A 115,343-nucleotide genomic window follows, 5' to 3' on the forward strand; every position below is an offset into this window, starting at 1 on the left:
CAATTGTTGGCTCTGGGCGATGCGGCCCTGACCGCTGCACACGTGGCACTGTGGTTGCGCGAGAATCCCGGGCCGAGGATTTATCTGAGGCAGCTGAGCTTGCCCGGGGTCCACACGAAGTTCATCGAGACCCATCGGCGGGTGATCGATGAAGTGGTAGCCGTGTTGCAACAGGAGCCGCCGGAAGTTGATTTGGCCGACCAAGATTCTGCTTTGGACGAGGAAGAATCCGCACTGCTGAACCCGATAGCGCGCACACCGGCAGCCCGCTTCGCCGAGCGTCATGGTTTCCTGCATCCGCCCGAACTCGTGCGATTCCGGTTGCTGGACCCCGCGATCCCGCTGTTGGGCGATGCCCGCGATGTCATGGTCACCGCAAAGGCATTCAGTACGCTCCGGCTGCCCATCACCTCTGTGATCGTCACCGAGAACCTGGTGAACTTCCTTGCCCTTCCGGATCGGCCACGGTCCTTGGCTTTGTTTGGCGCCGGCTATGGCTTTTCAGCACTGAGGGACGCCGAGTGGCTGCGGGATTGCGAGGTCCTCTACTGGGGAGACCTGGACACACACGGCTTCCGGATCCTGGATCAGCTCCGCTCTGTCCACCCACACGTGTCCAGCGTCCTCATGGACGAGGCGACACTGCTTGCCCATCGCGAGGCGTGGAGTGTGGAGGCATCGCCGTCGCGGGCCCAATTGGCGAGGCTCACCACTGAGGAAGCGGAGGTCTACGAGTCGCTGGGAAACAACCGCTACGGAAGCGGCGTCCGCCTGGAACAGGAGCTGATCCGTTGGAATTGGGCGCTGGAACGAATTGCTGCCGGATCGGTCTAAACCGAAACCACCGCACATTCGTATAAGTGCTGCGGTTGCTACGGAGGCATATGATGACCACGATCCCGCACCGCGAACTCCGCAACAACAGCAGCAAGATTCTGGAGCGCGTCAAAAACGGCGAAATCATCGACGTGACCAACAACGGTGAAATTGCGGCCACGCTCATTCCGCCTTCCTCTTCGCCGTTCGAACGGCTGCTGCAGTCAGGCGGCATCCGCCCTGCTGCTGAGAGTCCCGTGGATTTCAGGCTTGTGCCCCGCATCAAGAGCGAGATTAGCACCTCGGACATGTTGGAAGATCTGCGTGGCGATCGGTGATCACGTATGTGGACACCTCGGCGATCCTCAAGCTGGTGGTCGACGAACCGGAATCAGCTGCCGCCGCTGAGTACCTTTCGGCAGCAACGGCACATCGCCTTGTCGCGTCAATGCTGCTCTACACCGAGCTTCATTGCGCGGCCCGGCGGTGGGGACTGGGCGCAGAACCAGTCAATACCGTCCTGAGCGGTATCAATCTGGTCGATGTTGCTCGCTCCGACCTAATGTATGCGGCCGCCCTTCCGGGCCGCCTGCGGAGCGCGGATGCGATTCATCTGGCAACAGCGATCAGGCTCCAGGCTGATCTGATGATCGCTTACGACGGCGAGCTTCTCGCCGCTGCGGTTGATACCGGCATCCCTGTCCTCTCGCCCGGAAAATAGCCCTTCTCACCCCTCCTTTCGCGCACCAACCGGCGTAGAGTTCCGCCATGGAGCCGATTCGAGTAATCCTCGTTCCAGGGAGCGTCCTTCCCGCCCAACCCGCCTACGGTGCGCTGATCGAAGCGCTGGGTCCCGACGTCGACGCCGTCGCGAAGGACCTGGAACTGTACGACGGCGATGAGCCGCCGCCGGGCTGGAGCTTGGACACCGAGATCGACGGTGTGCTTCGTGAGGCCGACGCCCGCGGCTGGGAAACATTCCACTTACTCGGTTATTCGGGAGGCGGAGCCGCCGCTTTGGCGTTCACTGCCAAGCATCCACAGCGGCTGCTCAGTCTCACGCTCCTGGAGCCCGCGTGGGCCGGCAGTTGGGACTGGAGTCCGGCGCACGCCCAACTCTGGAAGGAATATGAAGCGCTGGAGACGCTTCCCCCTGCGCAGTTCGTGGCCGCGTTCATGAGGCTGGGAGTGAAGCCCGACGTTGTCCTTCCGCCACCGCCCGAGGGCGGACCGCCGCCGTGGATGGCCAAGCGGCCGGCGGGGATCAGGGCGTTTCTGCGGGACTTCAAGATTTACGATCTGGATAGGGCGCGACTGGCTGCGTTCGATCGGCCAGTGTTCTTCGCCCTTGGCGGCCTGAGCAATCCGGACGACTATGGTGAGGTTGCCGAGCGACTGTCCACGGTGTTCCCGGACTTCCGCCTCGAAGTGTTCCCGGACCGCCACCACTTCGATCCCCCGCACCGGATCGAACCCGAGCGCCTTGCCGCGTTGCTCCGGGACCATTGGGAACGTGCGGATCGGGTTGTTTAGGGCAATTTACTGACAGTCCCTTGTACCCAACGGAATGACGGTTCGCCTGGGCGTTGCCTCTCCCTTGACCTGTATGTCCAAAGGAAGGCATCCAGATGGGCGGCCGGTGAGGACAAATCCTCCCACCCACCAGACTGACCCGTTCTGACTGCCTGGGCAGCTTTCGTAAGTCACTGTCGTGAACCCGGCCGCAGAGCCGGTTTCCGTTTTGATCCCCGCGTAGGCTTTGGCCTCGGGTGCAACCGATACGGTCACAACCGAGCCATTGACCAGGTGGGTGCCCACTTTGAAAAAGCGGACTCCGTCCTGATTCGGCGGGTTCATTGTGAGGTTGTATCCATGATCAAAGCCGGGGTAAAGAAGGGGTCCGACGACAAGATCCGTGGAAGAACCTTCCCCTGGAGGCACTGCTCTGGCAGAACTGCAGGTGACGGTGGCCATCCCCGACGGGGAGGCAGGCGCCGATAGTGCCGGACTACTGGTAGTCGTAGAGCTGGTGACATTTGGGCGGGTTGTGGTCAGGGGCCCCGGCTTTCCGGCATCATTGCAAGCCGCAAGAGCCAAAACACCAAGCGTGGCCAACACCGACGTAAGCGTAATCAGCTTAGGCGGCCCTTGTAGTTTGGAGACGACCGGGAACTGGATTTTTGCCTGTACGACGTTGGACCCAGACTGGAGTCTCTGCGTACGGCTCATTGTTCCCCCCTGAACGTGTCTACCATCTAGCGACACCATATCCGGCTTCGAGTGAACCAATCGAGCGCCAAAAGGCCACTTTAGGTGTCACGAGGGTCTGACCAGGGACACTCTCCGGCTCTGACGAAACATCAGGTTCCCGGATATAGACTCATCGCAACGGCGCCCTGCCATGGGGCCGGTTGGCCACCCTGAGAGGGCTGCGGCTCGATGAGTGAAGTGAATGTGCCGGCACAACCGCCGGTTTTGGACATCAGCGACTTGCGGGTCGCGTACGGCGCGCGGACCGTCGTCGACGGTGTGAGTTTTCAGATTCGCCGCGGTGAGATCTTTGGCCTGCTGGGCCCGAACGGTGCAGGGAAGACAAGCACACTCAGCGCCATCGAAGGGTTGGTTGCGCCGAAATCCGGACGGCTGCTGGTGGACGGAATCGACGTTCAAGAGGAACCGCTGGACGCGAAAGCGCGCCTCGGTGTGCAATTGCAGTCCTCCAGTTTCCAGGCCGAGCTGACTATTCAGCAGATCGCAAGACTCTACGGCGGCCTCTATGGAGTGAAACTCTCGCGTGCGCAAATCGGGACGAGCATGCGTTCCATAGGGCTTGAAGAAGAACTGGGCAAAAGGTTCAAACAGTTGTCAGGTGGGCAGCAGCAGCGGCTTGCACTGTTCATTGCCACGATTCACAACCCCCTCCTGCTCTTACTGGACGAACCGACCGCCGGGCTGGACCCCCAGTCACGCCGCGGACTGTGGCGTCGCATCGAGGAACTCCGTGGTGAGGGCAACAGCATTCTTCTGACCACGCACTCGATGGAGGAGGCCCAGGCCGTGTGTGACCGGGTCGCGATCATCGACCATGGGGCACTGCTCACCATCGGCAAGCCGTCGGAGTTGATCGACAAACACAGGGACGATCCGCGGGTGCTTTCGGTCGCCCACGGCGCACCGACCTTGGAAGACGTGTTCATCGGACTGACAGGAAGTGAGATCCGTGACTAACACCTGCGTCGCCACTGTCCGCCCACCGCGCGGCCTCGCCATGGGCTCGTTGCTTCGCGCGGACTCCATTGTGATGCTCAACAGTAAGACTTCACTTGTCTTGAGCGCCCTGCTGCCGGTCGTCATCCTTGTGGTCACAAGCTTTGGCAAAGCACAATCACGGCTCGGCGGCTCAAACCTCCTCATCAGTTTGGCGTTGACCCTTGGACTACTCACCTCGTGCCTGCTCGGATTCACCTTGGCCCTGGCCCACGACCGTGAGATCGGTGTGCTGCAAAGGCTCCGTGTCACCCCGGCGCCCAACTGGATGATCATGACCAGCCGCCTTGTCGTCCAAATAGCCACGAACCTGCTCGCGTCCATCGTTGTCGTCATCGTCGGCTCTATCGTTCACGGGCTCACGCTCAACATCGGCCAATACCTCTTGGTCATCACCGTTGCGATCCTCGGAGCGGCTATGTTCCTGGCCATCGGACAAGCCCTGGTCGGCTTGGTTCAGTCCACGAACGCCGTCAGTGCGATCGGCCGGTTGCTCATGATCTTCCTGCTGCTTCTCGGCCTCCTCGGCGGCAGCGGCATCCTCGGGGACGCGATGCAAACCATCGCGGACTGGTCCCCTGTCGGAGCCCTCCTGGCACTCTTCTCGGATGTCTTGAACCTGTCTGCCTGGAGCGGCCAGGACACCTATTCGCTCTTGGCCTGCGTGGGATACGTCGTCGTGTTCGCCTTCATCGGAATCCGCTGGTTCCGATGGAACTCGCGATAGTGCCCGACGGCGGAATCCGCGCCGGGCGCCGCGCCGTCGCGCCCCCAACAAACCCAAGGATGAGAAACCGAGCACCAAAACGAGTAATGCCAGGGACTGCCGAACAGTCCCTGGCATTAAGTTAGGAAATCGAAGGTCGCTTCCGATGCTTCACGTTGGTTGCGATCCAAGCTACCGGACCGATGAGCGGAATGAACAGGACCAACAAGAGCCAGAGAACCAGTTCCCGCTTCGTCAGACTCCCGGCGCTGCGCGCGAGCACAATCAGGGCCCAGACAAAGGCGACTACTGCAGCCAAAGCCAGCACCGTCGCTATGACTTCATATCCGGTTGGAGCGAGAACGTCGTTACCAGTTGAGAGAAAAAGCACGGCTTCTCCTTCGCGGTTTAGGTGTTGACAAAGGTATCACTTACCAATCCCCAAGGGCCTTGGACTACTTTCTGAAGTGCAGATCGCTGGCCCAGGTTGATTCCGTTGACCCAGCCGATGGCCATCTGCCAAGTAGCCTGGCAGACACCGTTATTACCGCTGAGGTACGACGACGGTGTGGACGACATTCCCCGGAGTGGGAAGTAGTTCGTGTAGCTTGGCACGCAGGAATTGACGTTGGTTATGCGCGTCAAGTTGAAGGAGAAGTTCATGTCAAGCCTCACTCGAGTGAGTGTGATCCCGAGCAATGAATACGAGTACTGCGAAACCCGATCAACGGTGGGCGCCGCCGCCAGAGTGACAGCCCCGGACACGGTTGCTTTCGAAGTAGCCACCTTTTGCGATGTGGACCTGCTCACCACCACATCACCGCCATGCAGCACCTGTACGTCCCTCGCCGAGGACGCCCGTCCCATTTCAGAAACAACACTGGTCAGGAAGCCTGGGTCATTGAGGTAGTTGACCAGTCTCTGCTTCTTCGTGCGTGGGAGGCCAACGAACCGCTCGTAGTTTTCCTTGGCCTCCGTGGCCAGAAGAGCACTCTGAGCAAGGTCGCTTTCGAATTGGGCAATCGTCAGCGTCCCACCAGCTTGTCCAGTCTGGACCGCCGGGGCGGCCGTCGCCGTCGTAGCGACCGTGAGGCCCATCATGGACCCCAGGACAGCCGTCGCCAACGTGCGTGATTTCAATTTCATATCGACTCCTTTGCGAGGCGACACGAGGGGACGATCCCCACGTCGTCCCTGCCGAGGCTACCTGCGATCAAAGGCAACTTGTAGTCGACTATCACTTTCGTTAGGGATCTGCGGCCAACAACGACACCAGAGCGAAGATTGTGATCGAGCCGAGACGTCGAGCCCGCCTCACGCTGAGGCGGCCTCCCACGCGAATCCGTCCGGGTCGGTGAACGGGCCGGCTGCGCTGCCGATCGCGAGTCGGTGCGATCCGGCGCCCTCGGGAGAGACACCGGCGTCCTTGGCGAGGGCGCGGCGCGCGTAAAGCCCGAGCTGGACGGGACTCGACGGCATGGCGAACTCGACGTACTTGCCGAAGCTCTTCCCCACGGCGAGGCCCCGGTCGCCGTAGAACCGTTTGCTCGCGGCAACGTCCGCGACTGCCATCAGGAGCACGATCTTGTCGACCTCCCGGGTGGCCGGACCGCTGTCCTTCTTCGCCGACGTCGCGACCTTCCAGATCGCGCCATCCGGAGCCTGAACGACGCCGCCGTAGCCCCACAAGGACTTCGCCACTGGCTTGAGCGTCGTGGCACCGGCTTCCACAGCGGAGTCGATGAGGCTGCTGACGGTGGACGGTTGTGACACGACGAGCGACAGCGTAAACCCGCGGAAGCCGTCAGTAGGAGCATCGGAGGCCCGCACGCGCACCCGCGGACCCAATCCGAAGGCGGCGTCGTAGAAAGCGGTGGCGGCCGCGGGGTCAGGAACTTCGAGGGTGACTGATTCGATGGAGGTCACGGCAAGTCCTTCAGTGAGGTGGATTGGTTTGTGCTTTCGACTTTATGCCGAGGCCTCACTGACCGCTTCTTCAATCCTGACCGATGTGTAATCAGTCCAGGCAGAGGCACAAAGGATGACCGGCCGGATCAAGGAACACCCGGAACGTCGTTCCCGGCTAGTTTTCGTGCTTGGTTGCGCCGAGCTCGAGCACGGCTGCCTCAGCGGTGTCGAGGTCATCGACTACGACGTCGAGGTGCATCTGCTGCGGGACGTCCTGGCCGGGCCACTGTGGCGCCCTGTAGGAGTCGACTTTCTGGAAGGCCAGCGAATCGCCGTACTCGGCGCGGACGGACCACCAGTCGTCGTCGTTCCGCTCGATTTTCCACTCGAGCAGGGCGCTGTAGAACTCGGCCAGGGTCTTGGGATCGGGACAGTCGAGGACGACGACGGGGAAGCGCGCGATAGCCATGGCCAACACTCTAGGACCGATTCAGGAGGATTGCATCAGGTTCGTTCGCCGGAATCATCCGGAATTAGCGGTAGCGCGTGGCAAGTTCGGGGCTCTGTGCTCCGAAAGCGGCGAGGTCTGCTTGGAAGACCGCGTCGAGGAGCCCGCCGTTCTCCACGCCCGGGGCACAGACTGTTTCGCCCAATTCCAGTCCGCGCAAGCTCGCGGTGACCACGTCGGCGGCGCTCATCCGCGGCATCATGCTCAAGTCCATGCCTTGGCGCTCGTGGAACTCGGTGGCCACCACGCCCGGGCACACGACCTGAACCGTGATTCCGGTGCCCTCCAGTTCCGCGCTGAGAGTCTGGGACATCGCGACGAGGTACGCCAGACTCCCGCCGTAGACGGCGCGGCGGGGCATCTGGGCGTGCGGGGCAGCCCGCCGAAGGCGATCATGCCGGCCACGTTGATGATCGTGCCCTCGCCGCGTTCCTGCATGCCCGGGACTACAGCACGGCTGAGCATGGTCGGGGCGAGGACCTTGACGTTGACGAGTTCCGTGGCCTTGTCGGCAGGAAGCTCGGCGAGGGGCATGTAGTGGGCAACGCCGGCGTTGTTCACGAGCAGAGTCACCGGCTCGGTAGCGCAGATCTCGGCGACCGAGCCGATACCCTCAGGCGTGGAGAGGTCGGCGACGACGGTGCGGACCGTGGTTTTGGGGTGCGAAACGGCGAACTCTTCCAAGCGTTCCTGGCGTCGGCCTACGATCACCAGATCGTAACCGTCGGCAGCCAGGCGTTCGGCGAATGCCCAGCCGATTCCGGAGCTGGCGCCTGTGATAAGTGCTAGCTTGCTCACTGTTGTTCCTCCCGTTGGCGGCCATGGGGACAGTTCCACGCAACCACGCGGCCGACAGTGCTGTCCACTGTACTTCGGGCTTCGGGCTTCGGGCTTCGGGCTTCGGGCTTCGGACCCACCTCCCACGCCCGAACCGCTGGGCGTAAAGTTCTGCCAAGGGACCGGAAGGATCGCTCATGGAGACTGCCCCGCCCAAAGCCGTACAACAGAACAGAGCCGCACAACAGAACCGCCCCCTCGAAATCGACACGCTTGTCGTCGGTGGAGGCCAAGCGGGACTGGCCACGAGCCACTTCCTCAGCCGGGCCGGCGTCGAGCACTTGGTCCTTGAACGGCGGGCCGCGCTGGGTGGCGCGTGGCAGGATCGCTGGGATGCGTTCGTGCTGAATACCCCGAACTTCTCACTCGAGCTTCCGGGCATGCCGTACACGGGGCCGGAGCCGGAGGCGTTCATGGCGCGTGACGACGCCGTTGACTATTTCCGCGACTATGCGCGGAGGATCGGCGCCCCGGTCCGGACCGGCACGGATGTCACGCGCATCTCGACGTCGGATGGCGGATTCAGCGTTGAAACGTCCGACGGCGGCTGGCTGGCACGCAATGTGGTGCTGGCGACCGGCGCGTATCAAATACCGAAGATCCCACCCCTGGCCGCCGGACTTCCCGGGAGCGTCCTGCAGCTTCACACGCACGACTATCGCAATCCGGAGCAACTGCCGGACGGCGCCGTGCTGATTGTCGGAACCGGGCAGTCAGGCGGACAGATCGCGGAAGACCTGCTCGCGGCCGGACGTAAGGTTCATCTGGCGGTGTCGACGTGTCCGGAGGCGCCGCGCCGGTATCGCGGGCACGACATCATTTATTGGATCCTGCAGGCCGGAATCCACGGGCCCGAGTACGGGGTCAACGCCCTGACGGTCGGGCAGCTGCCCTCCCCCGCGGCGCGGTTCGCCTGCAACCCCCTGCTCTCCGGCACCGACGGCGGCCACGACATCCACCTCCGCGAGCTCGGCCGTAAGGGCATCCGGCTGCACGGGCACCTGGAAGCAGCCGACGACGGCGAACTCACCTTCACGGACGACCTCCCCGAACGCTTGGCAATAGTCGAGGCCGGGTTCGGCCAGCGCATGGGGCGAGCGCTCGACGCCTATATCGCCGCCGCGGGAATCGACGCGCCTGAACAGCAGCGGGCGCCGGTGGACGATTGGCTGCCTGCTGTCTCACCGGCGCGGGTCAACCTAGCCGCCCAGAACATCACCTCGGTGCTCTGGGCCACCGGTTACAAACTGGACCTCAGCTTCGTGGACATTCCTGTTCTTGACCCTTGGAGCTACCCGCGACATGTCCGCGGCGTCACCGAATGTCCGGGCCTTTACGTGGTCGGGCTGCCGTGGTTGACGGGGCACTACTCGTCGATCGTCGGCGGCGTGGGCGTGGATGCGGAGTATGTTGCGGGGCAAGTAGCGGGGCGGTGAGAAATGGTTGCAGTAATCCACCCACCATCATCGTGCATTTCATCGTGCGGGTCTTACGTACATAGCCGCGATCAGCAATTCCGCGGGCCTGAGCGGCCGGTTCCCGCGGCACGGTGACCGACCGGCTAACGGGCGCCTTCGCCGGCGGGGCTCACCGGGTGAAGGCGAGGTCGAGCATGAGCGTGAGTTCCTCCATCTTGCCGGAACGGCGGGCTAGTGAGACTGCCGCCATCGGGGCGAAGGTGCGACACCAGAGCCACAGCCGGCCTGTGTCTATGGGATCAGCGATGTCTGCGAGCTGCCGGCATCGATTGCGGATCTCCGCTTCGTTAGCCGCTCCAATCGTGGCGAGGTCAGTGAGGTCCATCGCCGGATCGCCGATGCAAGGGCGTGGGTCGATGGCAACAATCCCGCGATCGTCGTCGACCCGCAAGAGATTGCCGAGGTGCAGATCGCCGTGAAGCAAGGACTCACCTTCGGCCGCCATGTCCAACGCTGCGGCGTGGGATCGACGCCACACGTTGTCGTCGATCGGCGAGTCCGTGAGGGCGCGGCGGCGGCGATCCCACAACTCGAACATGAACTCCACGCGCTCATGAGCAAGGGGAACATCAGGTGGCGGCGGTGTCCGCGGCGAGAAGAGGTCGGCGATGAGATCCTCGACGTCCGCAATGACCCAAGTGAAGGCGGTCAGCTGGGTTGCGTCGGGGAGCCACTCAAGCAAAATCGCGCCATGCGTGGTGTCCGCGTCCATCAGGTCAACCACGGTGTGGGCGTCTCCCCAGTACCTCAACGCGGCTGCTTCCTGCTCCGTGATCGTGGGGTCGGGTGAGAGCTTGAGTGCGCGCCGCGTTCCGTCCGCGGCAGATACGCACTCGACAACGGCGCCCGTCCCGCCCGCGTGAACGGTGCGTGGGTCAAGTGCCCACTTCTGGCAGAGTTCGCTCACGATCGCTCCGAAGTCGTCGATCCAGGCCGCGGCCGCAAGGCCGAATCGATCAAGAAGTCGGTCCCGGGCAGCAAGAGGCATCGCAACTTGTGTCATGCACCGACGCTACGTGATCCCTCGTCGGAAACCATGCTCGGCCAGGGTTCCACGAAGGCTGTCGAACGGGGCGGCGGGACCCGGGAGCATACCGTCGAGACCGGTAACGGTGCGGTCCCGTGGTATTGGATCCAGCTTTAGAGCCGGAGCATCATCTTGTAGTTGGTCATCTCTACGCCGAGTGTGATGGGGTGCTGTTCGGCAACTACGGCGAACCCGTGCTTCTCGAAGAATGGTCGCGCTGTGATGCTCGCATTGGTGTACAACTCGGATACGCCAACCCCCACAGCGATGTCGCGGAGATGCGCCAGGAGGTCGCCGGCGACACCGCGTCGACCGAACTTGGGAGCGACAAACATCATGTCGATATAGCCATCTTCTCCAACGTCGGAGAAGGCGACGACCTCATCCCCAATGGTGGCCACGTACGTGTTGAGCGACTTCCTCGCGGAGTTCCATTGGTTGACATCGCGTCCATCTGCTCGCGCCCATGCGGAGATCTGCTGCGCAGAGTAGTGCACCGAAGCAGTCTCCGTCACCGCGGCCAGGAACACGCGCAGAGTCGCTGGGCCATCGGTTTCGGCGTAGGGATGGATCTCCATCCCCTGATTCCATCACGCCATGCCGATGCCCGATGGACGATCCTGGACGTCATGTCGACTCTCAGGAGCAGGTCTTGAGTAAACCTGTGGCACCGGGACGAGCCCGGAAGGTGACGATATGGCCGTCGTCATCCCGAAAAACAGCCTGTGAACCGGACACGGTCACGGTGCCCGCCTGATAGGGGTTCCCCCATCCCGGAGGGGGATTGCCCTGACCATCATCCAATGGTGTTTCGGCAATGAAGAACGTGTCATCGACGCGCAATTCCTCGATTCCGCAGTGCGTGTAAAGCATGATTGGCATGCCGGAAGCAATTGGGGTCGGTGCTTCCACGGAGGCTTCAGTAATCGGCGTTGCAGGCCCTGCGCACGCACACAGGACGGCGAATAGCATGACGGCCAACGATGAGATCCTAATTTTTCCGGCCATACGACCCACCCCAGTCCCCGATCAGGCTCACAGAATATGCCTTGGGAAAGTTGGCCACAATGTTAGAGCTAGCCAGGTTGGTCTTACGTGTCCGGTAAAGGATCCCTTTGGGTCGAACTGTTGCAGGCCTAGAACTCCTCCTCAGCTGAAGTCAGATTTGATGCCATCGGTCCCAGCACCCCTCAGCGTTCGACTTACGGGCGTCGCATGAGGGACACTTCGGACACTAGAGTTCGGTCCATGATCGTTTGGCTCAATGGCACCCATGGAGTGGGAAAGACGACGACGAGCGCGCTCGTGCAGCAATTGCTGCCCGACGCGCGCGTCCTCGATGCTGAGAAGGTCGGTGAGGTGCTCATGGACATCAAGCCGGGGCTTCCTGCAACGGACAACTTCCAGCACTGGGAACCGTGGCGGGGGCTCGTTGTCGAAACGGCCCGGCGCGTGCTCGAGTACACCGGAGGCACACTCGTGATGCCGATGACTGTCCTGGTCGAGCGCTACTGGCGGGAAATCAGCGATGGCCTTACCGAGCACGGCATACCAATCCAACACTTCGTACTCCATGCCGGCCAGGCCACGCTCCGCGACCGCATACAGAACGACAAAGACCTCGGCCCCTCGCCGTTCCGCTTCGCGTACCTGGAGCCATACGCCGAGGCGGCCCGTACGTGGCTGCACGATGAAGCCGAGGTCATCGACACCACACACATCGCAGCGGACCAAGCCGCACGCCAGATTGCGGATTCGGTGCTTGGCCGCTGAGAGAGGCCCAGACTGATCAACTGAAGCACACCATCAAGGTCGCCTGGGGCGCCTCCACGAGCAGCTTCCGAGCGCTCTCCGCCCAGGGTTCGATCTAAGGGATGGCCGTAGAACCCAACGAGGGCACCCCGACGGTTTCGCCGTGCTGCCCACCAGGCAGTGCGGTTCACCTCCGATTCATACGATGACGCTACGGTTTGCCCGTGAAGCGCTTTTTTGGACACCCCATGACCTTGTGGCCGTCTATGCGGAACCGCCTGCACGTCTACGCACTGCCCGCCCCCGACCTCCGATCGGCGCTGGAAGAACGTCAGCGCGTCCTGGAGGCGTTCGACTACTGCTCCATCCAGCCAGCCGACTACCTGCATGCCACGGTGCAGCAGTTCGCGGTTACCTCCGAGGAGGTCAGCCCCGAAGAAATGGCCGCCTTCATGGCCAGGCTCAAGAGCGTCGCCGCCGAAACCAAACCGTTCAGCGTCGAGCTGGGCGAACCGGAAGCGGATGATTACTCGCTCGGGGTCAGAGGGACGAATACGCCACCATGGGCGAAACTGACCGCGGCGGTCCGCGACGCGGCCGCCGACACCATCAACAAGAGCCAGCCGCTGCCCGGAGCCCCCTTCAACCCTCATCTCACCCTGGGCTACGCCCTGGCCGAAGGCAGTACCGAACTTATTCAACAGGCATCCGACCATCTGAGGGCACCTGCCCTGCCTCCTCTGACCATCAACGAGATGCACTTGATAGCTGTCCACCAGGACGTCAACCGAGGCGCCTTCACCTGGGACACCACATCTCGCTTCCCTTTCAGCGAACCCCCGGCCAAATAATCGAAGAACGCCCTCTGGCTTCCGCGATGTGCTCGCTGAAGGATCCTTTACCGCGCGCTGCGGTCAATCGCCGTTCAGTTCCTCCACGGCCTCGTAGGTTTCCTAGTTCTTCAAAATTCCTAAACTCTTTGGGGTTATCTATTGACGCGCATGTTGGCGCGGAATACGGTGAGCGACATCAAGGGAAGCATCATGAATCGTAATCGTGGATGCTGACGTCTCCAGTGCACATCAAGGTCCAAGAAGTGACTCATGTTCGCAAAATCACCGCGTATTCGTAGTCATGGGTCAATGTCTTCTACAACTGCTGACCTCGAAGGCGTCACGCGTCGTCGCCGTTTCCTCGTGCCGATTGGAGTCGCTTCCTTGGCTGCGGTCATCGGGGCGGCGGGGTTTTTGTACTTCGGCTCGACGGCTAAAGCTCAGAGCGGAGCTCCGACCACCGTAGCTCAGAGCAGCACTCCGACCACCGTTCCGACGTGGTCTGGGCTGCCAATCACCTCCGAGACCGTTACGACGGTCATAAACGGGAACCCAACCCTCTTCATCGTCGACCGCGAGCCAAGTACGTCAGTCCCGGCTGGCGTTATCTACCAAGAATCGCCCGCGCCCGGGACGCCGATCACAACCGGCACTGTAGTCACTCTGACCGTTTCGTCAGGGTTCCCCGCTGGTTACGCACCGCCGTCAATCCCCAGTCACGCACTGAGCGCGCACAGGGAGCTGCGTTCTCGATGAAGCACTCGATGTGCACGCTCGCCGCGGCGGCTGTGCTCGGGCTAGCCCTTGCCGGATGCCAGCCCACCGCCGGTCCGATCACGCTGGGATCGCCCGGAGCAACCCCGAGCCCCTCACCGTCCGAGCTGGCGGCCATCGTCCAGGCAGCCGTCGAGGATCGAAACGGTACAGTCCTCGACACTCCCCCTGCCATGAGGCTTGCCGGAGTGCATATGACGGCGGCCTACCTGTCCAAGCGCGAGCGGGACCTCCCAAAGGTGGCCCGTTCGAAGGCCGGATTCAAGGCAATGGGCTTCTGGTATACGTCATTTTCGACGAAAATAACCGTGGAATCGGTCGAGGTGACCGGTTCGCGGGCGAGCGTCCGGTTCAAGGAATTGACTGAGGAATACCAGTACTCGACGGCGAATGGGCCGAGCAGCGTCCCGTCGGGCTACTCGCTGGTCCAGACCGCGACCTTCCGGTCATCTGGAGACGCTTGGCAGCTAGACAGCATCACCCCTAGCGTGCCAGGGGACGGCCTGCCGATGTCCGTCGTCGAGGGCTAAACTTCCGCGTGGGCCGTCGCCGCCACGGACTTCATAATGCACTTCATGGCGCTGAAAGCTCGGGAGCGAGGCCCAGGACGATCAACCGCACGCCACTAGTTCAGCGCCCATCGGGCAACCTTGATCTAAGTTCTTCTGCATAGGAAGCGATGGCCTGACGCTGGTCGCGGGTGAGTCTTCTGACCTGCAGGTCGAGGACTGCACGGCTGCCCAGCTCTCCCAGGCCCAGCAACTGACCCACCCGACGGATTGCTTCGTCCACGTCCTCTGAATCCTCAACCACCTGGAAGACCTCGCCCCGCCGATCCATCGCCTGCTCGAGAGCCTCGAGGATCATCAATTGTTCCCTTGTCTGCCGCTCATCCTCATCCATGCCGCGATTCTTGCACGAATGGTTGTGTCAACCGATCGGCAATCGCTGCCCCCACTTCGTGACTCGCCGGGCATCTTCCGAATGGGCCAGATTCTTTCAAGATTCTCGTTACAGTTTGTTGGCTGCCGGACATTAACTGGGCATGAGCTTGCAAACAATGGGGGAACGGGTGGATCTGGAGAGGGAAAAACGGTTCCTTGCCGCCCACACGGGGTCCCACGACCGTATCTACCGCTATTTGCGGCGGAGGACGGATGGCCCCGCCACCGCGGAGGATCTGTGCGCGGAGGTTTTCAGGATTGTCTGGGAGAAGTCCGGACAGGACGCTGAGCTCCCGGTGCTCGTCATTTTCGGAATAGCCAAGAACGTGCTCCGAAACCATGACAGGTCCTTGTCCCGGTCGGCCGGGCTCATCGGTGCTTTGCGGTTTGAGCATATCCCCGGCACACCCGCCGAGGAATCCTCCGTGCGGGATGCCATCGACCATCTAGGCCCGAAGGAACGGGAGGTGCTGCTGCTGACGTACTGGGACGGACTCACCGCCGTCGAAGTGTCCCATCTGCTCGACACGACGGCGACTGCCGTGCGAATGCGCCTGCACCGGGCCCGCAAGGAACTAGGCCGACTACTCCAGGAGCAGAAAGTGTCAGAAGGAGCAACGGAATGAGCAAGGACCTGTCCCTCGACGATCTGCTTTCATCCGCCGATCCTGCGCTCATGATCACCGACGAAGAATTGGAGCGCAGCCGCGATCGGTCTCTGTCGTTCGTGAATTCCGATGTCACTCACATCGCGGTCGGCGGATCCGTCCAGGACTTCCACCGCACACGTGCCAAACGTCATTGGGTGCGTTTCGCCGCTGCGGGGCTTGCGGCAGCTGCGGTCGCGGCCTGCGTACTCGTGGCATCGAGTTTAGTAACGGGTCCGGTCAACACGGCTGCGGCTCCGACCGTCGCCGCTGTGGCGACAACGTCCGACGCCGGGAAGTCTTCCCTGACTGGGCCCACTGTTACCGATTCGTTTGGGAACGTGGATTACTACACCACCGTCTCCGGAGACACTGTGGCAGCGGTGGCCGCATCGTTCCACATCACGGAGAAGGAACTCGCCGAGTTCAATGGACTTCAGCCCGGGAGCGCATTGGCACCCAACACGAAGCTTCGCCTGATCCCGGTTCCGGGGCCGATCTACGGCGCGAAGGGGACGGCTACCGTCGACGGGAACGGTATCCCCACGAGTTACGTCATTGAATCCGGTGACACTCTGGGCGGGATCACCTACCGGTTTGGAATCACCGGCGAGCAGTTGGCCGAAGCGAACAAGGTCCCGTTCGCGTACGAGAAGGGCAACACCTACTTTGTCCGCGCCGGGAACCACATCCAGCTGCAGAAAAATCCCGTCGACAGCAGATCCGGTCAAGGAAAAACCGTCAACAATTCATCCGGGCAGACCATCTTCTACACCACCGTCGAGGGCGACTCATTCGACAGCATCGGCTACAAATTCCGATGCACCACCGAGCAGTTGCTGCAGTACAACACTTCCTTGGCCGGGGACCGGCCCATCCCCGCGGGCACCAGGGTGAGACTGATACCAGGAGAGCTGAAGATCGACGGCGCTCAAGGCAGCTTCACTGCCGACGCCGACGGGATTCCACTCACGTACACCACCGCCCCCGGGGACACCGAACGCCAGATCTCCTTCCGTTTCGGAATGCCTGATCTGGAGTGGGCGAACCGACCGCTCACCGGCACCAGCCGCGTCTGGTACGCCTTCACCGACCTATCCACCGGTGAGCTCGCCCCCGGCCAGACAATCAGCCTCGCGGTGACCAAGCCCATCCACAAGTAGCGGTCCTACCGAGGCCAGCCAAACTGCCACGGCACTCCGCTGAGCCCGTTCCTACCCCTCGAAGTGAGTTTCGATCGCGCTCCCTGAGACCTGTTCGATCAGTTCGGCGGCTACGTCCCGTAGTTTGCGGTTGCGGTTGCTGGAGACCTTGGTCAGGATTTCCATCGCTTGAGCCTGCGAGCATCGGTTTTGCGCCATGATGACACCGCAGGCCATGTCGATGGCGGTCCTGCTTTGCATGGCTGATTCCAGGTCCTTCGCCCGGTTGTGGGCGGAGTCGATGCGCACAGACAGGTGGAGTATGTTGCGGGCGGCGGCGGCAAAGCCCACGGCCTTGTCGAAGACATCCGGGGTGAACGCGCCTGGCCTGGAGGCGAAAAAGTTCAGCGCGGCGCTGGCGTCGTCGCTGATTTCCATGGGAATCCCCAACGAGCTATGAATGCCCATCCCGGCGAATTTTTTGGTGACCTCCGGCCAGCGCAGATCGGTCGAACCGTCGTCGATGATCACAGGGGACATCTCCCGGAGTGCCTTGATGCAGGGGCCGTCACCGATAGCCTGCTCAAGCCGGTCAAGCTCCACGGCGCGTGGGCTGCTGCCGGCTGCAGTAAGGGGCCGGCGCCTGACTTTGACGGTGACTGCGCAGTCGATCTCGTCGCCGGAAGCCTCAGAGATCGAGGCCGCAGCGAGCCTAGAGAGCCCGGTCAGGAATTCAGAAGCATTCCCTGCGCCCACCAGAACAGATTGAAGTTCCAAAATGCCTTGAAGCTCGTCTGCAGGCTCGTTTTCCGGTGAACTCGACATCATCCCATCCTACTTTCCTCGTTTGCCAAGGAGAACGGTGCCCCGACGCTGGCGGCCCGCATCCCGCCGTCGTATGCTGCATGCAGTCCTAGGCTTTCGATCCCCTACCGCGGAGTACGCACATGCAGATCCCCAAACCGTCCGACGCCGACAAAGACCGATTCCGCGCGGTGGTGCCAGAGAACCCTGATGTCGTCGTCAAGCCGATGTTCGGGAACCTGGGCGCGTTCGTGAACGGCAATATGTTCGCCGGACTGTTCGGCCCGATGATCGGCGTCAAGCTTTCCGACACCGATCGCGAGGCACTGGAGGCCGGTCACGAAACGCTTCCGTTCGGCCCTGAAGGTCGCGCCATGGGTGGCTACGTCGGGCTGCCCGAAGCTTTGAGCGACAAGGACGAACAAACAGCGGAATGGGTCGAGAAGGCTTTCGAGTACGTCGCAACCCTCCCGCCGAAAGCCGCAAAGCCCCGTTCCCCCAAGAAGTAGCTGCCACAGTGGTGATGCCACCAGCAAGGACAAAAACTCAGAATCGGGAAGTATGGTCTTCGATCAGTCCGCTCGCCGCGATCTCACGGAAGGTATAGATCCCGCGAACCGCTGCGTCCGTGTCCCGGAATGGTGAGGAGACGGCAAGCTCTTTCCCGAACTCGTCAACCAGCCGCACCCTGCAGCTGCCTCCGTTGTCAGTGAACACTTCAAAGTGTCCCGCCATCAGAGAAGTTCTCCCCGACGGCGACCGGGAGCAAGCGTGGGCAGCGCGGGATGCCCGGTAGCCGGGCTGCCGTTGAGCGGCTGATGATGTCCTGGTTCGCGTCGCCGCTCCAGCTCGCTCGTCACGAGATCCAGCAACGCCTGGGCCGGTTCGGAGAGCCTGCGGGTTGCGGCCGGGTGGGCTATTTCGTCGCAATGAAGAAGCACGAGACGGATGCGCTCCAATTCCCGCGAGGGCACGAATGGCCATCGCCGAAACAGTTGTTGAACCGCGCTCGGCCTGGGCAGGTAGCCCCGTAAGGCTTCACTGGAGGTGTCCGCCGTCCAGGCTGCACCGCGCCGTGCAGCGCGAACATCGAGGTGGACGGCCCTTTGACCATGAAGATGGGGGTGACTGGGTTGAATAGGTGCCATGACTGACCTCCTCGTACGAAAATCGAGAAAGCCAGCTGCTTGACCTATACCAGCATATCTAATGTGACTTAGGTCATGTCAATCGATTTGACTTTATTTCGGACCGCAACTGGATCGCTAAACGCCGGGGTCCGGGCTCGTGTCCAAAGCTCCCAGGAGGGCGTAGTGTCGAAGTAGGAGATTTCAGGATGGTCGTTCGGGTCCAGGGATTGAATATAAGGGCCGTGCAGCGCGCGAACGGGCATGGCTACCGGCCTGGGTTAGGGATCCCGGGCGCCCCTTGGAATCGAGGCCGCATGGCCAGTAATAACGCAGTTCCCACTACAGAGCAATTGCAGGACCTCCTGATTGAAAGTCCCGGTTTCACCGAATTTCTCCTGGGCTTGGCCACCATCTCAGCGTCCTTGTTGGACGGTCGGGAACCTCTCTTGTGCGCCATCACTGTCGAGCGGGATGGCGGCCCCTCAACGGTGGCCAGTAGTACGGCTGCGGCGCAGCGCTTGGACGAAAAGCAATACACGTTCGACGACGGCCCTTGCCTTACGGCGTTGCGTCACCAACATCGCGTGCTGATTGATGATCTGCAGGCCGATGGCCGTTGGGCACAGTACGCCCACCAGGTGGAAGGTGAAGGTATTCGCTCGGTGCTGGCAGTGCCAATCCAAACAGACTCGTCGTCACGCGCAGCCCTCAATTGCTACGCCCATACCACCGGAATCTTCAACGAGGCCACCGTTTCCCGCGTGCTAGAGCATGCCCAAACAATCTCGAAGACACTGAGGTTGGCGCTGCGGCTTCATGTCCAGGAGCCGTACCCTGAACACCTGCGATCCGCCTTGCAATCGCGAGCCGTGGTGGACGCGGCGTTGTCCTTGATCATGCTCCAGAATCGTTGTGGACGGGACCGCGCCATGGAATTGCTCCAGCTCGCAGCGCGGGATAGCAGCCGGCGGCTTCACGACATCGCCACCGACATTTTGAACGCGTCAGTCCCCCGGGATTGGACTTCCTCCAGTGCGGTCCATGACTAATTCGGAGCCGAGGCCAACCCACACTGGGTTGGCCGGATTGCTTGCCGACCCGAACCAGGACCTTGGCATCACCCTGCAGGGTCTTGTCTTGGAGACCGCCGACGTCGACGAATTCCTTGCTGCTTTAGCCAACCTGGCAGCGGCCGCTCTCACAACCGCCTCCAACGCCGTCTCATGCGGTCTCACCGTGATCACGAAGAAAAAGGGCATCACCACAGCCAGTAGCGATGAGCGGGTGCGCGCGCTCGATGAACTGCAAATTGAATTCGGCGACGGGCCTTGCCTTACGGCGCTTCGGCACAGTTCACTGATTCTTGTGGTCGATACCCGCGGCGAAAGCCGTTGGAGTGACTACATGGAGGCCGTCTGGCGGAACGGCATTGGATCTGTCCTGGCAGTGCCGCTCGATGTGGCTGGTGATGCTGAGGGCGTCATGAACCTCTACTCGACCACGCCGCACGGGTTTACCGGACCGGACATTACAGCAGCGGAAGAATTCGCCTACAGCGCGGCGAAGTCCCTTAGTTTGGCTTTGATGATCTCCCAGTTGCGTAACGCCAAGGACGATCTCACCGCAGCCATGCAGTCCCGCTCGACGATCGATACCGCCGTCGGGATTGTCATGGCGCAGAACCGATGCGGACGCGACACTGCCTTCAAGGTTTTGACCCGGGCCTCGAACAGTCGAAACGTCAAACTCCGGGATATAGCCGCTCATGTCATTGCCTCTGTGTCGGGCGAGACGGATCCGGAAGCTTACTTCGACGAATAGTTAAAGAGTCGGGAATGGTGCGGACTAAGCTAGGAACAGCGCACCAACTGCCGTGCTGGATTCTCTTTCACAGGAACGCTGCGGCTCGATGCACTCGACCTAGATGAATGAGGACCATGGCGCGGAAACTACCGCTGGATGAACTGTCGACCGTGATTGCGCGAATCCACGGCCTGCTGCTCACGGAAGAGAAAGTGGACCGCGCCGTGCGGTTGCTGGCCCGCGCCATCAAGGATTCGGTGTCCGGAGCCACCGGCGCGGGGGTCTCTCTTCTGGATTCGAGGGGCAGCCTGACCAGCAGCGCCTCCACGGACGACGTAGTCACCCGCGCGGATGCCCTCCAGTACGACTTCGGCCAAGGGCCCTGCCTGACATCCTGGGCAACGGAAGAAACGGTGGTCGTCCAGGACGTCGCAGCGGATCCGCGTTGGCCGGACTGGACTGACGCAGTGAAGGACATGTCCGTCCGTTCGGTGGTCAGCGCTCCCTTGCTTGCCGAGCAACAATGCATTGGCGCGTTGAAGATCTACTCGGACGTCGCCGGGGGTTTCGGCGAGGACACGGCCCGAGTGTTGGAACTGTTTGCCGCCCCCGCTGCTACGTTGCTTGCGAATATCCAGGCCAGCGAAGCACCCCACCGCATCAGTGGAGCCTTGGCTGAGTCCCTCCATAGTCGCGACCTGGTCAACCGGGCCTGCGGCGTACTGATGCAGCGCCATTCCTTGACCGTTGATATGGCCCTTGCCGAACTGATGCGCCGGGCCCGGCGCCAGAACAGCACACTGGGCCAGATCAGTGCCGATCTCGTCGCCGGGATTCCGGCGGCCCTGGACTAAGGCCGGCCCGTGGGCTTCGATCCCCATGAACCACAACAGCAGCGCATGCTGGCCGCTGCCATGAAGTCAGCACAAATCAACGTCGGCGAACTCTGGCTCAAGTACTTCAGCCTAGGCGGCGAAGTTGGCGAATACGAGGTGGAAGCCTATCTCCAAGGCCTCCTCTCCCTGCCCGTCTTACAACGTGACCTCCTGGCCATGGCCGCCAACGAACTCATCAACAAATTCCCGCAAGGTCACGCCCCCTACTCCGATGAGCTCGGCCCGGATGGCGACTCCCAGAGGAAGGAACCCGGATCCGGGACGCAGCAGCGGCCGGAGTCTGAGGCGTAGGCGGCGGTTTGCGTCGCGTAGGTTGAGGTGTACGACGGCGGGCGGCACCTGTGCGGTGACGTTCACTTCCTGCGTGGTTCAGTCGCGGAGCACGACGGCCGGGTACGTGACCGGGGAGCGCAGGATTCGAGTGCAATACGGCTAGGTGTGCTTCATGGTCGGAGCCCTCGCTGACGCTCGCAATAATACTCTTGGGTATGGCCATGATTTTCATCAGCCCTGTTCGCGAGTTGCTTGGCTCACTGTGGATCGGATACCCGGCAATAGTATTTGCATTTAGCTTTCTTGGCGCGTCGGCAATTCACCGTCACGATCAGGAAAATCCGGTCAAAGCCGCTACCTTTGGGGCTGCCGTTAGCGCAACTCCGGAATCATTAGCTGCTTTCTCGTAACTAGAGATGGTTGAGTGGCTTTTTCATGCCCTCGTACGGCGCGGAATTCGGTGGCGAAGCGCGCACTCTAGCGTTGGAGACCAGCTGTTCGGGAGCCCAGTCACGCTGAAGCACGCGGCCCCGGTGACCGGCAGCTACACGGAGGTTTCAGTGGGCAGTTGAAAGGGACGACGGCGGGCTCCGCCACACGGTGAGGCCTGCGCCGATGAACACGGAGATGCCCGCCTTCGAACACTGAGATTGGCCTTTTTCACACTGATTTTTGGCCAAATGACACTGAGATTCGGTACATCGCACACGGAGAGGCCCTCGCGCGGGCTTATTTTGCTGTTGATGAAATCTCTAACTCTCTCCGCGGCCGCAATGCTCCTGATCGTTGCCATCATTTCATTCGTCAACAATCAGGCCGCTTGGATGCTATCTCCGGCGGCGGCGGGGGCGAGTCTTGCGACGCGGTTTGACTACAGGAAGCAAGCAAAATGACCGCCGAGAACGAGAGTGTGATCCATTGCGAAGCCCATGGTTCGGCAACGACCCCTTTGTCGCACGCTCCGGCCGAAGTGACAACCTCGAATGCGTCATCACTTATCACCGATGATTATCCCCAGTCCTTGTCGGAAGAGGTGGTGCCAAGGCTCGACATCAATTTCCAGTGAGACCAATTACTGTAGCTTCTAAAGAAAGACAGCGAACGTGAAAGAAGTAAATGGTTCTATCATTCGAAGAAACCAGTGCAGCACGAGTCGAGGAAGGCTTACTTTTGTTGCTTTGGTTATGGGACTTCTGCTTATCGGAATCACTCCGATGGCCGTCGCGGCTCCACTGGGCGATACAGCGGAAGGGCTAGGTAGCTCGAACAATCTCACTTCCACGGACGAAGCCAGACTCCGGGCATCTTTCAATGAATTCGACGTAGGCTCAGCTCAGCAGGACAAGTTGATCAAGAAGTTACGGGCCGGGCAGCCTCTCGACGCGTTTACAGGTGTCGCACCTGTCCTTATCGAGGATCGGTCAACTCGCACCAAAGCGATGATTATCGAGCGGTTTGCTGATGGTTCGTTCAAGGCACAGAGCGTGGAAAGGCCCTTGGAAGCGGCCTCCGCAGCTGTCACGCTAAGCGCCGTAATCACGAACTGCAACTACGCGGGCGGTAGCGGCTATGCCGTTTACAGCGGGTGCAGCATTGCGGCTAACTGGAGCGGAATAATCAACGTTGCGTTTGTTGCCACGTATCAACATGTCAACGGCGGGCCCAGCAGCATCCTCTCCGTCGGAAATTCCACTCAGAATTGCGCGGGCGTGAGTTGCTCGTCCCCAACAGTGTGGATTGGCCGAGGAACTTCCATCGGAACCACACCAGCATGGGCCCAAGCGCAATCCAGGGTCCAGGCAGCATGGGGATCATGGGAAGTATGGGTACAGCTTCAGGTGCGCCCATACACAGCAACAGTGTCACAATCATAGTCATGGCCCTATCCATGATGCTGAACTCAACTGACCCGGTTAACCCAGAGGTCAACTCCTGGGCTACCCCTGTTTTTGGCATCGTCTATGTGGTGTTGGTTGTCGTCGCGCTTGCAGCGCTTACCGCCGCAAAGGGGATTCCCACTCCAGTCAAAGTGGCGATTGGAGTCGCGATCTTCGTATTGCCTTTTATAGGCTCAGTTGCCTGGATTATCTACTCACAAGTGCGGCACAGAGGGCTCGGAAGGACGTACAAAGGATCGTAGATGCCTTGTTTGAGCGGTAGGTGCAAGTAAGACCTTGGACCTACCGCTCGTCTTTCCTCGATCGTCAAGCGGTGCGTTCATAGCGTTCAAGTGCAACCGAAGTGATTTCGCGGAATTGGGGCAAGACATGGTGATATCGGAGGCCCGGCTGGCAAGACGTCCAGAGTCTTGATCTGGGGAATTGTCAGCGCTTCAGTCATCGTGTTGGTCGTGTCAGCCCTGGTCTCGGGCATCCTATTGCCCGGGCTCCTCATGGTCGCCAGCATCGCTGCCTTGACCTGGCTGATTCTTCGGATGACCGTCTCCATCGCCATAGCTGAGGAGAAAATCGTCCTGCGCTGCGCGCCGTTCTATTCAATCGAAGTGTCGATCTCGGACGTTTTGGCCGTAACGACGGCCGAGAATACATCCCTGTCTGACGGATATGGTTTCCGGCTCATGGGCAAGGGCACCCGAGGACTGTTGGCGGGAGGGCCTGCGGTCGCTTTGGAAACGAAGACCCGCCGGTGGATCGTCTCAACCGCCCATCCCGAAGAGGTTGTATCAACAATCCAGGATCAAATTGCAGGTAACCCGTGGCATAAGGAGCCGTGAAATGATCACCGCAGAACAAGCCCGACATGTGATGCTTCATGGTTGGAGCGGCTTGCTGACTCTCGCAATAGCACTCTTGGGCGTGGCCATGATTTTCATCAGCCCTCTTCGCGAGTTGCTTGGCCCGCTGTGGACCGGATATCCAGCAATAGCGTTTGGGTACATCTTTCTTGGGGTCCCGGCGATTCACCGCCACCGCTTAAGAAAAGCCGGTCAGGGCCGCGCTCTTTAGGGGTTGTGGGTAGCGCAACTCCAGAGTCGATTGCTGGCTACGCGCTTAGGCATGGTGAGTCCGCACGGCCTTCGGGCGGGGTTCTCTTCCAGAAGTTTCGTGGCCTGTTTGTCCGGCCAGCCGGGCCGGAATCCAAGCGACAGCCGCGGGCCTCGTGATGTTCTTCGTCTTCAGCCTCAACGAGGGATTCCCTTATTTCCGCCTTGGAACAAACACGCGGAGCAGCACTCGTTCCCTGAATATCCTCCACCAAGTCCCCGAGGCTTATCTCCACTCCCTGTGAGAAGAGTTGGTGCCGGGGCTCGAGGGCAAATACAAGCGAGATCAACAACGGTCCAAGTGACCGATCAGTTCGCCAGGACGCTCAGCGGATTGGCGCCCCGGAGCTGCCCGCGTTCGATCAACCAGATGATGGATTCCAGCACAGCTTGTTCGGGCTCGTACCGGGGAGCGTAGCCCAACAGGGACTTGGCCTTCTCGATCGTGAAGCAATGGCTGCGGTAGAGGTGGCCCCAGCTCGACTCGGCGTACTCCGGTGTGGTCGATGCGCGGAAGTGTTCCCACGTGACCGTCTCCAACGTTGCGGACTGGCCGAACCAGCCGGCGGCGATGTCGGCGTATCCGCGAACGGTGAGCGCAGTGGGGGCGACGATGTTGAAGTCCTCGCCGGCCGCCGCGTCGCGATTCTGGATGGCTTTCTCGAACGCCTGCGCGACGTCGTCCGCGTGCACGTGGTGCATCAGTTCGGCGCCGCTTCCGGGGATTTGCAGCGGCTCGCCGGCAGAGAGTGTGTACCAGACGGCGGGGTCGAGGTTCCCGAGCGGACCGATCGGGTGCCAACCGGGCCCGACGATATGGCCAGGGTGCACGGACGTGGTGACCAGACCGCCGTCGTCGGTCTCTTCTTTCAGCATCCGCGCGATCCGGTTCTTCTGGATGCCGTACTCGCCGAACGGGGCTGCCGCCGATCCGGAACCCTCGGCGATCGGCAGCTTGAGGCTCTGGCCGTACCGCCACACCGAGCCGCAGTGCAGCAGATGCCCGGCCTCCCCACGGAGCCGGTTGACGAGCAAGCTCGCCGATTCGAACGTGAAACAGACCAGATCGACGACGACGTCGGCCTGCAGTGCCGCGACCCTGTCACCGAACGTGCCGTCCCGGTCTTCCTGCTGCCGGTCGGCGACGACCTGACGCACCTGCTGCCACTCGGGCGCCTCGCCATAGCTTTTGTGGGTGCCACGGCTGATGTTGATGACTTCATGACCGGCGCGCACCAGCCGGGGGACGAGGAAGGATCCGATGTGACCGCTGCCGCCGATAACGATGACCTTCATTGCTCTCCAGTGCTTCGTGATGATTTAGCTGTGAGTGTTTGGTTCTGGGCGACTGTTTGGTTCTGGTCTGCATGAACGGACGACGGCGGCGCGAGCCTTCGTCCGGCGAGCTGGTCGTTGGTGGCGGCCCAGCTGGCGAGGAGTGCAAACTTCTCCGCGGATTCGCTCCCCTCCTCGACGCTATAGATCCCGATCCATAACCCCTTCTCCCCCGGCATCTCAAACACGTCGTAGGTAACGTCGACGACACCCACCACCGGGTGCTTGAACAGCTTCCGGCCGGTGCGGTGTTCGTGCACGTCACGCTCAGCCCAGTTCGAACGGAACTCCGGGCTGCGGGTAGAGAGCTCCCCGATCAAGGCGGTCAGCTCGGCATTCAGCGGATCGCGTCCTGCTTCCATGCGGAGCATTGCTGCTGTCATCTGCCTGGCCAGCGGCCAGTCCACGTAATAGTCCTTCGCCCGGGGGTCCAGGAAGATAAACCTCGCGAGGTTGGGACTGTCGGATTCGAACTGCGGCGAGTACAGCGCCCGCCCCATGAGGTTCGAGGCGACGAGGTCATGTTGGCGGTTCCACACCACGGCCGGAACACTCATGCTGTCCAAAATCCGTTGCACCGATTCGCGCACTACCGGCTTCTTCTGCCCGGTCCTGGCGGCGGCGGGCGCCGTGGCGGTGCGGGCGAGTCCGAAAAGGTACTCCCGTTCGAGCTCGTTGAGCTGCAGGGCATTGGCGAGGGCGTTCAGTACATGCTCTGACACCCCGCGGAGGTTCCCCCGCTCAAGGCGGGTGTAATAGTCGAGGCTAACCCCTGCAAGCATGGCCACTTCTGAACGTCGGAGGCCGGGTACGCGGCGCTGCCCGCCGAAGTCCTGCAGATCGGTCTGGGACGGGGTGATGTTGGCACGGCGGGACATCAGAAACGCCCGCACTTCATCTTTCGAACTCATACCTTCCACGGTAGGGCTTGGACTGGCAACAGTGGGAGGCCCTGCCGGGGCCCCTTTTGGGCCCGGGTGAGGGGTTCTAAGGGGGCCTCTCAGTGTGCGCTTCGACTCCGATACCGTGAATTCGCCCCCCTCCCCCATCCCCAGCACGCCTCAGGCGTTGCCTTCTGTGTTCCCCAAGAAAGTGGTGCCTCAAAGCATGTCAACAGATCTCAAAGCGGCCAGGTTGAAAAGCGCCGTGCGTTCACGCGGCGGACTGCCGCCGGTGGTGTTCGTTCTCACCGCCGGAACATTCCTGATGCAGACAACCGAGTTCTTCATCGCGGGTTTGCTGCCCGAACTCGCCAGCGACCTCCGGGTCAGTGTTCCGCACGCGGGCCTCCTCATCACCATCTTCGCCGTCGGGATGATCATCGGATCGCCGGCGATGATCATCCTGACCCTGCGCCTCCAGCGTCGGCTCACCCTGATGCTCTCGCTCCTGCTGTTCGCGGTCGGTCATGTCCTGGTCGCCGTCAGCCCGAGCTTCGAAGTCATCTTCGCGGCCCGTTTTGTCACAGCCTGTGCCACCGGCGCCTTCTGGTCCGTCGCCGTCGTGGTGGCGACCCGAGCGGCTGGCCCCGCGGCCGGATCGCGCGCGCTCGGCGTCGTCATGGGTGGAGGAAGCCTGGCGACAGTGGTTGGCGTCCCACTCGGGGCGTTCGCGGGCCAGATCGCCGGCTGGCGGGCTCCTTTCTGGGCCTTGGCCATCCTCGCGGCCGCTGCCGCGGTGTTTATCGTCCGCTTCGTCCCGCACGAAGAGCCCACCGGGGCGACTCCGTCCCTGAGGTCGGAGTTCGCGGCGCTCCGGTCCGGACGATTGTGGCTGGCGCTGGCCTCCTGTGCCTTGATCATGGGAGGCGTCCTGGCGACCTACAGCTATATTGCGCCCTTGCTGACGGACCGGGCCGGCGTCCCGGCTGCGATGCTGCCGTGGGTGCTGTGCTGCTTCGGCGTGGGCGCGCTCCTGGGCAACTACACGGGAGGGAGGCTTGGAGACCACCGGCCGTACGCCACCACCATCACAGCTTCCGTCGCGGCCACGGTTTTCCTGCTCGCATTGTGCGTGTTTTCGGAGCAGGCCCTGCCTGTCGTCATCCTGATCACCCTGGCAGGCTTTGCGGGGTTCGTGGTGAATCCCGTGGCGTTCGCGCTGGCGGTCAAGTTCGCCGGGAAGGCCCCGACGCTTGCGTCCGCGCTGACCACAGCTTCATTCAACTTCGGCATTGCCGCCGGCTCGTGGGCGGCGGGCCTGGCCCTCAGCTCCGCGGCAGGAGAAACCGGGCCACCGGCAGTCGGAGCGGCGATCGCAGCCCTGACTATCGTCTCGCTCGGTATGCTGGCGGCGAGGCAGCGCCGAGCATCGCGGGCGAGCGCGAACCCTGGCGAGGAGCCATCCGAGGAATCCCGCGAGTGCGTTGGCTCGTCGCTGTAAACCTGGAACCGTTCAGAATGTGGACGTGTGGACCTCGATGAGGCCGCTCGCTGCAATTTCCCGGAGTTTGTAGATCCCACGGACTACGGCGTCCTGGTCGTGGAAGGGGCCGGACACCGCGAGCTCCGTGCCGAACTCGTCAACCAGCCTGACCCTGCAGCTGCCTCCGTTGTCAGTGAACACTTCAAAGTGTCCGGCCATCAGAACAATCCTCCCCGATGATGTGCGGGAAGACGTTGGGGCAGTCGGCGAACTCCGGACCCCGGGCTATGGCTAAGTGGTGGTTGTTTTCCTGGTTCGCGGCGCCGCTGCAGTTCGACCGTCACGAGATCCAGCAGCGCCTGGGCTGGTTCGGACAGGTGGTGGGTAGCGGCCGGATGGCCTAGTTCATCGCAGTGCAGAAGCACTCGGCGGATGCGTTCCAATTCGCGGGAGGGCACAAGCGGCCATCTCCGAAACAGTTGTTGGACCGCACTTTGCCGGGAGAGGGAACCACCCGGACCATGAAGGTGGGTCGGTGTGGGGCGGATCGGTGCCATGGCTGACTCCTCGGACTACGTCGGGGAAGCCAGCTGCTTGACTGAATCCAGCATATAGAAAGTGAGATGCGTCACGCCAATCAATTCCGCCAGATGACGCCGCTCCGAGAGGCAGGGGGGAGCCGATCGCCGCAGACATCCTGCGCCCGTCTCGCACCGCACTTCGAGGAACGGCCGGATTGTGGGGCACTGACGCCGTGGTTCAGATGTACGACGCCGCCCGGCACCCGAGCGGTGGCGTTCCGTCCCTGCCTGGTTCAGTCGCGGAGCCTCACAATTTTCGTCCGAGGCCACGCCAATCCGCCAATAACAGCTGCGGCACCCGCCGAAACAAGGTCCGTCCACCACGGCCACCTTGAATCCGATGCCGAAGCCAAGGCCATAAAGATCAGCAAAGTCGAAACCCCGGCTATACCGGCGGCCGCGGCCTTTTCATGGTCACGCCGAATCCTGGTCAGGCGACACACCCAAAAGGTCAATACGGCAATGACGCAACCGGAGACGGCACCCACCATCGCGCCGCCGAGCCCGCTGAGTATCGCCACCCCGGGGCCGCCGGGCCCGCTCAACAGAAGAACCACCAACACATAGGCGCATCCGAATCCTGCCCCGAATAATAATCCCCTGGTTACTGATCTGTTCAACGTTCCTCCGTCGCTGGCGAGCGTTCAGAATGCCGCAAACACCCAATGTCTATTGCCTCCACGGTGGCATAGGAGCCGCGAAATGATCACCGCAGAGCCATGTGATGCTTCACGGCTGGAGCGGCTTGCTGACGCTTGCAATCGCACTCTTGGGTGTTGCCATGATTTTTATTAGCCACCTTCGCGAGTTGCTTGGACAGCTGTGGACCGGATAGCCGGTCATCGCGTTTGAGTACATCTTTGTTGGGGTCCCGGCGATTCACCGTCACCGCTCAGGAAAAGCCGGTCAAGGCCGCTCTCCGTGGCGCCATCGACTGGCAAAGAGGCAAACCCGCCGTCGCACTGAGCGCCACCAACAGCCTGCTCTACCGGGCAAGGACCATCACCGCAGGCTGGCCAAGCCAATCCTGCTGGTAAGGATAGTTCGCCAGAGGAGCTGTTCGGCCGCGACAAAGCGGCCCTCGGAGCCGTCGAGGCGTCCAGTTTCGTCGTTCGGTGGGTTACATGCGCCGGATTCGGAACATTTTCACCTTCCTGTTCGTGATCCGTGCTATCAAACCAGGAGTCCTCTCGTTCCCGGCAAGAAGTGAATAGGTTCGTCCAGGCGGGTCAGTAAGTCCTGGACGGGGACTTCAGGCGCTCGACGAACCGACACGGGTTGTGGCGGACGACGGTGACCGCGACATCCACCTCCCTATGCTCGGCCGCCAGGCATCCGGCTTCACGGCGCGCTGGAAGAGGCCGACGACGGAGAGCTCACCTTCACCTACGACCTCCCCGAACGCCTAGCAACAGTCGAGCCCGGGTTCGGCCAGCGCATGAGGCGCGAGATTGACGCCTGCATTGCCGCCGCCGCGATCGAAAGCCGCGAACCCGCGCTCGTCGATGAAATGATCGAGTGGCTGCTACTCCTAAGGTGCCCGTCTTCTGAGCACAATGAGCCAAGTAATGGATCCGGCAATCACCAGGATGCTCCCCAGCCAGAGGGCCGCCTGCAGTGGTGGGGTGGCCTCTGTCAGATTGGCAGCGTCAATCTCAAATGTCCGTACTGTCCACATCACGGACACGACGGAAAAGACTACAAGACCAAACGCACCAATGATGATGGGGGCTGTTCGGTTACTCATTTCGTCCTTACTTCCGTACTACCAATTGCACCGGTACGTGATGAAGTCAACCGGGTTGGTCACAACTCGGCGCCAACCCTCCAGATCCCAAGTATTGTTGGGTGGCGGCTCGAAGAAAATCACGAACTTTCCTAAGGCATGACAAACCCACTGCTGATGGAGGGTAGCCTGATTCACCCGGTTACGGGTCTTGGTCTTCAGCTCGTCCCAGCCTGGGCCAGCGGCGACAGCCTCGTTCACGAAGCCCATCATAGGGGTTACGTGAACCTTGATGTTGTTTCCGTCCCAGCTAAATCTGTCAATCAAGTCGATTCCTAGCCATGGATCCGCCACGATTGGGTACGCGTACGACTGGGACGTGTGGTCTACAACTTGGGTGAGAGTGGGACCATTTAGCTCGTAATGAGTGGCCACGACCTTGCCACTGGAATCCTTTGCCCAAGCAGGGGCAATTACGCCCGAGAAATCGCCCTTGGCATCGAAGATTTCGACGGAACCTCGGCTGTTTAGGGTTGCGGTACCGCCTAGAGGAACCGAAAGGTTGTAGTTGAAACGGGTCGGAGAGGAGTTACTGGAAAGGACGATCACTGCGGCAACGCTCCTTCCTTCCTTAGGCACCAGCACGGTACTCGTTCCGTTCTCATTATCAAAAACGACTGTCCCGTTCGACTGCTTCTTGCCCTCAACGGCCTTTTCATTGAAGGGAAGCCCAAACCTAATCACGGTCCCACTTGAACTCTGGACTGCCACGGGATCACCGGAATTCGTGGGAAGCTCGTTCGATGCGTTCCCGCCGCGGGCCCTGGCCTGCGAGGTGGTCAAATCTGCAGATCTTCGCACGTTGGCCGGCGGAATGAACCCCGGTGCCGAATTTTCGATGGCGCGGATTGCCGGATTTGTCGGTGGAGCGCTCTCGGCCGCCACGCCGGGCGAAATAGTTGACAGAGAAAGTATTGCAGCGACTGAGACCGAAAAAACTAAGGATACTGAACTAATTTTCACGTTTCCTCCAGATTTTGTTGTGCGGCGGGAATGTCCGGTTCGCGCCCCTTCAGGTGCGAGCTTGCTGTAGCAACCACTTCATTCCAGCAATTGGGTGACACAAGGGCCGCCCAGTTCGCCGTAAAAAGGCTATGGCCGGATTTGCCATCTAAGTGGTGAGACAACGAAAAATCCGTGCAAAAACGGCCAATCTACGTGTAATAAAGGCGCCATCTACGTGTCACAAAAGGAGCGTCTACGTGTTCAAGACCGAAACACGTAGACGGCTGCCCATCCCGCTGCAGCTAGCATCGTCACCGCTCGAATGGCGCGTTTCTGTCGCTGCCGATCGAAAGCTACGCCCGCACCCCGCAGGTATCGTCGTTGTTGAATATTCGCGCTGTTGGGGGCTTTTGTGTCCTTCGATTCCGCGCAGAATTCGTTGGTGAAGCCCAACCTGGCGCTGGAGCCCAGCGGTTCGAGCACCTGCTCCGGTTGAAGGCACACGGCCTCCTTTACAAGCCGCTACGCGGAGGGTTGGCGGTTGGACGAAGCGCCGGCGCATCGGCTCCACGGAGAAGGTACCCTGCGACCACTGAGATTGGCTGTTTTCACACGGATTTTTGGTGAAATCACACTGAGATTCGGTACATCGCACACGGAGACGCCCTCGGTGGGGCTTATTTGCTGTTGATGAAAGTTCTAACTCTCACCGCGGCCGCAATGCTCTTGATCGTTGCCATCATTTCATTCGTCGGCGATCGGGCCACTTGGGCGCTATCCCTGGCGGCGTCGGGGGCGAGTCTTCCGACATGGTTTGTCTACAAGAAGCAGGCAAAGTGATCACCGGGAACGAGTGTGTGGTCCGAAGCTTATCCCCACTCCGCGTCGGAAGAGTGGGCGCCAAGACGGTAACTTCTGAAGAAAGCGGTATGCGTGAACCTGTCGGTCGTGGTGCGCCCAACTGATCCGGATAACCCAGTCGGCAGCGACGCCTGGGCTACGCCTGTTTTGGGCGTCGTCTATTTAGTGTTGGTAGTCGTCGCGCTTGCATCACTTAAGGCATCAAAATGGATTCCCGCTCCAACCAAAGTGGCGATTGCCCTCGCGATCATTGTGTCGCCGTTTGCAGGCTCAATTGCCTGAATTATCTACGCCCAAGCGCGGCAGCGGGCACGCGGAAGGCCTGCAAAAGGTCCTAGAGAGCCAGGTCCAGGCAAGACACGGAATTGGGTGAAGCATGGTGATATCAGAGGCCCGGCTGCCAAGTAGTTCCAAAGGCTTGATCTGGGGAATTGTCGGCGCCTGAGTGATGGTCGTGGTCGTGCCTGCTCTGGTCTCGGGCATCGTATTGCCCGGGCTCCTCATGGTCGCCGGCATCGCCGCCTTGACCTGCCTGATTGTTCGGATGACCGTCTCCATCGCAATAGATGAGAAGAAAATCGTCCTGCGCTGCGCGCCGTTCTATTCAACCGAAGTGTCGATCTCCGACGTTTTGGCCATAACGACGGCCCCGGATACATCCCTTTCTGACGGATATGGCTACCGGATCATGGGCAAAAACACCCGAGGCTTGCTGGTTGGAGGGCCTGCGGTCGCTTTGGAGACAAACAACCGCCGATGGATCATCTCAACCGCCCATCCCCAAGAGGTCGTATCAACAATCCAAGATCAAATTGCGGCTAAGTGAACAAGCGCACTTAGCCGCTTGTCACCCGACTCTTGCTACTGGCCGACGGGAAGTGCTTAGGAGTGCGTCAGAAGCCCTAACAGGTGGTCACCACTCGTGATGTCGCGACTTCGAACCGGCTACGCTCGGTCTCCTGTGGGGTGATTCAGACCGGAGCTTTCCGGGCCGCGCACCTAAGTTACGCGGCGGTCAGGGTTCCGTGCCGAATGTTCACTGCGAGAAAACCAGGGGAAGTCATGCGGCGGAACGTGTTTGCGCGCTTAGTCTCTATCGCTACAGTTGCCGCCCTCGGTTTCGTGCCCCTGTTCTCTCTGCCAGCCAGCGCCGCCGGCGGTTTGGCGACAGACAAAGTAGTCAGCACGCACCAGTCGTCCCCTTCTACGACCGTCGTTTCACCAACCTTTACCACCAACCAATCAGGGGAGCTACTTCTTGCATTCGTCACCGCGGATGGCCCCGCAGCCACCGGGTCCCAGCAGTTCACCTCGGTCACCGGTGGCGGGCTCACCTGGCGCCTGCGTAAGCGGACCAACGTTCAATACGGCACGGCTGAAGTCTGGCAGGCCGCGGCGAGCGGCATCCTCACCAACGCGGCTGTGACGGCCACGCACACCGGTTCGTACCAGGCTTCGATAACAGTCGCCACTTTCACTGGCGCGGACACCACCGCCGACGGAGCGGTCGCGGGGGCCAGCGGAGCAACCGGGGCTCCCGCCGTCACACTCACGACAACCCGCACCGGCTCCTGGGTCTGGGGTGTCGGCAATGACTGGAGCACGGCCGCGACCCACACCGTCGGGACCGGCCAAACCAAGGTCGATGAGTTTCTTGCCAGCAGCGGTGATACATTCTGGACACAACGCCAGTCCACCCCCGGCACATCCACAGCGCCACAGTCCGTAACGATCAACGACACCGCTCCCACCACGGACATGTGGAATCTGTCGACAATCGAGATCCTGCCCGCGGGAACGTCGGACACGACTCCTCCCACCGTCAGTCTCACTGGTCCGGCCGATGGTTCCACGGTCACCGGCACGATAGCCGTCACTGCGAACGCAAGCGACAATCAGGGCGTTGTCGGTGTCCAGTTCAAGCTCGACGGCGCCAATCTATCGGCAGAGGCCACGGCGGCGCCCTACTCGGTTCAGTGGGATACCACCGCCGTCGGCAACGGCAGCCACACACTCTCGGCCGTCGCCCGGGACGCTGCCGGCAACACCGCGACTGCCAGTCCAGTGAGTGTTACTGTGAGCAACTCCGGCGGCGACCCCGCCGTCGTCGGTTCGTGGGGACCAGTCCTGGCCTGGCCCGAGGTTTCCATCCATGCGGCCCTGACCAATACGGGCAAGGTCCTGACGTACCAAGGTGACTTCACGCAGGGAGGCCAGCAGTATCTCCTGGACCCGGTTACGGGCAGCTATATCCAGGTGCCGAACGCTGCCGTAGATCTGTTCTGCTCCGGGCAGGCGGTGCTTCCCGACGGGCGGATCCTGGTTGTCGGCGGAACAGCTACCAGCGGCGGACTGGGTATTCGAAATGTCGACGCTTTCAACCCGGGCACCGAGGCTTGGCAGGTGCTCGCGCCGATGCACTACCCCCGGTGGTACCCCACCGGCACCACCCTGGGCGATGGTCGGGTACTGGTGACTTCCGGGGCGAACACCAGTTCCACCGACCTCATCCAGGTTCCCGAGATCTATGACTCCCAGCAGAATGCGTGGAGCGACCTGGCCACGGCTTCCAAAAACATCCCGTATTACCCCTTCATGTACCAGCTCCCCGACGGGCGGGTGCTTCAGGCCGGTGCTTCTGAGCAGGCGACGTCCACGCTCGCTCTCAACGTGGCAACACAACAGTGGAGCACCATTGACAGCCGCGTGATTGATGGAGCGTCCATCACCAACTACGCCCCCGGCAAATTCATGAAGGCCGGGTCTTCCTCGGATGGTGGATTCTCAGGCTTGTCCTCAAACACTGCATTCACCCTTGACATGAACCTTCCGAACCCGATGTGGGAGCCGACGGCGTCAATGCAGTATCCCCGCAGCTTCGTAAACCTGACCAACCTGCCCGATGGTACGGTCCTGGCCACGGGAGGCGGCACCGACAGGTCCGGCCACGACGACACCAACGCCGTCAAACCAGCCGAAATCTGGAATCCTGCGACGGGCACGTGGACAACGGTGGCAGCGTTGACAGCACCACGCCTCTACCACTCCACGGCACTGCTTCTGCCCGACGGCAGGGTCTTCGTCTCGGGCGGCGGTGGTGACACGGGCGTGACGGACCAAAAGAGCTATCAGATCTACTCACCCGCATACCTCTTCAAGGGTGCCCGTCCGACGATGGGTTCAGTTCCGGCCACCGTCCAATACAACGCCAGTACCTTTGTCCAGACCCCCAACGCAACAGATATACGGTCTGTCTCCCTTATCCGCACCGGTTCGGTGACCCACTCCTTCGATCAAAACACCCGCGCGTTATCGCTGTCCTTCTCCCAAACTTCCGGCGGACTGAACGTTCAAATGCCGTCAAACGGCAACTACGCCCCGCCGGGCTATTACATGCTTTCCATCATCGACGGCAACGGTGTCCCTTCGATGGCATCCATGGTCCGCTTCCCCGCTCCGTTCGAGGACACAGTCGCCCCCACCGCCCCTTCCAACCTGTCGGCGGTCGGCGGTGTCGGTCAGGTGGACTTGGGCTGGACCGCATCGACAGACAACGTCGGCGTCGCCAAATATGACATCTACCGCTCGGCAACGCCGGGTTTCACGCCTGGGCCAGCCAACCAAATCACGCAGGTAAGCGGATCAACCACCACCTACCATGACGCGGGCGTAGCTGTTGGTACCTACTATTACCAAGTGAAAGCGGAAGACGCAGCCTCGAACCTGAGTCCATCCTCGAATGAATCCCAAGCCGTGGTGTCAGCCGATACGACCGCGCCGACCGCCCCCACAAACCTCACAGCCGTCGCCGGTTCAGGCCAAATCTCCTTGGCCTGGAACGCCAGCACCGACAACGTCGGCGTCGCCCGCTACAACATTTCCCGTAACGGGGCACCCATTGGCACCGCCACAAGCACCTCGTTCGTCGACGGAACGGTCATCGCAGGCACCACCTACAGCTACACCGTCACCGCGCAGGATGCGGCCGGCAATGTCAGTCCTCCCTCGAACACCGCCACGGCTACAGCGTCCGGCGCGCGGACCATCACCATCGACAAGCTCGTAACCGCTCATCAGGGCACCAACGCCGCCACAGTCAGCGCTTCCGGTTTCACAACCACCGGAAGCAACCAGCTAATACTTGCCCTTATCAGCTCTGACGGTCCCAGCAGCGGAGGGACCGCATCCATTCGATCGGTCAGCGGCGCCGGCCTGTCCTGGACGCTCCGCCAGCGGACCAATGCCCAGGCCGGCACAGCCGAAATATGGCAGGCAGTGGCACCTGCCCCGCTCACCAATGCCACCATTACGGCAACTCAGAACTCGGGCTCGTGGCAGTCAGCCATGACTGTGGTGGCGTTCAACAATGCCGACACCGCCCAGGGCGCCACAGCCGGAGGCAGCGCCGCCACCGGAGCGCCGAGCGCCAGCCTCACCACCACCCGTGCTGGCTCTTGGGTCTGGGGCGTTGGAACTGACTGGAACGCTCCGCTGGCCCGAACCGTCGGGCCGGCCCAGACCCTGGTTGACCAATACTTCCCCCCAGCCGGCGATACCTATTGGCTGCAGCGCCAAACCGGACCAACAGCCACCAGCGGCACCGTGGTCACCATCAACGACACCTCCCCCACCACTGATCGCTGGGACCTGGCTCTCATCGAAATCCTGGCCGCCCCATAGATTCTCGAGCTTTGCCCAATGACGGCTTGAGTATTTCCGTTCGAGAAACCTCGTCTTGGTGGGTAAACAGGGAGTTGACTGGCGTTTTCAAGAATCTCCCCTAGAATGTCCGACCCCGATCCTAACGTGAGCACAGCAAGCTGCCGAGAGTAAGAGCAGGGGTAATTTCAACGCTTTCGCACTCGCGGCCCTGCATTGTCTCCGAATCGCTCAACCCGAAGGACCGATCATGACCGAACCACTCGCACCGTACGCCCAGCCGGCACCTGCTGCCCCCGCGCCCTCGAAGGGTAGCGGCTTCGGCACCGCCGCCCTCGTTCTGGGTATTCTCGCCATCGTCTTCTCGATCATCCCGATCGCTGGCTTCATTGCCTTCCTCCTTGGCCCTCTTGCCATCATCTTCGGTGTCATTGGGTTGACCCGTAAGTTCTCCAAGAAGGGAACCTCTGCTGCCGGACTTATCTTGGGCGTTCTCTCAGTGATCGTCGCCATCATCGTCACCGCCATCATCGCTGCCGCTGCACAGAGCGTCACTGACTCGGTGAACAAGGAGCACAAGATTGAGTACGTCGTCACAGTTAGCGGCAAAGCTCATGTCTCCTACTGGACCGATGGAGGCACCTCCAACGAAGACATAACGGCCAACTGGAAAAAGGACGTCACCGCAAAGGGGTTCAACCTGAGCTCTTTGATCGTCACGGGTGATTACACGAGCCCGACCAACGTCACCTGCGAAATCCTGGTCGACGGCCAAAGCGTTTCGAAGAACAGCGGCTCGGGAACCACTGCCATGGCAAGCTGCACCGGCAGCAGCAAGTAGCGGCTATTTGATCGCAGGCTCCGGTGCACTAGCCCCAACGGCTAGGGCACCGGAGCCCGCATAGCGCACTGACTCAAGAATCATGAATGGGGATGAAAGATAATGAACACACCATCTGAACCCGCGCCTGGTCCGGACCTACGCGAACCATCCGCAGCACCGGAAATGCCAACGCGGGCGCCGCAGGTAAGCACCCCCGCGGAGGGCACGACGCCGGCCGGCCACCAAAGTGCCTTCTTTCCCAGAATGTTCAAACAGGTCCCCCGATGGGCTCGGGTGGTGGTGCCCATCGCGCTTATCGCCGGGCTCATCGGCGGGACAGCACTCGGTTTCGCGACGCGGCCAGCCGTCAGTTCGACGAAAGAATACGCGGCACTGAACGACGAGCTCACCGCCAAAATCACCAGCGGAGATGCAACCATCAGCAAGCTGCGCGCCGCGGCGTCGGACAAGGACGCCCAGATCAGCACGTTGCAATCAGCAGCCGCCAGCGTGAAGACCCTGCAGCAACAGTTGGCCGACAAGGAGAAAACCTTGGCCAGCAAAGAAGCGGACCTGGCCTCCCGTGAACAGAAACTCAGCGATGCGACGAAGCAGGTTGCGGCAAGCCAGATCAAGAGCGGCCTTCACGTTGTTGGTGGGGACGTGCAGCCCGGCACCTACACAACAACGGGTCCCGACGGAACCAACTCGGTCGGCTGCTACTACGCCTGGAAAACAGGCACCGGCAGCGACGCCAGCATTAAAGACAACAACATCGTCAAGGGTACGGCCACGGTAACCCTTGCGAATGGCGAGGTGTTCGAGTCGACCAGCTGCGCCGCTTGGACGAAGATCGGGTAGAAAATTACTACAGCAGGTGGGGAGCTGACCGCGGCTCCCCACCCCTGTTCGGGCTCTCCGATTCAGAGGCTAACTCGGTGTGGCAGTCGCGGGCTACGGAATATATGTCACCCCGAAAGAACGTCCAACGTCGCTACGGCAGTCACCATCGGCTTTCGGTTCCACTCGGTGAGGTGGTGAGAGATCGTCGTGATCACAAATCTTGGGTCCTCACGGCGAGCTTCATCCAGTTGAGCTTCCAAATCCTTACGGACAGACTCCAAGGCCTGAGCTGGACTCTCCGCGGCAGATCTCGAAAACGAGGAAATGACGCGCTGTTTCCGTAAGTGCCCTGACAAAAGACTTCTCCTTCATTGTCCAAACTGGGTAAGGTCAAACCCTCTCGGGCACGCCCCGCCAGCTTGATCTGCTGAATAATCGTAGGCTTGGACCATGCACCGACACTCATTGTGCGTCTTGGTCTCGTCGGCCGAACTCTACGAAGCGCTACCCGGCTACATAGACAACGCCGTCTCGCAACTCGAGCTGATCCGTGTCAACGCCGTGTTGGAGCCCCTGGTTGAGTCGCGCTGTGATGCCAGCCGTGCGCCGTTTTCCGCCGAATGTTCGTATAGTCTCCCGGTGCAACTCATCAATGGAAACTCCTCCTGAAAGCCGGACAATGTCCACCATAGCGTTGCGAATCTCCACGATACTGATGTACTCCGGCTTCCTATCGATTTCAGGCCCGTTGGTCCGGAATTCGAACCAGCTGTCCCGGTCAATAGATGCATCCCAAATGAAACCGTCCGAGTCGCAGCGATGGACGTCGTTGTCCAATACGTCTAATACCGATTTCGCCCGCTGCGCGCTGACTTTATTGAGGTTGAACGCGGCGCAGGCAAGCTTGGCCAGCCGTTCCCGGTGAATCGGTCCCTCAGCCTCGACGATGGCCCGGATCGTCTCACGGACAGCCTGCACGGACCTGCGAGAATGCAAGCTATCCAGAACCTCGACGTTGCCGAATCGTTGCACGTCCCACGGCTTAAATTCGGCTTGCTGACGGTCGTCGGTGCCAGTGAATTGCCCAAGGATTTGAGTTGCAGGAGCCAGCAACGACCCTTCAGCCAATGCTTGCTCTTGGCTGAATAGGTCACCTGCCCGATCATCTGGGAAGTGTGCAACAGTCAGGACACTCAAGGGCTCAAGCTCATCCTCCGCCAATCCGAGAGACTCGGATTGGGACGTAGCGGAACCAGAGTCCGCCTGCTTGAAAGCCTGCTCAAGCTTGTCCAGCACTTCGTTCCGATCCTTGATCCACGCCGGCAGCCAGACCCTCTGGACTGACGGCCAGCGCATCATGCGGGTGAGGACGTCCCCCGGTAGTCCGTCTCTGTCTCCCGCTGTGCGGCGGGCCGCCCAAGCGGGGCTGTCAAGAAGGATTGCCATTGCCGGGCGGTCCGGGGACTCTTGGGACGCGACGCTGATGTCGACTTTGAAGTCGGACAATCCAATGTCCGTAGCGACAACAAACCCGCGGTCCCGCAGCGCGTCGGCAACTTCCTCGCGATGTAAATCCACCCCAATGGCGCGGCGACCATCATATGGGAGTGCACCGGTGCCTTGTTCAGCAAGGTCCAGGTAAGAACGCAAATGCTTGATTCCCACAGAGCTCGTCTCCTCGGCCCGCAGCTCTGAAGGGCTGAAACTCGAGAACACGATCACCTGCTGTCGAGCACGAGTCACGGCCACGTTGAGGCGCCGCTCACCACCAGCTCGGTTCAGCGGGCCAAAGTTCAGAGGCAAGTACCCCTTATCGTTCTTGCTGAAGCCTGTGGAGAAGAGGATGACATCCCTTTCGTCGCCCTGAACGTTTTCAAGGTTCTTCACGAACAAGCCTTCAGCGTCCTCGTCCAACGCCTTCATGATCCGGGGATCGTCTGTGTCGCGAAGCAAGCCTTCTATAAGTGCCCGCTGCTGCAAGTTAAACGTCACCACACCGACCGACGGTGCGCCTACGGAATCCCCGTCGAAGCGCCGCCGGACCTCCGCCACTACGGCCCTGGCCTCGATGGGGTTGGTGCGAAGCACCTTCGACGGCCCAGACCTGTGGAACTGCCCGTCCACCCGGACGAAGTTGACGCCGTGGCCGCGTAGCCCGGGATCCGGCGCCCCGTGCGATGGCCCAGGAAAGGACGAGAGCTTGCTGTCGTAGTACTGCTGGTTGCTGAAGGCGATGAGGGACTCGTCCTGGCTTCTGTAATGCCAAGACAGCCACTGTCGGGGTACCCGTGCCTCCACGCACTCGGAAAGGATGGATTCCATATCCTCGACGGCCGTGATGTCGTTCTCGACCTCATCCACGGAATCGCTAGAGGATTCGGCGAAGGAGGTCGGGGGCATCTGCTTGCTGTCCCCCACGACCACCACGGAGGCACCCCGGCCCATGGCGCCAACAGCGTCCGCCACACGTATTTGCGAGGCTTCATCGAACACCACAATGTCGAACAGATCTGCCTTTGCGGGAAAGAACCGCGCCACGGAGTCGGGGCTGACCAGGGTACACGGCATGATTTGTGTGACGAGATCGGCGTAGTTTTCCATGAGCTTGCGGACGGTCATCCCGCCGCGCTGCCGCGTCAGCTGACGTTGCAACTCCCCCATCCGGCCAGAGTTCGACGACGACGACACCCGCCTTCCGGTAACGACCTTGGCAGCAAGGTTACGTTTCAGTAGCTCGCGGACGGTTGCCGCTCGCGAGGTGAACCGCTCGATGTTGCGTTCGTGGGCATGGGAATCAAAGTCCTGCAGGCCGGTGGCGAGACTGCGTTCTTCGAGAGAGCTCTCGGCGAGCCCGCGTTCAAAGGCAGCTGCTGCGCCGTCTGCGTCCAGAAGACCGTCGAGAATCATAGTGCGTGCCCCATGCAGTCCCACGGACCTGAGCGGTTCGATGCGCTCTAAAAGCTCAACCCAGCGCAGCAGCGGGGCCGAACTGTCGGCATCCAAGCGCCGGCTCGCGCGAGTGTCTGCCCAGACTTGCAGAAAGCCAACGTCTCTCACCCAGCTCTTGAGCCCCGACTCCGGGACGGCGGGATCTTCGTGAAGGCCTCCCACGCCTGCCCTAGCTCATACAGCCATCCGACAATGTTTTCGTGCACGGGCGGTCCGTCGTTGAGGAACGTGCGCAGTGCCCTCTTGAACGGGAGATCGCCCTTCCCGTTGTTCGGAACTACTGCCTCGGCCGCCCAGCGCAGCCAACCCAATCGGTGGTTCAACGCCGCCTGCCCGGCTTCTGTTAGCGGGTTCCACGAGTGCGGCACGGAGACGCCAGGCACGGTCTGCGCTTCGTTTTGGAGTCCCCGGATTTGCTGCTGCGCACGAACCAGGTTCTCAAGCAGCGGGACCAGCTCCTTGTGCCGAATCCCTGCGCCTGGGTGCACAACGCTGTCCAGTTCAGCCGCGACAGCCAGTAGTCGCTTTTTCCGTCCGAAGAAACCGGTCGCAGCGGCCTGCGCCGCGCGTGCCAGGATGTCCTGCAGTGGAAGGTCCATAGCCTCCGGCGCTACCTGCTCGAGACCCGGGTGATTGACCGCGGCGAACGCGGCCACCAGCTGTTCCAGATGGCCGGCACCGCTAGACCAGTTCCCGGACCGAACGTCGTCGAGCGTTTCCAACGGAACGCTCCTGTCTTTCAAAAGGGCGGCGAGGGTCGAGACGTCGGACGGCTGCACAGCGGAGAAGACAACCTGCGGCAGTCCCTCAACGGGGCGGACGGCGTCGAGCGCCGCGTCGAGACGCCTCCCGATGGTCAGCAGCTGGTCCGTCTGCTCCTGTCCGGCGACAGCCGCGACAAACCGCCACGGATGGTCCTTACCTGGGCGCGCTCGGTCGGTGTACTCAGGCAGCTCACGCAGAACACTCCGGACCGGCTCCAGGGTGGAATCGTTCGCTGAGGCGGTGAAGTCTGTACCAAGCGGAATCGCTGGATCGTCGGGCTCGTAGGTGAGCGCCTTTGTGCGGGCGCTGTAAAGGGAGAGATGCGCGCCGTTTTCCTCATGCAGGTTGCTAGCATAACGAATGAGACCCCGGCGGGCGGCGGCCAGGTCCGTTGAGGCAGTTCCGAGCTGCTGGGCATCCGAATCCAGTCGGAGTTCCAAGGCCTTTTTTATCTGGGCGCGGACCACGGCAGGCTTGCTGCCTTTGTCGTGGAGGTCCAGAGAGAACGGCCCCATTCCTACCTCGTCAAGGCGCTTCTGCACCACCTCGAGTGCGGCTCTTTTTTCGGCAACGAACAACACCCGCTTTCCTTCGACGATCGCGCGCGTCAGCAGGTTCGTGATGGTCTGGGATTTCCCCGTCCCTGGAGGTCCTTCCAGGACGAAGGTCTGCCCGGACACCGCCGACGCGACTGCTTGAAGCTGTGATGAGTCAGCCGGAATGGGGCATTGCGCAGCAAGTGCGTCGAGATCGACGTCGTCACGCACAGTAACGGCTTCCTGGAACACTTCCGTGGGGGTGCTGATGAGGTGGTGCACCAGCTGGTTCTTGGCGAACTGTTCCCAGTTTTCGTCAAGATCCTTCCAGAGCCGGAACTTGGCGAACTGGAGCATGGACAGGTCCACGGTATTCTCTACCCGGAAGGCGAGCCCCTTGGCCGAGACGGCCTCGCGGACCGCATTGAAAGCTGCGTCGAGATCCATTCCTGAGCCATCCTCAACCGGCTCGGACAACCCAGGAATCCGCAGCCCATGCGTCAAAGCAAGCTTCTCAAGCAGGCAGTAGTTTGGAGTGGACTGGCCAGCTTCGTCCAAGGTCACGCGGTAGAGCCCCTGCTTCCCTGCAGAAGTCAGATTGACCGGTACAAGGACCAACGGCGAACGGAGGGTACGGCCGTCGAGTTCCCACATAAGGCTCCCGAGAGCCAGGTAAAGGTTGTTGGCGCCGGTTTCTTCGAGCTGCGTCTTGGCTTTGTAGGCCAGACCGCGCATCTTGGTGCTGTAAGCATCTTCGCTGACCTCTGCGAACACTGCCTTCTTGGAACTGAGCAATGCGATGAGCTCATCCTGGGGCAGATCACGGCCAAAGCGGATACCGCGCTCTTGGTGGACCGCGCTGATCTGAGTGGAAGGGAGCAGGCTGATCGGCGTGCCGTTGTTGATAAGGTCCTCAAACGAGCCGATCCACGAGCTCGGTACGGCAAGTGGGAAGCGTGCGGTGTCGGTGAAGTTGATCAGCCGGTTCCGCAAGCTCAGGTCCAGGAGCGCGTTTTTCCACTGAGCGACACGAGGCGGGATTTCGCTTGCGTGGCTACCGGCACGGACGACATTGCCTTGCTTCTCGGGGAGTGCAGGCGCCACCTTCGTTTCGGGAACGTAGGCGGTCACCACCGGAGTCCCAGTCTCAGAAGTGGTCCGGGCCGGCAATGGATAAATGCCGTCAAGCCGAGCGCGGCGGATGTCCGTTACGGCCTGAATCTCGTCGTTGCCCGATTCGATGTATTTGACTATGGGCGCGTTCCGCAACGCGGCAAGAGTGATGGGCTGGCTACCCGTGAGCAGTGTGGTCTCGATAAGACCGATGTAGCCTCGTTGGACGAGGCTGACGAGTTGAGGAACGTCGTCGGAGGCTGCTGTAGGCAGTACACCTTCTTCCCGCCAATATCCCAAGAACGCGTGGCCGTCCACAAGCCAAAGCAGTGGTTTGATGTCGCAGAATTCCAAGGCAGCGGCCAGGACAATTGTGGTGTCGAGGCACGTACCGAGCCGATCCTCGAGCACCTGCTCCGGGGTGCGAACCGTCTGCCCCTGGACTCCCCAGTTGGTGGGCGGCAAACTATAGCGGATGTTCCTGATGCTAACAGCTTGGGAAAGTGCGAAGACGATTTCGTCGACGCGATCGGCGCCTTCCGTATAGCCGCCAAGGCTGCTATTGCCAGTAGCAGCGGAGAGGAGGTCTGCTGCCTCGGAGACAAGCTTGCCGACTGCGGGGTGGTGCGGCTGAACGTAAGCCGCCAAGAATTCGTATGAGACCAGCCCGTTGCCTGCGATCCAGAGTTGTGCCGGAAGGAGGTCGATGCGGACCTCCGCCTTGCCGATCTCCGTGGTGGCCTCTCCGGCGCCGGATCCAACGGTCACGACAACTCTGCCGGATTGCTTGTCTGAAAGCTCGTACATGGTGTTGGGCGAAACCGACACGTCCACGTCGTCCAGGACGACGCTCTGGCCAGCGGCAAGGTCAACGTATTGTTGGAAGTCCTCAGAAATCCTCCCGGCAGTGGACAGAACCTCTATCCGAACCACCGCGCCCCGGACTTCCGTGCCTGGATTGGTGATCTTGATCTGCCGGACGAACTTGAAACCGTTGTGGGCCATTGCGTAGCTCAGCGCGTCAGCCGCAGTAATTTCCAGGAGGATCTGGTGTTGATTGAGAGGTTTTCGGCAAGCTCGCTGGGCGGCGATTCGTGGAGCTCTTCCGCTTCGCCTCCGACGGCGGTGGCTTCGGAGCCGTTCCCGACGGCCCCCTTGTCCCTGGTCTTGTATTCCTCAAGTAGTTCGGAGACAGTTTGCTCAGCGTCGTCGAGTTTCAAGCACTTAGCTAACCGGCCCGCCGTGTCCAGGGCGCGGTAGGTGTCTGCATTGTCGAAGGCCTCATTGTGGGCCCAGAGGTTGCGCATCTGGCGAAGTTCGGAGGTGTAGCTGCGGGCGTCGTGCCCCGGGTTGAAGGGGTAACCGAGCGAGCCGAGAGATTCGGTCATGACGCGCAGTTGAACGCTCAGATCCGTAGCTGCATAGCTTTTCGGAGCTTTACCCGCGCTGGCATCTTTGTGCTCAAGAAGTTTGGTCCACGAGATTCCTGGTGCCAAGGTACTCAGATGGGCACTGATGTAGGGGCCAAGACTCGCCGCCAAAGTGTCCAGAGCACGGCCGACGTACTCGCGGTTCGAAAGCCCCATTGTGTTCCCCAATCTTCGGCACCACTGCCGACCGTTGACTCAGCTCAGAGTAGTGCCTTGGTTGGATCACTCCCAAAAGGATGAGCGTCGGGCCGTCAGCTCCTCAATAAGCTGTCCAATTCACACAGTGCCGAACCCTCCTCTCTCAGAGTTGACCACCGCGACACGCTCCAGGGCACCGACGCCGTCATCGGGAGCTATATTCTTAGGGCACTATGAGTAATAATCCCGTCGCCATTGCCGCCCCGTATGGTCGGAAGAAGACCGCTAGATCCATAACTGTCCTGGATCTTTTCGCTGGCGCTGGCGGGTTGACACAGGGCTTCTACGCGGCTTCTCCGCGATTCGTCACTGAACGGGCTGTGGAGTTCGAACCGGCAGCCGCCGCATCGTTTGCTGCAACGTTCGGCGACAAGGTCTATCCGGGACCGATTCAGGACTGGTTGGTGAACGAGACTGTTCCGGAAGTTGACATTGTCATCGGCGGTCCTCCTTGCCAAGGATTCTCCCAGCTCGGCAAACAAGACCCGGACGACGTCAGAAACCAGCTTTGGCGACCGTACGCTGAAGCGCTTCGCCGGGCCAAGCCGAAGTACTTCATCGTCGAAAACGTTCCAGCTTTCGGTAAGTCGCAACAGCTTCAGGACTTCCGCGACGCCATTGGCGAGGATGGCGCCATCGGTGATTACTCATTTCAATGGCACGTCCTGAATGCGGCAGATTATGGGGCGCCCCAAGCGCGCAAAAGAGCGATCCTTATCGGGCATCGTCGGGATCTAAGTTTCCCCGGTTTCCCGATGCCGACACACATAGGTCGCCATCGTACTGTGCGGCAAGCGCTAAAGAATGTCATTTCCGAGGTGTCGGCGACGACGCTCCCGGAACGCACGACACAGTACGCCGGTCGGAACTTTGCCGGCCCCTTTCGCACCTCGGAGCTTCATCTGAGCCGTGATTACGCGGAGCTTTCTCTCAACAGATTCGTGAACATACCCGCGGGTGGCAACCGATTTGACCTGCCGGAGTCCCTGCTGGCACGGTGCTGGAAGGAGCATAAGTCGGGCTCCGGCGACGTGATGGGGCGCATGCATTGGGACCGCCCTTCGGTTACGGTGCGGACCGAATTCTTCAAACCCGAAAAGGGCCGGTACTTGCATCCGACGGAGCACCGGGCAATCACGCATCTTGAGGCGGCCAAGCTGCAAGGATTCCCAGACGACCGGCTGTGGGTTGGGTCCAAAACCGCAATCGCCAAGCAGATTGGCAATGCGGTTCCGACGGCTCTGGGACGTGCCATCGCTGAGCAACTCCTGCTCCATTTCTAGACAGTTCAGCCTGTCAATCGGGTCGACAACCGAGCTTTCGCATAAATGTCGCTTCCGAATGGTAAATATTGTCATGAAGACTTCGGCGAGTGCCGAGAGCATTATCTCGATGTGGGGGATGGAACCAATGATGGTTCGGGAGTCATGGGCCGGAACTGCTTCGCCGCTGAGCAAGTTCGTTGCAGCAGAGACTGAAAGCGCACTCAACGCATATCGGGCTCGTCCGGACCTCGTTCGGGAACATAGCAACATCGAGGCGGCCATCTCGCAAGGTGGATATGGTCGAAAGCAGCTCAACGAGCTTGTCCAAAATGCAGCTGACGCCATAAAGGAACCCGGCGGCCGCATCCGAGTGGTCCTGACAAAGGAGGCTCTGTACTGCGCGAACGAAGGGGCACCTTTTACGGCGGCTGGCTTCAGGACGCTGATGCTGTCTCACTCCTCAGAGAAACGTGACGACGAGATCGGCCGATTCGGTCTTGGATTCAAATCGGTCATCCAGATAACCGCAGAACCCCGGATATTCAGCCGCAGCGGATCGGTTGCATGGAGCCAAGATCAAAGCCGACAGCTCCTCGAAGGCCTGTACCCGGGCCTTGCTGCATATCCGATTCTGCGCTTGGCCACTCCCGTGGACCCCGATGTTGAAGCTGCCCACGACACCATCCTGTCGGAGCTTTTTGAATGGGCCACAACTGTAGTCAAGCTTCCTTTGACTGGCAGCGTGAGCTGGTTGTCAGAGGAAATGAAGAAGTTTCCCGAGGAGTTTCTGCTCTTTTCCGACAAGATTAGCTCCCTGGAATTTGATGACAGGGTCCAAAACTCGTCGTGGGCTTGGACAGCTGCGCGCGACGGCAGCCGTGTCAGCCTCACTAACGGAACCACCAGCAGCCAATGGCTGATTTTCAAACGAAATCATGAGGTCAGCTCCCAAGCGGCGGTCGAGGCTGGAAGCGTAGTTGCGCGACAAAGTGTTGACGTGACTTGGGCTGTTCCATTTACGGGCAACCATCGACGCAAGATGGGCAGGTTCTGGAATTACTTTCCTACTCAGCATGAGACTTCGCTTCGCGGCATCGTAAACGCGGCGTTCAAAATGAACGAAGACCGACATAGCATGCTGGAGACCCTGTACAACCGGGAAATTCTCACTCGGACACTTCCACTTATGGTGGCCAGCGCCCTTAAGGATCTGCGGACACCGGAAGACCCCGGGCTGTTTCTCGATATTCTCCCCTCGCGGGACAAAGAGTCGAGTTCGTGGGCCGACTCCGTGATCAATAAGCCCATCTTTGAGATTTTGCCATTCGCCCCTTGCCTGCCGGACCGATCAGGGATGCTGAAGCGCCCTAGCGAAATCAAAGTTCAACCTGTACTGGATGACGCTACGCGTCTCATCGCTCTGTGGGATTCGTGGGTGGGGAGGGACCGTCACTGGCTGCACTCGTCAGCATTGCAGGGACGGGAGTCCCAAGTCATGCGCATTCTAAAGGAAGCGAACCTCAAGCGGGCTTCCGTTGAGGAATGGCTGGAGGAAGTCGTCGCAGGTGGCGAGCTTCAGGACTATGAGAACGCGCTTCAGCTGGCCGCCCTTATCGATAAGTCCTACAGCGAATACCAGCCTGCGATGCGACGCAGCCGCATCGTCCTCATGGCCGACGGCAGTGTTCAGCCGCCCATCACGTCCCGAGTCTTCTTGCCAATGGGCCCGGACGATGAATCGCCGAACGTTGTTTCCTACGAACTAATGCACCATGGCAGCGCCAACAGCTACCTTCGTTCCTTGGACCTTCAAGCCCAAGATGGTCGGGGAGTCATAAGCCGGGTAGCCAACGAGGTCGCCGAGAATTACACCGACGCGGAGCTGGCGGAATCCTTGTGGCGGCTCTCCCGGTCCCTTCCTGTCCCTGAGAGTCTTGGCATTATCAACGCTCGGACCACGCCAGCCCGGATTCTGGTCCGGTGCCGGGATACGAAATGGCGTCCACTTGGGGACGTCTGGATTCCTGGCGCGCTCATCCCCACTTCAAATGTTGGAGACGAGCACTTGCTCGTCGATGACCGGTTCCACGGCAATGACCTGGCACTCCTGAAAAATCTGGGCGCGCGGACGACTCTGGGCGAAGCCAAAATGACCCGCAGCGGTTCGGCATACGAACTTTGGAGGTCTGCGGAAGCAAGCAGGATCTCCTCCGAGTCCCGCACCGGTCCTGCCCCCATTTCGGAGGCGGGTATTCGTTTCACCCAAGCCCTGACCACCGATGGTCTCGACCTTCTCGTCAACGCGTCAGCTACGACGCGGGCGAAGGTGACCCGCACTCTCCTGAGCCGACCGCAATATCCGACAAAGATCGAATTCACGAGTTCCTTTCGCGGTGCAGACCGGATCGACGGACCCGATCTCTGGTGGGTTAAGCAGCATGGCTCACTTGAGACTCCGCTGGGATTGGTAGACACCAAACACTGTGTCGGCGCTGTTGAAAGGATTCCGAGCGACTATCTCCCGTATCCCGGCCATGAGGAGTCCACTGCTCTTGGCCTTCCCACAGCCGTGGGTGAGGTCAACTGGACCTACGTCCTATCCCTGGCTGAAGCCAAGTTGCCCATGCAGAAGCTCCACGAGCTTTACGGCGTCCTGGCGCTCCGCGGAGTCCGTGCCCCCAAAGAGCTGGTCGTACCTCTCGGCGCGGATCGAAAGACTCGATACTTGACGTCGGAAGTCGTCCTGGCCTTGGATTCCGACAGCCGCGAATTCCTGGTGAACGTTGCGTCCGCACCGGCGCTCTTTACCGGGAATGAGGAACTCGACGGGGCTTTGAGGGAGAACTGGGGTGTCGACGCCACCACCGTTGAATTCCACATGTCGGTAGATGTAACCCCCAAGGTCGGCGAAGACGCTCAGAGCATCAAGAGTTTGTTCCCGTTTCTCAAACGGGCGGCTGGAGAAGTAGCCGTTCAAACAGTGTGCGTGCCATGTAGTGCGGTCAATGAGGTTCGCACTAACAGCTTCGATTCCCGGTCGGAGGCGATTCCGAAGGCGTCCGTCCTGCAGGAGGGGGTCCTCTACTATCGGGCCCCTCAAACCGAACAAGCTCTGCTGACGACCATTTTGGGTACATTCGGAAGCAAGCGTCCTGCCTCGCAGGTCATGCAGACAATGCGCCAGCTCAAGAAAGACGATGAAGCCCAGGCTCGCATCCGACGTGTCAGCAAACAAAAGACAGATGCAGGGAAGATCGCCGAGTTGGTGGGCCGTGAGACCCTTCGGAAGCTCATTCCAGTCGCCGTCATGAAAATGCTTGAGGCTAGAGATTTGGAACTTACTGACGAACGCATGTTCGAGATCGTCAGTAACTTGCATGGCAGTAGCCTCCTCAAAGTACTCAAGCCGGCACTGTCCGAAGCAGGCATTGAAACACCCGACCAATTCCGTGGGGGCCGGACAGCCCAAGAGTTCGTCAAGGAACTAGGCTTCTCCCCCGTCATGGCGGGCGAAACAATCAAGAAGAAACCGGAGCGCGAGGAGTTCGTTGGGCCGGTGGGTTTGAACCCCCTTCACCAATACCAGGAAACAACTAGCAAAAAGATCGTCGACCTCCTCGCTGGCGCCACCAAGCACAGCCGTGGTTTGGTTCAGTTGCCCACTGGTGCCGGCAAGACTCGCGTCGCCGTTGAATCCGTTATCCGCGATATCAAAGCGTCACCGAAGGACAACCACCGGCTGGTCATCTGGATTGCCCAATCTGAAGAACTCTGCGAGCAGGCTATCGAAACGTGGACCTACGTCTGGCAGGCGGCGGGAGTTCCCGGCGAGCGAATGGCGGTGAGCCGTCTGTGGGGTGGGAATAACGCCATCCGGGAAGAAACCAAGCTGCACCTCATCGTCGCAACCATCCAGACACTCGCCAGCATCCAACAGAATCGTCGCCCGATGTATGAATGGATGTCCAACCCCGACTTGGTCATCGTTGATGAAGCCCACGGAGCGACTGCGACGTCGTACACTCCGGTTCTAACGTGGTTCGGGCGCTCGTTCACGGAAAAATCTCGCTCACTGCTCGGTCTCTCGGCCACGCCCTACAGGGGCACGAACGAGAAGGAGACTGAGCGGCTCGTTGCCCGATTCGGGCGAAACCTCATCGAGCCAGATGAGTTCAGTGCAGAGAGTGCCCACGAGTATCTCCAGAGCATGGGCGTCCTAGCCAGGGTGAAGCATGAGGAGCTGAAGGGTATCGAGCTCAAGCTGAAGGACATGCGCTCGGTCAGGGATGAAGATTCCCAGAGTGCCATGCTCGAGGCCCGGATCGACCTGCAGCACGTAGCGGACAGCACGCAGCGCAACGAAGCGATCCTTGACCACATCAAGGCATCCGAGACGAAAGGTCCGACTCTGGTCTTCGCGGCTTCGGTAGAGCACGCAGAGGCGCTCGCAGCCGTTCTATCGGTTGAGGGCATCCCGGCAGCCGCCATCTCGGGAAAAACGGACCTTGGCCACCGGCGTTCCATTATCGAGGATTTCCGCAGCGGAAAGATCCGCGTGCTGACCAACTTCGATGTGCTGACCCAGGGTTTCGACGCTCCCAAGGTCGACGCCGTATACGTTTGCCGGCCTACGTTCTCGCCGAATAAATACATCCAGATGATCGGTCGCGGGCTCCGCGGACCGCTCAACGGGGGGAGCAAAGAGGTCCTGATCGTCAACGTCAAAGACAACCTTGATCAGTACGGCGAAAAGCTGGCGTTCACTCAGCTTGACTACCTCTGGAAGGTCGATGCGTAGTGCTCGCTGAGATTGAACTCGACGAAAGTCAACTAGCCGTAGCGGAAGCGGAGCCTGATGCGCGAATGTTCGTCACGGCTGCTGCGGGACAAGGGAAGACCGAGGTTCTGCTGGCTCGGGTAAAGACCCTCGTGGAAGATGGCCTGAATCCTGCAGACGAAATCCTCGTCCTCAGCTTTTCACGGGCTGCTGTGGAGGCTGTCAGGAAACGGGCACGGATCCATGATCTCGATGGACTCCAAATCCGAACCTTCGACTCCTTTGCGGCGCAGATTCTGATCGATATGAACGAAGAGACTCTGGGCGACAGCTTTGACGCCCGGATTCGAAAAGCCACGAAATTTATCTCTGGGGAAGAAACCCCCGATCGAATCACGTACCTGAAGCACATCATGGTGGACGAGGCGCAGGACGTCGTCGGTGATCGCGCCGAATTGGTGAGAGCACTTTTTTCCGCGGGCGGTGACGAACTCGGTGTCACCGTTCTCGGCGACTCTCTGCAGGGTATTTACGACTTCCAGTTGGACGAGTCTGAGTCGAAGCTTAGTTCTAACGAGTTCATTCAATGGCTCATCGCCGACTTCGGGGCGCAGCGCGAAACGCTCGAGCACCACTACAGGGCGGAGACGGAACGAACGAAAGAACTGATTTCTGTTGGTGACGCGATCAGAATGCTCGACGCCACCGAAGAAGTTGACGTCGAAAAGGCGCACAGACTGCTCGACGACTTCCGGCTGCAAATGTGTAGCACGTCAGTGCTCCACGAGTCCGGGGTTCTTAGCCCATACGGGGCAGGCACGACAGCCCTCCTCTGTTCGACGAATTACGAGGTCCTCGTTGCGAGCGAGCTCCTCTGGGAAAAGGGCTATCCGCACGTGATTCGGCGCAGGGCACAGGAGATGAGCGTCGCCCCCTGGGTGCACCAGGTCTTCAAAGATCTGGAAGACCGGACCTATGACTCAAGCGAGATTGGGGCTAGGCTGCAGGAACTATTCGGCGATGATGCTGGCGATCTCTGGCTCGCGTTGAAGACTGCGGAGGGCAATTTCGCGACCTACGACTCACTGAACGTGCCGCAGCTCAGCCAGCGGCTCCGTAGCCGATCCGTCCCTTTGACCCTGACCGTGGATGATGCATCGCCGCTAGTCATTTCGACCGTCCACCGGGCGAAGGGGCTAGAGTTCACGAACGTTCTGTACCTCCAACCACCATCCGGTGCGCCAGCGGCAAAAATAAACTCGGACACCTTGAAGCAGAAATACGTGGCTCTAAGCCGTGCTCGCGAGGAGATTATTTCCACCAAGCTCCCGAAGAACCTACTCAAACGGATGGAATCCATAAACGGGCGGTGGCTGGAGAAGGCGTACGGAAAGAACGGGCTATACACCGACCGAATGGAATTCATTAATTCGGACATTGACGATGTGTCCCCTTACTACCCGGCAACCGGCGACGCCCAAGGGGTGCAGAACAACCTCGTTCTCGAGGATCTTCTAGGGGAGATCGTGTCCGGAACCCTCCAGGGACATGAACCTGGCCCCGGCGAGGTCCCGCGGTACGTTCTCACTACCGGCGATGGAAGGGTGCTAGGTCGAACTAGTCAGTCGTTTGGATATGACTTCAAAAAATGCTTCGGTTTCAAGTACAGCCGCAACTGGAAATGGCCCGCAGCCTTCACGGGGGCGCGGGTGACCTCGATTGAATGCGCTACCGGACACCCGGAAGAAACCAGACTTTCGGGTCTAGGATCCTCTGGCATGTGGCTCGTGCCGCGCCTTACCGGTCTTATCCGTCAGATCCGCGACTAGGAGAATTCATTGTCAGTCTTGAATGCCAAATACGAATTTCGGCGCGAAATGGTCGACCGTCTGGTGACTGATCTGTACGGTCCGGCGTCTGAGGACGAATTGATCACCGAGCGGCCCCTCGAACGGTATGTCACCGGTGTGTTGTGGCCGGCGGCCGATGACAGCTACGTTGAGGCTCCAGATGAGCCCGAATCCGTTTCGGCTGTGTCCGGAGAAGCCTCCGTCGACAGCCCGATAGCGAACGCACGGCTGACCTACCCGAGCAGCATAGGCATGACGGTCTCAGTCGACACCCGGTTATCGTCCTCGCTTCAGGTCTCACCCGCCGCGGCCCGGTATTCGCCCGTGCAAACCGATCGCCAGAGCGGAAGCAAAAGGCGTGACGTGTATGACTGGCAGAGGCAGGCAGCCGACTTAGGTCCGGTTGACGTTGAGCTGGATTCGCCAGGTCCTCAGCGCCATTTACTCGAGGGGGGCGCGCTCGAACTGTACGCGTTGGTCCGCCAGGCGGTGGACGACGTTGTGACCGTGACTGTCGTCCTCCGAAACACCCAGCCGAAGCCCGGCGCTTCCGAGGACAAAGACGTTTCCTGCTGGTTCCAGGCCGGTCTGGCCGTCCGCACCGAGCAGCCAGCGTTGGTTGATCGTTCCAAGCTTCGCGTAGAGCTCCCCACGGACCCGGATCTGGCTTCCTCAGAATTGCTCTACCGAAACCACATGATTTTCGGCGCCGGTCACGGCTGTGCAGTTGAAGTTGAGGACGACGACATCGAGAACCGGCTCTGCCAACGCGTTGCCACAACCTTTGTCCCCCGGCAAGACGTTCACCGTTCCATGGCTGGCGGAAGCGACGCCAACCTGTCACTTTCGCTTCTGGGTTCCGCGACTCGGGAGGAAGTCGTCGCTCAACTAACCCAGTTGGCGAAGGATTACTCGTCTTGGATCGACACCACTGCAGGCTCAATGACCGCCGACGGGCCGTCCTATGTCCCTGAGCACCTACGGGGCATTGCTACTGACCACATGAATCGGGCCGCTGAAGCGCACAAGAGAATCGCGGCCGGCATCAGCCTTCTGGCGACCGACGACAATGCCTTCGAGGCATTCCAGCTAGCCAACAAGGCGATGCACATGCAGCGCGCACGCCAGGACTGGGTCCGCAAGGGTGCGCAAGGCGAGTTTGCACTTGGGGAACAGGCATGGCGTCCATTCCAGATTGCATTCATCCTCATCAACTTGCCATCCGTCACGAATGATCAACATCCTGAGCGCGACATTGCTGACTTGTTGTGGTTCCCCACTGGTGGCGGCAAGACCGAAGCGTATCTTGGCTTGATCGCGTACCTCCTGCTGCTACGTCGCCTGCGCGACACCACCGTACGCGGCGTCGCCGTGATCATGCGCTACACACTAAGACTCTTGACCATCCAGCAGTTCGAGCGCGCAGCCATGCTCATCTGTTCACTCGAATCCGTTCGGCAGCAGAATGAAGGCCGCATTGGGAATGAGCCTTTCGGCATCGGGCTCTGGGTCGGTGGCGGGGCGACGCCCAACGACATTGGTACAGCCAAAACGAATCTCGCCAAACTGCGGAGAAATGAAGACGTAGTTGAGGGAAATCCTCGACAGATCGAAGCTTGCCCATGGTGCGGAACCCGGCTCACGGTCGATGATTACCGAATCGTCAAGGTCCCCCATGAACGCATGATAGTGAGCTGCGCCAACACGAAGTGCCAGTTCGTGGACGGTCTGCCGGTTCACATCATCGACACAGATGTGTACCGGGAGCGGCCCGAGCTCGTGATCGGGACCGTGGACAAGTTTGCCGGCATGTCCTGGAGGGGTGAAGTCTCCACGCTCTTTGGACGCAACTCGGCGTCCGACCTTGGTCCCGATCTGATCATTCAGGATGAGCTCCACCTGATTTCCGGCCCGTTAGGTTCCACCGTTGGACTCTTCGAGACCGCAGTCGACCTGGCAGCAAGCGGGATAAATCGCCCTGGTGGTCCGGCTCATCGTAAGCCAAAAATCATTGCCTCTACGGCAACAATCCGTAGAGCAGAACAGCAAATCCGCTCCGTCTTCAACCGAGGGTCAAGCCTTTTCCCGCCACCCGGGCTCGACCCGGACGACTCGTTCTTCGCGGAGAAGGCCCCATCAGACGAATACGGCACTCGGCAGTACGTCGGCGTCCTCGCCTCGGGCACCAGTCACGCGACGCTGATGGTTCGCACGTACGCCTCGCTGCTCCACTCCGCCACAGTCATCGATGCCGCAGAGGAAACGGACCGCGACCCATACTGGACGCTCGTGGGCTACTTCAACAGCCTCCGTGTTTTGGGCTCGGCTTATCTTCAGGTCTACGACGACGTTCGCGCCCGGCTGTCCCTGCTGGCAAAACGCGACGAACGCGCCTCGTCCCGAACCATCCAGCTCAGCGAATTGACTAGTCGCGTCGAAAACCACAAAATCCCCGAAGCGCTGAAGTCCCTCGAGAAGAGTTTGATGAGCGGTCTGACGCCAGAGGATGTTGTGCTTGCCACCAACATGATCTCGGTTGGCCTCGACGTGGACCGGCTCGGCCTCATGGCCGTCATGGGCCAGCCTCAATCCAGCGCCGAATATATTCAGGCAACCAGCCGGGTCGGACGGCAGCACCCGGGTCTTGTCGTGACAGTCTTCAACGCGGCCCGGACCCGGGACCGATCACACTACGAGTCTTTCAACGACTTCCACGGGGCCCTCTACCGGGCTGTGGAAGCTACCAGTGCCACGCCCTTCGCAGCCCGTTCCCGCGATCGCGGTCTTCACGCCACATTGGTTTCGGCGCTGCGGATGCTTGTCCCGGAGCTCCGTGGGGTGGCTGGCCAGGTAAGAGTTGAGTCCCATGTCGTCGATCAGATCATGTCCCTTATCGGCGACAGGGTAGAAGCTATCGATCCGGAGGAAGCCGAGGCAACACGCGAGGAGCTAGAGCGGCTCCTGAACGTCTGGCGGAAGGCTGCCCTTGCCGACGCTGATCTGCCGTACCAGGCAACGAAAAAATCCCCGCAAGCACTACTTATCGATTCAAGCAAAGCCCTTGAGGACCCTGACTTCGTCTACAGCACGAGCGCCATCCCATGGCCTACGCCGCGGAGCATGCGCGACGTAGATGCCGAAACTACCCTCCGCCCCGCCCCACTAAGGAAGGACGCCTCCCTTGGCTAAGAAGACATACGCCGCCCGGCGCAGCCAGCTGATCTCCACATTCGGAGTGGGAAGCCTCTTCCCCGCGGAAAACAACAGCTTCATGATCACGAGCATCGACCAATGGGACAAGAAGCATCTCAAGCCGGTCAGCGAACCTCGTCTGGCCCGCAGTCTGCAAGTTTCCCAGCTGCTACTGCCACCGGCTGGCGCCCGGGGCAAAATTCCAGTCGTGCGCTTTCCCCAGATGCTTGTCTGCCCTAAATGCGATCGAATCGGCACAGTTAAACAGCTGCAGGCCTCATACGAGGATCCCAAGTGCGGCCTGTGCAAGTCGCTGGCACCACTGACGCCATCCCGTTTCGTCATCGCTTGCGAAGACGGACACATCGATGATTTCCCATACGCGTATTGGGCCCACGGCTACACTCCGAACGACGACGCCCAGCATCTGCTGAGTCTCGCGTCCGAGGGCCGCACGTCTTCGCTTGCCGACATGGTTGTGCGCTGCTCATGCGGCAAATCTCGGACCATGGCGGATGCGTTCAACTCGATCGCGCTCAAGGAAATGAAGTGCCAGGGCAACCGCCCATGGCTTGGATGGGGCTACCGGGAGCGGGAGTGCGGGAAACCGCCCAAGACTGTCCAGCGCGGTGCGTCCAACGTCTGGTTTCCCGTCGTTCGTTCTGCAATCTCCATTCCGCCCTATTCCGAGTTTCTATCCAAAGTGGTCACGGCCAACGCTTCACAGCTCAGCAAACCACAGGCCCTCGAGCCTGACTCCACCTGGGTGCTCGAAGGAATCGCCGAGAGCTTTGACGGCCGTTTTTCCGTCGACGAGCTCCGTGCCGAGATAAAACGCCAGTTCCACGGAAGTGACGGGATCGAGCTGTCCGAGGACCAGCTGCGCGAGCAGGAATTCATGGCGCTGATGAACGGCCGCCGCGACAGCCCGGACACAGACTTTGTTGCCGAGAAGGTCGCTGTACCCGAGTCCCATAACCACTGGATCAAGGCCACTCGAAAAGTCACTCGCCTGCGGGAAGTTCGGGCGCTGTATGGCTTCAGCCGGTTGCACCCCCGGAGCGAAGACAACCCGGAGGCCAAGCCATCTCCACTGTTTCCTGACGACAACCGTCAGGACTGGCTTCCGGCGATTGAGACCCTGGGTGAGGGTTTGTTCATTGCACTCGACCGGCAACAGGTCGAGGCGTGGGCGGAAACGGACTTCGCAGCCGGACGGGAGAAAACGCTCCGATACAACGCGAAACGGGCAGCCGAACAACGTGGGCAGGACCCGGTCCCGGTAAGCATCGTGGAAACGCTGATTCATACTCTCTCCCACATCGTCATCGACCAGCTCTCGTTGGACGCGGGCTACCCTGCATCCTCCATCCGGGAACGCCTCTACGTCGGACAGGATCAGGTCGGTGTGCTGTTGTACACGGCGTCTTCAGACTCCGCCGGAAGTCTGGGCGGGATCGCCGCCCAAGCTGGTCCGGGCCGCCTGGGCGCTGCCCTCGACGAAGGCCTGTTCAGGACATCATGGTGTTCCGCGGACCCTGTCTGCATTGAGTCCCGCGGTTCCGGCACGGACGCCCGCAACCTGGCCGCATGTCACTGCTGTGTGCTGGTCCCGGAAACTAGTTGCGAACTGTTCAATTCGAACCTCGACCGCGGAACTCTGTTTGGGGTGCATGGGCAGATCGGGCTCGGGTTCAGAGACTGGGCAGAGCTGAATCCCATTCAGTCGTCGACCACCGGTGCAAGTGGTCAGGCCCGCGCCGTCACCGACGACGTCCCTGAAACTGTCCGGCAGAGCCCGTGGCTCACTATCTTTGCTGAGTCTGGCCCAAGCCTGCGAGAGCTGATTTCCGAGCTTGTCGAGGCCGACGTCGAACCCGGCGATTGGGGTGCTGACATCGGCCCAAATAACCAGTGGCAGATCGATCTCTCCTGGACCGGCGCCCGAGTCGCCGTCCTGGAGGACCTAGACGATGAACGGGACGACTGGCTGGCCGAGGAAGGCTGGACGATTTATCACACCGGCGACTTCGCTCCAGCGGATCTCGCCGACAAGCTGGCGGAGAAGGTCTACTGACGTTGTGAGGGGACGGACTCTTCGTCCGTCCCCACACAGATTGAACTCCTGGGCGATACCGCCTAGAGGTGGTGCTTAGTCCAAGAAGTACTCGTAGCTTAGCGGCTTCAGATTCTCCGGTGAGGGCCGCCAATCCGGGTAGACGCTCATCGTCCCATCGTCGGTGGCGATGGAACCGTCGAGGTGGCGCTCCCACTGGATTTCCGCCACCACCGCCAGGTCTGTTGGACCAAAGTCATTTGCGTGGGTAACCTCGTTGCGCGTCAGGATGACTTTTTGGACGTATCCCTGGGAACCCTTGACTTCGATGTGCCGCACTTCGTCACCGCGTGTGGCGAGCAAATCGTATGACACGAAGGCTCCAACGTCCTCCACGCTGTACCCGGCTGCCTCATAGTGCGCGATTGCCTGGCGGACGGCCTGCATCTCGATTGCTTTCTTAAGAATCGGGTCAGCACAGAAGCCCGCGTAGCCCTGCTTGACGCCGTTCTGTCCCCCGACGGGCGGCGAAACAAGCGGAATGTCGAATCCGCCCCAGTCACTGTCAGGCAGCAGCCCGTAGACCGTTTTGATTACTTCCGCGGGCAGCTTGAAGAGATAGCCCTGATTTGGTTTGAGTCCGCTGGTCGGATGCCTCTGGAACGGGAAGTAGATCGTGAGGCCGGCCCTGTCCGCAAAGTCGCGTTCAAGAGCGCTTTTGACGCCTAGGATGTCCTCCTGGTGGTCCGCCCGAAGGTCCGTCAGGAGGTACGGTCGAGGCAGCGCGGTGTAATCCGTCAGAGGAATAGTGTTGGCGGGCTTTCCAAACCAGTCCCCCGCCCGGGGCTGAAGCTCCCCGGCTACGATCGATGCGCCGTACATGCCGGACTTGAACCGCATGGGATTGTTCTTCCCCACCCAGTGGAGAACAACGTCACCAACTCGCACATCGCGCATCAAATCGTAGCGAGGCGTGTCTGGCGCAATGAGTTCGCTTCCCCATGTGTCGACATTGACGATTTCCATCCAGTACCGCTGCGCCGCGTCGCCGTCCCACCAACGGGCTTTTATTGCCGAGCTACTAGACATCTCTCCCCCATCGTTGTTGAGCACCCAAACTACTTTGTACCAAGCAGCTCTGACGGTTTTCCGCTCCACGACACGACAAGCCCGTCCCGAGCTCGTGTGGCCGCTACATAGAGCAGCGAACGCTCGCGCAGGAGGGCATCAGCCTGCTCCGCGGGCGCCAGGTTCTTCAGCTGATATGCAGCCGGCATTGACTGGTCGGACATACCGAAAAGGACCACACGGGTGAATTCCATCCCTTTGGATCGGTGCATGGTCATGACAGACGGCGCTCCCCCCGCAGCGGCGGATCCTGCAATTCTGGCCTCAAGGCCCCGTTCGTTAAGGCCGGTGATTACCTTTCCGATCTGGAAGTTGGCGCGAACCAGGATGCCGACGGTTTCAAGCGGAACGCCTTCGTCCTGCCAGTCCCGCAACGTATTGGAGAGGTTGTCCAGCTCCTCCACATAAGATGCGGCTCCTTGTTCCTGTGGCGGCGGTCCGATACGCGATGATGTATATCCGTTAATGGATTCTTCGCTGCCCTCAATATCCGTCACTGGCACGCCCTTCAGAAGAGCGACGGCGTACGCCAGGTTCTGTTGCGTGGTCCGGTAGTTGAGCGTCAAACGACGCGACCGCCCTACGATCCCGATTCCAAAGCGGGAAAGAGGGACCTTTTGCCCATAGATGCGTTGATGCGAATCTTCGGCGATGAAAAGATCGTCCGGACCTTGCTGAACCAGTTCCCGAAGGAAGAGCCAGTGGCCAGCGTGCAAATCCTGAGCTTCATCGATTAGTACATGATCGGCCAAGCGGGCTGTGCCGTTTTCTCCGCGTTTGCGCAGAACTAAAGCGGCGAGGTGCGCCATTTCCACGAAAGTCGCATGCATTTCGATTCTGTTGTAGTACCTGTAGCCTTCGATGATCTTCCACACCGCGATCCGTTTGGCGCGGTTCAGCGCCGTGCCACGACCGGCACGGGGAACCTTAAGATAGTCATCCTTGTCACTAATGAAGTTCGGCAGCACAACCGTTTCGTATTCCTGCTGCAGGAATGTCGGGTTGGCGAGCTCAGTCTCCAAGTCGTGGTCTACGTCACCGAGCACGGATTCCCATTGTTGGCGGGCGTGATCCGCGTCTAGAATCTTTCCGGGCGCGGCCACCTCAAGGCCGAAGAGATCCTTCATCGACTGCCGCTGTTCTGGCTCAGACGAGGCACGGAAGACTTTGTTGACCAGGGCATCCACGCCAGCAACATAGATACCCGCGGCACCTGGTTTAGAAGCCCGAGGAAGATCGGCGTCAAGTTTGGAAAGACCGGTTTCAAGCGATTCAGCAAGAGTTGTGGTGAACGTCGTCAGCACTACACGTGCAGCAGGATCGGCCTTAGACAACGCCCTAGCCCGATGCAAAAGCACTACCGTCTTGCCCGTTCCGGCACCTCCAGAGAGACGAAAGGAACCGTTGTAATGGCGTTCTGAATAGACACGCTGTTCCGGATGAAGGAACGTGCGCCAGGAATCGAAGTCTCCACCTTCGATGACCTTTTTGAGCTCGTCCGAGTTGTCACCCACGAACGTAAATTGCATCTTGGTTGCCGGGTGCTCCAACGCCTGCTTGATCTTGTCCTCTTCGGACGCCTCCGGATCGTCAACGTATCGGTTCAGGGCAAGCTTGTCCTGAACGTCCGAAATCGAGGTCCCGGCAGCGAGTTCCAGCAGAGCCGTAGCCTGCCACTCGGGAGCGTCGCCCAGGACATCGAGGAGCGCCTCATCTGACGAAGCAGCAAAGGCCCTGTCCACAAGATCACTAGCGAGACCCAGGCTCGAGACAAGCTCAACATGGTCCATGCCACAAGCCGCCAACGGATTCGTCCAGGGCTCCGCCACCGAGCCCGACGCCGGGACAATCTTCTCCACCGGGGTCCCGATCTCAATCCCCACAACAGGCTGATCGACGTCGGTAGTCGAGGCCTGAGGTGTCAGCGCTGGCTCTGACACCGGCGCTGACGCCTTCAAAACTTCCAGCACACCGTTGACAGAGTTCACCTGCAGCACGCTTGACCGGGCAATTTCGATCGCCTGGTCATGGGGCCACGCACCGTAGTAAAAATAGTGCGGGATGTTTTCGAAGGCGACCTTGAACAACACCGCCCGGTAGTTAAGGTCGATCCGCCCCGTCCGCACGCGGGGGTCCGCGGGCATATGCATGGGTTCGATATGGAGCCCGGGCGCGGTGTCGTCCTTCTGGAGCTTTTCGAAAAAGGAATAGACTTTGGCCTTCATCGCGCCGTCGATCTTGTCCTTCTGCTTGATCCATGTCACCAGCGCCATATCAAGCTCCGTTCATCTTCAATAGTTCGCGAATTTCGTCAACGTCTGTTCCCACGGTGGACCAGCCTGCGGCCACAAGTTCAGAGCGCCCATCGTCGCCGTCGAGCACGACGGCGATCCGGTATTCCGGCCACGCGATCGATACCGGCAGACCGTTCACCTCGAACCCGAGTTCAGGCAGAACGCTGATGTCGGCATTGGCGATGGCCAGTAGAAGGGTCTTTTCGAACTCCGTGGCCTGTTCCATGAGCTCGTGCCATGCAGGGCTGAGCCCGTCTGACATCTCCAGGCGCGCTGCCGCTTCTTCGACCGATGCGCGGGCGCTGATCGTAGACATCACCGACCCGATCGTCAGACCGATCGGCTTGAACGCCAGCAGGTTGGAGAGCCGAAGCCACTCGCGCCAGGATGCTTCGTGCGCGGGAGAGCCGACCGGTTCTGCCCGGTCGTCCAGGCACAGTCCGACGGCGATCGTGGACAAGCTCTTGGGCGATCCTGCCGCTGCGAACCCCAGGCTCCCCGAGCTGTACGTCCAGGCCGTGACCGAGCCAGCAGGCAAGGACGGCTTTAGGCCTTGAGACAGCGCGGCGGCGTGCGCGTACACCGCATCGGAGTCGCCGGGTTCAGGCCGCTGCGCCATCAGCATGAGTGGCACCAGCTCCGAGAAGTCCGTCCAGGCCTCGGGATCCGGTCGGTTCACCCATTCCCAGAGGATTGTCATGGCGTCCCTGCCCAGCAGGTCCATGATCCCGGCATTCACGGGATAGTTGGCCATGAGCTGGGCGTTGAGCTTGGCGTTGGCCCAGGAAGGCAGCGCAACCGGAGCGTCGCGGCCGGCTTCGAATGCTTCCACGTCCTGCCACGTCACGGCCCACGGCACTGCGGCACCGGACAGCTCTGAGCTGTACCGGAGCTTGTCGCGCTTGGTAGCGTCGTCCGCGATTCTGTTATGTTCCGGGGACGCGTGGAAGGTGAAGCCGTCCGTGTAGATCGCCAGCACGGGGAAGTTCGGGTCCGGCGGTCCCTTGAGCAGGAAGTCGGGGCGGGTTCCGGCGACATCCACCTGCGGGATGAGCTGCCACTGGAACTGCTGCCCGGGGATCCGGAAGGTGATGGTGTCCGCCAGCGCGCCGGGGGTCACCTTGGTGTGTGCGCCCACCGCCTTCAGCCGGTCCATCCAGGCTTTCCGGAACCGCTTTTCCAGCAGCGACTCGATCGAGGTCTCGGCGTCGGGCGCTTCTTCGGTGACGGTCCAGTCGGAGAACGACGGCGGGACGGCGCCGTCCGTGGCCGCCTCGCCGGAGCGCAGCAGCAGGCCGAGCAGGCGTTCCGCGCTGGCCCGCGCCACCTTATCCACCGTCCACGGATCGGCAAAGGGAAGCAGGCAGTGGTGGCACGCCAGCCGCTCCTCGAAGCGGCAGCTGCAGTCGCGCACGGTCTGCCACGCAGCGCGCAGCAGCTCCCAGACCCGTTCGGGGTTAGCGAACTCGGCCAGGTAGCCGGTGCCGCCGGGGACCTTGTCGTGCAGCATCAGGGCAATCCGGCTCCCGCCATGCGCGGGATCGTTGATCCGCAGCACCCCAAGGTGGTCCGGGGCCCCGCCCAGAACCTTCTGAAGACCCAGCAGCATGGCTGCCTGGAGACTCGGCACGGAAAAGTCGTCGCCGTAGGTCACGTCGAGGGGCAGGTGCAGCACCACGCCCTGGGTGTTCAATTCCCGGGCGAGCACCACTTCCTTGACGTTTTCCTGGGCTGCCTTGCGGTATTTGCACCAGAAACGATGCTCGGTGGGCAGGTTCTCCTTGGCGGACTGGTCCAGCTGGCCACAGTAGGAACACAGCCGGAACATCGGCGTCCGGACGTCGTCGCCGGCGATGGTCCGCACCCCGCCGTTGGAGGCAGTGCGTCCGGTGTTGAGCCAGCGGATGTCCACCCGGTTGAAGTATTCGGCGCCGAAGTCGTAGCCCTCCACAAACCAGCGCTTCTGCAGGTGCTGCGGGTCGATGTCCGCCGCGGCGACGATCGTGAAGCGTTCCCGGACGCGGTTGTCGCGGCGGTCGTTGATCGCGGCCTCGTCCCGGCGGACCTCGGCGGAGACCTTTTTCATGACCACGACGTCGAGGACCTGGCCCATGTCCGCGATGGCCGAGGTGCCGCAGCGCAGACACTTCTGCACGGCCGCCGCGGCGCCGAGGTCGGTTTTGATCCATCCGCATTGCGGGCAGACCTGCCATTTTTGGATGTGGCTTTGCTGGGGGCCCAGGTCCACGGCGTCGATCAGGATCTCCATGCCCTGCGCATAGAACGTGGCGCCCGGCGCTAATTCGCTCAGAGCCACCGAAGCACCGCGGTTATACGTCACCGTGTCCGTGACGAATTCCTGCGTGTCGGCGTCCTTCCAGGACAGCCCTACATCCAGGCTCACCGAGTCGTCCAGGAGCGTGTAGTTCGGGAGCACGCTGTAAGCCTCCAGGACCGAAATCCAGTACTGGCCGCGGAGCTGCTTGAGCTGGTCCCGGATCATTTTGAGCGTGGCTTTGGCCGTCCGGACGGCCTGATGCGCGTCGGAGGTCTTGTCGTCGAGACGCTCAGCCAGGGCGGCGGCCTCCTCCAGCTCGGGCAGGGCGTTGCCGACTTCCTTGCGCCGGGTGTCCAGTTCGTCGACGTCGGCCTTCCACTCCCCCGCCGCCCGGACTAGGTGACGCGAGAGACCGCTGGGCTCGCCGTCGTCGCACCGCGACGCCCACGCAGTCAAGCGGGCGGCACTGTCCGCGGAAATCCGTTCGCCGAACTGGTCCAGGAACGCGGCCAGATAGGCGGGGGCGTTCGCCGTGGCGTCCTCGATCAGGTCCCCGATGAACGATCCAGGCGCGACGCTCCCGAGGGCCTGGATGGCGTCAACCGGGTGCGGCCGGCCCACAGCCCGCGCGAAGCGGTCAGCGACGTGGGCTACATACTGGCGACCCAGGATTTCTTCGGCATCCAGGTACGTGGCCGGTGGCCGGACCTCCCCGTTGATGACGGACAGCGGTTCGTGGAGTTTGGGCAGGTGCTCGCCGCGGCCTCGCACGAAGGCGAGGACGAGCGAGTTGCCGGTCAGGCGGCCGGCCCGGCCCACCCGTTGCAGATAGGAGGCCACGGACGTCGGCAGCGAGGCCAGCATCACGCAGGAGAGGTCCCCGATGTCGATGCCCATCTCCAACGTCGGGGTGGCGACCAGGACATTGGGAGCCTGCGGGTTGTCGGCGCCGCTCTTGAACTGCGTCTCGTAGAGAATCCTTGTCGCGTCATCGAGCAGCGAGGTGTGTTCCCGAGCCACCACACGCTTGCTTTCGCGTGAGGAGTAGAGGTCCCGGTAGAAGTTGCGGGCGTCGGCGGCGTGCCGCTGCAGGGTTCCGCTGCAGCGGACCAGGGTGCACGGGCCCCCTGCCAGCTGGTCGATGACGGTCAGGCTCCCCGGGGTGATGGCCTGGCAGACCTTGCACTGGACCGTATGGCGTCCTGCGGCGAGGTCCTCGGCGTCCGGAACGGAAAGCACGATCTTCTCCGGGTCAAGCCAGTAGACATCGGCGCCAGAGTTCGTCTTCGAGCTGCCGAGAGTTCCGTCCTCGGCGAGTGCGATGATGAGTGCCTTCGCCAGGTAGCCGCTGTCGGCGGGGGCGACACCGAGGCAGCGGGCTGTCCATCGTGCGTACCAGGAGGCCGAGGAGGTGACGCCGTCCAGGTTGTCGGTGGCCGCGGCGGCGCTCCCGACCCGGGGGAAGGCCGGCGCCGGCCGGCCCGAGGGGAACGCGGGCATGCCTTCACCCTTGGGCCGCCCGCCCCAGATCTGCCAGCGCTTGCCGTCGGTCGCGATGTAGCCTTTGAGCCATTCGTGGTGGACGCCGCCTTGGAGCCGGACCCTTTCCACGGTGCCCCGGATCCAGTGCAAGAGCTGCTGTTGCGTGGGTGCGGCCTCGCCGATCATCGTCTGGTGCAGGGCCGAGTCGTAGGCTTTCCGCGCCACGGAGAGCATGCGGGTGGGGCTGCCGGCGTCGGTTTCGACGGCCAGGGACCCGGTGAGTTCCAGTGTCCGGCCGGTCCGGGACTGGAGGCCGAGCTCCAGGAGGGCATCGAACTGAAGCCGACGTTTGGCGAACCGCCGGGCCCGGACGCGTTCCGCCGGGGAAGCCTTCGGGTCCCAGAACGACCGGAAGCTTTGCCGGTCCACGAATTCGGGTGCGATCAGCTGGTACCGCGCCCCCGGTGTGTCCGCGCGGGCAATCGCGGTGTCCACGAGTTCCGAGAGCGTGGCCGGCTGCTCGCCGAGGGCGCGCCGCAGGGCAGTGCGGAGCGTCATGGTGTGGGAACGGGACTGGACGTATCCGGCCCGATGCGCGGCGTCTTGGACGCTGTCGGTGAAGACGAGGGCTTTCTTTTCCTCGTCGTTCAGGCCTTCGGCGCCGAACAGGTTGGAGATACTCACGGAGAGCATGGTGGCGATGGCGCTGCCTATGAAGGCGATGCCATCCTTAGCCAGGCACGACGGGCAGACGTCCCTCTTGGACTGGTCGTCAGCGTCTTTTCCAGTGAGCATCAGAACGGGAATGATCCGCCCTTCAGCGAGGTCGGCGCTGTCTGCTTTCGGCGGCATGGTGGAAAGGCCACGGCTGACGGTGTGAAGCCAGTGCAGGCCCTGCACCTGCTCCGGGCCGTCCTGGCGGAATTCGATGATGTCCGCCTCGGCAGCGGCCGAGATGAGGGTCCGGAAGCGCGGGTTGTTGGTTACGCGTGCTTCACGGATCTTGGAGTCATCCAGCTCCAGGTCCAGGCCGGTGGGGGCCAGGACGGCGCCCCAGCCCGAGCGGCCGCAGTGCCGGCAATAGAGTGCCGGCAGGAACATGTCGTGGGACTGGTCCACCCCGTCGTCGGACCAGCGGAAGCGCGGCGACGTGTCCACGGCGGCGTCCACGCGCGACATCTCGCGGATCCACAGGTGCGTCTCAACGGTCAGGGCGGCCCGGCCGCGGCGGGCGCGGATGTGGCTGAGGAGTGCGATGACGTGGGAGATGAATTCTTCCGCGGCATCCGGCCTTACCCCGGCGGGCAGTGAATGGGACGGGAAGATCGCGTTCGTCAGGTCCGAGAGCACAACGGCGGTGCTGGCATGCGTCAGCAGGGCGGCGGTCAGCGGGTGCGTGCGCATCGCGTCCAGCAGGTCCGCGGGACGTTCACCGAAGAGGGTCTTCAGGACGGGCCCGACGACGGCTTCCGGGCCACCGCCGGCCTCGCGCAGATCCGCGACGGCGTTGTTGGTGCTGGTGATGTCCACGGCGATGACGTGCAGGTCCCTGCCCTGAACGGTTCCGTTGCCGAGCTGGCTCCAAGTCTCCTGGGTGAGCCGGGATTCGGTGACGACGGAGTCGTGCGGGAACACCTCGCCAAAGACTGTCTCTGCGAAGCGGAGCATCGAGTCCGGGTCGCCTTTGCTGCCCAGCGTTGCGGACGTGGCGACGGGCGTGGCCCGGCCGAGCGGGCGGGCACGGTCTTCCCCGCTCAGCCCGTGGGGATGGTCCGTCAGGTCGTCCGGCCAGTAACTCTTGAGCGTCAGTCCGAGCCGGCGCAGCAGCATGGCGACGTCGGTGCCCTGGGCACCGTCGTAGGTGTGGAATTCGTCGAGGACCACGTATTGCAGGCTGGTCGCGGACTTCTGCCAGAGCGGTGCGTCCGTGTGGCGGAGCAGGAGCATGTCCAGCATTTTGTAGTTGGTCAGCAGAATGTCCGGTGGGTCCTGGTGGAACACGTCGCGGTCGTTGATCAGTCCGTCCCGGGCCACCTTGGTGCGGTTGGTGTCCCTCTGGCCGGTGTAGATGCCGGCGGTGATCCCGGACAGCTCGGAGTGGGTGGTCAGCAGCTCGGCCAGGCGTTTGGCCTGATCATTGGCCAGGGCGTTCATCGGGTAGAGGATGAGCGCCTTGATCCCGGTGATGCCGTCCCGTTTGGCGCGCAGCACGTGGTTCAGGATCGGGTACAGGAACGCCTCGGTCTTTCCGGAACCGGTACCGGTGGTGATCAGCGTGGGCTCCGGGCGACGGGATGCCCCACCGGCGCCCTTGCTGCTGAGCCGTTGGAAGGCCTTGGCCTGGTGGCCGTAGGGTTCGAAGCCCTCGTACCAGTCCAGGCAGTCGCGCCAGCCAGGCTCGGCAGTTTCGAAGGGAAGCCGCAGCTGGACATAGGCACCCTTGAAGAGCCCCTGATCCGGATCCGCCAGGAAGTCCTTGATGGCGGACTGTGCGTTACCGTCCGTCAGTGCGAACGTGGTGGCGAGATAGTCAGAAAGTCCACGGCGCAAGTCCCCAGCCTGGGTGGTGGGCAGAAGCTCGGACATCAGGACTTCTCCTCCAACATGCTCGAGAAGTGCGCGTAGGCCTGTCGCATGTCTTCCTCGCGGTCGAAGCTCTGGAATGGGAACTCGAAGACGTACTCCACGCCGCTCTGCGGGTGCGTCCAAGTTCGTTCTTCGAGGGTTAGGTTCTCGCCGACCTTGCAGTAGAGCCGGTTCATGTCGGCGGGAACTTTACGACCGTTCGCGTCGTAAAGATCATTTTGTTCGTAACCTCGTAAGACGGGGAATTGAGTTTGGTAGATCCTGCAGAGCTCGTCCGCACTAATGCCTAGACTTAGTCCGACGATTGCGTCGATTTCTATTTCGAGTCGCCGTCGAGCAGCTGCTCTTCGTTCGGGGCATCCAAGAGTTACGCCCTCGTTCCTGGCAGTGGATGCCAAGCTCGCATATGCATCTGAAAGAAACATGAGACTGCTGACTCGCTCAACAAGCATCCGCTGGCCCGCAGTACCCTTCCAAAGCAACGTCGGTAGGGAATCAACCGCAGGCTGACGGAGATCACCGACTCCGGAAACCTTTACAAAGAAGTCAGTCAGTAGAGAACTCATGACGGCAACACACAGTAGGAGCGGTGCTGCCCCACCTTTCGTGGCCAGGACAGCCGAAAACACTGCATCGACGTGGGCAACTCCCGGGGGAATGATAGTTGCGTGGAGGGTCCGTTTACTGGAGGTGGCGGCCATGCGCCTCCACGCCAAACGGTAAGTTTGGATTACCTGCCGATAGGTGCCGTCCTCAACGCGCCATGTCCCGTAGTCCGCTTCGTATCGACCGCGCTCTCCCGCCGTTTGATAGCTAGTCCGAGGCACGAAATCTGCAGAAATGGCTTCAAGGTCGATTTCGTCCCAATCGTTGTTGCTCTTGACCACCCTTCGGGGCTGCTTAGAAAATGGATTTGCAACAGTAAAGTGCGGACCCTGCAGAATCACGTCATTCCAAGACTCGGGAATGGCAGATCCAACCTCGAAGTAGCCTTTCTTACGGTCAATAGATTCATCCCAGCCCCGAGAATAGAGAAGCCCCAATTCGCGCATCCTCGGGGCCTCGCTCAACTGCTCTAGAACGCGGGAACTCGCTCGGTTCACGGGGTATATCATTCGCGCCTGAATGGCGGGGGTTCCAGGATCATCGAGAATATCCGCCCACACCTTTAGAACGGATAAATCTACTGCTGCAATGCGTTCGGCGTGTGGTCTGGTGTCCCAGTCGCCGTTCTTGGTCTTCAGCGCTGGCGCTTCACCAGCACCATCATGAACCAACGAGCGTTCAGCAGTATCGGGCTGATACAACGATGCTGCCATAATAAACTCCGGGGAATCTCGACGGCCCGAATAAATGTGGACGCCGAACTCAAGCTGATCCGTGAGCTCAGAAAATAGCTTCTTCTTGTTCCGAAAATGCCAATGACGTCGAAGGCGCCGGTATGCGTCGGACCGCAAGTGGGCAGCCTTCTTCTCCGTGAAGTGCGATTCGGGGTGTATCAAGCCGACCGCACCTCGTTTCGACGCGGATCGCCAGGTGCGGACCATAAACGCCCGGTAGAGGTCCGGCTGCAGGCCAGCCAGCACGGAGTAGTCACCAACTGATCCCAGGAATTCTGCGAGGACGGCCGTAGGAATCGCGTTCTCAACGAAGTACTCAAGCATTCCCTTTCGTCCAAGGGTCTCCTCGCGCTTGACCTTGATCTGCGCCTGTGTCGGTTTCTCAGCCAGCTGCCACCAGGGATCGCCCTCGGCGAGGAGAGCGGCTTCGTCAGAACGAGGCCGTACCCACGGCGGGTTACCTACCTGAAGATCAAAGCCCTCGCGCCCAAACACCGAGGCGAAGTCCAGTTCCCAGTGGAAGAATCCTTGGTCGGCGGCGATATTCTCACACACCTGCAGCCATGAATATTGTTTCTTGGCGATCTCGATGTCGGACACCAAAGCAAACTCAAGGTCGGCCCGTTCGGCGTCGTTCAGTTCTTCCCAAGTCGATGCAGCACCAAAGGTCTGCTGCCCTGCCATCTTTGACTCTTTGCCCTGCAGACCAAGAATCGCTTCCAGCGCTGAAAGCCATTCGTCCAGTGTCGGCGGTGTCGCCCCGCCGGTCGCTCGCTCGGTCAGGGGCCAGAACCACAGTGCGTTCCAGGCATCCATGACCCGGCGGAGTCGCTGGTAGGCGCCGTTCGGGTCTTTGAGGGTTTCCTCGATCTGCTCGCGGGTGACGGCTCGGGCCCGCGTGCCTGCATCGCCAGACTCAACTACCGAGGAGTGTTTGCCGAAGTAGTCGATGTCCCGGCGGGCCTCAGACTCGGCTACCTGGAGCCGGCGAAGCGTGAGCTTCCATAGTGACTCCACTCGGCGCCCGAGGCTCACCATGCGGTCGACCTGGGTCTTGCGGGGTTTGGACTTGATCTTGGTACGCCAGGCCTTGAGCTCCTGCTGGGCCTCCCCTGCCAGGTCCTTGACTTCCTTTGCGTCGGCGGCTGCGCCCCAGCCGTCGGCAGGGAGCAGGAAATGGTGGATGCGGCCTACCATGGTGGGGTCTTCGGTCCCGGCAGTCATGGCCTCGACGAGCCCGGTCAGAGGTGCATCCTGCGGAGCGGCCTTCAGCCATGACTTGTCGATGACTGCCTGCCGTGAGTATGTGGCCCGGCGGGCGCCGATCAGCGAATTGCCGCGTCGCAGCCGCAGTCCGAACCACGGAGCTTGTAGGTCCTTGACCATGGTGTCGAGCCAGAGGGAGACTTCGGCCAGTTCCACCGCCGTCGAATTCAGGTCCACGCCGTGGACCTGGTGCAGGGCGATGTGGGCTTTGACCTTTTGGAGTTCCTGCGGGTATTCGTCCGCGGGAATCCGGACGTCCAGCTCATCCTGTTTCCGCTTCAGGTACTCGTCGGCCAGCTGACGAACAGCTTCCAGGGCGAACGCGCCGGACCCCAGTGCAGGCTCGCAGACGGTCAGGTTCAGGATCTCGTCGGCTGCGGTCTTCTGCTCGTGCTGGTCCAGCAGCTCTTCGAGCGCCTGGGAGACGACGAATTTGGTCAGCACCTCGGGAGTGTAATAGGAGGCGGACTGTTGGCGTTCGCGGCCGGCGAGCCGGAAGACGAACGAGCCTGCGGGGTGAAGCACCGGGCGCCGCTCCCCCGTCCGTTCGTCCTCTTCCACCACGAAGTGTTTGGCGTCAATGGACCCGGAGCGGTCCACCGGGACCACCCAGGAACCCTTTTCCGGGTTCCCGTCCTTGGCCACCTCGTGCAGGGGTTCCGCGGCGATGAAACCTGTGTAGGACATCAGTCCCTCGTAGACGGCCCCGAGCTGGTTAATGCCCAGTTCCGCGTAGGAAATGAAGCCCCGGTCCTTGCCCATGGTTTCCTTGCTGAGCAACAGGTGCTGCAGGACGCGCTGCAGTTCGGCGTTGCTGAGCTTGGTGTCGTTGATGAGCGACGTTGCGGCGTCGTGGAAGAGGTCAGCCTTGAGCGGCTGGAAGACCAGGCCTTCGTTCTCGCCGGAGGCGTCGTAGGAGGGGTTTGCTCCTGCCGGAGCGTGGCCGTTGTCCACCAAGTGGAAGAGCTGCGCGAGGGATTCGTAGATGTGGGTGCCGCGCCGTGACTCCGGGGACTGGATGTTGACCAGGGTTAGTTCCCGTAGCCGGTCCAAGCCATAACCCTCGTTGTATTCGCCGGCACCGACCGGGAGGACGGCCATCTCCGGGGAGGCCTCCGCGTAGAGCAGGAAGAGGATCCTGTAGAGGAACCTCAAAGACTGGCGGGCCAGGACCTGACCGTCCACGTCCTCGACGCCCAGACCGGCAGCACGCCGGCGGTCCAGGACATCGTTGGCGATGATTTCGATGGAGCGGCGGATGCCCTCGCGCAGGTCCTGGGAAACGCCCACAGTGTGTTTGACGGAGGCCGCGAGAATACCGTCCCACCAGATGGAGCCATCCGACGTCGGCATGAGAGAGTCGCGGCCGAAGATCGCCAGGAACCGGTCCGTCTCAGCGTTCTTCTTGGTGTCGTTCCGGTCCGCGACCAGGAGGGCGTCCGCGGCCAGGTAGCGGCCCTCGGCCCAGCGTTCCTGTTCGGTCAGCACCAGCCACCGGCCAGCCATGATCACCACAAACTTCGGGGCTCTGTCCGACAGATATGCCTCCGACACGGTCTTCGCCATCGTCAGCGCCGTGGACGGCTCTTTGCCGTCCACCAGAACCCGCCCGAGCGGAAGCACCGTGGACAGCACGTCTTCCAGAGCGTCTGCAGGGGCGGCCTCGACGAACAGGACCTCGGAGTTCTCCGTTGTCCACACCCCGGGCACAAGCGTTTCGGTGCCGCTGCGCTCGAACGTGACGGCCGCCGTCGGGCCCTTAAAGCCGAGGGCGCCGCGCAGGAGTGCGTAGGCGTCGGACGCGCCCGCCGGGTCTTCCGAGAGCCCGGCGAGCTGGATCTGGAGGCGTCCGCGGACCTCGGCGAAGCGGGTCAGGGTGGTGAGGTGGCCTTCCTTCGCTGCCTCGTCCCAGGTCTTGCGGAGTTTGACGACTTCGGCCTGGAAGGATTCCTTGGTGGAGTCCGTGGTGAAGAAGTGTTCGCTAATCCAGTCTTCGCCTACAACGATTGAATCAAAGGACGGCATTACTGGTCAGCACCTTCCGGGACGGCGACAGGTGTTGCGCGTGGAACGACGATCAGAAGGGGGCGGACCAGGCGTTGGGCCGGGGCGAGCGACTCCGCGATGCGCTGCTCCTCGCTGACCCGTTCACGTTGCTTTTTTATTTCCGCCCGCTGTGCGAAGTCGAAGGACCGCTGGGTCCAGCCCGTGGCCCTGTCCTTCCAGGCCTGTAGCCGCTGGTTGGCAGAGTTGGCGGCTGCTTCAAAGGTCAGCTGCATGGTCTGGCGTGCGCTCTCCACCGCCTGCGGCAGGAGGGCCTGCAGCCCGTTCACGGTGACCGGTCCGGGGTTGATCGCCTTGGCATCGACGCCAATGCTTCTCAGGTGCTCGCCCAGATCCTCGAGGGGTTCGGAGAGACAGAACGTCGGGTTGGCGGGGTCGGGGAAGTCCACCGCGATGAAGGCTTTGGAGACCACCTGCCCGCGGCGGTTCATCAGCGTCCCCATGAGTAGGACCTGAGCGACGTCAACGTCGCCGCGGACCACGAGGACTTCGCTGCGGGACATTGAGGACAGGGCCCTGTCGCTGGCCCAGTCCAGGATGGGGTGGAGCGGGCCGAGGTAGTGTGCCTCGGGCCAGCTCATGTCATCGGATTCGCGGGCGCGGTCCAGTTCCCGGGTGCCGGCGTCGACGGTAGTGGCGAGTTTGAGGCGCTCGGTGACGCGCCGTTCGGACAAATAGTCCTGAGGGAGGTAGCCCAGGCGGTGCTGGAGGTCAACAGGCGGGCTGAGCTCTGCGAGCCCGTGGCCGGCGTGGACAGTCCAGCCCAGGACCTTGTGCGGATCGCCGAAGGCCTCGTTGAGGGCTTCGTCCAGGAAGTCCAGGTCCGTGGGGTAGAGACCGAGCGGTTTCTCGACCGGGACGGTCGCGGTTTCCCCGTCGTCTTTCAGGGCCTCGAAGTCGAGGAAGTCCCAGAGGTCACCGGAGTCCGGATCGGCGTCTGGTTCGCTGACGACATCCTCGAAGTCTTTCTTGCTGAGCAGGACGTCTCGTATAGCGTCTTCCTCCTGCTTGACGCTGTACTGCCCCATGAGGGAGGCGACGTCATTGAGGACCGTGTGTGCCTCGTACTCGCGTTCCATCAGGCGCGTGAGGACCTTAATGTCGCCGGAGAACCGGGTGTTGTGCGGGTTTAGGAGCAGGGTGGTGATCTGCGGTTTCTGCCGCTGGCCGAACCGGTCGATGCGGCCGTTCCGCTGCTCGATCCGGATCAGGCTCCAGGGGATGTCGAAGTGGATCAGGTGATGACATTCGGCGTGCAGGTTCACGCCTTCGGACGCGACGTCGCCGGTGACCAGGACCCGCAGCTGGCTGTTGCCGCGCTTGAACTGATCCACGATGCTTTGCTGTTCGACGTCGCTGAGGCCACCGTGCAGGAGGCCGACGTTTTCCGGTTTGAGGCCGAGGGCCTTGGGCAGTGTCTCCTGCAGCCATTTGAGAGTTGCGACGCGCTCGGCGAAGACAACGGCCCGTATCGGGGATTCCTTGCCGACTCCGATCTTCTTCAGGTAGCTGACGAGTTCGGTGTACTTGGCGGACTCACCGGTGTTGGCGGCTTCGGCGAGTTTGCTAAGCCGTTTGAGCGCTTCGGTTTCCTTGGCCTCGGAGGGGGAATCGGCATCGAGCTTCCTCAGGCGCTCGGTGACCGTCTCGAGCAGCGCCGCAGGGCTGGAGAGGAACGCCTTGGCTAGGATCCAGGAGAACAGCGCGCCGTTCTGACCCGAATACGGCGCCGGCTTGCCTTCAGGGTAGAGCCAGACGTCGGAGAGCTCCTCGGCAATGGCGTTCTCCGCCGCGGAGGCGGACACGAGCCGATTGTCCGGTTCTTCCCGCTCAGCCCAGTCCGCGCCGACCTCCTGGGCGACCTCAGGGCTGTGCCGGTGCCGGCGGATTATGAGGTTTTCCACGTGCTTAAGGTCGAAGGTGCCGTCCGGACGGACGGCGGTAGGGTCCAGCAGCCGCAGGATCTCGGCGAACGATTCGTTGCGTCCGTTGTGCGGGGTGGCGGAGGCCAGGATGAGAGCCTCGGTGTTGGGCGCGAGCACCCGGGCTAGCTCGTTGTTCATGGCCTGGGTGTTGGTCACGTTGTGGGCCTCGTCAATGACCACCGCGTCCCAGTGCAGTTTCCCGAGCTGCGCCCGGTAGCGGGGGCTTTTCAGCGTATCCATTGAGATGATGGCGCGCTTGTAGTACGTGAAAGGGTTGCGGGTGGCCGGGAGCTTCTGCCGAATCTTCTGAATGCCGGCGGAGTCGAGGCGGACGAACGGCAGCGCGAACCGGCACCAGAGCTCGTGCTGCATCTGCTCCAGCACGTGGCGCGGGGTGACGATGAGGATTCGTTCGCCGCGTCCGCGTTTGACCAGCTCGCTGAGGATCATGCCAATCTCAAGGGTCTTGCCGAGGCCGACGGCGTCTGCGATCAGGATGCGCGGGCGGATGTTCTTGGTGTCCAGTGCCTTCGCAACGGCGATCTGCTGGTAATTGAGGTTCCGCGACAGCATGCGGGTCGAGACGGTCAGGTACTCCGCCGACTGGGGTGTCGGAGTCTTCCGGACGGTGGTTTCCAGGAACAGGCGCGCGCGGCGGTAGTTGGGCGTGTCATCGGCCACGACCTTGGACTTGGCCGGATCCACGACTTCGATGCTGTCCAGCGCGGAGTAAAACGCGGCGGTGGTGTCCCTGACAAGCTCGCTGAGGCCCTGGACTCTGATGAGGGTGCCGTCGACCGATTTCTCGACGCTGGTGACGAGCCAGTCCTCGTCCCGGACACGGACCACCGAACCGGGTGCGACATTGAGTTCCCGGTGTGTGGCTGTAACTGTCAAGACCTTGCTCCTGTACTTCGTGGTTCCCCAGAAGAACCTCTCTGGCCGTCTCGACGGCAAAGGCTCCCACCACATTATGTACAGCTATTTGACTCTTGCTGGTCATTCGATGTGGCTTTGTAGTCACGATTGCTCCGCCCCAGCCTCGGTCGCCGACTAAGATGTCGTTCTGAACGCGTCGTCTCTTGTGCTCGACGCACGGCAAGGTATTGCGCAAGCCAGAGTAGGTGTGCTGAGAGGCGCCGCATTTGAAGACAGGGCTTGACCCCCGACCAGCGGAGTGTGCGTGTTTTCGCAATTCATGACATGGGGCGACGTTAGAGAGATCCAACGCCAGCCGGGAGGCAAAGAGCCCCTTCCATTCCCGCACTTCCTTGAGTCGGAGGTCGTGGAGCTGGCCAAACAGAAGATTGACGACGAATTCTTCTTCGAGCTGTCCTCAGAGCTGATTGCTGAGGCTCGACGGCAACGCTGGCCCCGAGTACCGCGGGAGGGAGAGTCAGTTCGGCACGAGGTAACGTCAAGCGCGGATGGAGCGGTGCTACTGCTGCTCCTCTGTGTGGACGAGGAGAAGTACTACTACCGAGCTAACGGCGAATGGATTTACGTCGGCCCTGGAGACGACGTGCCCGGGTTCTTCGACGAAAACATCTATGAAGTGCTTCCATCATTCGTGCCCATTTTCGATGCTCAATCCCTGGCCGATCCCGATCTGACTTTGCCGGCAATCGGATCATATGTGCCGAATCTCCACGAACATTACCTCGCAAAAGGAAGCCTCGGCTACTTCTCATACATCCATGCCCCAGACGGCGCCTATCTCCTTGTGACCACTTATGCGCCGCAGGGTCAACTTCACCCTGAGACCACGCTCTTCTTGATCACCAACAAGTTGTCGTTGCGCCGTCAGTCTGGCGCCTGGCACGAGGTGGACGATGATCAAATCGTCGGTGACAACGGAGAATTTGTCGGTTCGCTCATATCGCCTCTTCTCGAGAGCTTAGCCGTCTCTTGGTGGGACTCTCACGACGCATCTCCACAGTTCAAGGAAGCCTTGGCCTATTGCGCGGCTTTCCCAACGTTTCGATTTGAAGTCGATGTCAGAGGCCGAGTGAGCAATTTGCTCCTCGAGACAGAGAACGGGACCTGGGAGATCGAAGAGTCTTTTTGGAAGCAACGGCAACGCACACCGCCCGACGATATCGAGAAGCAACTGGGCCCCAGGTCCTTAGTTAGCCCAAGTTTGGCACCCGAAGCACGTGATTGCATCCTGAACTTGCGCGCGGGTACGACGCCGAAGTATCCGGCCTCCTGCGCTACCTCATTCTTGGAGGCCCCATCGTTTGCACAATTCGTGTGTCGCGATCAGCGAGTCTTAGCCTTGATCGTCGCTTCGGGCGACGTTGTATGGGAACGGGAACGCGGTCAGTGGTCTACCGCAGACAACGCTAGGGCGTCGATTTTGTCCCGACTCCCCGATCGCATAGATGTTGAGCCGGATCGGCTCCCAGAAGTCGTCGCTTGGTGGGACGCTCATTCGGATATATATCCGGACGTGGATCTTATTCCTGAAAATCATGGCTTTCGCAGCGTCGTTCGTTCCCAAACCGGACGGGACGAAGAAGGCCGGGCTAGAGTTGTGAACATCTCCGTTGTTGACGGAAAACGTGAATGGTTAATGCGCGGTGGAAGATGGACCGTCGGACCTTTGGCCGAGGAATTCGATGAACCCGACATTGACGAAAGGCTTCCGGATTGGTTCTACAACCCATAAGGACGCACGCCCTCAGGCGGTCAGGCAAAGGCACTCAGGGGCTTCGATTAAGGTCGTGCCCGGTTCGAGCCGGCTCTCCTGCGTGGAATTCTCGCCAGAACTCTTCGGTGGCCCCCGTTCGTAGAAGTCAAGATGCACAGGGTGGCGCTCCTTGGTGGTGAGGAGTGCGATTTAGCCGAATTCTACGGCCACGTGCCGGGGTTCAAAGGGCTGGAACGATCCGTTGTAGTCCTTTGCGTCAACGGTTTCAAAAGACATGGGCCGGGCGGCCGGGAGCTGAAGCTTGCGTTAGCGCGGGCGGAGAGCTGGACGCCAACGTTCTAGGCCGATCCATCACCAGCGTAGAGAGTTCCCGCCAGAACGTCGCGTGCCACATCCCACCTCTGTAGCATCCCAAACGGTCCCCGTCAGACCAGTTCGGCACTCATATGCGCTCCACGAACCAGCCTTCACTTGGGCGAGAATTTCGAGGAAGGCGAGCCTTCCGTCGGCCGGCCCTCCGTACGGTTCAAACTCGCTCGTTCAGGACACCTCTATCGATCACTGAGGCAAAAGGCAGTGCACCAACCCGTCCAAGCTCTCCTCGGTTGGATTTGCTCCCTGAGTTCCAAAGCAAAGTGGAGGTCGACTACCTACGTAGGCGATACTTACTGACGAGATAGTAGATAAGTCATCATCCGGGGGACCTGTGGAACTTGAAGAAAACGCCGTCGTTGTTCCGCTCGTTCCGTTAGAAGCGGAGCCAAGCACCGAGATGATGCTCCGAATGCTGCTGAATCGAGAGGCGCTCGTCATCAGCCGCATCGCAAGCCCTGCGAAAGGCACTCCGACGGGGATGGTCGCGCAAACCTCGGGAGCGTTTGCGAAAGCAATCAGTCAATCGTTTGGACAAGCCAGCCGCGCCGCGTCGACCGAAGGTCTATACCGAGTTATCCTGCCAACCGGATCGGTGGCACGAGATCTCGTCCCTGCCGTTGGTGGTGGGTTTCGGGGAATCGCTCGCGCGTCCGGGTCAACAAAGATCGCTGCACACGTACGGCTCATACCGGCAACGGCGGCAGGTACTGGTGCCGCCGTTGCCGCTGGGCCGCTCATTGCGACCGTGGGTCTTGCCGTTGCGGGAGAGATGCTGGCGCAGCATCAGATGCACAAGAAGCTAGACGCGATCAAAAACGCCGTGGCCGGGATCCAGATCCGTATGGATGAGCAAGAGCGTTCGATCTTGACAACTGCAGAGCAACAAGCACGAAAGGTTGCCGGGTATCTGTTGGATCAGGCGCAGATACCCTCCATTTCGTCTGCTGCTCATGCATTTGGCGATCTCGACACCCTGACGAATACATACATTAATCGCCTCGATCGTTGGCTGGATATCGCCGACAAACACCAGGGCTCGGACCGTGTATACGCGCCGGATCTTATGAAGGCGCTTGTCGACAAACGGGACAACCAGGCGCGTGAATTCGAGCAGATGGTGGCTCAGACTTATCAAGCACTTGCGCTCCGGGCACGAGTGGTCGTACTTGAGAAAATCGCAGCTGAGTTCTCGAATGGGGATCGCTCGCTTCCTCATGTCGAGAACGTCCTTCGTGGCGAGCTTTCGGCACTCGCGGACCGACAGTCCCAGCTTGTGGGTCTGCTTGATGACCTCAATGTATTGCAGATCGATTCGAGCAAGGCGCCAATTGCGTTCGCAGGTAAGGGCACTATCGGGGCTCGCACCAGCTTCGGCCGTCTCGCGCGCGCACTTCATGCGACTCCGGACAGCTTGCCCCTTTTGACAGAGTCTGATCAAACTGTCCTCGAGCTCGCTCCTATGGCAGAAGGATTGGCCTTCGTCGCGCCGACCGAGACGTAGTAGCAACTCCTGGCCTGCCGAGCCACATCAACTAGCGATGCTGGCAGTCGCCACTTTGGCAGGCCCACTTGGGAGTGCCGATCTCAACTTTGCCCGTAACGGAATAGATCCTCGGCTGAGAATCTATGCAATAGCCGGCAAAATCGGTTTTCGGGAACTCAGCCCGGTCTTCAGGCATCACCTCGCCGTGCATGATCGGCCAGGACCCGTGCCCCCAAACGGTGCACTCTCGGACGCTTGCCCTCTTCTTTGCCGGCTTCGGCTGGTTAGTCATGGGGGAAACCTAAGCCATCACCCTGACATTCACCGCGATGACAAAAAGTCGATTCACTTTTAAATTTTGTAACTGAGCCAATGCCTATCATCCACCCGGTTGTCCCCCTCCCCGAACGTGCCTACGTGGCCGTCATCGCCCTCCTCCGAGCACCGTCCTACCGTCCAGCACGTTCTGCCATGGCTCCTTCGTCGGTGCCAACGGCAGGCCCGAATACGAGCGCTCGCCTGCCCGCTCAGACCTTTACCCCGCCACCGCTTCTTTCCCCAGCACCACGTTCACCGGCGCCTCGCCAGCCAGCAGCAAGGAAATCTGCTTCTGGATCAACCGAACCATCCGGGGGAACATCGCCGAGCTTGCCCCGCCCACGTGGGGCGTGATTAGCACATCAGGGGCCGTCCATAAAGGATGGTCGGCCGGCAACGGCTCCGGGTCGGTCACATCCACGGCAGCACGTAACCGTCCCGAAGACGTTTCCCGCAGCAACGCTTCCGTATCCACCACGGGACCCCGGGCCACGTTCACCAACAGCGCTCCGTCCGGCATAGCCGCCAGGAAGCGAGCATCCACCAGCCCACGGGTTTGCTCGGACAGCGGTACGCTGACCACCACGATCTCGTTCAGCGGCAATTGTTCGTACAGTGAGTCGATGCCGTAGATCCGGCCATGTTCATCGTCCCGTTCGCGGCTTGCCATCCGCATCACCAGCGCTTCGAACGGCAGCAGCCTGGCTCCAATGGCCTTCCCGACTCCCCCGTAGCCAACCAGGAGAACGCGGCGGTCCGCCAAGCTGGGGCGCTGACCGTTGGCCCAGGTGCCGGACGCCTGGTTCCGCACAAAGTCCGGAATCCCACGCTGGCTGGCGATCATCATTCCCAAGGCGAGTTCCGCCGTCGACGTCTCATGGACTCCTGCCGCGTTCGCGAAAGCGCAACCCGACGGCAAGACGGCAGCGACGCCGTCGTACCCTATCGACTGGCTCTGCACCAACCGGACCGTCAAGCCATCCAGCGCCGCAAGCGCGTCCGGCCGGCCCATGTAGGGCGGCACCAGCAGGTCGAAGCCGTCCGCCGGCGCTGGGCCAGTCAGGTCCCACACCACGAACTCGACGTCGGCGGAAGGTTCCATGGCGTCCAGGAGTTTCTGATCGGGCAGACACACCCGCAGTCGGGCCGTCATTGCGCCACCATCAGATTGACGTTCGCAGCACGCAGCGCGGTTTCGCTCATTTCCCTTTTCCTGATTCCCTTGGCGGTTGATTTAGCCGGACGGCAAGTCGTGTTCCAACACCAATTTACTTTCCGCCGGGGTCCGGCGGCCCGTTCCGATCCGTGGAAGCGCCGCGTCATCGCCGCCATTTGAACTCGGACCAACGTTGTCCCCCCTCCCCCAACCTGCCTATAGTGGCCCTACCCGCACCCCTCCCTGAGCGCCGTCCTGCCGTCGAGCACGTTCTGCCACCTACAGGAGAGAACCCATGGAAAACCGCACGCTTGGTTCATTGACCGTTTCTACCCTCGGCCTCGGCTGCATGGGCATGAGTGAGTTCTACGGCGAGGGGGACGACCGCGAATCCCTTGCCACCATCAACGCCTTCCTCGACGCCGGCGGCAGCCTGTTGGACACTGCCGACATGTACGGGCCCTTCACGAACGAAAGACTCGTGGGCAAGGCCATCGCCGGCCGCCGTGCCGACGTCGTGCTGGCCACGAAGTTTGGAAACGAACGCCGCGAGGACGGATCCTTCCTGGGTGTCAACGGCCGGCCCGAATACGTCCGGTCGGCCTGCGACGCTAGCCTGCAACGCCTCGGCGTCGACCACATAGACCTGTACTATCAGCACCGCGTGGACAAGACCGTCCCCATCGAGGACACGGTTGGCGCCATGGCCGAACTGGTCCAGGCTGGAAAAGTCCGGCACCTGGGACTCTCCGAGGCCGCACCGGACACCATCCGCCGCGCCCATGCGGTACATCCCATCACCGCATTGCAGACCGAGTACTCCCTCTGGGAACGGGAGCCGGAAGCGAAGGTCTTTCCCGTCCTGGCAGAGCTGGGCATCGGGTTCGTTCCCTACAGCCCGCTCGGCCGCGGCTTCCTGACCGGGCAGATCCGCAGCGAGGCCGACTTCGCGGAGAACGACTTCCGCCGCCACTCCCCTAGGTTCCAAGGCGACAACTTCAAGCGCAACCTGGAACTCGTGGACCGGGTGAAGGAACTCGCCGATCAGAAGCAATGCACCCCGGGGCAGCTGGCCCTCGCATGGCTGCTGGCACAGGGCGAGCACATCGTCCCGATCCCCGGCACCAAGAAGCGCGAACGCCTGGCCGAGAACCTGGGGGCCACCGCCGTCGTACTCTCCGAAGATGATCTGAAGCGCCTCGACGAACTGGCCCCGGCAGGGTCCACGGCCGGAGCGCGCTACCCCAACATGGCCAGCATCGACACCTAGGTCCAAGCGTCACCGCCAAGGGTTGACCTTGAGAGCATTGTGGCCTAGCTTAAACAGACCGCTCGTCCGGTTTTGGAATGCCCGCCTTCCCGATGGAGATGAACATGCGCCTCGTAAGGAAATCGTTTCTGTTCCTCGCGGTGGTCCCATGACAAGCCATGAAAGCAGAGCTGGCGACAGGACCACCTTCGGGCCTCTTCAACTACAGAGCATCTGGCATGAGCATGAGCTCAGAAACTTCGACCTCATGGTCATAATGCAAGTTTCCGGGTGCGAGCACATTGCGGAGCGAGTGATCAGCGGTGAGTCGGTGTCCGCGGAGGATAAGTCGGTACTCGTAATAGCGAACGAATTGGCGGAACAAAAAGGCTATCTTCCCCTGTTTGACGTGACCCATGACAACGCACGTATCTCGGAGAATGCAGGACCGGAGCTGGAAAAGTTCTTCAGGTCCGAGGAATGGCAAACGAGGGATCGAAGCAGTACGCGGCAGCTCTGACGCCCCGGACGTAGCTCGACGGGGGCGCCACCGCCGTCGCACTTTTCCGAAGCGTCCCCCAAAGCAGCCACAACCAAAACAATCGGCCTGCGTGGATTACCACGCAGGCCGATCGTTTTGGGGGCTAGCTATAGAGGGAAGAAATTAGCCGTCGTTGCCAGCGGGGGTGGTGGCGGCGGTGTAGCCCTCGAGCTTGAGAGCGGCCTGGGCGTACTTCTGGGTGAACGTGTCAGCGATGTTGACCTTGGAGGTGTCAACGCCGATGGTCTTCTCCTCGTCGAAGATCGTCTTGGGGCCACCTGCAGGCATGATGCCGTCCGGGAGGAACTGGCCCTTGTCCTGGTTCAGAGCCGAGACGTACTGGTCCTTGGAGATGGTGCTGTTCTGGACGTAGGACTGGGGCAGCTTATCGGCGATCTCCTGGGCGGAGTGTGTGCTGATCCAGTGCATCGTGTCCACAAGGGCGTTGACGACCTTCTGGGCTGCGTCCTCGTGGGTCTTGACCCAGTCCGACTGGGCAAGAAGGCCAGCCGACGGCAGGGTGCCGCCAAGCGATGCCTTGGCTCCGTCAGCAGTGGCGAGGTCGATCGCAGGAACGGCGAGGTTCTTGTTCTCAAGGGCGCCCACGGTTGGCTGGGTGGTCATGACACAGTCAGCGGACCCGCGCTGGATAGCCGCGATTGCGGTTGCCCCGGCGCCGACGGCGATCGTGTGGTAGTCGGTCTTGGCGAGGCCTGCCTTCGCAGCGACGAACTGGGTGAGCTCATCGGTTCCCGATCCGAGGTCGGTGACGCCGACGGTCTTGCCCTTGAGGTCAGCGCCCGTTTTCACGTTCGCCTTGGGGCTGCACATGATGCGTTCTCCCGGGGCGCCCGAAAGCTGCACGAGGTTGATGACGTTCTTGCCCTTGGACTGGAAGTCGACGGTGTGGACATACCACGCACCGGCCATGTCAACTTGCCCGGATGCCATGGCGTCTTCGGCGCCCACGCCACCCTGGGACTCGGTGGAAAGCTCCATCTTGACGCCGTACTTCTGGTAGAAGCCGAGCTGCTCTGCGAGCTGGTACGGCAGGTAGATCTGCTTGTCGATACCGCCGACCATAAGCTTTACGGTGGGCATCGAGGCGGTGTCCGCGGCAGCGCTGCCGCTTGCCGTGCCGTTGCTGCTTGCAGTGCTGGTGCCGCAGGCCGCGAGGCTCAGGGCGATCACTCCGGCAGCGCCGACGGCGTAGATCTTGTTCTTCATCATGGTTGTGCTTTTCCTTCTATTGTGAGGATTCGAGCGTTGGGTAAGTGTGGATCGAGGGACGGCGGGCGTCAGATCGCCTGGGCTTCGGAACGGTTTGGTGGCCGCCATTTGAGCAGCTTGTGTTCGAGCAAGGTGATGAGGGCTTCGGCGCCGAGCGTGATGACGGAGATGATCACCATGCAGGCGAAGACCGTGTTGGGATCGAAGGTTCCCTGTGCCTGGCTGATGATCAAGCCGATTCCCTGCTGTGCGCCGAGCACTTCAGCGACAAGTGCGCCGATGATTGCGAAGCCGAACGCCGTGTGCAGGCTCGCGATGATCCAGGTCATTGCCGAGGGAATGGTCACGTGGATCGCTACCTGAAGCGGAGATGCACCCAAGACGCGCACGTTTCCGACCAGGTTCTGGTCCACTTCACGGACGCCTTGGAAGGCGTTGAAGAAGACGACGAAGAAGACCAGGACTGCTGCGAGCAGCACCTTCGGGAAGGTGCCCAGGCCGAACGCGACGATGAAGATCGATCCCAGCACGATTCTTGGAATCGAGTTCACGATCCGGATGTACGGTCCGACGACGGCCGAGAGGTACTTGTTCGAGCCTAGGAGCAGGCCCAGGACGACACCTACAAGCGTTCCGAGCGCGAAGCCCATGAACGCTTCCTGCATGGTGACCCCGAGGTTCTCCCAGATGGTGCCGAATGCCGTGCCCTCGGTGAAGAGCTTGACCAGGCTGTTCCAGATTTCGGTCGGCTGGCCGAAGAAGAACTTGTCCACCCAGCCCTCCGTCGTGAACCACTGCCAGCCACCGATCACGATGACCGCGAGGATGGCACGGCCGCCCCAGACCGAGATGGTGCGGCGGTTCATGGAACGCCGGGCCGAAGCCTTAAGCTCACTCGCTTGCGCTTGCGCTTGCGTTTGCTCTTGCACGGGAGCACCTCTACTGATTGTGGTTGTCATGCTGCTACACCCGCCGACTGCTTGTAGGCACGGGTGACTTCGTCCTTCAAGGACTCCCAGATCTGGCCCTGCAGCTCCAGGAACCGCTCCTCGTGCCGGATCTTCTGGACATCTCCACGCGGCCTGGGCAGATCGATGTCAAAGACATCCTTGATCGTGCCCGGGCTGCTGGTCATGATGACCACCTTGTCCGCCAGCGCCACTGCCTCGTCGAGGTCGTGCGTGATGAACAGGACAGAGGGGCGCAGTTCCTCCCAGAGCTGCAGCAGCTCGTTCTGCATGATGGCCTTGGTCTGCACGTCGAGTGCGCCGAAGGGCTCATCCATCAACAGGATCCGCGGGTTGTTGATCAGCGCCGCCGCCATGGCGACGCGCTTGCGCATACCGCCGGACAACTGGTGCGGATACCGGTCCTCGAAGCCGGCCAGGCCCACGCGGCGCAACCAGTCCCTTGCGAGCAAGGTGGCTTCCTTCTTGGGCGTCCCAAGCAGGACCGGGCCGATCAAGACGTTCCCGAGAACGGTCTTCCACGGGAAGAGCGCATCTGCTTGGAACATGTAGCTGACGCCGTTGGTGATGCCGTCAACGAGCTGGTCGTGGACTTTCACCGAGCCGGCGCTTGGCCGCTCCAGGCCGGAAACCTGGGCCAGGGTGGTCGACTTGCCGCAGCCCGTCGGTCCGACGATCGCGCAGAACTCTCCGGGTTCGACCCTCAGCGTTACATCGCGGATGGCAGTGAATGTCTCGTGCTTGGGGGTGAGGTAGCGCTTGGTCAACCCGACAATGTCGATGCCTGCGGCGACCTCGGCCCTCTCGGGGGCCCCGGGCGGCCGGTTGGGATGGATAGCATTCATAACGCTAAGACCTCTCTGTCTTTAAGTTCGTTTTTCCAGCGGAAGCTTGCGCCGTCACCCGGATCCCTTCATTGGGAGTCCGACGAATTCGTGATGTGGATCACTGGAACTGTGTAAAGCTTAGGAAGGGTTCATCCGGGCCAGAAGTCTTCAGTAAGTTGTGCGCCTTAGCCGCAAAAGTGCACGTTTTGTGCGTTTTCTGCCGTCGCTTCAACTACCCGGGAAATGCCCGCACCATTGCGGACAAGGAAAGGAGCGCGGACGTTGATTAAGACATTGGTGGTTGACGACGATTTCCGGGTCGCCGGAATCCACGCTGCCCGCGTGGCCAGGGTTGACGGTTTCGAATGCGTCGGTCAGGTGTACAGCGCCGCAGCCGCGCGGGAGGCGATCGAGCGCCTCAACCCGGACTTGCTCTTGCTGGATGTACACCTTCCGGACGAGGACGGGATCTCAATGCTGCGGTCCCTGCAGGCTTCCGGAACCGACGTTGATTGCATCATCATCACCGCTGCCCAGGACTTGGCCACCGTCAAGTCAGCAATGACGAGCGGCGCGGTCTATTACCTCGTCAAGCCCTTCAGCTTTGACCGGCTCCGCACGCAGCTCGAGGCGTACCGGATCTGGCGGCAGGAGCTGGATTCCGCTTCAACTGCCGACCAAGCCACTATTGACGGCCTCTACAACGCGCGCTCGGCGGGGGTAAGGACCGTCGCCCCGGCGCCGCGCCTGCAGCCCACCATGCAGAAAGCGCTCGACGCCGTCCGCGCCGCCGGGGGTCCCATCAGCGCCGCTGAGATCGCCGAGCAGCTCGGTGTCAGCCGCCCGACGGCCCAGCGCTACCTCAGCGTTCTGGAGCGCAAGGGTCTTCTCACACTGGATCTTACGTATGGCAGCACCGGCCGCCCGCTCAACTCCTACACCGTGAGTTGAGTCGGGAGTGGCCGGGCTTCTTCTTGATTACTCGGCTGCGGGTTCGCCTTGCTTCACGAGGGCAGCCTCGAGGTTGATCTTCACTTTGTCGCTCACCAGGAAACCGCCAGTCTCCAAAGCTGCGTTCCACGTCAGTCCGAAGTCCTTCCGACTGATCTCGGTTTCGGCTGAGAACCCGGCGCGGGTCGCGCCGAAAGGATCAACCGCGACGCCGGTGAACTCGACTTCCAGCTCCACCGGCTTGGTGATCCCCCGGATGGTGAGGTCGCCCGTGAGAGTGTAGTCCTCGCCGTCGCCCTCTACGCTGGTGGCCCGGAAGGTCATCTCCGGGAACTTCTCGACGTCGAAAAAGTCGGCGCCGCGGACGTGGCCGTCACGGTTGGCGTCGCCGGAGTCGAAGCTCGCGGTCTTGACGGTTGCGTGGAGGGACGCGTCGGCCAGGGACTCGCGCACGCGGGCCTCGGCGCTTGCTTCCGTGAAGCGGCCGCGGACCTTGCTGATGCCGGCGTGCCGGACACTGAAGCCAATCTCGCTGTGGGACATGTCCAGCAGCCAGGTGCCTGAAGTCAAACCTGCGGGAAGAGTCATTTTGGATCTCCTGTTTCGAAAGAACTTCGCGTGGATCGATCCCTTCCACCCTTGTTGAGCCGGAACTTGAAGTCAAGGACTCCAGGGCGACCCAGCCCTTGCCTAAGCCGCGGGGGTAGCCAATCCAGCCAGGAAGTCCTCGGTAAACCGCCTCACCCCGTCCCATTCGGTGTAGACGTAGTCGCGCGAGGTATCCGTGTCCAGGCTGCCCCTGTCGCGGGCGATCTTCTTCATTATTGCGCGTTTGAGGAAACCGTAATGGGTGTAGAGGAGGGCGCCGCTGAAGAGCCCCACGTGGGCCGGACGCCACCCCGTCTCAGCCTCGAACTTCTCCACATAACCCTCGGCGTTCTCCTCATCACCCTGGGCAGCAAGGCTGACTGAGAAGAACGCGGAGGGGAGTCGCTGAAGCGCGGCGGTGTTTTTCCGTACAAAGTCCCGGACATAGCCTTCGTGCTTGCCCACATGGACGGATGCACCCACCACGACGGCGTCGTAACCGTCCGGCAGGGCATCCCCGGTTTTCTTGATGTCCGCCGTCTGCGCCTCGTGGCCGTGGCCCCGAGCGACGTCGGCAATATACTCAGCGATCTGGGCCGTCTGTCCTTCAACGGTCCCGTAAGCAACGTAGATTTTGGCCATATGCCAGTGTGTCCCGCTCCGTGCGGCCGTTATAGGGTCCAAGGTCCTCCGGGAATTCACAAGCCTCCCCTTGACTGGCGGGCACCCTCGGTCGAGAGTGACACTTGTGAGGCGTGAGGCCGTTCGGGAGTATCTGGCGAGTGCCCTGTGGGCGATGCCGACCTGCGCCGTCATCCTCGCGATCATCGCGGGCGCGGGCCTTTCCGCGGTGCAGCTCGACGCTACGTCACCCTTCGCCGTCCTCCTCTTCCAAGGGACATCCGACGACGCGCGGAACCTGCTCATCGGGATCGCGAGCACCATGGTGACTGTCATCGCCGTCGTCCTCGGACTGACCGTCGTGGCACTGCAGCTCGCGTCGACGCAGTTCAGCCCCCGGCTGCTGCGGAACTTCCTGCGCGACATTCCCAACCAGGTAACGCTCAGCGCCTTCGTGGCCACGTTCGCATACAGCACGGCCGGCCTCTACACGGTCGGCATCGCCGCCGGACAGCGCACCCAGGACTACCCTCGCCTCGCGGTGAGCGGCGCACTCCTGCTGCTGTTCGTGAGCATGGTCATGCTCGTCTTCTTCGCCCACCATCTGTCCCATTCGATCCAGGTGGACCAAGTCATGAAGGGCGTCGAGAAAGCCACCCTCAAGGTGATCGAGCGGTCATTCGTCCCCGGTGATCCCGGAATCCGCATGCCAAACCCTCCGCCCGGCGCCACCGCTTTGCTGGTGCCGCAGTCGGGATATGTCCAAGCCTTCCATGTCGAGGCGTTCGTCGGGGTGCTCGCGAGCCGGGGCCTCACTGCCCGGATGGTGCCCATGATCGGCCGACACGTCGTCGCGGGATCCCCGCTCGCCTGGGTGTGGGAGACCACCGGCGACGGCGCGCGTCCTCTTGCCCCCGACGGCGGCGCTGAACTCCGCCGGGCGCTCGCCGAGAGCGTGCGGATCGGTTACGAGCGGACCCTTGAGCAGGACGTCGCCTTCGGGATCCGGCAACTCGCCGACGTCGCGTCCAAAGCGCTCTCGCCCGCGATCAACGACCCCTACACTGCGAACCAAGCGGTGGACCATCTCGCCTCGATCCTCGCGGCCCTCTCGCTCCGGCAGCACGGGCCGCAGGCCGTTGCGGACGCGCAAGGCACCGTAAGACTTTACGTACCGGCCCGCGATTTCGCCTATCTCGTGGATCTGGCCCTCGGACAGGTGCGACGCTACGGCGCGAACGAGCCTCGCGTCGTCAGGGCCCTGTTGCGCGCGTGCCGTGAGCTTGTGTGGTTCGGCGACGCAGCCCACCACGCCGTCGTGCGGCATTACGTCGAGACCCTCATGAGCGATGTGGCCCGGCTTGTGGCCCAGCCAGCCGATCGCGAACCCCTCCTCGCGGAGGGCGCGGCGCTGTTCGACGCCTTCGACGACGCCGACGGCGCGAGCGACGCCGCAAACTAAGGTTTGCGTGCGTCATTCGATTTCTGCTTCGGCGGCCACGTTGCGGATGCCGCGGGGGCGTCCTGCTTTGGTCCAGGCCCGGTAGAGGAGGCCCGCGACGGCGACGGCGGCGGCGAGGCTGACGATGGGGAACCCGCGGGAGAGATTGGCAACGAGGGTGAAGGCCACGACGAGGGCTCCGACAGTATTGAGGATGAAGACTCCCGGCTGGCGTTCCTTGCGGGCCAAGAGCGCCATGGAGACCAGACCGCCGAGGAAGCTGAGGAAGACCGCGACTGCGTAGAACAGGACAAGCTCCTGGTCGTTGCCGCCGGCGATGGCTGTCACGGCACCGGCCAGGACGATGAACACCGCCACACCCCAATAGGGCGTGTGGTGGTGGTTGGTACGGCCCAGGGAGAGAGGAAGGACGCCGACGGTCTCACCGTTGGGGTTGATGTGGCGCGCGAGGGCTTTGAGCAGGCCCGGCCCAGCCTGGAAGCCCGAGGAAGCCGCCGAGAGCAGCAGCAAGGTAGTGACGAGCTGGAACGCGGCGAACACGGGCGCCGGGGCAGCGAGGCGGGCGAGCTCGGCGATCTGCGTGCTGTCTTTTGGAGGGATGCCGACGTGCAGCTGCGCGGCCTCGAGGGCGAGACCCAGCGTGATAGTGCCGACGATGGCGAGAGTCAGCCAGAGGGTGAGCTGCCCGAAACGGCGCTTCCCGTCATTGCCGAGCTGACCGAGCTGGGCGACCGCCGAGGTCGCCGCTTCCACACCGGTGGCCATGGCCATGGCGACGGGGAACGCAAGCACCACGGCAAGGACTGGTGGATGCCCGGGAGCGCCGACGATCGTGCCGAGCGGTTGAGGTGCAGCGCCCAGACCGTAGGCAAGGACGACAACGGAAACGACGATAAAGGCCATGGTCATCGCTGCGAAAACCAACCTGCCAAGGTGACCGAACCAGGTCGCGGCGCCGACAAGGACCACCAACCCCAGCCCGAGCAGCAAACGCCAGGGAGCAAGAGCAGGAAAATAGGCGATCACCGCCGAGGACCCCGCCGAGACGCTGATCGCGATAGTGAGCAGGAAGTCCACTACCAGCGCACCAATCGGGATGAAGGACCAGCCATCTCCGAAGGCCTCACCCACCGCAGCCGGTGCCCCGCCGCCTCTCGGGTAGCGCGCGACGAGCTGCCGGTAGTTCACGATGACCAAGGCGACGATGGCCACCACCACGACCATCGCCGGGACCAGCAACGCCAAATCACCATTCAGGGCGCGCAGGGCCGCTTCAATGGCGTAGGCGACAGAGGAGACAGGGTCGGCCATGACCGCGAAGGCAAACGCCAGCAGCAGTGCGGTGCGGGAGCGCAAGCCTCTTCCCAGGCCACCTCCGGTGGACGCTCCGCTCGGAATTTTCACGGGGATCTCCGGTTCCAGGACAGACTTATCGACCTGCCGACCAGACTTCCCGGCTCACCTCCGAATGCCTCCCGCCCGCAGCTAGGAGCACGGGCGGGAGACGCTATTGCGGACTCGCTACTGGGGTACGACGCCGATCTGCTGCATGAGGCTCAGGTTGTTCGTGGTTCCCCAGTGCTCAGCCACTTTGCCGTCCTCGACGCGAATAATGTCAGTACTGTCGAATTCGACGCTGTTGCCCGATGCTGGAACGCCCGCCATGTCTCCGCGGTGCGTACCCGTCATAACCACGTGGCACGCCTCCAGGTTTCCGTCAGCCAGCGCCGGCTCGATCGTCTTGACCTTGATGTCCGGGAACGCCGTCCGGATGGCGTTGACGAAGAACCGGGCGCCCTCCTTGCCGGGCGGTTGCCCTGGAAGGGCCTGTTCGTGATCGATCAAGTTATCCGTAGCCAGTTCATCAATGAGATCGAGATTTCCACCCTCGAGGATCTCTTTGTAAAAGCGCTCGATCAGTTTGCTGCCAGCCATTTCCGACTCCTTCTTGAATGAAACCGTCCCATTTTTCCCCCGCACCTACATCCCGGCTCCAGACGCCATCCCCGGCGCAAAGGCGATGGCGGCTGCGATCAGGGCCAGCGCCACCGCGACCGATCGCTTAGCGAGCCGCCTCCACGGGAGCATTTTCTCCAAGGCGATGAATGCCCCCACCACAGCCATCCAGCCGACGCTCATCACGCCTAGCGCGAAGAGCGCCACCATCAGCGCCCAGCAGCAAGCAACGCACCACGCGCCGTGCTCGAGTCCAAGGCGTAGCGCGCCAAAGGTCCCGTAGCGGATACGGCGCAGGATGAAGTCCATAGGCGTCCGGCATTTCATCAGAGAGACGTTCTTGGCCGGCGTGAGCTGGTAGACGGCCGCGACAAAAATCACTCCAGCTGCCAGGTACCGACCGCCCGGATCGGAGGCAAACAAACCGGGGATGAGGGACGCGACTATTGCGTAGACCGCGTACGCGGCGAGGCCGAAGATCGTCCACGAGATCAGGTAGCCGGCAACGAACACTGCCGTGGAACCCGGAGGGGCGTAGCGCCCGGTCTCGCGGCGGTGGTGGGTGATCCGGGCGTAAGCGACAACCATGGGCGCCACCGACGGAAACATCATCGCCGCGAGCATCACCACCCAGGTGGTGAGAAAGAAGCCAAGCGGTCCCGGATCTGTCCAACGCCCCATGTCCATCCCGGACGTTTGCACGGCAGAAACGATCCAGCTCACGGCCGCTAGGACAAGGAGCATAGCGACCAGACCGGCCTCGCGCAGGTCGATCCTGAGAGCTGCGGCGCGCGGCGTACCGCCCGCCACAGCTCCACGGATCAACTTTCTACGAGGCAGGTGCCCGGCAGTCATGCCCTACCCTTGGGAGCGCCTTCAGCCATTTCACTTGCATAGGCGAACTCCCCGCTCTCGCCATAGATCCCGTCGAAGTCCAGGCCGAAGAGATCCGAGTGCCCGGGTGCCTTTCCGATCATGTAGTCGGCAGCGAAGGCGTACATCGCGTTCTTGACGGTGGTGACGCCGCCACCCGGTCCGGGCAGCGTTTCCAACGTGTAGTTCACGCTGTCTCCCACCGCGCCGGACGGGTTATCGCCATCCGAGAACGTGACGTTTGCCCTCTGAACGCCCAACCATTCGCCGTATAGGGCAGCTAGATCCCCGAACGGTCCGCCGACCTCGCCGTGCAGGATGCTTTCAAGGGCGGTCGTCTGGCCGTCCGAAGCGCCTTCATCGACCACGACGCCGATCTTCCAACCGCCCGCTGTGAGGTTTGACGGGAAGAAATTGACGAAGGCGAAGTCGACACCCGAAAGGTCGGTGTCATCGAGCTTCCCATCCGCAACATGGAACACGGCGACACCGCGGCACTCGCCGTTCGTACTGTTAGGCCTGCCGTCCACCGGGCACGGACAGATCAACGCGCAACTGCAATTGGCAACATATTTTCCGGACATTTCCCAAGACATTGAGGACTCTCCTCGCTAGTTCATTCGACTAGCGGAGCTCCCCCAGAGGCAGCGCCGAAAACACTCAAACCGAGACCACGAACCTCGTAAGGCCGAGAGTATTCCCGCCAAATGGGGGTGTCAACAAGCTCTGCTAACCCAAAGGGTCGGCCCCCCGAAGAAGCACTTCAGGGCGTCCGGCTGTTCACTAAATCCGCAGGCCAGGGCCGGGATGCCCCCGGTGTCAGTTCCCCGTGGCCGGGACCACGTCTCCCGTTTCGAGACGGACCGGGCAGCCGAGCCGCGCTTCGTAGGCGGCGGCCAGGGCACTGTTGTCTGCGCCCTCCGAAACCGTGACCACCACATGGGACCCATCGTTGGCCATCCCTACGACCCGGACTCTTGGATCTTCTGTCAAAAGGGTTCCCGCCCGGTCCATGACAGTTCCCGGAACGCACGCTGCCGAACGGATCGAGATGTCAACGCCCGGGAGTTGGTCGCGCAAGCGTGAGATCCGGTCGCTCTCGGGCCCGTGCCACATAATGACCAGCTTCCCCTGTTCAAGGGCGACTGACCCGAAGTCGGGGTCGCCGCTTAACTCTTTGGTAATGAAGCTTGCAGCTGACGCCAGCGCCCCGTCTTGCGGCGCCGCCTCGGTAATCTGGACCGGATCGGTAACCCTTACCGGGCCGGTGGGATGGTGGACGTTTCCGTCGCAGGCAGTCAATGCGGCTCCCGAGAAGAGCATCGCAAAGACCGGGCCGACAGTGCTTCTCCAACGCACAGCAACCCCCAAAGCTACAGCGCCCTCACGAACGATCGAACAAGGAGGTCGTCGGAACTGTAGCTGCCTGCCCACGATGCGAAACTTTCGTTGATGGCCAGCATGTACAGGCTGACGCGGAATGTACCTTCGTAAGTGCCGTTGAGTCCGGACGAAATATGGGGATAGAAGTCCTTGTGCTCTTCAAAGCTGGCAAAGATTCCTTCCAGAAGCGCCTTGCGGTCGGGACTAAGGAACCACTCCGACGGCTCATCGGGCTTCGACTCTGCGTATCTTGGGTCCGCCTCCTCCCAAGAGTCGAGCCATTCCGCAGGGGCATCGAGTACAGCTTCAACTTCGATGCTCATCCCCCTTAAAGTGCCACGAATTGTGTGCCACGAGCCCGGTTCGCCAGTTTCAAGGCCCGTGACCCTGATTCTGACTGTTGTTGTGTCCAATTGAGCTTGCTCGTGCAGACCGATACGCGGTTCATCCGGGTGCATTCTCGGCCGTACATAGGCATGTCCGTCGGCCCCCGTGAACAGCCGACCGCGCGCTTCGACCAAACTTCCGTCTTGGACAGGAAGTAACAGCTGACCGCTGTTTGTGGCTCTATTTCTGTTCATAGCACGGAGCGACCTCTACTTCGGAGGATGTACGGAGTCAGGAACGTAAACCCAGAGCGACCAGCGACCGGAATTGAAGGAACCATAAGGGTTCTGGCGACACTTGTAGCCACGGATATAACCGTGCGTGCTAAGGATTGTGAAAGAGGCATTGATGCAGGTTGCCTCAAAGTAGAAGTTATCCTGCCAGACGAGCCAAACAAGAGCAACCTGCGGCTCCATGGTTGCATCCACCGCGCCAGCAACGCCCGCAGTCGGAGCAGCGGTGGCGATGCCGGCACTGGTTCCCGAAAAAGCCAATACTGAAGAAAGCGCGATTGAGCCAAAAGTCTTAAGGAAATTAAGCATGCCGGATCCCCCAAAGATAAGTCGAAAACATGTTCGTCAACAATATTTGCGATCAATATAAAAATCAATAGCTGGCGGAGGCTTTAATCTTAAGGTCAATAACCAGAATTGATTGATGCATCCACGCAAGGCCTCGATACTACTCAATTCCGACATTTGCACCACTCATTTTGTGGTCTATGCATACTCAATTTCGAGAATGCACCACTCACAGGCGTCCCGTTATCCGCCATCTGTTTGAGAGTTTCGAGCGTGCTCATAAAGGGACTGGCGCGTGGCGGTTCCGGTCTTGGCAAGGGCTCTGGAGATGTGGTTTTCCACGGTCCGGGGGCTGATCCCCAGGAGGGCCGCGATTTCGGGGGTGCGTTGGCTGCCCGCCAGGATGGCGATTTCCCTCTCCCGAGAAGTCAGACCCTGGGAATGCCCTCCCGTGTCGAGGGTCAGTTGTGCCCCTTCTGGCGGGAAGCGGTCTTCGAAAGTTGAGATGATTTGATGAAAAGTCTTGGCCAACCCCCGGTGGCGTTTGAGGAGGTGACCCTTCACCACGCCTTCCAAGAGCCTGGTGATCGCGGGAAGGTCGGAGTCGGCTTCGTATTGGTCCAATAGGATTTTTAGCCGTTGGTGGTCGCGGTCACGAATGGCACCGGCGATGGCGAGGAACTGGGCATGGGTGCTCACGCCGTTTTCCTGCAATAGCTGTTGCGTGGTCTCCAGGATTTTGTGTCCGGGGTAAAGGGACAGCATGAACAATGAGGCATACACGGCTTCGGTGATGTAACCGCGGTCCAGTTGTTGTTCCAGAAGGTCCGCAGCCTTTTCGTCAAAGTCGGATGGGTCGGCGTATTTCCGGGTCACGAGCTCATAGACTGCTTTCCCGGTTCCAGGCAGGGGGCCGATGTCGGCGACGTTTTTGCGTGCCTGTATCCCGAGGGAGGCGGCATTCTTGCCGTTGCCGGCCAGGGTGCGAAGGCCGGCGATTCTGAGCATCGCGTCGTGGAGGAAGCTCACGAGGAAGCCGGGCCGGCCGAGCGCGAAGACGCCAGTCATTACACAGTCAGCTTCCTTGCTGAGTCCTTGTTGTGTCATGGCCAGTACCGCAACGTAGCTGCTCGCGACGAAGCCGAACTGGTCAAGGCGGCGCCGCGCCGCGGCACGTTGACTGAGGGAGAAGATCACTGCTTCTTCGCCGCGGCCGGCAATATGGAGCGCGAGTCCGCGGACGAAGGGTTCCATGCCTGCGGCAAGGTCGAAGCCGTCTGCTGAATCAAGGGCCCGGAGGGCAGCCTGGGCGTCGAAGCGGTAGAGCTCCAGGATGCCCCGGATGACTGGCAAAACGCCGCTCTCGGGGTGGCGGCTGCGGAGCCTGTCCAGGGTTTCGTCGAGGTTCACAGGCATTCGGTCAAAGGACGCCTCGAGGTAGAGCGCGAACGCTTGGGCTTCTGCCTTCCAATCAGGGTGCGCTTGGCCGATCGCCTGGAGTATGTCCATCGCGATAGATGAATCCCCGCCGCTGACGATGGCCCACAGCGCCCGGGTCATGGCGAAGAAGAAGTGATCCCCAGAATCAGCTCCTACCGCCTCAGTTTCGCTGAAGACTTGTTCGATGCGTGAGGGATCGATCGGACCGCCCCAGTAGAACTTGAGGAACGCTGCTGCGTTGGACATGGTCTTTTCGGACTCCCAGACGCTGAATTGTGATTCCTCCAGTTCCCGGAGCTGTTCTTGGAAGTGCCGCGTCGCAGCCGTGCCGCCGCGGGCTTCACTCCGCAGGTCTCTGATCAGTTCGGCCAGAAGCTCAGGCGAGGAACTCGTTATGGGCCGGTCATGGGAATCGATCTCCCGGCTCATCCGATCCGCCAGCACCCTGAGGGAGGACCGCACCTGAGGGTCACGGAAGTGGTCGATAACAATGTGGGGACTGACGCTTACCCACATGGCTCCAGAGCTGTCTTCGCTGAGCGCAACCAGCCCGCGCACTTCGAGCCTGTCCAGGATGCCTGCCTCAACTATTTGCATTAGGGACCCCAGCGGCCGGGCTCCCACCGCAGACAGCGTGTGCAGTCCCTTCCATTCATCGGCGCTCAGTCCGTGAAGGAGAGCCTGGACGGTGCTCTGGATGTATTCGTTCCAGAGTGTGTGCCCACTCATGCTCCACTGTCCGTCATGGAGGACAACCTGCTTGCTCAGCTCCGCGCTTTGGGCGATTCTGACCGCGAGTCGCGGGTTGCCTCCAGATTTCATGAGCACGGCGGCGGTCAAATCCACGTCCGGCGGCGACCCGAGCGTCTGGGCCAGGAGTTTATTGACTTGATCGTAGTGAAGTGGACAGAGTCGTATCGTTGTCTCCGGCCATCGGGCAGGCATGAACACAGAGCCCCCTGAGTACAGTGGGGGATCGTCCATCGTCACCACCAGCGGCCGTTGGGTCCGCCCCTGAACCATGTCAATGACTGCCGCTGATTCCCTGTCGAGCTCATCGATATCATCAACAACTATTACCCGGGCGCCTCGCTGCGCCAACTGTTCGGCGAGCAGGTTCGCGACTCCTAGCGGCCCATTCTCTTGTCCGCGCCCTTCCAGCCCGAGTGCGCCAATCCCTGCGAACGGCGTTTCATTCAGGAGCCGCGAACCCGAGAGGCTGTAGACCGTGAACCCGGCCTTTTCGAGGCCAGCAGCGATCGACTGCAGGACCGTTGACTTTCCGCTTCCGGGGCCGCCGACGATCCGAACACTGACACCGCGAGCCACGTAGTCAAGTGCCCGTCGGACTTCCTCTTCGAACACTTCCCAACTCCTAAGGCAGACACCCCAGCTTTGAAATGTGAGCCTAGTGGCCTTCCAAATCTGAGGAGAGCGCCCCAGAGCCCTTAGCCTGACAATCTATCCAACGCTACGGTCGAAAATGATCACTGAGTATGCATTGCACAGAAATTGAGTGGGCATCGCACGGAAAATGAGTGGTCGAGGTGCCTCGGAGTAGGTATAGGGGTTTGTCGACCCGCAGCGGGGTTTCGGAGTCGCGCGATTGGACCTAACCCACAACCCCCGGCTTCCGCCAAGCCAGCGCCAACACAAACACCACCGCGCTCAGCCCCAGCATTACCAACACCATGAGTCCCCAGTTTGCCTGGTTGACCCCAGGCCCGTACAGCACGCCGATGAGGACCGTCGCCGTGATGGCCCCGAGGTATCTGCACGTCTGGAAAATCCCGGCTGCCACTCCCCTGTCCTCGGGCCGCGCGGACACATACAAACCCTGGTTCGACGCCGTGCTGACCACGCCATACGGAACACCCATCAACGCTGTTAGCCCGAGAACCAGCGGCGGCCAGAAGGACAGCGTCAGCACCCCGAGCCCGCCGGAAGCCAGCGCCAAAAGCACGACGCCGACGATCATCACGGACCGCACGCCGAACCGCTCAATGAACCGCACCGTCACCGGCGTCATGAAAACCGACATGGCAGCAAGGGGAAGCATCAGCAGGCCGACCACGCCGGCGTCGTACTTTCCCGCCTGCTGCAGCAACTGCGGAAGGCCGAAGAAGGCAAAATAATAGACCGCGCTGAACACCGCGAAACCCAAGTACAGCAGCAGGAGCGGCCGGTTCCGGCCGAGCAGCCGCAAGTCCAGGAACGGCGGACTGAACCGGAACTCGCGCCATGCGAATAGCCCGGCCAGGACCACAGCGACGGCGATGAACCACCAGCGGTAGGCCGGCATCACGTTGAGCAGCGCCATCATCGCCAGCGTCAAGGAAGCGATGAACGCCAGGATGCCAGGAATGTCGGAATCGCGCACGAGGGCCGAGAGCTTGCCGCTTTCGCGTCCGACGTCCGGCGGTGCCACCCGCTGCACCACAATCAGGGCCAGGAGCGAGATCGGCACGTTGATCGCGAACAGCGCCTGCCAGCCGACCAGGCTCACCAAAAGGCCGCCGACGACGGGTCCCACCGCGGCGGCCGAGGTGTTCGCCATCTGGATGCGCCCCAGGGGTCGGGTGGAACTGATGTTCGCCTGCCGGCTGAGCGTCGAAACCATGACGACGGCGCACGGGTACGCCGTCGCGGTCCCCACCGCCATGAGCGCGCGGGCCACGCAGACCAGTGCGAAGTTCGGCGAGAATGGCGCCAGCGCGCAGGCAATTGCGACCACCGCCATGCCGAAGGTGAACAACCTTCGCGGACCGAATCGGTCCGCCAGCCGGCCCATGAGGGGCTGGCCAGCCGCAGAGGCGAGATAGAAGGACGTGATCACCCAGGTGACCGTGGCGACGTCGAGCGCAAAGTCCTGGCGCAGAACCACGAGCGCGACCGCGATCATCGACGAGTTCAGCGGATTCAGCGCCGTCCCGAGACTAAGTGCAGCGATCGCCAGGCCGGGGCGGGGTTTGTTGGTCACGTCCCTAAGTCTGGTCCATCGTTGCCTGAGGTCACGAAACGACGCGTCACGAACCTCGGCTGGGAGCCGTCAGCTCTGCGGTATCGACTGCACCGGCTTCCGCTTCCCGGTGGCGTCTGTAGTCAGCGTTGGGACCGGGGGCTTCGGCGGGGCCACTACCGGAGCAGGTGCCGGTGGTGGTGGCGGTGCGGGCGGAAGGCAGGAGTAGTTGTAGTCGAAGTCTGTGGTGAATTGGGTGAGTACAACCACACCGCCGGCTGTCAGGGGCGGGGCCGAGCACAGTTCCACTGCGGTCTCCGGTGACGTTGCTCCGGCAAGCCAACTCTTAAGTCCGTTCAGATTGCTGTCGGGATGAAGCCGACCGGCGATAAGTCCGAACTGGTACGAGGTGGAATAGATGCCAACCTGGGCGCCGATGCTTTGCAGAAACGCGGCCATGCCTTCAATGTCGGCGGCGTTGGCCACGGTGTCCCAAGACCATGCATTCCCGGTCTCCACGTCCAGCCACCACATGCGCTTGGCGGGATCGGGCACCCCATACCGAGTGACGGCGTCGAAGGCCATTCCGTAACCGTAGAGGTAGGCGCACGCCGCCGAAGCAGTCCCGTTGCAGCTACCATACGGGTTGGGACCGCGAAGGCCCACCTCAGCATCGGATCCGGGCCACCACCCGCCATATCCCGCGGGATTGGCGGTGTTGACGTACACCGCGGCTGCGGGTTGGCTGGTCCCGCCCGCCGAGCCGCTGGCCCAGCCCAGCTGCTCGGCGAAACAGGGATTCGCGGTGCCCGGACGGCCGCCGTTCACGCCGACGATCCCGAACGCCTGGCCGGAAGGAAGTCCGCCACCACATTGTGGCCAAGAAATGTCGCTGCCCAAGACAATGCCCGAAGCCTCCATGGGTGCGGCGTTCGCCGGGGAGGTTGGTGTGGCTGTCCAAGCAAGCAAAAGGCAAGCGACGGCCATGATTTTTGCAGTTTTCATGATGTGCGTCCTTGGCATGGTTCAGGGCCCTGCCGGGGGTTGGTACTGCCGCACATTGCATCCCAAAAGCAATGGCAGTGAGCCATCTTCGGCTCACTACGGATCCTACGGACGGGCTTCTGGGCAGCCTTGAGTGATCCCTACTGGACTTGGTTAACGAATTTGCGAGTAAGTGGCGTTGTGCACTTGGAGTACAGCTCAGATGCTGGGGTACTCAGGGCCGCGCCGGTGCCGATCGTGTCCCAACTTATGGTCGGGCCTGGAAGGAGTCGGTCTTCGCAGGATCGCGTTCGATCAAAGGATCAAGGATGTCGTCGATCTGTTTCATCAGGGCGTCCTCAAGCTTCCGGCCGGCAGCTGTGGCATTGGCCGTGATCTGTTCGGGCCGCGAGGCCCCGACAATCGCCGCCGATACGTTCGGGTTCTGAAGGACCCAGGCCAATGCCATCGTGCCCAAGCTCATTCCGGTATCAGCAGCAATCGGCTGTAGTTGCTGCACTTTGGTGAGGACCTCATCGCCCAGCCATCGGGCCACCGTGTCCTTGCCGCCCTTCTGATCGGTGGCACGGGAGCCGGTTGGGGCCTCTTTGCCTGGGAGATATTTGCCGGTGAGCACGCCTTGGGCAAGCGGGGACCAGACGATCTGGCTGATTCCCAGCTCCTCACAGGCCGGCACGATTTCCTTGTCGATAACCCTCCACAACATGTTGTACTGGGGTTGGTTGGACACGAGTTGGATGTTCAGTTCCTTGGCCAGAGCGGCCCCGGAACGGATTTCTTCAGCCGTCCATTCGGAAACGCCAATGTAGTGGGCCTTGCCGTCACGTACGACGTCGGCGAAGGCCTGCATCGTCTCCTCCAGCGGCGTCTCATAGTCGAAACGATGTGCCTGGTAGAGGTCGACGTAGTCCGTCTTAAGTCTGCGGAGGCTGGCGTTGATCGACTCCCGGATGTGCTTGCGCGAAAGGCCCCGGTCGTTACGCCCCTCTCCCGTGGGGAAATAACCTTGGTCAGAATCTCCACGCTTTCGCGCCGCACCCCATTCAGCGCGTCGCCCAAAGCACTTTCCGCGCGCGTGTCAGCGTAAGCGTCGGCGGTGTCGAAGGTGGTGATGCCGACGTCTAGAGCTGCATGGACGCATGCGGCGGCCGTATCCTGCTCTATTTGAGACCCGTGCGTCATCCAGTTACCCGTAGGCAATTTCGCTGACATACATGCCGCTTCGGCCCAGTTTCCTGTATTCCATGAATAATCTCCTGCGTCGGTTCAGCGGCGGATTGCGAAGATGCCCTTCACGCGGTCCCAAGCGTCTGCGCGGACAAATACGGGGATGCGGTTGAGCGGAGCGGGCACATCTACTGTTTGTTTTCCTGCGTAGCTGTCCCCCGTCCATGCGTCGATCCAGTCGCCGGAAGGAAGGTAGATTGTCCAGGACCTGGTCCCCTCCTGGGTTACCGGCGCAACCAGCAGGTCATCGCCGAGCGTCCATTGCAGCGGGTGGTCCCAGACCTCCTGGTCTTCGGGATAGTCGAAGTAGAGGGGCCGCATGAGTGGGGCGCCGGTGGCTATGGTCTTTCGGGCTTGCTCTGACAAATACGGGATGAGGCGTTCGCGAAGCTCCGTCAGTTCGCGGAATATCGGAATCACGGTTTCGTCGCCGCTTCTTTCCTGGATATTCCATGGCGTGCGGTCACGCGATGGCGTGCGGTGATGGTTGAATTCGGAGTGGTACTGCATGATGGGGACGAACACTGCCGCCGCCGCCGAGCGCAGATACAGTTCGGCAGTCGGCACGTCACCGGAGAACCCCGCAAAGTCCCAGCCCCAGTACACGACGCCACTCGCGGCGGCCGATAGGCCGGCAAACATTGACCAGCGGAATGCATCCCAGGTGGAGTCCTCGTCACCAGCCCAAAAGGCTCCATGGGCCTGGGAGCCAGTGAAACCGGCCCGGCTGAAAGTGACCGGCGCCTTGCCGGCAGACTCAAGCAGATCGCCATAGGCTTTGGCGTACGCAACCGGGAACAAGTTGTTCCCTTCGTCTCCCCTCATCCCATTGAGGTAGTGAAGATCCTCGCCCCAGGCGTGCTCCCCTCCGTCAGTTTTGAATCCGTCGATGCCAAGTTCGTCGACCAAATATCGCCGTTTCTCAGTCCACCAGCGTGCCGCCTCCGGATCGGTCAGGTCCGGCATAAGTCCAAGTGGGAACCACCATCCACGGTTCCGGTATGGCCGCAGACTGCCATCCGGGGCCTCCTCACGAATGAGCCTGCCTTCACGGATTGCGGCCTGGGCGTCGTTCCGTGCCTGACCGTGGGGGTGCGGTCGCATCTTGATGAGCGGGATCTGCCACAGGACCACGCGAATGTCCCGACCGTGGAGCTCGTCGACCATCGCTTTCGGATCCGGCCAGGCCCCCGCTTCGGGGAAAGTGAAGTCATTAAGCCGGAGAGGGCCGCCATCGGGACTGGGGTCATAGACGGCGTCACGGAACGCAGTGAAGGTTGCCTCGTCACTCCACGCCTCAATGACCACGGATCCCACCGGGATTCCAGTTTCACGGTGCAGATCCATCTGCCGCATGAGCGAGGGTGACAGACGCACCACAAGTGAGCGAGCGAGCGCGAAAAATGCCCCATAAGTGAGCGCGGGTCGCCCAAAGCGCTCCAAGAGGGCAGGAGGATCGGGGAGCGTCCCCGAACGCGCTCCCTAAATCGCGTCAGGAGGCGATAAGTCCGTCAGCGACGACCGCGAGCATCGATGCTGCTGCATCGGAGGGAAGTTCGCTGCTGTCCACGACTACAGCCACGCCGCCGACGAGCCGGCTGATCTGCATTGCATCGACTCCAGGGCGCAAGGCCGAGTCCAACGCTTCGATCACGCGCTGATTGGCCCCCAGATAGGTCTGGCACTTTGCTGCAAAGGGGGAACCGGGGTCGCCGAGCGCGGCGGTAATCCGTGCGGCGGCGCCCTTGTGTTCTGTCAGCATCGACGCATAGTCGGTCAGCCAACTCAACAACCGCTCCCGCGCAGGGGCGTCGAGGGTAAGTGCCTGGCTGACTGCGGCGTTGACCTTCTCTGCCCACGCCTCGAGGACCGCGTCGTACAGCGACTCTTTGGTCGGGAAGTGCCGGTAGAGCGTGCCGGGTCCAACCTCGGCCGCTTTGGCGACTTCGTCCATCGAAACAGCCTCGAAGCCTTTGACCCGGAAGAGTGCACGTGCAACCTCCACGATCCGGTCGCGGTTGCGTTGAGCGTCAGCGCGCACAGAAACACCTTTCAATACACCATTGCAAAACGGAGAGTGTCTCCGTATAGTTCTAAGCGGAGCAACTCTCCTCTTAGTGTACGTCAGCCCCTTCGGCTAGAACAGGACACCTCCCATGACACCCACAATTGCCACAGGCGCACCCGCCGGGATCACCCGGACAAGCGGAAATCCGCGCGGCCGCGCCGGCAGCATTGGCCTCTGGCTGGTCATGCTGGCCCAACTCATGCTTGTCCTTGACGCGACCGTCGTGAACGTCGCGCTCCCCCACATCGCCACCGACCTCCACTTCGACCGGGCCGAGCTCAGCTGGGTCCTGAACGGCTACGCCGTCGCCTTCGGCGGCCTCCTGCTGCTGGGTGGACGGATCGGTGACGTCCTCGGCCGTCGTCGCACCTTCCTGGTGGGCGTCGCAGCCTTCACGCTCTTCTCACTGCTTGGCGGCTTGGCCACCTCGCCCCTCCTCCTCGTCATCGCACGCGCGCTCCAGGGCCTCGGCGCGGCATTCGCCGCCCCGAGCGTGCTCGCACTGATCACCACCAGCGCAAAGGACGACGGCGCGCGGAACCGGGCGCTCGCCCTGTTCTCCGCCATTGCCTCAATGGGCGGCGCGCTCGGACTCATCCTCGGCGGACTGCTCACCGACACCACCAGCTGGCGGTGGACCCTCTTCATCAACGTGCCGATCGGCGTCGTGGTCCTCATTGCGGTGCCGCGCCTGATCGCGGAAACTCCCCGGCGGCCCGGCCGCTTCGACATCCTCGGAGCGGTGACCGCGACGGGCGGCGCCGTCGCCATCGTGTGGGGTCTTATTCAAGCGGGCGACGTCGGCTGGTCCAGTCCGCGCACGATCGGCGGCCTGCTTGTCGGGGCAGCACTGATCGCAGTTCTCGCCGTCACCGAACGGAGGGTGGCCCACCCGCTGCTCCGTCCGCAACTGCTGCGCAGCCCGAGCCGCCTGGCTGCGCTGGCCGCGATGGCGGCCACCTACGGCGGGATGTTGGCGATGTTCTTCCTGATGGTCCAGTACCTCGAAGACGATCTGCACCTCTCGCCAATGGTGACCGGCCTGGCGTTCCTGCCGATGCCGCTTAGCATCTTCGCGATGTCGCGGATCGTCCCGCGGCTACTCGAGCGTTTCGGGGCCGTCCGGCTGGTCATCTTCGGCACCGCCCTTCGCGTCGTCGCCTTCTTGCCGCTGACGCAACTGAACACGGACACCCCGTTCGCCCTCGTTTTGCTTGCACTTCTGGGCACTGGAATCTCCGCCGGCATGACGTTCATGCCGCTCACGACTCTCGCGCTACGCAACGTCGAACCCGAGCATGCAGGGTCCGCGTCGGGGCTTTTCCAGACAATGCAGCAGCTAGGCGGCGCGGTCGGGCTGGCCATCGTGGCTTCGATTTACGCAGCCTTCGCTATCCCCGGCGACTTCCTGACCGGCGGACGGGCCGGGTTCTGGTCGGCAACCATCCTCTCCGCGCTCGCGCTGGCAGCAGTCCTGGGGTTGGTCTTCAAACCCCGGAACGCGGTATGAGGTGTGCGTTTTTACAGGCCGCCTAGGCCCTTGGCATAGGCGGCCTGCCCCACGTGCTGAAGGCAATCGGCAATAGTGCTGACCAACCGCACGCCTAGGGTGACGGGCGGATCCCAGCGGGTGTCGACGATACGATCAAGGTCCTCGTCGCCGAGAGTTTTCAGGAACGCTACGGTCTGCCGGTGGACGGCGTCGTAATATTCGAACAACAGCTCCGGCGGGGCCTGAACCGCGTCGACTTTATCGCTCGAGTGGCCGTAGCCGGTGTCCCGTTCGGGCAGCGGCAGGTTGAAGCGGCCGGCAAAGTTCTGCGAAGTCCACACCTGCTCGACGCCGGCGACGGAGGCGAGCTGCAGGTCTTCCACTCGGCTGAGATGCCAGATCAACCACGCAATCGAGTTTCCGTTCCCTTCGGGCCGCCGGACCAGGGACTCGTCGTCGACCCCCTCGAGAGTGGCGGCCACGGTGTCACGGATCCGGCCAAAAGCATCCAGCAGCAGTTCGTTGGATTTCATCGCGTCCCTTCACTGAGTTCCTCGCTGGGACCTCACGAAGTCCCAGGCCTCATGTGCCAGGGCCAGCCATGACTCTTCATCGTCGGCAATGACGGTGAGCCACTCCCTCATTGCACGGCCCTTTCCGGCGTCAAACGGCGCACCAACTCCGGTTCCGATCAACGTCTCGACCCGCTGGTGCGGCAGCTTCACAACAAGCCTGTCTCCGGAAATCATCGCAAAAATCGAGCCGTGGACCTTCAGCGCGTTCGAACCGAATCCGCGCTGACCCGGTTCTCCCGGCACGCTCACGCCCGGGCTGGCCCTGAATTCATCGACCAGTACGTTGAAACGCTCCTCCGGCAGCATGGGAACATCTTCCCGCCCCGGGCGTCGAGGAACAACCGGTAACCGTCAGCGAAGTCGCCGGTCGCCGGTCGCCGGTCGCCGGTCGCCAAACATTATGCGGATCGGCAGGCATAAACTACAAGCAGAACGTCTCTTCCGACGCCGGGGAGCTCAAATGGACACCGAATTCGCTGATGTCATCGGTCATGATGTCACGACGATCATTTGCCTGTGCGGAAACACCGTCAGCAAAGAGGGATTGATTCAGGCCAACTCTCAGGGGGTCCCTGTTTACGCGGGAGCAAACACAACGGTCCCCACCGGACTAGCCGCGTGGCCCGACGATGAGGACCTCTACACCTTGTGTCCGTCATGCGGCCGCGTTTACCACGACACCGTCATTGAAGAGACAGGGACCGCGCCCGTTGCCTTCCAGATCGATGTCACCGGCCCGATCGCCGAGGCGATCCGGGTTCATTGGGAACTCAACACCTGATTTTTGAGACGTGTTTTCCTTGTTTCGCTTTTCACGGCGTCGATTGGCAGCGCAGGGGCCTTAAATGTCAGACCCCCGTGACAGGGTTTATTCATGGAAGGCATCGGTCAACTCGTGGCACGTCGGGCAGCCCCACCCGACGTCGGGATCGCGGCGTTGGGACGTCTGTCCCGCCGCCTGACGCCCGTTCCTGCCTGGCATGCCGGGCAGCAAAGCCCGGCCGCCGTGCCGTCGCGGGCCGCGCTGCCGCCGGGAACAGCCCTTGATCAGGCCCTGGCGGCGATGGATGCGCTGCGTTCAACGGCCGTCTCCGAGGCCCGCGTGTTCGGTTTCCGTGATGCCGCTGATTTCGCCGGCACGGTCGAAGAGATCTCCCGCACGGTGGAGTTTTTGCAGCTCGTCGCAGCCGGGGCCGTGGAACGGACCCGGAGCGAAGCCCATGCGGCACGGCAGTCATCGTCCGTGCCGGGGTGGCGGACCGGCTGGACGGAGTCCACGTCCGCGGAAGCCGATACTGCAACCGCCGCGGACGCGAGAACTGAAGCCGATACGGCAGTCGCCGGCCCGGAAGGCTCTGCCGCCGCATCCAGCCTCACGGCAGCAGCCGGTGTTGCGGCAGCAGCCGAAGCGGTCGACGACGGGTACCGGAACGCGGCCGAATTCCTGCACGCCAGGCTGCGGATCGGCATCGGCGAGGCGAGACGCCGGCTCACCCTGGCCGCCGGCGTGCTCCCGCAGACCGGGATCGCCGGGCAGGACGTCCCCGCCCGGCACCAGGTGCTCGCCGCGGCCCTGTCCTCGGCCAACGTGCCGTCCCGTTCGGCCACTCTGATCAGCGTGGCCCTGGACCAGGTACGGCACCTCGCCGACACGGAAACCGCCCGGCAGATGGAACACTCCCTGACCCACACCGCGGCCCGGAGCGACCCCGATTTCGTCTCCCGGATGGCCAAACGCTGGGTCGATGCCATCGACCAGGACGGAACCGAACCCGGCGAGGAAGAACTGCGCCAACGCCAGGGAGCGTTCATCCGCAAACCCCGCCACGGCCTGCACCACCTGGAAATCTTCGCCACCGCCGAACAATTCGAAACCCTCGCCACCGCCATGAACACCGCCGCCAACCCGCGCCTCCAACCCAACACCAACGCCCCCGGCACCGGCACCAGCACCGGCGCCGACCTGGACCGCCGCTCCCGGGCCCAGAAACTCCTCGACGGGCTCACCGGCGCCTGCGCCGCGGCCCTGGCCACCGGCGGGCTGCCCGCGAACGGCGGCCTCCGGCCCCAGGTGATGGTCACCATCGACTACCAAGACCTCCTCGAACGCGTCGACCGCGAACCGCCCACCGGCTCCCGCCCGGGCACGGGCGCGTCCACGTTCCAGGGCCCGATCCACCCCTCGGTCATCCGTAAGATCGCCTGCGACGCGGACATCATCCCGGTCCTGCTCGGCAGCGAGGGCCGCGTCCTGGACATCGGCCGGGCCTCCAGGATCTTCCCGCCCCACATCCGCAAAGCCATCATCGCCCGCGACCAAGGCTGCGCCTTCCCCGACTGCACCATCCCCGCACCCTGGTGCGAAGCCCACCACATCAGCTACTGGTCCGGCGGCGGCACCACCGGAACCGACAACGGCACGATCCTGTGCAGCCACCACCACCACGTCATCCACAAAGAACACTGGACCATCACCACAGACTCCGGCGTGCCATGGTTCACACCCCCGCCCCACGTCGACCCCCGCCAAACACCCAGACGCAACCACCACTTCAGACCCGCCAGGACATAAACCCACCCAGGATGAAGTCCGTCCAAACCCGTTGACATGTGACCAAATGGTCACCTATTCTGAATCCATGGACGCCGTCTTCAAGGCACTCTCCGACCCCACCCGCAGGGATCTGCTCGATGAGCTCTTCCGCGAGGACGGGCAGACGCTGAGCGCGCTTGAAGCACGGTTCGACATGACCCGTTTCGGGATCATGAAGCACCTCAAGATCCTTGAGGAAGCCGGCCTGGTTGTGACCCGCCGTCGTGGTCGCGAAAAGCTCCATTACCTGAATCCGGTACCCATCAGGCTCGTCCACGACCGCTGGGTGAGCAAATATGCAGAACCATGGGCCGCTGCGTTGAGCGACCTCAAAACCAGATTGGAAAGTCCCGTGGAAAAGATCTTCGAAATCTATATCAAGACCACGCCGGAGCGGCTTTGGGAAGCCATCACGGACAGCGACACCCGCAGCAAGTACCAGTTCGGCAACACCCACACTGCCGACTGGACACCGGGTGGGCACTACGAGATGCACAACCCCAAAGCCAACGGAATGGTCCTCGGCGAGGGCGAAAACGTGGAGGTCGATCCCCCGCGCCGGCTCGTCCAGACCATGCGCGCACTCTGGGGCGAGGACGTCAAGGCCGAAGGCACATCACGTGTCACCTGGGAGATCGAACCCGTCGGCGACTCCTGCCACCTGACCGTCACCCACAGCGATCTTCGCGAAGGTGGCAACGACCAGATCTACGGCGGTTGGCCGATGATCCTCTCCGGCCTCAAGACCTGGCTGGAGACGGGCGAGGTACTCACGACCCCGGGTTCATTGATGTATTTGTAAGGCTCGACGGCGGCGCCGTCCGCCGCTTTCAGGCCCGGGCGGCCGGAGCGAGGGCTGCGTTGAGGTACTCCAGGTGCGTCAGCGTCGGGGCGGTCGCGTTCGCAGCGTATTCCGGGTGCTTGGTGAGGAACTTCTTGATGAAAGGGCACACCGGCACGATCCCGAGTCCCTCGCTCACAGTCTCGTCCAAGGCAACTTCGGCGAGCCTGCCCGCCAGCCCTTGTCCGCCGTACTCCTCGTTGATCACGGTGTGGTAGAAAATCCGCTGCGGGGACCCGCCGTCGTCGTACGCTTTGTACGCGGCCTTCCCGATCACGTGGCCATCAGCGAGCACCTCGAAGCGCTCTCGGTCAACGTTGTGGCGGAAGGTGGCATCGGTCATCGCTAGCTCCTCGATTAGGTCCTGTTGACCTACCCTAACCTCGGAGCCGGTGCGCTTTGTTCCCAGGTTTCCTCAAAGTCCAAACTTGGAGGAAACCTGGGAACTGCGGCTCAAGCCGTGACGATGTCGCGCGTGGCGTGGTCGTACGTGAAGGTGACCTTGCCGCCGTCGTGCTGTAGCTCATGGTTGGCACCGTCGCGCGCGCCGAACGCGCCGTAGTTCTCGTCCCACGAGCGGTTGAGCGCGATCTTGTAGGTGTAGAAACCAGCAGGCAGCGTGGCGGCGAGGGTCCACACCTTACGACGGGAATTGAACTTCATCTGCACTTCGTCGTACTGCGGAGCCCAGTCCTCCGGCGCGCCGAGAATCGTGTTGAAGTCACCAGCGATCGCGACGGCGGCCGGCTGCTCGAGCTTCTCGACGGCGGCAGTCGCTTTGGGTGCGGCAGCCTTCTTAGGCGCGGCCTTGGCGGCGGCCTTCGCGGCAGGTGCCTTTTCGGCAGCGGGAGCCTTCTTTGCCGCGGGCTTCCTCGCGGCGGCCTTCTTGACGGGGGCCGTCGGAAGCGGGGTATCTTCCGGGACGGGGGTGCCCTCGGCCAGTGCCGTGACGAACTCATCCGGCTTGGCGAAGGCGACCGTGGCACGAAGCCCGTCGTCGGTGATGGTCCAGCCCGAACGGCCCTTGACCAGCCAGCCGGCCTTCACAAGCTTCGCGGTCTCGGTGGTCAGGCTCTTGTGGCCGCGTGGAATGCCTCCACTGAGCAGCTCGCTTTCGCGCTCATCCAGCGGGACACGGACAATCGCCTCTGCCAGGATCTCGCCGGCATTCAACGACTTCTCGGACCACGTTCCCTCAGCCAAGACGTCCAGGACGGTCTTGAGGCGGGCACTGCTTTTTTCGACGGTGGACTTGGCCACTGGGTCTCCTTCAACGGCGAACATTCCTTCAGCAGTCTGCCAATGTTCTGTAAATTCTGGCGACTGTTCTTGGTAAACACCGTGTGTCGTGACCCACTATTACGCCCAAACGGTTGGCAAGTGATGGAGGGGTCTCGGATACCGGTCAGTAGCTCGCGGTTGGGGTACTCTCAGGAGCCCTAAATCAAGATGTGCCGTTGATGACGGTGCGGCTGGAGCTCCGCCCGTTGGGAAGGTTCAGGAAGCCGGTGACGGTCCGGGGGCGGGAACGCTAAGATTCGCCTACTACTCCAGATGCCTCAATGAGTCAGAAGGTGGGATCAATGCAACTTGACGAGGTCATTGACCAGTTTCATCAGGCGCTAAATCAGTTTGCTAAAGGCGACCCGGAACCCGCCAAGGCCATTTTCTCCCACGGTGGAGATGTCTCCCTTGCGAATCCCTGGGGCCCTCCGGCCGTAGGCTGGGAGCGGGTATCAGCAGCCCTCGATTCAGCCGCGGCACGGTTCAAAGATGGACAGGTCACCGGTGTTGACACGCTCACAACGCACGTCACTCCAGATCTTGCCAGCTTTCTGGACATAGAACACTGGCAGGCAAAGGTCGGAGGGGGAGACGAAACATCGCCCTTTGATCTGCGGGTAACGAGCATTTACCGCCCCGAAGGCGACACTTGGGCACTCGTGCATCGCCATGCAGACCCGATCACCACACCGCAGCCGCCGGACGCCGTGCTGCCAAAGTAGCACTTGGTGGGATTCACGGGCGCCCGTTCCACGCTGCGCCTAGGACTCACGAGGTGCCCAGGAATGACTAATTGACTGCGGCCTTCTCCCATTCCGAAACCTCGGCCAACAGCTCAGCCTTCCGGGCCTCCTCCGCGAACGATGAACGCACCGAGTTCGCGGCCAGGCGTGCCCGGTCCCCGACAGACAACCCGTGCACAGCGACGAGCTGCCCGAAGTTGTCGTCCACGTAGCCGCCAAAGTACGCGGGGTCGTCCGAGTTCACGCTGACATTCAGACCCGCGGCCAACATTGCGGGCAAAGGGTGATCGGCAAGGGTATCCACGGCACGAAGCCGGACATTGGACAGCGGACACACGGTCAGCGGAACCTGTTCGGCCACTAGCCGCTCCACAAGTGCCGTATCTTCCATGCAGCGGATGCCGTGGTCGATCCTCTCCGCGCCGAGCAGGTCAAGGGCCTCGTAAATATACGAAGCTGGGCCTTCCTCGCCCGCGTGCGCGATCCGTCGCAGTCCGGCCTCCGCAGCGCGGCGGTACAGTCGTTCGAACTTCGACGGCGGATTGCCCACCTCGGCCGAATCCAGGCCGATCCCAGCAATCGGCGCCTTCATGGCGAGAAGCTGTTCCAGAACCTCCAGTGCAGATTCCTCGGACAGGTCCCTCAGGAACGCGGCAATCAGGAGCGTCGAGACGCCGAACTCCGCCACCGACGTCGCGAGTGCGGACGCCACACCGTTCACGCACGTCTCCAACGCCACCCCGCGCGAGATGTGCGCCTGCGGATCCATCATGATCTCCACGTGCCGCACGCCACCGGCTGCGGCGCGTGCCAAATAAGCCCTGGTCATGTCCGCAAAATCCTGCTCGGTGCGCAAGACGGCCATGTTGGCGTAGTAGAGATCCAGGAACGACTGCAGGTCCGTGAACTCGTACCGCGCGCGCAGCTCGTCCAAATCCGCGTACGGAAGCTCAATCCCGTTCCGTTCCGCGAGCGCGAAAATCAGCTCGGGCTGAAGCGTCCCCTCGATGTGCAGGTGCAGTTCGGCAACCGGGGGTGCCGCCGTCGTCGTTGATTCGTCAAAAGTTTCCACCCGACAAGAGTAGGACGAATACCCAACGATCCCCGTCTGAAAGCTCCGCAAGGCGGGAGTTCAGGGCCCCGGTAGCACGAGCGAGGGGAAGACCACACCGCCTCAACTTGGATCTACGCCGTTCGGCCCCCAAACTGAAAGGATGCAGACCTTCCTCCCGTTCCCCGATTTCAAGCAAAGTGCTGCCGTCTTGGACACCGCAAGGCTTGGCAAGCAGCGTGTCGAAGCACTGCAGATCCTTCGCGCACTCGTGATCCCCGAGTTCGGCCGGCCCTCCCACCCCGCTATCCGCATGTGGATGGGCTATGTTCCCGCACTCACTCTCTACGGCCTGGCCATGGTGGACGAATGGGTCGCCCGCGGCAATCCGGACAACACCCGCGCCAGCATCACCGAGTTCGCACCCCAGGCAGCCCACCCGGACTATGCCTCCAAGATTCCGATGCCGCCGTGGCTGGGCGACGCCGATTTCCACCTGAGCCACCGCTCCAAGCTGCTCCAGAAAGAGCCCCGCTTCTACGCAGAGCTCTTCCCGGACACTCCGAAGGACCTCGAGTACCTTTGGCCCGAGCCTCGGCACGAATTCATTCCCGAAGACCCCTTCGACGACTTCATCTGGGTGCTTCGCGCCCCGGTGAGCGACGTTGAACCCGAAAAGATCGACAAAGTAGGGATGCCGGCTGCGGGCAAGGCCAAGGCCGCCAACAGCGACGGCGACGGCTACCAGTTCGTCTACGAGTCGGAGAAATCCCGCCGGCCGGGCAAGACTGCCCGCAAGGCCCCGAAGCAGCTGGTGAAGAAGCCCACCCGCAACCGCCAGCGCCAAGACGAGGCCTTCCGGACGCTCCCCGGCAACACGCCTGTCCTCGTCCCCGTCGAGGGCGGCGCCAAGTTTGCCCTGGGCAAGATCCTCGGCCGGCCGATCACCCTGGAAGACGGCCGTTTCGGTCGCAACTTCGAGGTCACCAAGATCATCGACCGCACGGACTTCGACTACCCGGCCTTGTTGCAGGATCCGCGGGCGTTCTTCCCGATCCCGGCACCGTAGCGGATCGAGTTAGACGCGAACGACGGCGGCGCTCCGGTTCCTGACGAAAGGAACCCGGGTGCCGCCGCCGTTTAAGGGCTGCTGCCCCTGGAGCATAGGCCGGAATGGGTGCCCGCCGCCAGGGGTGGGTCGGAGCATTCTCCCCATCTTTGAGGCTGCGAAGCCCCAAAAGGAGGCGACTTCTTCCCCGAAGCGCTTTGCTCGAAATCGCGGGTGTGGGACCTTCGCCGCGTTCCAGAACGCAGCTGTCGGCCCGCACCCACGAGTGGCTAACAGGTATCGGCAAAAGAGCGCGGCTACTTCCCCAGCCCGGCGCGGCGCAGCGCTTCCGCCATGGCCGTGTTGACCGGCGCCTGGGGAGCCGCCTTCGCGGGTACCGCCTTGCGACCGGCCTGTCCAGCCTGCGGGGCCGGGCGCATCTGGCCACGATCGCCTCGCTCGCCCCGGCTGTGCCGCTCGCCGCGCTCAGGCTCGCTGCCGCGCGAGCCGCGGTCACGCCCGCCGCCCCGCGAACCGGACCCGCCCGCGCTGCCGGGTTCGTCGTCGAGCCTCAAGGTCAGGGAAATCCGCTTCCGCTCCGGATCCGCCTCCAGGACCTTCACGCGCACGACCTGTCCGGATTTCACGATCTCGCGGGGATCGGACACGAACTTGTTGGCAAGCGCGGAGACGTGGACCAAGCCGTCCTGGTGCACTCCGACATCAACGAAAGCCCCGAACGCCGCCACGTTGGTGACAGTGCCTTCCAGGATCATGCCGGGCTTGAGGTCGGAGATCTTCTCGATGCCTTCGGAGAACGTCGCTGCGGCGAATGCCGGACGGGGGTCGCGGCCTGGCTTCTCAAGCTCGGACATGATGTCACGCACGGTGGGCAGGCCGAACGTCCCGTCGACGAACGCCTGTGGGTCGAGGGAAGACACGGCAGCTCCACGGGCAGCAGCGACGATCTTTCGAGCCACCGAGTACGCTTCCGGGTGGACGCTGGACGCGTCGAGTGGTTCCGCTCCCCCGGTGATCCGCAGGAAGCCCGCGCACTGCTCAAACGCCTTGGCACCCAGCCGCGGAACCTTCTTGAGGTCGGCTCGCTTGGCGAACGGGCCGTTCTCATTGCGGTACGCCACAATGTTCTCGCTCAGGAGCGGCCCGACGCCGGCCACCCGCGCCAGGAGCGCGGGCGACGCCGTGTTCACGTCCACGCCCACCGCATTCACACAGTCCTCGACGACGGCGTCCAGCGAACGGTCGAGCTTCGCCGCCGTGACATCGTGCTGGTACTGCCCCACACCGATCGACTTCGGTTCGATCTTCACCAATTCGGCCAGCGGGTCCTGCAAACGTCGGGCGATGGAAACAGCTCCGCGCAAGGACACGTCCATGCCCGGCAGTTCCGCGGCCGCGAGCGCAGACGCCGAGTACACGGAAGCGCCGGCCTCGGACACTACGAGTTTCTGCAACGTGGGACCGCCGGACGCTGCCAGGGACTTGATGAGCTGAACGGCAAGCTTGTCCGTCTCGCGCGACGCCGTGCCGTTGCCGATCGCCACGAGCTCGACGCCGTGCTGCCGCGCCAAACGCTCCAGCGTCACCAAGGCCTCGTCCCACTTCTTTGCCGGGGCGTGGGGATAGACGGTGTCGGTGGCTACGACTTTGCCGGTGCCATCGACCACGGCCACTTTCACGCCCGTCCGCAGTCCCGGGTCCAGGCCCAGGGTGGCACGGTTTCCGGCCGGGGCGGCGAGGAGCACGTCGCGGAGGTTGGCGGCGAAGACCCGGACGGCTTCGTCCTCGGCCTGCGCGAACATGCGGCCGCGCAGATCATTGCTCAGCCGGTCCAGGATGCGCGAGCGCCAGGCGATCTGTGCGGTCTGCACAAGCCACGAATCGGCGGGCCGGCCACGCTCGGCGACCCCGAGGCACTTGGCCACGGCGTTCTCGTACCGGCCGCGTGCGGCGGCCAGGGCGTCGTCGTCGGCTGGTTCCGCCTCGGCGAGATCAAGCTCAAGGACGCCGTCGTTCTCGCCGCGCAAGAGCGCGAGCACGCGGTGGCCGGGCATGCCGGAAGGCACTTGGGAGAACTCGAAGTAGTCCTTGAACTTCTGCCCCTCGGTTTCCTGGCCCTTTTTCACTCGCGAAACCATCCGACCCTGCGTCCACAACCGCTCCCGCAGCGTCTCGGCGAGATCGGGGTCCTGCGATACCCGTTCCACGAGGATC

At 61.7% G+C, this 115,343-nt stretch carries 95 protein-coding genes and 2 pseudogenes (2 of these 97 only partly in view); 46 read left to right on the plus strand and 51 right to left on the minus strand.

Annotated features, from left to right (window positions below; genetic code table 11):
* The 6 genes from QRN59_RS03810 to QRN59_RS03835 form a co-directional block, all read left to right on the plus strand.
* Window positions 1–834 carry the 3' portion of a Wadjet anti-phage system protein JetD domain-containing protein gene (locus QRN59_RS03810; protein WP_284981178.1) on the plus strand. Its footprint begins 447 nt before the window's first position, so the window shows 834 of its 1,281 coding nt (coding positions 448–1,281); its start codon lies off the left edge, out of view; it ends in the stop codon at window positions 832–834.
* A 50-nt stretch (window positions 835–884) separates the two neighbouring features.
* Complete coding sequence (locus tag QRN59_RS03815; RefSeq protein ID WP_284981179.1) at window positions 885–1,154, plus strand: type II toxin-antitoxin system Phd/YefM family antitoxin; 270 nt, start codon at window positions 885–887, stop codon at window positions 1,152–1,154.
* Entirely contained in the window at window positions 1,151–1,537 is a 387-nt protein-coding gene (locus QRN59_RS03820) for a type II toxin-antitoxin system VapC family toxin (protein WP_284981180.1), read from the plus strand. The genes QRN59_RS03815 and QRN59_RS03820 overlap by 4 nt, the downstream gene beginning before the upstream one ends.
* Window positions 1,538–1,584: 47 nt before the next feature.
* Complete coding sequence (locus QRN59_RS03825; protein WP_284981181.1) at window positions 1,585–2,349, plus strand: alpha/beta fold hydrolase; 765 nt, start codon at window positions 1,585–1,587, stop codon at window positions 2,347–2,349.
* Window positions 2,350–3,255: 906 nt separating this feature from the next.
* On the plus strand, window positions 3,256–4,044 hold the full coding sequence (locus QRN59_RS03830; RefSeq protein ID WP_284981182.1) for an ABC transporter ATP-binding protein: 789 nt from the start codon (window positions 3,256–3,258) through the stop codon (window positions 4,042–4,044).
* Entirely contained in the window at window positions 4,037–4,810 is a 774-nt protein-coding gene (locus tag QRN59_RS03835; protein ID WP_284981183.1) for an ABC transporter permease, read from the plus strand. The genes QRN59_RS03830 and QRN59_RS03835 overlap by 8 nt, the downstream gene beginning before the upstream one ends.
* 121 nt (window positions 4,811–4,931) lie before the next feature.
* Here the strand turns inward: QRN59_RS03835 and QRN59_RS03840 are convergent, their stop codons facing one another.
* From QRN59_RS03840 to QRN59_RS03865, 6 genes and pseudogenes are all read right to left on the minus strand, one after another.
* Window positions 4,932–5,180 (minus strand): hypothetical protein, encoded by a 249-nt coding sequence (locus tag QRN59_RS03840; protein WP_284981184.1) that lies wholly within the window; start codon window positions 5,178–5,180, stop codon window positions 4,932–4,934.
* Between the two features lie 17 nt (window positions 5,181–5,197).
* Window positions 5,198–5,935 carry a hypothetical protein gene (locus QRN59_RS03845; RefSeq protein ID WP_284981185.1) on the minus strand — a complete coding sequence of 246 codons (738 nt, stop codon included), beginning with the start codon at window positions 5,933–5,935 and terminating at the stop codon, window positions 5,198–5,200.
* Between the two features lie 168 nt (window positions 5,936–6,103).
* Complete coding sequence (locus QRN59_RS03850; RefSeq protein ID WP_284981186.1) at window positions 6,104–6,715, minus strand: VOC family protein; 612 nt, start codon at window positions 6,713–6,715, stop codon at window positions 6,104–6,106.
* Window positions 6,716–6,806: 91 nt separating this feature from the next.
* Window positions 6,807–7,166: pseudogene (locus QRN59_RS03855) on the minus strand (VOC family protein).
* A 64-nt stretch (window positions 7,167–7,230) separates the two neighbouring features.
* Entirely contained in the window at window positions 7,231–7,518 is a 288-nt protein-coding gene (locus QRN59_RS24510) for an SDR family oxidoreductase (RefSeq protein ID WP_350225216.1), read from the minus strand.
* The gene (locus tag QRN59_RS03865) at window positions 7,410–8,129 is read right to left on the minus strand and encodes an SDR family NAD(P)-dependent oxidoreductase (protein ID WP_502871020.1); all 720 of its coding nucleotides are present in this window, start codon (window positions 8,127–8,129) and stop codon (window positions 7,410–7,412) included. The genes QRN59_RS24510 and QRN59_RS03865 overlap by 109 nt, the downstream gene beginning before the upstream one ends.
* 50 nt (window positions 8,130–8,179) lie before the next feature.
* On the opposite strand from QRN59_RS03865, the gene QRN59_RS03870 reads away from it, so the two are divergent.
* A complete protein-coding gene (locus QRN59_RS03870) occupies window positions 8,180–9,478 on the plus strand; it encodes a flavin-containing monooxygenase (protein WP_284981189.1) in 1,299 nt (432 codons plus the stop codon).
* Between the two features lie 151 nt (window positions 9,479–9,629).
* On the opposite strand, the gene QRN59_RS03875 is transcribed toward QRN59_RS03870, so the two are convergent.
* The 3 genes from QRN59_RS03875 to QRN59_RS03885 form a co-directional block, all read right to left on the minus strand.
* Complete coding sequence (locus QRN59_RS03875; protein WP_284981190.1) at window positions 9,630–10,523, minus strand: aminoglycoside phosphotransferase family protein; 894 nt, start codon at window positions 10,521–10,523, stop codon at window positions 9,630–9,632.
* Between the two features lie 137 nt (window positions 10,524–10,660).
* On the minus strand, window positions 10,661–11,125 hold the full coding sequence (locus QRN59_RS03880) for a GNAT family N-acetyltransferase (protein WP_284981191.1): 465 nt from the start codon (window positions 11,123–11,125) through the stop codon (window positions 10,661–10,663).
* A gap of 61 nt (window positions 11,126–11,186) precedes the next feature.
* A complete protein-coding gene (locus QRN59_RS03885) occupies window positions 11,187–11,459 on the minus strand; it encodes a hypothetical protein (RefSeq protein WP_284981192.1) in 273 nt (90 codons plus the stop codon).
* A gap of 336 nt (window positions 11,460–11,795) precedes the next feature.
* On the opposite strand from QRN59_RS03885, the gene QRN59_RS03890 reads away from it, so the two are divergent.
* The 4 genes from QRN59_RS03890 to QRN59_RS03900 all read left to right on the plus strand — a co-directional run bounded on the left by QRN59_RS03890 (window position 11,796) and on the right by QRN59_RS03900 (window position 14,436).
* Complete coding sequence (locus QRN59_RS03890) at window positions 11,796–12,320, plus strand: AAA family ATPase (protein ID WP_284981193.1); 525 nt, start codon at window positions 11,796–11,798, stop codon at window positions 12,318–12,320.
* A 203-nt stretch (window positions 12,321–12,523) separates the two neighbouring features.
* On the plus strand, window positions 12,524–13,150 hold the full coding sequence (locus QRN59_RS03895) for a 2'-5' RNA ligase family protein (RefSeq protein ID WP_284981194.1): 627 nt from the start codon (window positions 12,524–12,526) through the stop codon (window positions 13,148–13,150).
* Between the two features lie 291 nt (window positions 13,151–13,441).
* Complete coding sequence (locus tag QRN59_RS24515) at window positions 13,442–13,888, plus strand: PASTA domain-containing protein (RefSeq protein WP_350225217.1); 447 nt, start codon at window positions 13,442–13,444, stop codon at window positions 13,886–13,888.
* Complete coding sequence (locus QRN59_RS03900; protein WP_284981195.1) at window positions 13,885–14,436, plus strand: hypothetical protein; 552 nt, start codon at window positions 13,885–13,887, stop codon at window positions 14,434–14,436. The genes QRN59_RS24515 and QRN59_RS03900 overlap by 4 nt, the downstream gene beginning before the upstream one ends.
* Window positions 14,437–14,536: 100 nt before the next feature.
* Here QRN59_RS03900 and QRN59_RS03905 read toward each other — a convergent pair whose 3' ends face one another.
* Window positions 14,537–14,809, minus strand: coding sequence for a DNA gyrase subunit A (locus tag QRN59_RS03905; protein ID WP_284981196.1), 273 nt, complete (start codon window positions 14,807–14,809; stop codon window positions 14,537–14,539).
* Window positions 14,810–14,951: 142 nt separating this feature from the next.
* Between QRN59_RS03905 and QRN59_RS03910 the strand changes: the two genes are divergently transcribed.
* Both QRN59_RS03910 and QRN59_RS03915 read left to right on the plus strand, forming a co-directional pair.
* Complete coding sequence (locus QRN59_RS03910) at window positions 14,952–15,476, plus strand: RNA polymerase sigma factor (RefSeq protein ID WP_284981197.1); 525 nt, start codon at window positions 14,952–14,954, stop codon at window positions 15,474–15,476.
* On the plus strand, window positions 15,473–16,660 hold the full coding sequence (locus QRN59_RS03915; protein ID WP_284981198.1) for a lytic transglycosylase: 1,188 nt from the start codon (window positions 15,473–15,475) through the stop codon (window positions 16,658–16,660). Before QRN59_RS03910 ends, QRN59_RS03915 begins: the two co-directional genes overlap by 4 nt.
* 51 nt (window positions 16,661–16,711) lie before the next feature.
* Here QRN59_RS03915 and QRN59_RS03920 read toward each other — a convergent pair whose 3' ends face one another.
* The gene (locus tag QRN59_RS03920) at window positions 16,712–17,464 is read right to left on the minus strand and encodes a GAF and ANTAR domain-containing protein (protein ID WP_284981199.1); all 753 of its coding nucleotides are present in this window, start codon (window positions 17,462–17,464) and stop codon (window positions 16,712–16,714) included.
* A 122-nt stretch (window positions 17,465–17,586) separates the two neighbouring features.
* On the opposite strand from QRN59_RS03920, the gene QRN59_RS03925 reads away from it, so the two are divergent.
* A complete protein-coding gene (locus QRN59_RS03925) occupies window positions 17,587–17,952 on the plus strand; it encodes a TfoX/Sxy family protein (protein ID WP_284981200.1) in 366 nt (121 codons plus the stop codon).
* 37 nt (window positions 17,953–17,989) lie between these two features.
* Here the strand turns inward: QRN59_RS03925 and QRN59_RS03930 are convergent, their stop codons facing one another.
* Both QRN59_RS03930 and QRN59_RS03935 read right to left on the minus strand, forming a co-directional pair.
* Complete coding sequence (locus tag QRN59_RS03930) at window positions 17,990–18,178, minus strand: YegP family protein (protein WP_236816014.1); 189 nt, start codon at window positions 18,176–18,178, stop codon at window positions 17,990–17,992.
* Window positions 18,178–18,591: a hypothetical protein gene (locus tag QRN59_RS03935; RefSeq protein WP_284981201.1), complete on the minus strand. Its 414-nt coding sequence runs from the start codon at window positions 18,589–18,591 to the stop codon at window positions 18,178–18,180. Before QRN59_RS03935 ends, QRN59_RS03930 begins: the two co-directional genes overlap by 1 nt.
* Before the next feature lie 296 nt (window positions 18,592–18,887).
* Between QRN59_RS03935 and QRN59_RS03940 the strand changes: the two genes are divergently transcribed.
* The 8 genes from QRN59_RS03940 (at window position 18,888) to QRN59_RS03975 (ending at window position 24,511) form a co-directional block, all read left to right on the plus strand.
* Window positions 18,888–19,622: a GAF and ANTAR domain-containing protein gene (locus tag QRN59_RS03940; protein WP_284981202.1), complete on the plus strand. Its 735-nt coding sequence runs from the start codon at window positions 18,888–18,890 to the stop codon at window positions 19,620–19,622.
* Window positions 19,615–20,394, plus strand: coding sequence for a GAF and ANTAR domain-containing protein (locus tag QRN59_RS03945; RefSeq protein WP_284981203.1), 780 nt, complete (start codon window positions 19,615–19,617; stop codon window positions 20,392–20,394). The genes QRN59_RS03940 and QRN59_RS03945 overlap by 8 nt, the downstream gene beginning before the upstream one ends.
* Window positions 20,395–20,510: 116 nt before the next feature.
* Window positions 20,511–21,230, plus strand: a complete 720-nt coding sequence (locus QRN59_RS03950; protein WP_284981204.1) for a GAF and ANTAR domain-containing protein — start codon at window positions 20,511–20,513, stop codon at window positions 21,228–21,230.
* Between the two features lie 9 nt (window positions 21,231–21,239).
* Entirely contained in the window at window positions 21,240–21,563 is a 324-nt protein-coding gene (locus QRN59_RS03955; RefSeq protein WP_284981205.1) for a hypothetical protein, read from the plus strand.
* A 197-nt stretch (window positions 21,564–21,760) separates the two neighbouring features.
* Window positions 21,761–21,955 carry a hypothetical protein gene (locus QRN59_RS03960; RefSeq protein ID WP_284981206.1) on the plus strand — a complete coding sequence of 65 codons (195 nt, stop codon included), beginning with the start codon at window positions 21,761–21,763 and terminating at the stop codon, window positions 21,953–21,955.
* Window positions 21,956–22,434: 479 nt separating this feature from the next.
* Window positions 22,435–22,611, plus strand: a complete 177-nt coding sequence (locus tag QRN59_RS03965) for a hypothetical protein (protein WP_284981207.1) — start codon at window positions 22,435–22,437, stop codon at window positions 22,609–22,611.
* A 1,347-nt stretch (window positions 22,612–23,958) separates the two neighbouring features.
* Window positions 23,959–24,279 (plus strand): hypothetical protein, encoded by a 321-nt coding sequence (locus QRN59_RS03970; RefSeq protein WP_284981208.1) that lies wholly within the window; start codon window positions 23,959–23,961, stop codon window positions 24,277–24,279.
* Between the two features lies 1 nt (window position 24,280).
* The gene (locus tag QRN59_RS03975; protein WP_284981209.1) at window positions 24,281–24,511 is read left to right on the plus strand and encodes a hypothetical protein; all 231 of its coding nucleotides are present in this window, start codon (window positions 24,281–24,283) and stop codon (window positions 24,509–24,511) included.
* 347 nt (window positions 24,512–24,858) lie between these two features.
* Here QRN59_RS03975 and QRN59_RS03980 read toward each other — a convergent pair whose 3' ends face one another.
* Together QRN59_RS03980 and QRN59_RS03985 are read right to left on the minus strand one after the other, a co-directional pair.
* Entirely contained in the window at window positions 24,859–25,845 is a 987-nt protein-coding gene (locus QRN59_RS03980) for an NAD-dependent epimerase/dehydratase family protein (RefSeq protein ID WP_284981210.1), read from the minus strand.
* Window positions 25,842–26,795: a helix-turn-helix transcriptional regulator gene (locus tag QRN59_RS03985; protein WP_284981211.1), complete on the minus strand. Its 954-nt coding sequence runs from the start codon at window positions 26,793–26,795 to the stop codon at window positions 25,842–25,844. The genes QRN59_RS03980 and QRN59_RS03985 overlap by 4 nt, the downstream gene beginning before the upstream one ends.
* A 196-nt stretch (window positions 26,796–26,991) precedes the next feature.
* Between QRN59_RS03985 and QRN59_RS03990 the strand changes: the two genes are divergently transcribed.
* Window positions 26,992–28,266, plus strand: coding sequence for an MFS transporter (locus tag QRN59_RS03990; RefSeq protein ID WP_284981212.1), 1,275 nt, complete (start codon window positions 26,992–26,994; stop codon window positions 28,264–28,266).
* A 12-nt stretch (window positions 28,267–28,278) separates the two neighbouring features.
* Here the strand turns inward: QRN59_RS03990 and QRN59_RS03995 are convergent, their stop codons facing one another.
* Entirely contained in the window at window positions 28,279–28,467 is a 189-nt protein-coding gene (locus QRN59_RS03995; RefSeq protein ID WP_284981213.1) for a YegP family protein, read from the minus strand.
* A 1,222-nt stretch (window positions 28,468–29,689) separates the two neighbouring features.
* On the opposite strand from QRN59_RS03995, the gene QRN59_RS04000 reads away from it, so the two are divergent.
* The gene (locus tag QRN59_RS04000; protein ID WP_284981214.1) at window positions 29,690–29,866 is read left to right on the plus strand and encodes a hypothetical protein; all 177 of its coding nucleotides are present in this window, start codon (window positions 29,690–29,692) and stop codon (window positions 29,864–29,866) included.
* Window positions 29,867–30,360: 494 nt separating this feature from the next.
* Here the strand turns inward: QRN59_RS04000 and QRN59_RS04005 are convergent, their stop codons facing one another.
* Both QRN59_RS04005 and QRN59_RS04010 read right to left on the minus strand, forming a co-directional pair.
* Entirely contained in the window at window positions 30,361–30,576 is a 216-nt protein-coding gene (locus QRN59_RS04005; RefSeq protein WP_284981215.1) for a hypothetical protein, read from the minus strand.
* A gap of 18 nt (window positions 30,577–30,594) precedes the next feature.
* Complete coding sequence (locus tag QRN59_RS04010) at window positions 30,595–31,578, minus strand: DUF2599 domain-containing protein (RefSeq protein WP_284981216.1); 984 nt, start codon at window positions 31,576–31,578, stop codon at window positions 30,595–30,597.
* 672 nt (window positions 31,579–32,250) lie between these two features.
* Here QRN59_RS04010 and QRN59_RS04015 point away from each other — a divergent pair.
* From QRN59_RS04015 to QRN59_RS04040, 6 genes are all read left to right on the plus strand, one after another.
* The gene (locus tag QRN59_RS04015; protein WP_284981217.1) at window positions 32,251–32,400 is read left to right on the plus strand and encodes a hypothetical protein; all 150 of its coding nucleotides are present in this window, start codon (window positions 32,251–32,253) and stop codon (window positions 32,398–32,400) included.
* Window positions 32,401–32,493: 93 nt separating this feature from the next.
* Window positions 32,494–32,703, plus strand: a complete 210-nt coding sequence (locus QRN59_RS04020) for a hypothetical protein (protein WP_284981218.1) — start codon at window positions 32,494–32,496, stop codon at window positions 32,701–32,703.
* A gap of 178 nt (window positions 32,704–32,881) precedes the next feature.
* Complete coding sequence (locus QRN59_RS04025) at window positions 32,882–33,247, plus strand: hypothetical protein (protein WP_284981219.1); 366 nt, start codon at window positions 32,882–32,884, stop codon at window positions 33,245–33,247.
* A gap of 236 nt (window positions 33,248–33,483) precedes the next feature.
* On the plus strand, window positions 33,484–37,101 hold the full coding sequence (locus QRN59_RS04030; RefSeq protein ID WP_284981220.1) for a galactose oxidase-like domain-containing protein: 3,618 nt from the start codon (window positions 33,484–33,486) through the stop codon (window positions 37,099–37,101).
* A gap of 229 nt (window positions 37,102–37,330) precedes the next feature.
* The gene (locus QRN59_RS04035) at window positions 37,331–37,921 is read left to right on the plus strand and encodes a hypothetical protein (protein ID WP_284981221.1); all 591 of its coding nucleotides are present in this window, start codon (window positions 37,331–37,333) and stop codon (window positions 37,919–37,921) included.
* 246 nt (window positions 37,922–38,167) lie between these two features.
* A complete protein-coding gene (locus QRN59_RS04040) occupies window positions 38,168–38,764 on the plus strand; it encodes an Rv1352/Rv1906c domain-containing protein (RefSeq protein WP_284981222.1) in 597 nt (198 codons plus the stop codon).
* Between the two features lie 486 nt (window positions 38,765–39,250).
* On the opposite strand, the gene QRN59_RS04045 is transcribed toward QRN59_RS04040, so the two are convergent.
* The 3 genes from QRN59_RS04045 to QRN59_RS04055 form a co-directional block, all read right to left on the minus strand.
* A complete protein-coding gene (locus tag QRN59_RS04045; protein WP_284981223.1) occupies window positions 39,251–41,653 on the minus strand; it encodes a DUF3320 domain-containing protein in 2,403 nt (800 codons plus the stop codon).
* A gap of 146 nt (window positions 41,654–41,799) precedes the next feature.
* Window positions 41,800–45,114, minus strand: a complete 3,315-nt coding sequence (locus QRN59_RS04050) for a DUF4011 domain-containing protein (RefSeq protein ID WP_284981224.1) — start codon at window positions 45,112–45,114, stop codon at window positions 41,800–41,802.
* An 8-nt stretch (window positions 45,115–45,122) separates the two neighbouring features.
* Window positions 45,123–45,695, minus strand: coding sequence for a Swt1 family HEPN domain-containing protein (locus QRN59_RS04055; RefSeq protein WP_284981225.1), 573 nt, complete (start codon window positions 45,693–45,695; stop codon window positions 45,123–45,125).
* Window positions 45,696–45,910: 215 nt separating this feature from the next.
* Here QRN59_RS04055 and QRN59_RS04060 point away from each other — a divergent pair, with 215 nt between their 5' ends.
* Genes QRN59_RS04060 through drmB form a run of 5 tightly spaced genes read left to right on the plus strand, consistent with a single transcriptional unit; the run spans window position 45,911 to window position 58,898 of the window.
* On the plus strand, window positions 45,911–47,020 hold the full coding sequence (locus tag QRN59_RS04060; protein ID WP_284981226.1) for a DNA cytosine methyltransferase: 1,110 nt from the start codon (window positions 45,911–45,913) through the stop codon (window positions 47,018–47,020).
* Complete coding sequence (locus QRN59_RS04065) at window positions 46,986–51,800, plus strand: DEAD/DEAH box helicase (RefSeq protein ID WP_284981227.1); 4,815 nt, start codon at window positions 46,986–46,988, stop codon at window positions 51,798–51,800. The genes QRN59_RS04060 and QRN59_RS04065 overlap by 35 nt, the downstream gene beginning before the upstream one ends.
* The gene (locus QRN59_RS04070; protein WP_284981228.1) at window positions 51,800–53,608 is read left to right on the plus strand and encodes a UvrD-helicase domain-containing protein; all 1,809 of its coding nucleotides are present in this window, start codon (window positions 51,800–51,802) and stop codon (window positions 53,606–53,608) included. Before QRN59_RS04065 ends, QRN59_RS04070 begins: the two co-directional genes overlap by 1 nt.
* 9 nt (window positions 53,609–53,617) lie before the next feature.
* On the plus strand, window positions 53,618–56,818 hold the full coding sequence (locus QRN59_RS04075; RefSeq protein WP_284981229.1) for a helicase-related protein: 3,201 nt from the start codon (window positions 53,618–53,620) through the stop codon (window positions 56,816–56,818).
* The gene (drmB, locus tag QRN59_RS04080; RefSeq protein ID WP_284981230.1) at window positions 56,811–58,898 is read left to right on the plus strand and encodes an MrfA Zn-binding domain-containing protein; all 2,088 of its coding nucleotides are present in this window, start codon (window positions 56,811–56,813) and stop codon (window positions 58,896–58,898) included. The genes QRN59_RS04075 and drmB overlap by 8 nt, the downstream gene beginning before the upstream one ends.
* 75 nt (window positions 58,899–58,973) lie before the next feature.
* Here the strand turns inward: drmB and QRN59_RS04085 are convergent, their stop codons facing one another.
* Genes QRN59_RS04085 through QRN59_RS04105 form a run of 5 tightly spaced genes read right to left on the minus strand, consistent with a single transcriptional unit; the run spans window position 58,974 to window position 76,137 of the window.
* Window positions 58,974–59,966, minus strand: a complete 993-nt coding sequence (locus QRN59_RS04085) for a protein NO VEIN domain-containing protein (RefSeq protein ID WP_284981231.1) — start codon at window positions 59,964–59,966, stop codon at window positions 58,974–58,976.
* A gap of 29 nt (window positions 59,967–59,995) precedes the next feature.
* On the minus strand, window positions 59,996–62,278 hold the full coding sequence (locus QRN59_RS04090) for a 3'-5' exonuclease (RefSeq protein WP_284981232.1): 2,283 nt from the start codon (window positions 62,276–62,278) through the stop codon (window positions 59,996–59,998).
* Between the two features lies 1 nt (window position 62,279).
* Complete coding sequence (locus tag QRN59_RS04095; protein WP_284981233.1) at window positions 62,280–68,645, minus strand: DEAD/DEAH box helicase; 6,366 nt, start codon at window positions 68,643–68,645, stop codon at window positions 62,280–62,282.
* On the minus strand, window positions 68,645–73,276 hold the full coding sequence (locus QRN59_RS04100; RefSeq protein WP_284981234.1) for an Eco57I restriction-modification methylase domain-containing protein: 4,632 nt from the start codon (window positions 73,274–73,276) through the stop codon (window positions 68,645–68,647). Before QRN59_RS04100 ends, QRN59_RS04095 begins: the two co-directional genes overlap by 1 nt.
* Window positions 73,276–76,137: a helicase-related protein gene (locus QRN59_RS04105; protein ID WP_284981235.1), complete on the minus strand. Its 2,862-nt coding sequence runs from the start codon at window positions 76,135–76,137 to the stop codon at window positions 73,276–73,278. Before QRN59_RS04105 ends, QRN59_RS04100 begins: the two co-directional genes overlap by 1 nt.
* Window positions 76,138–76,423: 286 nt before the next feature.
* Between QRN59_RS04105 and QRN59_RS04110 the strand changes: the two genes are divergently transcribed.
* Complete coding sequence (locus tag QRN59_RS04110; protein ID WP_284981236.1) at window positions 76,424–77,911, plus strand: hypothetical protein; 1,488 nt, start codon at window positions 76,424–76,426, stop codon at window positions 77,909–77,911.
* Window positions 77,912–78,599: 688 nt separating this feature from the next.
* A complete protein-coding gene (locus tag QRN59_RS04115; RefSeq protein ID WP_284981237.1) occupies window positions 78,600–79,769 on the plus strand; it encodes a hypothetical protein in 1,170 nt (389 codons plus the stop codon).
* 517 nt (window positions 79,770–80,286) lie between these two features.
* Here QRN59_RS04115 and QRN59_RS04120 read toward each other — a convergent pair.
* Window positions 80,287–81,222, minus strand: a complete 936-nt coding sequence (locus QRN59_RS04120; protein WP_284981238.1) for a 2-hydroxyacid dehydrogenase — start codon at window positions 81,220–81,222, stop codon at window positions 80,287–80,289.
* A gap of 298 nt (window positions 81,223–81,520) precedes the next feature.
* On the opposite strand from QRN59_RS04120, the gene QRN59_RS04125 reads away from it, so the two are divergent.
* On the plus strand, window positions 81,521–82,495 hold the full coding sequence (locus tag QRN59_RS04125) for an aldo/keto reductase (RefSeq protein WP_284981239.1): 975 nt from the start codon (window positions 81,521–81,523) through the stop codon (window positions 82,493–82,495).
* A gap of 643 nt (window positions 82,496–83,138) precedes the next feature.
* Here QRN59_RS04125 and QRN59_RS04130 read toward each other — a convergent pair.
* The 3 genes from QRN59_RS04130 to QRN59_RS04140 all read right to left on the minus strand — a co-directional run bounded on the left by QRN59_RS04130 (window position 83,139) and on the right by QRN59_RS04140 (window position 86,058).
* On the minus strand, window positions 83,139–84,245 hold the full coding sequence (locus QRN59_RS04130) for an ABC transporter substrate-binding protein (protein WP_284981240.1): 1,107 nt from the start codon (window positions 84,243–84,245) through the stop codon (window positions 83,139–83,141).
* Between the two features lie 68 nt (window positions 84,246–84,313).
* The gene (locus QRN59_RS04135; RefSeq protein WP_284981241.1) at window positions 84,314–85,174 is read right to left on the minus strand and encodes an ABC transporter permease; all 861 of its coding nucleotides are present in this window, start codon (window positions 85,172–85,174) and stop codon (window positions 84,314–84,316) included.
* 26 nt (window positions 85,175–85,200) lie between these two features.
* Window positions 85,201–86,058: an ABC transporter ATP-binding protein gene (locus tag QRN59_RS04140; protein ID WP_284981242.1), complete on the minus strand. Its 858-nt coding sequence runs from the start codon at window positions 86,056–86,058 to the stop codon at window positions 85,201–85,203.
* A gap of 264 nt (window positions 86,059–86,322) precedes the next feature.
* On the opposite strand from QRN59_RS04140, the gene QRN59_RS04145 reads away from it, so the two are divergent.
* On the plus strand, window positions 86,323–86,991 hold the full coding sequence (locus tag QRN59_RS04145) for a response regulator (protein ID WP_284981243.1): 669 nt from the start codon (window positions 86,323–86,325) through the stop codon (window positions 86,989–86,991).
* Window positions 86,992–87,018: 27 nt separating this feature from the next.
* On the opposite strand, the gene QRN59_RS04150 is transcribed toward QRN59_RS04145, so the two are convergent.
* Both QRN59_RS04150 and QRN59_RS04155 read right to left on the minus strand, forming a co-directional pair.
* On the minus strand, window positions 87,019–87,579 hold the full coding sequence (locus tag QRN59_RS04150) for a YceI family protein (protein ID WP_284981244.1): 561 nt from the start codon (window positions 87,577–87,579) through the stop codon (window positions 87,019–87,021).
* 102 nt (window positions 87,580–87,681) lie between these two features.
* Complete coding sequence (locus QRN59_RS04155; protein ID WP_284981245.1) at window positions 87,682–88,221, minus strand: flavodoxin domain-containing protein; 540 nt, start codon at window positions 88,219–88,221, stop codon at window positions 87,682–87,684.
* 106 nt (window positions 88,222–88,327) lie between these two features.
* Here QRN59_RS04155 and QRN59_RS04160 point away from each other — a divergent pair, with 106 nt between their 5' ends.
* A complete protein-coding gene (locus tag QRN59_RS04160; RefSeq protein WP_284981246.1) occupies window positions 88,328–89,662 on the plus strand; it encodes a DUF2254 domain-containing protein in 1,335 nt (444 codons plus the stop codon).
* 12 nt (window positions 89,663–89,674) lie between these two features.
* On the opposite strand, the gene QRN59_RS04165 is transcribed toward QRN59_RS04160, so the two are convergent.
* The 13 genes and pseudogenes from QRN59_RS04165 to QRN59_RS04225 form a co-directional block, all read right to left on the minus strand.
* A complete protein-coding gene (locus QRN59_RS04165) occupies window positions 89,675–91,066 on the minus strand; it encodes an APC family permease (RefSeq protein WP_284981247.1) in 1,392 nt (463 codons plus the stop codon).
* A 117-nt stretch (window positions 91,067–91,183) separates the two neighbouring features.
* Entirely contained in the window at window positions 91,184–91,597 is a 414-nt protein-coding gene (locus QRN59_RS04170) for an ester cyclase (protein ID WP_284981248.1), read from the minus strand.
* A 45-nt stretch (window positions 91,598–91,642) separates the two neighbouring features.
* Window positions 91,643–92,473 (minus strand): DUF2182 domain-containing protein, encoded by an 831-nt coding sequence (locus QRN59_RS04175; protein WP_284981249.1) that lies wholly within the window; start codon window positions 92,471–92,473, stop codon window positions 91,643–91,645.
* Window positions 92,470–93,087: a DUF1326 domain-containing protein gene (locus tag QRN59_RS04180; protein WP_284981250.1), complete on the minus strand. Its 618-nt coding sequence runs from the start codon at window positions 93,085–93,087 to the stop codon at window positions 92,470–92,472. Before QRN59_RS04180 ends, QRN59_RS04175 begins: the two co-directional genes overlap by 4 nt.
* Before the next feature lie 223 nt (window positions 93,088–93,310).
* Window positions 93,311–93,850, minus strand: coding sequence for a hypothetical protein (locus QRN59_RS04185; protein WP_284981251.1), 540 nt, complete (start codon window positions 93,848–93,850; stop codon window positions 93,311–93,313).
* A gap of 14 nt (window positions 93,851–93,864) precedes the next feature.
* On the minus strand, window positions 93,865–94,197 hold the full coding sequence (locus tag QRN59_RS04190) for a hypothetical protein (protein ID WP_241710747.1): 333 nt from the start codon (window positions 94,195–94,197) through the stop codon (window positions 93,865–93,867).
* Between the two features lie 273 nt (window positions 94,198–94,470).
* Window positions 94,471–94,803, minus strand: coding sequence for a hypothetical protein (locus tag QRN59_RS04195; RefSeq protein ID WP_284981252.1), 333 nt, complete (start codon window positions 94,801–94,803; stop codon window positions 94,471–94,473).
* Between the two features lie 222 nt (window positions 94,804–95,025).
* Window positions 95,026–97,587, minus strand: a complete 2,562-nt coding sequence (locus QRN59_RS04200) for a LuxR C-terminal-related transcriptional regulator (protein ID WP_284981253.1) — start codon at window positions 97,585–97,587, stop codon at window positions 95,026–95,028.
* Between the two features lie 247 nt (window positions 97,588–97,834).
* The gene (locus QRN59_RS04205) at window positions 97,835–99,202 is read right to left on the minus strand and encodes an MFS transporter (protein ID WP_284981254.1); all 1,368 of its coding nucleotides are present in this window, start codon (window positions 99,200–99,202) and stop codon (window positions 97,835–97,837) included.
* A gap of 69 nt (window positions 99,203–99,271) precedes the next feature.
* Entirely contained in the window at window positions 99,272–100,186 is a 915-nt protein-coding gene (locus QRN59_RS04210; RefSeq protein ID WP_284981255.1) for a glycoside hydrolase family 25 domain-containing protein, read from the minus strand.
* Between the two features lie 247 nt (window positions 100,187–100,433).
* Window positions 100,434–101,432: pseudogene (locus tag QRN59_RS04215) on the minus strand (aldo/keto reductase family protein).
* A gap of 20 nt (window positions 101,433–101,452) precedes the next feature.
* Window positions 101,453–102,769, minus strand: a complete 1,317-nt coding sequence (locus QRN59_RS04220) for a TIM-barrel domain-containing protein (protein WP_284981256.1) — start codon at window positions 102,767–102,769, stop codon at window positions 101,453–101,455.
* 136 nt (window positions 102,770–102,905) lie between these two features.
* A complete protein-coding gene (locus tag QRN59_RS04225) occupies window positions 102,906–103,454 on the minus strand; it encodes a TetR/AcrR family transcriptional regulator (protein ID WP_284981257.1) in 549 nt (182 codons plus the stop codon).
* A gap of 115 nt (window positions 103,455–103,569) precedes the next feature.
* Here QRN59_RS04225 and QRN59_RS04230 point away from each other — a divergent pair, with 115 nt between their 5' ends.
* Window positions 103,570–104,991 carry an MFS transporter gene (locus tag QRN59_RS04230; RefSeq protein ID WP_284981258.1) on the plus strand — a complete coding sequence of 474 codons (1,422 nt, stop codon included), beginning with the start codon at window positions 103,570–103,572 and terminating at the stop codon, window positions 104,989–104,991.
* A gap of 11 nt (window positions 104,992–105,002) precedes the next feature.
* On the opposite strand, the gene QRN59_RS04235 is transcribed toward QRN59_RS04230, so the two are convergent.
* Window positions 105,003–105,506, minus strand: coding sequence for a mycothiol transferase (locus QRN59_RS04235; protein ID WP_284981259.1), 504 nt, complete (start codon window positions 105,504–105,506; stop codon window positions 105,003–105,005).
* A gap of 9 nt (window positions 105,507–105,515) precedes the next feature.
* Entirely contained in the window at window positions 105,516–105,854 is a 339-nt protein-coding gene (locus tag QRN59_RS04240) for a hypothetical protein (RefSeq protein WP_284981260.1), read from the minus strand.
* Between the two features lie 154 nt (window positions 105,855–106,008).
* On the opposite strand from QRN59_RS04240, the gene QRN59_RS04245 reads away from it, so the two are divergent.
* From QRN59_RS04245 to QRN59_RS04255, 3 genes are all read left to right on the plus strand, one after another.
* Window positions 106,009–106,329: a hypothetical protein gene (locus QRN59_RS04245; RefSeq protein ID WP_284981261.1), complete on the plus strand. Its 321-nt coding sequence runs from the start codon at window positions 106,009–106,011 to the stop codon at window positions 106,327–106,329.
* 93 nt (window positions 106,330–106,422) lie between these two features.
* Complete coding sequence (locus tag QRN59_RS04250; protein WP_284981262.1) at window positions 106,423–108,120, plus strand: DUF222 domain-containing protein; 1,698 nt, start codon at window positions 106,423–106,425, stop codon at window positions 108,118–108,120.
* A 67-nt stretch (window positions 108,121–108,187) separates the two neighbouring features.
* Window positions 108,188–108,943 carry an ArsR/SmtB family transcription factor gene (locus tag QRN59_RS04255; protein ID WP_284981318.1) on the plus strand — a complete coding sequence of 252 codons (756 nt, stop codon included), beginning with the start codon at window positions 108,188–108,190 and terminating at the stop codon, window positions 108,941–108,943.
* 28 nt (window positions 108,944–108,971) lie between these two features.
* Here the strand turns inward: QRN59_RS04255 and QRN59_RS04260 are convergent, their stop codons facing one another.
* On the minus strand, window positions 108,972–109,325 hold the full coding sequence (locus tag QRN59_RS04260; RefSeq protein ID WP_284981263.1) for a GNAT family N-acetyltransferase: 354 nt from the start codon (window positions 109,323–109,325) through the stop codon (window positions 108,972–108,974).
* Between the two features lie 110 nt (window positions 109,326–109,435).
* Entirely contained in the window at window positions 109,436–110,242 is an 807-nt protein-coding gene (locus QRN59_RS04265) for a pullulanase X25 domain-containing protein (RefSeq protein WP_284981264.1), read from the minus strand.
* Between the two features lie 323 nt (window positions 110,243–110,565).
* Between QRN59_RS04265 and QRN59_RS04270 the strand changes: the two genes are divergently transcribed.
* Window positions 110,566–110,988 (plus strand): YybH family protein, encoded by a 423-nt coding sequence (locus tag QRN59_RS04270; RefSeq protein ID WP_284981265.1) that lies wholly within the window; start codon window positions 110,566–110,568, stop codon window positions 110,986–110,988.
* Window positions 110,989–111,055: 67 nt separating this feature from the next.
* Here QRN59_RS04270 and QRN59_RS04275 read toward each other — a convergent pair whose 3' ends face one another.
* On the minus strand, window positions 111,056–112,081 hold the full coding sequence (locus QRN59_RS04275) for an adenosine deaminase (protein ID WP_284981266.1): 1,026 nt from the start codon (window positions 112,079–112,081) through the stop codon (window positions 111,056–111,058).
* A 142-nt stretch (window positions 112,082–112,223) separates the two neighbouring features.
* Between QRN59_RS04275 and QRN59_RS04280 the strand changes: the two genes are divergently transcribed.
* Window positions 112,224–113,129: an MSMEG_6728 family protein gene (locus tag QRN59_RS04280; protein ID WP_284981267.1), complete on the plus strand. Its 906-nt coding sequence runs from the start codon at window positions 112,224–112,226 to the stop codon at window positions 113,127–113,129.
* A gap of 296 nt (window positions 113,130–113,425) precedes the next feature.
* Here the strand turns inward: QRN59_RS04280 and QRN59_RS04285 are convergent, their stop codons facing one another.
* Window positions 113,426–115,343 carry the 3' portion of a Tex family protein gene (locus tag QRN59_RS04285; RefSeq protein ID WP_284981268.1) on the minus strand. Its footprint extends 515 nt past the window's final position, so 1,918 of the gene's 2,433 nt are visible here — the last part of the coding sequence; the start codon falls outside the window, past its right edge; it ends in the stop codon at window positions 113,426–113,428.

This window comes from Arthrobacter sp. efr-133-TYG-118, from assembly GCF_030209755.1.
Taxonomy (GTDB): domain Bacteria; phylum Actinomycetota; class Actinomycetes; order Actinomycetales; family Micrococcaceae; genus Arthrobacter.

Bases quoted from the DNA above. Each gene is read 5' to 3' on its own strand.
- QRN59_RS03905 (WP_284981196.1), bottom strand. From the start codon at position 14,809: ATGGATGAGGATGAGCGGCAGACAAGGGAACAATTGATGATCCTCGAG.
- QRN59_RS24515 (WP_350225217.1), top strand. From the start codon at position 13,442: ATGTCTTCTACAACTGCTGACCTCGAAGGCGTCACGCGTCGTCGCCGT.
- QRN59_RS03825 (WP_284981181.1), top strand. From the start codon at position 1,585: ATGGAGCCGATTCGAGTAATCCTCGTTCCAGGGAGCGTCCTTCCCGCC.
- QRN59_RS04280 (WP_284981267.1), top strand. From the start codon at position 112,224: ATGCAGACCTTCCTCCCGTTCCCCGATTTCAAGCAAAGTGCTGCCGTC.
- QRN59_RS03875 (WP_284981190.1), bottom strand. From the start codon at position 10,523: ATGACACAAGTTGCGATGCCTCTTGCTGCCCGGGACCGACTTCTTGAT.
- QRN59_RS04220 (WP_284981256.1), bottom strand. From the start codon at position 102,769: ATGCGGCAGATGGATCTGCACCGTGAAACTGGAATCCCGGTGGGATCC.
- QRN59_RS04120 (WP_284981238.1), bottom strand. From the start codon at position 81,222: ATGACGGCCCGACTGCGGGTGTGTCTGCCCGATCAGAAACTCCTGGAC.
- QRN59_RS04040 (WP_284981222.1), top strand. From the start codon at position 38,168: ATGTTCAAACAGGTCCCCCGATGGGCTCGGGTGGTGGTGCCCATCGCG.
- QRN59_RS03990 (WP_284981212.1), top strand. From the start codon at position 26,992: ATGTCAACAGATCTCAAAGCGGCCAGGTTGAAAAGCGCCGTGCGTTCA.
- QRN59_RS04030 (WP_284981220.1), top strand. From the start codon at position 33,484: ATGCGGCGGAACGTGTTTGCGCGCTTAGTCTCTATCGCTACAGTTGCC.
- QRN59_RS03950 (WP_284981204.1), top strand. From the start codon at position 20,511: ATGGCGCGGAAACTACCGCTGGATGAACTGTCGACCGTGATTGCGCGA.
- QRN59_RS03965 (WP_284981207.1), top strand. From the start codon at position 22,435: ATGACCGCCGAGAACGAGAGTGTGATCCATTGCGAAGCCCATGGTTCG.
- QRN59_RS04100 (WP_284981234.1), bottom strand. From the start codon at position 73,276: ATGCCGTCCTTTGATTCAATCGTTGTAGGCGAAGACTGGATTAGCGAA.
- QRN59_RS03880 (WP_284981191.1), bottom strand. From the start codon at position 11,125: ATGGAGATCCATCCCTACGCCGAAACCGATGGCCCAGCGACTCTGCGC.
- QRN59_RS03910 (WP_284981197.1), top strand. From the start codon at position 14,952: ATGAGCTTGCAAACAATGGGGGAACGGGTGGATCTGGAGAGGGAAAAA.
- QRN59_RS24510 (WP_350225216.1), bottom strand. From the start codon at position 7,518: ATGTCCCAGACTCTCAGCGCGGAACTGGAGGGCACCGGAATCACGGTT.
- QRN59_RS03945 (WP_284981203.1), top strand. From the start codon at position 19,615: ATGACTAATTCGGAGCCGAGGCCAACCCACACTGGGTTGGCCGGATTG.
- QRN59_RS04170 (WP_284981248.1), bottom strand. From the start codon at position 91,597: ATGGCTGGCAGCAAACTGATCGAGCGCTTTTACAAAGAGATCCTCGAG.
- QRN59_RS03815 (WP_284981179.1), top strand. From the start codon at position 885: ATGATGACCACGATCCCGCACCGCGAACTCCGCAACAACAGCAGCAAG.
- QRN59_RS04015 (WP_284981217.1), top strand. From the start codon at position 32,251: ATGAAAGTTCTAACTCTCACCGCGGCCGCAATGCTCTTGATCGTTGCC.
- QRN59_RS03985 (WP_284981211.1), bottom strand. From the start codon at position 26,795: ATGAGTTCGAAAGATGAAGTGCGGGCGTTTCTGATGTCCCGCCGTGCC.
- QRN59_RS04230 (WP_284981258.1), top strand. From the start codon at position 103,570: ATGACACCCACAATTGCCACAGGCGCACCCGCCGGGATCACCCGGACA.
- QRN59_RS04045 (WP_284981223.1), bottom strand. From the start codon at position 41,653: ATGATTCTCGACGGTCTTCTGGACGCAGACGGCGCAGCAGCTGCCTTT.
- QRN59_RS03940 (WP_284981202.1), top strand. From the start codon at position 18,888: ATGGCCAGTAATAACGCAGTTCCCACTACAGAGCAATTGCAGGACCTC.
- QRN59_RS04055 (WP_284981225.1), bottom strand. From the start codon at position 45,695: ATGGGGCTTTCGAACCGCGAGTACGTCGGCCGTGCTCTGGACACTTTG.
- QRN59_RS04195 (WP_284981252.1), bottom strand. From the start codon at position 94,803: ATGCTTAATTTCCTTAAGACTTTTGGCTCAATCGCGCTTTCTTCAGTA.
- QRN59_RS04260 (WP_284981263.1), bottom strand. From the start codon at position 109,325: ATGACCGATGCCACCTTCCGCCACAACGTTGACCGAGAGCGCTTCGAG.
- QRN59_RS04130 (WP_284981240.1), bottom strand. From the start codon at position 84,245: ATGATGAAGAACAAGATCTACGCCGTCGGCGCTGCCGGAGTGATCGCC.
- QRN59_RS04060 (WP_284981226.1), top strand. From the start codon at position 45,911: ATGAGTAATAATCCCGTCGCCATTGCCGCCCCGTATGGTCGGAAGAAG.
- QRN59_RS04155 (WP_284981245.1), bottom strand. From the start codon at position 88,221: ATGGCCAAAATCTACGTTGCTTACGGGACCGTTGAAGGACAGACGGCC.
- QRN59_RS03890 (WP_284981193.1), top strand. From the start codon at position 11,796: ATGATCGTTTGGCTCAATGGCACCCATGGAGTGGGAAAGACGACGACG.
- QRN59_RS03980 (WP_284981210.1), bottom strand. From the start codon at position 25,845: ATGAAGGTCATCGTTATCGGCGGCAGCGGTCACATCGGATCCTTCCTC.
- QRN59_RS04090 (WP_284981232.1), bottom strand. From the start codon at position 62,278: ATGGCGCTGGTGACATGGATCAAGCAGAAGGACAAGATCGACGGCGCG.
- QRN59_RS03915 (WP_284981198.1), top strand. From the start codon at position 15,473: ATGAGCAAGGACCTGTCCCTCGACGATCTGCTTTCATCCGCCGATCCT.
- QRN59_RS03975 (WP_284981209.1), top strand. From the start codon at position 24,281: ATGATCACCGCAGAACAAGCCCGACATGTGATGCTTCATGGTTGGAGC.
- QRN59_RS04085 (WP_284981231.1), bottom strand. From the start codon at position 59,966: ATGTCTAGTAGCTCGGCAATAAAAGCCCGTTGGTGGGACGGCGACGCG.
- QRN59_RS04125 (WP_284981239.1), top strand. From the start codon at position 81,521: ATGGAAAACCGCACGCTTGGTTCATTGACCGTTTCTACCCTCGGCCTC.
- QRN59_RS03995 (WP_284981213.1), bottom strand. From the start codon at position 28,467: ATGGCCGGACACTTTGAAGTGTTCACTGACAACGGAGGCAGCTGCAGG.
- QRN59_RS03900 (WP_284981195.1), top strand. From the start codon at position 13,885: ATGAAGCACTCGATGTGCACGCTCGCCGCGGCGGCTGTGCTCGGGCTA.
- QRN59_RS04245 (WP_284981261.1), top strand. From the start codon at position 106,009: ATGGACACCGAATTCGCTGATGTCATCGGTCATGATGTCACGACGATC.
- QRN59_RS04210 (WP_284981255.1), bottom strand. From the start codon at position 100,186: ATGAAAACTGCAAAAATCATGGCCGTCGCTTGCCTTTTGCTTGCTTGG.
- QRN59_RS04095 (WP_284981233.1), bottom strand. From the start codon at position 68,645: ATGTCCGAGCTTCTGCCCACCACCCAGGCTGGGGACTTGCGCCGTGGA.
- QRN59_RS04270 (WP_284981265.1), top strand. From the start codon at position 110,566: ATGCAACTTGACGAGGTCATTGACCAGTTTCATCAGGCGCTAAATCAG.
- QRN59_RS03845 (WP_284981185.1), bottom strand. From the start codon at position 5,935: ATGAAATTGAAATCACGCACGTTGGCGACGGCTGTCCTGGGGTCCATG.
- QRN59_RS03870 (WP_284981189.1), top strand. From the start codon at position 8,180: ATGGAGACTGCCCCGCCCAAAGCCGTACAACAGAACAGAGCCGCACAA.
- QRN59_RS04050 (WP_284981224.1), bottom strand. From the start codon at position 45,114: ATGGCCCACAACGGTTTCAAGTTCGTCCGGCAGATCAAGATCACCAAT.
- QRN59_RS03930 (WP_236816014.1), bottom strand. From the start codon at position 18,178: ATGGCGGGACACTTTGAAGTGTTCACTGACAACGGAGGCAGCTGCAGG.
- QRN59_RS04190 (WP_241710747.1), bottom strand. From the start codon at position 94,197: ATGAGCATCGAAGTTGAAGCTGTACTCGATGCCCCTGCGGAATGGCTC.
- QRN59_RS04180 (WP_284981250.1), bottom strand. From the start codon at position 93,087: ATGTCTTGGGAAATGTCCGGAAAATATGTTGCCAATTGCAGTTGCGCG.
- QRN59_RS04255 (WP_284981318.1), top strand. From the start codon at position 108,188: ATGGACGCCGTCTTCAAGGCACTCTCCGACCCCACCCGCAGGGATCTG.
- QRN59_RS04240 (WP_284981260.1), bottom strand. From the start codon at position 105,854: ATGCTGCCGGAGGAGCGTTTCAACGTACTGGTCGATGAATTCAGGGCC.
- QRN59_RS04140 (WP_284981242.1), bottom strand. From the start codon at position 86,058: ATGAATGCTATCCATCCCAACCGGCCGCCCGGGGCCCCCGAGAGGGCC.
- QRN59_RS04035 (WP_284981221.1), top strand. From the start codon at position 37,331: ATGACCGAACCACTCGCACCGTACGCCCAGCCGGCACCTGCTGCCCCC.
- QRN59_RS04150 (WP_284981244.1), bottom strand. From the start codon at position 87,579: ATGACTCTTCCCGCAGGTTTGACTTCAGGCACCTGGCTGCTGGACATG.
- QRN59_RS03830 (WP_284981182.1), top strand. From the start codon at position 3,256: ATGAGTGAAGTGAATGTGCCGGCACAACCGCCGGTTTTGGACATCAGC.
- QRN59_RS03920 (WP_284981199.1), bottom strand. From the start codon at position 17,464: ATGTCGAGTTCACCGGAAAACGAGCCTGCAGACGAGCTTCAAGGCATT.
- QRN59_RS04235 (WP_284981259.1), bottom strand. From the start codon at position 105,506: ATGAAATCCAACGAACTGCTGCTGGATGCTTTTGGCCGGATCCGTGAC.
- QRN59_RS04005 (WP_284981215.1), bottom strand. From the start codon at position 30,576: ATGAGTAACCGAACAGCCCCCATCATCATTGGTGCGTTTGGTCTTGTA.
- QRN59_RS03935 (WP_284981201.1), bottom strand. From the start codon at position 18,591: ATGGCACCTATTCAACCCAGTCACCCCCATCTTCATGGTCAAAGGGCC.
- QRN59_RS04250 (WP_284981262.1), top strand. From the start codon at position 106,423: ATGGAAGGCATCGGTCAACTCGTGGCACGTCGGGCAGCCCCACCCGAC.
- QRN59_RS04175 (WP_284981249.1), bottom strand. From the start codon at position 92,473: ATGACTGCCGGGCACCTGCCTCGTAGAAAGTTGATCCGTGGAGCTGTG.
- QRN59_RS03960 (WP_284981206.1), top strand. From the start codon at position 21,761: ATGGCCATGATTTTCATCAGCCCTGTTCGCGAGTTGCTTGGCTCACTG.
- QRN59_RS03925 (WP_284981200.1), top strand. From the start codon at position 17,587: ATGCAGATCCCCAAACCGTCCGACGCCGACAAAGACCGATTCCGCGCG.